Here is a 111706-nt window from a genome sequence, read left to right on the forward strand (position 1 = left end):
CGCGTTGCATCCGCGCTCGGAATCGCTGCGCAAGCTTCTGGAAAGCGTCGTCGAGATGCTCGCCCACCGGGCGCATGAAAAGGGTATCGAGATCGGCGCCACCGTGTCGTCCGACGTGCCCGAAAATATGAGCTTCGACCCGGCGCGGCTGCGCCAGGTTCTGTTCAACGTTATCGGCAATGCGGTGAAGTTCACCCAGGTCGGCGGCGTCTTCATCCGCGTGTCGCTCGACGGCGACGACCTGTCGATCACCGTGACTGACAGCGGTCCCGGCATGACGGCGGAGGAGCAGGCGCGCGTCTTCGGCGAGTTCGAGCAGGGCGGGAGCGTTGCCGACAAGAGCAGCGGGACCGGCCTCGGCCTTGCCATCTCCGCCCGTATCATGCGCGAATTCAATGGCGCGCTGACGGTTGCCAGCGAAAAGGGCCGAGGCAGCGAATTCACCATCCGCTTCCCTGTCGATATCGACAGCGAGCGCCCCGACCGGCGAAACACGCTGCTTTCAGGCAACAGCGTCGTGCTGCTGGCGCCGGCAGGTGCGGCGCGCACCGCCATCGCCGAAACGATCACCACGCTCGGCGGCCTCTGCCATCTTGTCGGCGACGGCGAGACGGCGCGGGCAACGCTGCTCGAGCTGGCAAAGAGCGGGCGGCGGCCGACCGATATCATCATCGACCATCGCATGTCGGCGGAATTTTCCGCCCATCTTGCCGATCGCGCCGAAATCGCCGCCCTTGGCCTGCGCAAGGTCCTGCTCGTCAATCCGGAAGAGCGCAGCGCCCATCCGCTCGACCTCTTCGATGCCTGGCTGATCCGGCCGCTGCGCGAACAGTCGCTGATCGACGTGCTGCGCGGGCGCATGCGCGGCATGGAGAAGCGCGACGCGCTCAACGACAACCAGCCGGGCTTCGGCCTTTCGGTGGCGGAGACGCTGGTTGCCGCCAGCGGGCTCAGCATCCTGCTCGGCGAGGACGATCCGATCAATGCCATGCTGGTGCGCGTCGTCCTGGAAAAGGGCGGGCATAAGGTGCGCCATGTCGAGGATTTCGAGACCCTGCTCGACTACGCGCTCTGCGAGGCCAATGCCCGGCCCGATATCATCATCAGCGACCTCTCGATGCCTGGCGGCAACGGCATCGACATGCTGGGACGCCTGCGCGGCCATGAGCGGCGGCTCGATCTCGCCTCGGTGCCGGTGATCGTGCTGACGGCCGACAAGAGCGACGAATCGCGCCGCCAGGTCTTGCTCAACGGCGCCAACCGCGTCATGGTAAAGCCGGTCGATCCGGTGCGGCTGCTGACCGAAGTTCAAGCGGTTGCCGCCCTTTCCGCCCGCCGGGCAGAGGCGCGGTGAGCGCCTCGGGAACCGGCATGTTTCTTGCGCCTGGAAATTCAAAATGTCACTTTCCTGTCGTAGAGAAGTGTTTTATGGCGTCGATAAGCCGGCAACGGGAGAATCGTCATGTCCGCCATCGACATCCTGAATCGTGACACCACCGCGGAGGCTGCACCGCCCTCGACGGCTGTGCAGAAGGACGGCGATATCCTCGGCCGCATCGGCAATCTGGAGACCCGCCTTGCCCGCACGGCACGCGAGATCGATGCCGCCCAGGCCGTGCGCTACCGCGTCTTCGTCGACGAAATGAAGGCGCAGCTGCCGCTGGATGCGATGCGCCGACAGCGCGACGTCGACGCCTATGACGCTGTCTGCGACCATCTTCTGGTTCTCGACCGCTCGATCGAGGGCGACCCGGAAGACCAGATCGTCGGCACCTACAGGCTGTTGCGTCAAGATGTCGCCATCGCCAATGGCGGTTTTTACTCGGCTTCCGAATTCGAAATCGAGGGCCTCATCGCCAAACACCCGGACAAGCGCTTCATGGAACTCGGCCGCTCCTGCGTGCTGCCGGAATACCGCACCAAGCGCACCGTCGAGCTCCTGTGGCAGGGCAACTGGGCCTATGCGCTGAAACACGGCGTCAGCGCCATGTTCGGCTGCGCCTCGTTCCCCGGCGTCTATCTCGAAAGCCACGCGCTGGCACTGTCCTTCCTCTACCACAATGTGCTGGCGAAGAACGAATGGGCCATCGGGGCGCTGCCGCATCTGGCCCGCAACATGGACCTGATGCCGGTCGAAGCCATCAACCCGAAGCGGGCGCTGATGGCTCTGCCGCCGCTGATCAAGGGCTATCTCCGCCTCGGCGCGATGGTCGGCTCCAGCGCGGTCATCGATCATGCCTTCAACACGACCGACGTGCTGATCGTGCTGCCGATCTCCAGCATCTCGGACCGTTACCTGAATTATTACGGCGCCGATGCCGGCCGCTTCGCGAGCTAATTTAATTTGCGCAGACGATCATCTGCCTGTGAAAAGCCAATTCCAGCCTCTCCGATGGCGTGCCCTTAGAGCCTTTCCTGGTCAGATTGCAGCATTCTGCCGGAGCAGGTTTTCGTCAGGGCAGAGGCGATTGGCGAAGGGCATACCTCTTGGTACGTCCGAGCCGATCGCCTCTGATCCTGGCGGAAAGATGCCCGGCCCTTCGGGTTGACTGAAACGGGCCGGCTGATCGACCGGCCGGCTTGGCCGTAGAGCTTGGCTACGACGCGCGCCGGCCGGTCGACCATCCGACTCCGTTTGAGCCAACAGAATGCTGCAATCTAACCCGGAAAGGCTCTAGTGATCGGATCGCCTTCTGGTGTCCGACGGGTTCTCTCCATACGCCGCCCGATAGGTTGCCGCAAAGCGGCCAAAGTGAAAGAATCCCCACTTCAAGCAGATGTCCCGCAACGGCTGCCGGTTTGAAGGATCGCGCAGATCCTCCCGTACCGCTTGCAAGCGGATCGTCCTGAGGTAGGCAGCCGGTGTGGTTCCCTTGAAGGCACGAAAACCGCTTTCAAGAGCGCGAATGGAAATGCCTGCCGCCTCCGCGACACTCTGCATCGTCAACGGCTGTGCGATGTTTGCATGCATGAATTCAATTGCCCGACGGACATGCCGGGGTGCGATCAGATGGATTTTCCTGTCGAGAGGATGCGAGAGCCGATGAGGAACCGAGCGCACCAGCAGATCGGCAAACGCCTGGGTCAGGTTCAACATGGCGATTGGCGAGGCAAGGAGCGGCCCGTTGTTGCGCATGCCGATGATGATCGTTTGGGCGAGACTGCCGATCAACCGGCCCGCCGCCGTGGAAAGATCAATGACCGGTGCCAAGTCCATTGCCCCGATCAGGGGGGTCTCCAATACGGAGGCAACGGTCTGAGCGATGATTGTCCAGCTCAGACTCAGTGTGTCTGACCGGTGCGGCGCTGCCCGCACGGAAATCCGTTCCGGCTCAAGATTGTTCGCCAACAGCAGCCGCCCAGGTGTCCCTTCGATCACAGACCGACCAAGCGTTACATCGAGAGCACCAGTGCGTGGAACGATGATTGCCAGAGTTTCCGGCGTTCCATGGGCCGTTCTTGCACCCCAGCCGCCGGAATCCTGGTTGCTGACCAGCGACAAGCTTTCATCACCCCAAAACCCGACCTTCCAGTCGAGCGGTTTGTCTCGACCATCGCGCCATGCGTCGAACGAACCAAACCCCTTGGTCAGAGCCCCGACCATATCGTCGAAAGTTGCCCCCTGAAATCGGGGGGTGAAATTGGCGGATGCATTTTCTGGCATGGGGAACCAACCGGCTGATATTAAACAACTGAGCTGCGAAACCGCATCGATTGCCCGCAGTTTTTTCAATGTCCCTGCGGGCAAATTTATGCCGCCCTATAGGCCTATTGTATCAAAAGTATGACTTATCGGAAGAGCAGCCTTCATCGCGACGGCGCACGAAAACTTATGCCCGGCCGACGGGCAGTCGGCCGGGCACGGAATGCCGTCTCATAATGTGAGCCGGAGGAGTTTACGAACCCGCCCCGTAGGCGGCGATCGCCGCCATGTTGACGATGTCGCTGTCCTTGGCGCCCATCGAGGTGATTTGCACCGGCTTGTCGAGGCCGACGAGGATCGGGCCGATCACCGTGGAGCCGCCGAGCTCCTGCAGCATCTTGGTCGAGATCGAGGCCGAGTGGAAGGCCGGCATGACGAGGACGTTGGCCGGGCCGGAGAGGCGGCAAAAGGGATATTGCTCCATCACCTTGCGGTTCAGGGCGACATCGGCCGCCATCTCGCCGTCATATTCGAAATCGACGCGGCGCTTGTCGAGGATCTTCACCGCCTCGCGCACCCGCTCGGAGCGTTCGCCCGAGGGATGGCCGAAGGTGGAATAAGCCAGCAAGGCGACACGCGGCGGATAACCCATGCGCCGCGCGAGACCCGCGGCCTCTTCGGCGATATCGGCAAGCTCTTCGGCCGTCGGCATGTCGTGCACCGCCGTATCGGCAACGAAGACCGTGCGGCCGCGGCAGAGCGCCAGCGACACGCCGATGACGCGGTGGCCCGGCTTCTCGTCGATGCAGCGGCGCACATCTTCGAGCGCCGTCGAATAGTTTCGGGTAATGCCCGTCACCATGCCGTCGGCATCGCCGAGCGCCACCATGGTGGCGGCGAAGTGGTTGCGGTCGTTATGGATCAGCCGCTGGGCGTCGCGGTGGAGATAACCGTGCCGCTGCAGCCGGGCATAGAGATAGTCGATATAGGCCTCGACCCGGGTCGAAAGCCGGGCATTGACGATTTCGAGGCCCGGCCGGTTGAGATCGATGCCGGCGCGTTCAGCCGTCGCCCGGATCAGGTCCTCGCGGCCGAGCAGGATGGCGGTGCCGAGCTGCTGGTTGGCGTAGGACATCGCCGCACGCAGGACCTGTTCTTCCTCGGCCTCGGCAAAGACGATGCGCTTCGGACGGCGGCGGACGCGCTCATAGAGGCTGGCAAGCGTCGAGGCGATCGGATCGCGGCGCGCCGAAAGCTCGCGGGCATAACCGGCCATGTCGGTGATGACCTTGCGGGCGACGCCGCTTTCGATCGCGGCTTGCGCCACCGCGACCGGGATCGCCGAGATCAGGCGCGGATCGAAGGGAACGGGGATGATGTATTGCGAGCCGAAACGCGGCCGGTTGCCCTGATAGGCGGCAACCACGTCATCGGGCACGTCCTCGCGGGCAAGGTTTGCCAGCGCATTGACGGCGGCGATCTTCATCGCATCGTTGATGGTCGAGGCACGGACGTCGAGAGCGCCGCGGAAGATATAGGGAAAGCCGAGGACGTTGTTGACCTGGTTCGGATAGTCCGAACGGCCCGTCGCCATGATGGCGTCGTCGCGGATGCGAGCCACCTCTTCCGGCGTGATCTCGGGATCGGGATTGGCCATGGCGAAGATGATCGGCCGCTCCGCCATCGAGCGGATCATCTTGGCCGAAAACGCGCCCTGCTGCGACAGGCCGAAAACGACGTCCGCGCCTTTCATCGCCTCTTCCAGCGTGCGCGTGTCGGTCTTTGCCGCATGCGCCGATTTCCATTGGTTCATGCCCTCGGTGCGGCCCTGGTAGATGACACCCTTGGTATCGCAGAGGATGACGTTCTCGGGCGCAAAACCCATCGCCTTGATGAGTTCGACGCAGGCGATCGCCGCAGCACCCGCGCCGTTGCAGACGAGCTTCGTCGTCTTCAGGTCGCGGCCGGTCAGCTCCAGCGCGTTAATCAGGCCGGCGGCGGCGATGATCGCCGTTCCATGCTGGTCGTCATGGAACACCGGAATGTCCATCAACTCGCGCAGCCGGCTTTCGATGACGAAACAATCCGGCGCCTTGATATCCTCGAGGTTGATGCCGCCGAAGGAAGGACCGAGGAAGCGCACGCAGTTGATGAACTCGTCGACATTTTCCGTATCGATTTCGAGGTCGATGGAATCGACGTCGGCGAAGCGCTTGAACAGCACCGCCTTGCCCTCCATGACGGGCTTGGACGCCAGCGCGCCGAGATTGCCAAGGCCGAGGATCGCCGTGCCGTTGGAAATGACGGCAACCATATTGCCGCGCGCCGTATAATCATAGGCGGTCTGTGGATCGGCGGCGATTGCCTTCACAGGCACGGCAACACCCGGCGAATAGGCAAGCGAAAGGTCACGCTGCGTCGCCATCGGCTTGGTCGGGTTGATCTCCAGCTTGCCGGGCCGGCCCATTGCGTGAAAATCGAGCGCCTCCTGGTCGGTAACCGAGGTCACCGGCCGGTCCTTCTTATCGATATCGGGCATAAATCCTCCAACGTCCTGTGGGCGACGCTTTGCTCTTCCTCAAATGCTGTTGTCATCTATAGCGGCGCGCGGATAGGGTTGGCACCTGTTTTTTTGGGAAAAACTCCACCTCCGTGAACGCACGAATAGACACAGGGAATGAAGCCTTTTCGGCTGCCGAGCTCGCCACGGCGGAAAGCCGTGCCTCGGCGACGCCGATGATGGAGCAATTTATCGAGATCAAGGCGAACAATCCGGGTTCGCTGCTGTTCTATCGCATGGGCGATTTCTACGAGCTGTTCTTCGAGGATGCGCTGGAAGCTTCACGCGCGCTCGGTATTACGCTGACGAAGCGCGGCCAGCACATGGGCCAGGACATCCCGATGTGCGGCGTTCCGGTGCATGCGGCCGACGATTATCTGCAGAAGCTGATTTCGCTCGGCTTCCGCGTCGCCGTCTGCGAGCAGATCGAGGATCCGGCCGAAGCAAAAAAACGCGGTGCGAAATCCGTCGTCAAGCGTGACGTCGTCCGGCTCGTCACTCCAGGCACGATCACCGAGGAAAAGCTGCTTTCCCCCTCGGAATCCAACTATCTGATGGCGCTGACCCGTATTCGCGGCAGCGGCGAGGCCTTGCTGGCGCTTGCCTGGATCGATATTTCCACCGGCGTCTTCCGGCTTGCCGAGACCGAAGCCTCGCGCCTGCTTGCCGATATCCTGCGCATCGATCCGCGCGAGCTCATCCTGCCGGACACGATCTTCCACGATCCTGAACTCAAGCCGGTCTTCGACGTGCTCGGCCGGACAGCCGTACCGCAGCCTTCCGTGCTCTTCGACAGCGCCAGCGCCGAGGGCCGGATCGCCCGGTATTTCGGCGTCGCGACGCTGGACGGCTTCGGCACCTTCTCGCGCGCCGAGCTGGCGGCGGCCGCGGCCGCCGTCGCCTATGTGGAGAAGACGCAGATTGCCGAGCGGCCGCCGCTTGGAAAGCCGGAACGGGAAAGTGCAGCCTCGACGCTGTTCATCGATCCCGCCACCCGCGCCAATCTGGAGCTTGCCCGCACGCTTTCCGGCGATCGCAACGGTTCGCTGTTGAAGGCAATCGACCGCACCGTCACCGGCGGCGGCGCCAGGCTTCTTGCCGAACGGCTGATGTCGCCGCTGACCGACCCGGCCCGCATCAATGCGCGGCTCGATTCGATCGGTTTCTTGATCGACGAACCCCTGCTTTGCGGCAATCTGCGCGACACGCTGAAACATGTTCCCGACATGCCGCGCGCTCTGTCGCGCCTGGCGCTCGACCGCGGCGGCCCGCGCGATCTCTGGGCGATCCGCCAGGGCCTCGAAGCGGCGGGCGGAATTGCGGCGATGCTCGGCAAGGCGATGCTGCCCGAAGAACTCGGCCAGGCGCTATCCGGGCTGCAGGCCCTTCCCGCGGCAGTGGAAAAGCTGCTTGCCGAAACGCTCGCCGACGAATTGCCGCTGTTGAAACGCGATGGCGGCTTCCTTCGCGACGGCGCCAGCGCCGAGCTCGACGAGGTCCGGGCACTGCGCGACCAGTCCCGTCGCGTCATCGCCGGCCTGCAATTGCAATATGCCGAGGAGACCGGCATCCGGTCGCTGAAGATCAAGCACAACAACGTCCTCGGTTATTTCATCGAAGTCACCGCCGGCAATGCCTCGCCGATGACGGAGACGGCGGAGGCGAAGGCCCGCTTCATCCACCGCCAGACGATGGCGAACGCCATGCGCTTCACCACGACCGAACTTGCCGATCTCGAAAGCCGCATCGCCAATGCCGCCGACCAGGCGCTGACGATCGAACTCGAAGCCTTCGACAGGATGACGGCGGCCGTCGTTGCGGAAGCCGAGGCGATCAAGTCGGGCGCCCGGGCGCTTGCCGTCATCGACGTCGCCGCAGGCTTGGCGCTTCTCGCCGAGGAGCAGGCCTATTGCCGCCCGCAGGTCGACGGCTCGAAGATGTTTGCCATCGAGGGCGGGCGCCATCCGGTCGTCGAGCAGGCGCTGCGGCGGCAAGCGGGCGGCCCCTTCGTCGCCAATCATTGCGATCTGTCGCCGAGGACCGGCGACCGGGACGGGGCGATCTGGCTGCTGACCGGCCCGAACATGGGCGGCAAGTCGACCTTCCTGCGCCAGAACGCGCTGATATCAATCCTGGCGCAGATGGGCTCCTTCGTGCCGGCGACATCGGCCCATATCGGCATCGTCGACCGGCTTTTCTCGCGCGTCGGCGCCTCCGACGATCTGGCGCGTGGGCGCTCGACCTTCATGGTCGAGATGGTCGAAACGGCGGCGATCCTCAACCAGGCGAGCGACCGTTCCCTCGTCATCCTCGACGAGATCGGCCGCGGCACCGCCACGTTCGACGGTCTTTCGATCGCCTGGGCCGCCGTCGAGCACCTGCATGAGGCCAATCGCTGCCGCGGCCTCTTCGCCACGCATTTCCACGAACTGACCGTGCTTTCGGAAAAGCTTGGCCGGCTGTCGAACGCGACGATGCGCGTCAAAGAATGGGACGGCGACGTCATCTTCCTGCACGAGGTCGGGCCGGGTGCGGCGGACCGCTCCTACGGCATCCAGGTCGCGCGCCTTGCCGGGCTTCCGGCCTCGGTCGTGGCGCGCGCCCGCGACGTGCTCACCCGGCTGGAAGATGCCGATCGCAAGAACCCGGCGAGCCAGTTGATCGACGACCTGCCGCTCTTCCAGGTGGCGGTGCGCCGCGAGGAAACGGCCCGCGGGACCTCCAAGGTCGAGGAGGCACTGAAGGCGATGAGCCTTGACGACATGACACCGCGCGAGGCAATGGATGCGCTTTACGACCTCAAGAAGAAGTTGAAATAGGAGTAGCGCGCCATGTTCATGGAAAAACTGGTTCGCGAAACCGAGCGCCTCTCGCTCATCTGCTCCATGCTCGATACGATGCGGCGCGCCGATAAGGACCGCAACGCGCGCGGCTGGACGTCGCCGATCGGCATGCTGAAAATCACCCGCTGCTGCGCTGTGATCTCGGAGCTCGGCACCTCGATTGCCAAGGCCGGCTATCGCGAATGCGACAGGCAGGCGCTCGAGGAGATCATGCGCGAGACACGGCAGGTGCTGCATTTGCTGAATGCGCGGGCCGCCGGCTGACGATTCCGGGAAAGCCTGAGGATTCCGGGAAAGCCCGCGCCCTTGCGTCAAAGCGCCGTCGCCTCTTGCGGCGAACCAACACCATTTCGCCAAATTTAAACGTTCTTGCAGTATGAAGGCCCGTGTCAATCGCCGGGCAAAGGGGCTATAGCGCATGCAGACGAAACAAGCGGCAGGCCGTGAACCGGCAGTCCGGCATGAACAGGAAACCGCCCCGGCGATAGCGATGCGCGACCTCGATTTCTCCAATATCCTCGACGTCGAGCTCTTGCAGAAGCAGTGTGACGCCGTTGCCGAGGCCAACCGCAACCGGCCCGACGTCCTGCGCGCCGATCTTCTGGCGGTACTGAAGAAGGCGAGCACCGAAGGCCGGCAGAAGGCGCGCGAGGCACTGATGGCCGACGGCGGCGGGCTCAATTGCGCCTACCGGATTTCCTGGCTGCAGGACCAGATCACCACCGTCCTCTACAATTTCGCCACCGCCCATATCTTTCCGCAGCAGAAGGACAAGTTCGCGGTCACCGCCGTCGGCGGCTACGGCCGCGACACGCTGGCGCCGGGCTCCGATATCGACCTGCTGTTTCTCTTTCTGCCGAGGCCGGCGGAAGAGACGCACAAAGCGGTCGAATTCATGCTCTACGTGCTCTGGGACATGGGCTTCAAGGTCGGTCACGCCACCCGCACGGTGGAGGAATGCATTGCGCTTTCCAAGTCCGACATGACGATCCGCACCGCCATCCTGGAGATGCGCTACATCTGCGGCCTGCAGCGGCTGGAAACCGAGCTCGAGTCCCGCTTCGACAAGGAGATCGTCACCGGCACCGGGCCGGAATTCATCGCCGCCAAGCTTGCCGAGCGCGACGAGCGCCACCGCAAGGCGGGCGACACGCGTTATCTCGTCGAGCCGAACGTCAAGGAAGGCAAAGGCGGGCTCCGCGACCTGCACACGCTGTTCTGGATCTCGAAATATTATTATCACGTGCGCGACCAGGCGGAACTGATCAAGCTCGGCGTGCTGTCCAAGCACGAGTACCGCCTGCTTGAGAAAGCCGACGACTTTCTCTGGGCGGTGCGCTGCCATATGCATTTCCTGACCGGCAAGGCCGAGGAACGTCTGTCGTTCGATATCCAACGCGAGATCGCCGAAGCCTTCGGCTATCACACCCGCCCGGGCCTTTCGGCCGTCGAGCGCTTCATGAAACACTATTTCCTCGTCGCCAAGGATGTCGGCGATCTCACGCGCATCCTTTGCGCCGCGCTTGAAGACCAGCAGGCGAAGTCGATCCCGGGCCTCACCGGCGTCATCAGCCGCTTCACCCATCGCAACCGCAAGATCGCCGGCAGCGTCGAATTCGTCGAAGACCGCGGCCGCATTGCGCTCGCCGACCCCGAGGTCTTCAAGCGCGATCCGGTCAACATCATCCGGCTCTTCCACGTCGCCGACATCAATGGGCTGGAATTCCATCCGGACGCGCTGAAACGCGTTACCCGCTCACTCGCCCTGATCGACACCAGCCTGCGGGAAAACGACGAGGCCAACCGGCTGTTCATGTCGATCCTGACGTCGAAGCGTGATCCGGCGCTCATCCTGCGCCGGATGAACGAGGCCGGCGTGCTCGGCCGCTTCATCCCCGAATTCGGCAAGATCGTCGCGATGATGCAGTTCAACATGTATCATCACTATACGGTCGACGAACATCTGATCCGCACCGTCGACATTCTCTCCGAGATCGACAAGGGGCGCGCCGAGGATCTGCATCCGCTCGCCAACAAGCTGATGCCCGGCATCGAGGACCGCGAGGCGCTCTATGTCGCCGTTCTCCTCCACGACATCGCCAAGGGCCGCCAGGAGGATCATTCGATTGCCGGCGCCCGCGTCGCCCGCAAGCTCTGCGCCCGCTTCGGCCTGTCGCAGAAGCAGACGGAAATCGTCGTCTGGCTGATCGAAGAACATCTGACCATGTCGATGGTGGCGCAGACCCGCGACCTCACCGACCGCAAGACCATCACCGATTTCGCCGACCGCGTGCAGTCGCTCGACCGGCTGAAGATGCTGTTGATCCTGACGATCTGCGATATCCGCGCCGTCGGTCCCGGTGTGTGGAACGGCTGGAAAGGCCAGCTTCTGCGCACGCTCTATTATGAAACCGAGCTGCTGCTCGCCGGCGGCTTTTCGGAGGTCTCCCGCAAGGAACGCGCCAATGCTGCTGCCGAGGCGCTGCATTCGGCACTCGCCGACTGGAGCCAGAAGGATCGCAATACCTATACCAAGCTGCACTACCAGCCCTATTTGCTCTCCGTGCCGCTGGAAGACCAGATCCGTCACGCCCATTTCATCCGCCAGTCTGATAAAGCGGGTCAGGCGCTCGCCACCACGGTGCGCACCGACAGTTTCCACGCGATCACCGAGATCACCGTACTGTCGCCCGACCATCCGCGACTGCTCGCCGTCATTGCCGGCGCTTGTGCTGCGGCCGGGGCCAACATCGTCGATGCGCAGATCTTCACGACATCGGACGGGCGGGCGCTCGACACGATCCATGTCAGCCGCGAATTTACCGACGATGCCGACGAACTGCGCCGGGCCGCGACGATCGGCCGGATGATCGAAGACGTGCTGTCCGGGCGCAAGCGGCTGCCCGAGGTCATCGCCACACGCGCGCGCAATCGCAAGAAGAGCAAGGCTTTCGTCATCCCGCCGTCGGTCAACATCACCAACAGCCTGTCGAACAAGTTCACGGTCATCGAGGTCGAATGCCTCGACCGGCCGGGACTGCTGTCGGAGATCACCGCCGTGCTGTCCGACCTGTCGCTCGACATCCAGTCGGCCCGCATCACCACCTTCGGCGAGAAAGTGATCGACACCTTCTACGTCACCGATCTGGTCGGCCAGAAAATATCCGGCGACAGCAAGCGCGCCAACATCACCGCCCGGATGAAGGCCGTCATGGCCGAGGAAGAAGACGAGCTGCGCGAGCGCATGCCCTCCGGCATCATCGCACCCGCCGCCACCGCCCGGACCCCGCCCGCCGCCGAAAAGAAGGCCGGTTCCCCCATATGAGCCTGAACGCATGAGCCCCCACGCATGAGCCCCAACGCATGAGCCTCGTCAAGAAATTCGCGACCGTCGGCGGCGCCACCCTCGGCAGCCGCATTTTCGGCTTCGCCCGTGAAACGTTGATGGCTGCGGCCCTCGGCACCGGACCGATGGCCGACGTCTTCTACGCCGCCTTCCGCTTTCCGAATCTCTTCCGCCGGCTGTTTGCCGAGGGCGCCTTCAACGCCGCCTTCGTGCCGCTCTTTGCCAAGGAGATCGAGGCGAACGGCACGGATGGCGCCAAGCGCTTTTCGGAAGAGGTCTTCGGCGTGCTGTTTTCGGTGCTGCTCCTCATCACCATCGTGATGGAGCTTGCCATGCCGCTCTTGGTGCGCTTCGTCATCGCGCCGGGCTTTGCCGACGATCCCGAAAAATTCTCGATCACGATCCGCATGGCGGCGGTGATGTTTCCCTATCTGATGTGCATGTCGCTAACGGCAATGATGAGCGGCATGCTGAATTCGCTGCATCATTTCTTCGCCGCCGCCATCGCGCCCGTCTTCCTCAACGTGGTGATGATCGGGGCGCTGTTTTATGCGCTCTATACCGGCGCCGATCCGCTGGCGACCGCCTGGTATCTCTCCTGGGGCGTTCTTGCCGCCGGCGTGCTGCAGCTTGCCGTCGTCTATGTCGGCGTACTTGCGGCCGGTATGAGCATCGGCTTCCGCTTCCCGAAGATGACGCCCAATGTCAAGCGGCTGCTGATCCTGGCGGTGCCGGCTGCGGTGACCGGCGGCATCACCCAGATCAATCAGCTGATCGGCCAGGCGATTGCGTCGTCCCGCGACGGCGCGATCGCAGCACTGCAATATGCCGACCGTATCTATCAGCTGCCGCTCGGGGTCGTCGGCGTCGCCGTCGGCGTGGTGCTTCTGCCGGAACTGGCCCGGGCGCTGAAGGGCGGCAACCTGCGCGAGGCCGGGAACCTGCAGAACCGCTCGATCGAATTCGTGCTGTTCCTGACGATCCCTGCCGCCTTCGCGCTCTGGATCCTCTCCGACGAGATCATCCGCGTGCTCTACGAGCGCGGCGCCTTCCATCAGGAAAACACCGCGGTCGTCGGCTCGATCCTGGCGATTTACGGCATCGGCCTGCCGGCCTTCGTGCTGATCAAGGCGCTGCAGCCCGGTTTCTATGCCCGCGAGGACACCAAGACGCCGATGCGTTTTTCGGCCATCGCGGTTGCGACCAACTGCGCCACGGCGCTCACCCTCTTTCCCTATATGGGCGCGCCCGGCATCGCGGTCGCCGAAGCCACCGCCGGCTGGATCAGCACCGTGCTGCTGTTCGCCACACTTTTGCGCCGCGGCCACCTGACATGGGAATGGGCGCTGGCAAAGCGCACGGCCCTGCTGATCGTCGCCGCGGCCGTGATGGGCGCGGCCATCGTCTTCCTCAAGCAATATTGGGCGCCATCGCTTGCTTCCGGCGCGCCGCTTCTCACCAAGATCGGCACCCTTGGGCTGCTGATTGCGATCGCCATGCTGATCTATTTCGCCGCCGCCTTCCTGGTTGGCGGGGCAAATCTCGGCATGATCCGACGCAATCTGAACCGCAAGCCGGCGCCGGCAAAGGACGGTTGAGGCCAGTCGTAACTACCGTGACTCTGGCTAGTTGATGGCTGTGGCTTGGGACCAGACCACCATCCATCGTCCGTCATGCCGCTCATAAGTGTCAGTGTGCCAGTAGTCGTTGAGGGCGACTTTGTGGCCGCCGAAGACAACCTCCAGCTGAGCACGATACCGAAGAACAGCGACTCCGTCATAAAGCCGCACGGCAATGTCAGCGGGCTCCCAGATCAAGTAGTTGATCTGCCCGGAGGCGATCGCACCTAGATATTCTTCCTTGGAAAGCGTGGCACCGATCGGCGTTATCAACTGGAAGTCCGGAGCGTGAAGCTGTTGTGCCCGAACAATATCGGCGTTGATCAGGGCACGCAGCCTCGCGTGCTCCGTCTCGCGAAGAAGGTTGGCCTCATTGGCCGGCGAGAATGCGTCGACGGTCGGGATTGTCATGTCCGTTCTCCAATTGAAAGCAAAAGCTATTTGAATCTACGCATCGTGCTAGGCCGGCACCAATCCCAAGTCGATGAGGCTTTGGGCGCTGGCGCGGATGCATTGCTCTTCTGGACGTGAGCGCCACCCGAGGACGCGGTGGGCTTTTGCCGCACTGACACTGAGGTCGCGATTGAGCTCATGAACAATGGTTCGTGCATCGGGGTCGGATTGCGCCATGACCCTGACGATCTCGTCAGAGACTTCGCCGGACGGCAGGCGGGAGGCATGGTCGGGAAAGGAATGGGCACGAATGGCCACAAGGTCCTTGAGCCAGAAAAACCGTCCACCGATGATGAACCGTTGGCCGCCGGCAGCAGGATCGGTCATCGCTCGAATGTGGGCATCGGCGGTATCACGCACATCCACGACGGAGAAGCCAAAGCGCGGGATACCGTTGAATCGTCCCGTCATCAAATGGTGGATCAATCCAACAGACGTCCCGAAATTCGGCCCGAGCAACGGCCCGAGGATGACGCTTGGATTGATCACGGCCAGATCGAGCGTCTTAGATTTGTAATAGGGCGTCGCCCGCGGGCTTTCCGGGTCGGTCCAATTCTCTTCGGTAAAGGGCGCCCGCCCGTCGCCATGGTTGGTGGCAGCTATGGAGGATGTCAGAACAACACGTTTGACCCGTGCCCGATGCGCCTCGCGAAGCACGCGCAACGCACCATCGCGGGCTGTCTGGATCAATGCATTCTCATTTTCGGAATATCCCGGCGGGAAAGGTGATGCGGTGTGAATGACATAGTCGCATCCTTCGACGGCCGCAGCCCAACCGCCATCGCTGTCAAGATCGGCCTGCACCAAACTGAGGTTTTCCAGTTGCCCGTCGGTGTGCGCTCCAAGACGACCGACTATCGCAGCGCTTGTACCGATGCTGCGTAGGCTTCCTCTGACCCGATACCCCTGCTTGAGCAACTGCAGGGCAATGTGGCCTGCGAGAAATCCGCCAATGCCGGTCACCAGTACGGTGGCATCATTAGAATTATCTGACGTGATACTCACGGGTATCTCCTGACTGCGCACCCATGCGCCTTCATCGACTTAGAGATGCAGAATGATCGGAAAATCGCCCAAATTCTGGATGCTGCCCTGCCGGTGTTCGTGCGTTTCGGCTTTCGAAAGACTTCGATGGCCGACATTGCGCGCGCCGCAGGAATTTCGCGAGCATCGCTCTATCTGAGCTTCAACAGTAAGGAAGAGCTTTTCCGAGCCGGTTCCAGGCGAGCGCATACTCGCGCACTGGATGAGGTGGGAGCGGCTCTGGCAGGACAGGGAAACGCGTTTGACCGAATGGAAATGGCCATAGCAGTGTTTCAGCGAGAGTTAATCGCCCCTTTTGGCGGCAGCCCCGATGCAGAAGAGCTGTTTGCCGCCAATATGGCCTTGGCTGCGGATATCACGCTCGACGCGCGGACACGGCTATTGACTATGCTGACACAGACGCTGGATGCTGCTGCGGAAGCTAAGGAAATCGATCTCGAACCACTGCAGGCCTCGCCTATCCAACTGGCCAATATCATGATGGCTGCAATGGATGGGATCAAACACGCGCAATGGAACGGTTCCAGCCTCGATGACGATACAAAACTATTCATGCGCCTCTTGCGGGTGGCGGTGACGTCGCGGAGCGGCCAATAGAGTTGGTCGCGGCAGGTCTCTTCGCCGCCACCGAATCGGCGATCCTTAAATTAGAATGGGAAAAGGCGGACCCGGTGATTCCTCAGCAATCCACCCATCGTCGCTGCGGTCCGACGTCGACATGGATGATGCCGTTGCAATAGCTGCCGATGCCGCCGATGCCCGGCGCGCTTCTTGCGGCAGCTATGATCGTGCGCTCCGACAGGCCGGGCATCCTGATATCGGCCGCCAGACATTTTCCATGTAGGGACCCATGGCGGCGGGGATGCGGCCTGTGGCCCGAGGTGATCACAGGGCGTCGGCCGGTCGTCGCAGCAATATGCGACAGGACCGCTCGCAGGCGCCCTGGAAAGCAGCCGGCACGAACGCTGACGGTCTGGACCGTGTAGGCGAGACGTGCCTGATGTTTTGCAAGATGAACGGCATGCCTTTTCATATCTTGACCGACGGCACCCGTTGCTGATTGAAAGGCGAAAAGGCCTGCTATGGCGAGCAAAATTGCGTTCTGCATGGTCTCTCCGATCGGCGACCGCGGCAGCCCCATCGGCGCCGGCACCAGGCGCAGGATTTTCGGTTCAAAAAAAGCTTTTTTGTGAAATTTTATACTCAATTATGAGTAAGACAGTTGATCAATTCGGCTTAAAATCCGGGGAATTGCCGCTCACAACTGGAATAAACATCTCAAACGCGAGGCAACCCATGACGATCCAGTCTCTTTTCCTCGTCACTCTCGTGGTCGACGATTACGACCGCGCCAAGGCTTTTTATTGCGATGGCCTCGGTTTCGATTGCCTTCAGGACGAGCTGCAGCCGAAGGGCAAGCGCTGGGTGGTGGTGAAGCCGAGGGGTGGGGATGGAGCCGCCTTTCTGCTGGCGCAGGCGGCAGACGAGACGCAGCGCGCGGCCATCGGCAATCAGACCGGCGGACGTGTCGGCTTCTTTCTGAAGACCGACGATTTCGCCCGCGACCATGCCGCGATGCGGGCAGTCGGCGTTCGCTTTCTGGAAGAGCCGCGTCACGAGGTTTACGGCACGGTGGCGGTTTTTGCGGATCCCTACGGCAACACTTTCGATTTGATCCAGCACACGGCTGCCTGAACCCCTTGATTGCGACCGGTTGCCCGTGCATAAGCCGCGGCGTTAGCAACATGGGCGCAAAGCCCTGCTGCATTCTGCAGCAATTTAAACTGTGACAGCGTGGGCCCTCCACCAGCCTATTGAGGACGACATGAGCGAATTCAAGAAACTCGTATTCTCCGGCGTGCAGCCGACCGGCAATCTGCATCTCGGCAATTATCTCGGCGCGATCCGCCGGTTCGTGGCGCTGCAGGAAGGCAATGACTGCATCTACTGCGTCGTCGACATGCATGCGCTCACCGCCCAGCTCGTGCATGAGGACATGCCGAGCCAGACGCGCTCGATCGCCGCCGCCTTCATCGCTGCCGGCATCGATCCGGAAAAGCATATCGTCTTCAATCAGTCGGCCGTGCCGCAGCATGCCGAACTCGCCTGGATCTTCAACTGCGTCGCCCGCATCGGCTGGATGAACCGGATGACGCAGTTCAAGGACAAGGCCGGCAAGGACCGCGAGCAGGCCTCGCTCGGGCTCTACGCCTATCCGAGCCTGATGGCCGCCGACATTCTCGTCTATCGCGCCACCCATGTGCCTGTTGGTGAGGACCAGAAGCAGCATCTGGAGCTTGCCCGCGACATCGCGATGAAGTTCAACCTCGACTATGCCGAGCATATCAGCAGGACCGGTTACGGCGTCGACATCACCGTCGGCAACGAGCCGGTGCATGCCTATTTCCCGATGGTCGAGCCGTTGATCGGCGGGCCGGCGCCGCGCGTCATGTCGCTGCGCGACGGCACCAAGAAAATGTCGAAGTCGGACCCTTCCGATCTCTCGCGCATCAACCTGATGGACGACGAGGACGCGATCTCGAAGAAGATCCGCAAGGCCAAGACCGATCCTGACGGCTTGCCGAGCGAGATCGACGGGCTGCAGGGCCGTCCGGAAGCCGACAATCTGGTGGCGATCTATGCCGCACTCGCCGACAAGTCGAAGGCGGACGTGCTTGCCGAATTCGGCGGCCAGCAATTCTCCGTCTTCAAGCCGGCGCTGGTCGACCTGGCGATCAACGTGCTCGCACCGATCACCGGCGAAATGCGCCGGCTGATGGATGATACCAGCCATATCGACGCGATCCTGCGCAAGGGCGGCGAACGCGCAAGGGCCCGCGCCGAGGTGACGATGCAACAGGTGCGCGACGTCATCGGCTTCCTGTATTGAGATAAATCTCCTCTTCTCTCCACCGTGGGAGAAGGGGACCTTCCCCTGGGGAGAAGGGGATTTCTTCTCGGGCATCAGGGCAAAAACTGGACTTGCAAATTTTCCCCTTCAGGTGTCAGAGTCCGCGCCATGGTATCGAAGCGACTCTCACGGCTCGAAGGTCACCGCCGCAAATTCATGGCAGTGATCGACGGCACACCCGAATGCCAACGCGCCGTTCATTATGCCGGCCGGCGCGCGAAGAATTCCAATGGCGGGCTAGTGCTGCTCTACGTGATCCCCGATGGGGATTTCCAGCAATGGCTCGGCGTCGAAGAGATCATGCGGGCCGAAGCGCGCGAGGAAGCCGAGGCGGTGGTTGCCAAGATCGCCCAAATCGTGCGCGAGACCATCGGCATCGAGCCTGAGGTCGTGATCCGCGAGGGCGGTGCTGCCGAACAGATCAATGCCGTGATCGAGGAAGACCGCGATGTAGCGATCCTGGTTCTGGCCGCCGGTTCGGCGAAGGAAGGTCCAGGGCCGCTGGTCTCCTCGGTCGCCGGCCGCGCGGCGGCGTTTCCGATCCCGGTCACCGTGCTGCCGGATACGCTGACCAACGAGGAAATCGACGCCCTCTGTTAGCGAAACATGCGAGCGGTTTTCGGACGAGATCACGCTCTAACTATTTAGATTAGAACAGGATTCTGATTTTAGTCCGACCGGGCCTAAAAATCATCCTGTTCCAGCATTTCTTGAGTACAAGTCTCTTGATTAGAGCCGTCAATCGGCTTATCTTCTTTTGAAGAATTCTAAAGACGGCCGAGACCATGGGCCGGCCGCATGGAGAATCAGATGTTCATTCAGACCGAAGCCACGCCGAATCCCGCCACGCAGAAGTTCCTGCCGGGCAAGGTGGTGATGGAAAACGGCACGGCCGAGTTCCGCAGCACTGAGGAGGCTCAAGCCTCGCCGCTCGCTGCCCGCCTGTTCGAAATATCAGGCGTCACCGGCGTCTATTTCGGCTATGATTTCATTTCCGTCTCCAAGGATAATGCCGACTGGCAACATCTTAAGCCGGCTATATTAGGCTCGATCATGGAGCACTTCATGTCCGGCAAGCCGGTCATGGGCGATGCCTCCATCCTTTCCGAAGACGCCGATGCCGGCGACGAATTCTTTGACGAAGGCGATGAATCGATCGTGCTGACCATCAAGGAGCTTCTGGAAACCCGCGTGCGCCCAGCCGTTGCCCAGGACGGCGGCGACATCACCTTCCGCGGCTTCAAGGACGGCAAGGTCTTTCTGAACATGAAGGGTTCCTGCGCCGGCTGCCCGTCTTCGACGGCAACGCTGAAGCACGGCGTGCAGAACCTGCTGCGGCATTTCGTTCCGGAAGTGCAGGAAGTGATTGCCGCTTAAAAATCCTAAATTCGTCCGGCCGTTCATCTCGGGTTCGGCCGAACGGATTTATCGATAGGCGACACTGGTTTATTCGGAAATTGATGGCATGATCATTCTGGCGCTCGACACGGCGGGTGTGGACTGCGCTGCCGCCGTCTTTGACAGCGGCAGGAATACGGTGCTGGGGGAGGCATCGGACATGATCGGCAAGGGGCATGCTGAACATCTGATTGGTATCGTCGATCGCGCACTCGATCAGGCGGGACTGGCCCTTTCGGATGTCGACCGCCTTGCCGTCACCATCGGTCCCGGCTCCTTTACCGGGATCCGTGTCGGCGTTGCCGCAGCCCGCGGTTTTGCGCTCTCCCTGAATGTGCCGGCCGTTGGCATCACCACGCTTGAAGTCATGGCATCAGCCCAGCGCGACAAGACGCCTCATCGCGCCGTGCTGGCGGCGATGGATGCCAAGCGGGACGAAATCTACCTCCAGTCCTTCGCAGCCGACGGTTCGCCCCTCGACGCGCCACGGGCAGTCAGCGTTGCGCAAGCGCAGGCTTTTGCCGCCGGCTTCGACGGCGAGATTACCGGTTCGGCGACGCCCCTCCTCAAGGCCGGCGCCGGCGGCGATCATACCAACAGATTCCCGATCTCCATCGTGGCGCGCCTGGGCGCTGCCGCCTCCCCCGATTCCGGAAAGCCGAAGCCCCTTTATCTGCGCGGACCCGATGCCAAGCCGCAGGCCGGGTACGCAATTGCGCGACGAGTATGACGATGCTGGAAGCCTATCTGACGCTGAAACCGGAATTCGAGATCATCGCCATGGAGCGCGAGGATTGCCGCGATGTTGCCATCCTGCACGGCGAGCGCTTCGCCCGCCCCTGGGGCGACGGTGAATTTCACGGCCTGCTGATGCAGGATACCGTCTTCGGCTTCGTCGCGCGCCAGACCAATGCCATCCTGAAAAAGCCGCTTCCGGGGTTCATCCTTGCCCGCCATGTCGCCGGCGAAGCGGAGATCCTGACGATTGCCGTGCAGGCGAAGGTCGCCCGTGCCGGGCTTGGCTGGCGGCTGATGCAGGCGGCGATGCGGGAAGCGCGGTCGCGCGGCGGCGAGAGCATGTTTCTCGAGGTCGATAACGGCAATACGGCAGCGCTTGGCCTCTACCGCAAGCTCGGCTTCGAAAAGGTCGGCGAACGTCAGGGTTATTACAAACAAGAAAACGGCGCCCTCTCCACGGCGCTTGTCATGAAGCGCGTTCTTCGGTAGTTCCCTGGCAGCGAGATAACATGCAGGCTGGCGCAAATGCCGTGCGGCGTTGTCGAAACACGAATATCTCTATAGGCCGGCGATGACTGATGTAGCCAAGACCCTTGAGGAGCTTTGCACCGAACGCGGCATGCGCATGACCGAGCAGCGCCGCGTGATCGCGCGCATCCTGGAAGACTCGGAAGACCATCCCGACGTCGAAGAACTCTACCGCCGCTCGGTGAAGGTCGATGCGAAGATCTCGATCTCGACCGTCTATCGCACCGTGAAACTGTTCGAGGATGCCGGCATCATCGCCCGCCACGACTTCCGCGACGGACGCTCGCGCTATGAAACGGTGCCGGAAGAACATCACGACCATCTTATCGACCTGAAGACCGGCACGGTCATCGAATTCCGCTCGCCGGAGATCGAAGCGCTGCAGGAGCGCATCGCCCGCGAGCACGGCTTCCGGCTGGTCGACCACCGCCTCGAGCTCTACGGCGTTCCGCTGAAGAAAGAAGATCTCTGAAGCAATGGCAGCCCGGGAGACCAGCATTTGATCGCCTGGCTGCGAATCGCCTTCGCCGCGGTCGTTATCCTCGCCGTCAGCATCGTGCTCATGCCGCTGCAGGTACTGGCGCTGCGGTTCGACTGGCGGCTGCGGCGCAGGCTTCCCGGCACCTGGCACCGGATCGTCTGCTATTGCCTCGGCATCCGCGTCCGCGTCACGGGCAAGCTGGAAGATCGCCGGCCGCTGATGCTCTGCTCCAACCATTCCTCCTGGCTGGATATCATGGTGATGTCGGCCGTTGCCGACGTCGTCTTCATCGCCAAGATCGAGGTGCGTGACTGGCCGATCTTCGGCACGCTCGCCAAGCTGCAGAAGAGCGTCTTTGTCGTGCGCGAGGAGCGGCGCAAGACTGGTCATCAGGCAAACGAGATCGCCGGGCGCATGGCCGACGGTGAGATCGTCGTGCTCTTTCCCGAGGGCACGACCTCGGACGGCAACCGGCTGCTGGAGGTCAAGTCCTCGCTGTTTGGCGCCGCCGCGATGGCGGTGCCCACGTCACCGACGGGAACGGTCGTGGTGCAGCCGGTGGCGGTTGCCTATACCAGGGTGCATGGCATCGCCATGGGGCGTTATCACCGGCGGCTCGCCGCCTGGCCGGGGGATCTCGACCTCTTGCCGCATCTCATCGACATCGTACGCTGCGGCGCCATCGACGCCGAAGTTTCCTTCGGCGAGGCGGTGGACTACCGCGCCGAGACCAGCCGCAAGGAGGTGAGCGCGACGATCGCCTTGCGCATCCGCAACCTCCTGAACAGCCGCCTGCGCGGGCGGGAAATCTCTTAGAGCCTTTCCTGGTCAGATTGCAGCATTCTGCCGGAGCAGGTTTTCGTCAGGGCAGAGGCGATTGGCGAAGGGTATACCTCTTGGTACGTCCGAGCCGATCGCCTTTGGCCTGGCGGAAAGATGCCCGGCCCTTCGGGTTGGCTGAAACGGGCCGGCTGATCGACCGGCCGGCTTGGCCGTAGAGCCGGGCTACGACACGCCGGCCGGTCGACCATCCGACTCCGTTTGAGCCAACAGAATGCTTCAATCTGACCAGGAAAGGCTCTAGAAGAAGATTTCGATTTTCTCTGGCGGCAAAAACCACTAAATAGCGCGCCATGACACAGGATAGCGCCCTTCTCCAGGCCCCCGAGGCAATTCCGAGCGACAGCCTCCACGACGGCAGCAACAGCCGCAAGGTCTTCATCAAGACCTATGGCTGTCAGATGAACGTCTACGATTCCATGCGCATGAGCGATGCGCTCGCCCGCGACGGCTACGAGCCGACGGACGATATGGAAGAGGCGGACCTCGTTCTGCTCAACACCTGCCATATCCGCGAGAAGGCGGCCGAGAAGGTCTATTCGGCGCTCGGACGGCTCCGCGATATGAAAAAGAAGAAGGCGGCGGACGGACGGGAGATGATGATCGGCGTTGCCGGCTGCGTCGCCCAGGCCGAAGGCGAGGAGATCCTGCGCCGCGCACCCGCCGTCGACGTCGTCATCGGCCCGCAGACCTACCACCGCCTGCCGGAAGCGCTACGCCTGGCCAAACAAGGCCAGCGCGTCGTCGATACCGAATATGCGATCGAGGACAAGTTCGAGCATCTGCCGATCGCCGAGAGCCGAAGGATCCGCGCCCGCGGCGTCACCGCCTTCCTGACGGTGCAGGAGGGCTGCGACAAATTCTGCACCTTCTGTGTCGTGCCCTATACACGCGGCTCGGAAGTGTCGCGGCCGGTTTCGCAGATCGTCGAGGAGGCCGAAAAGCTCGCCGACAGCGGGGTGCGCGAGATCACCCTGCTCGGGCAGAACGTCAACGCCTGGCACGGCGCCGGGCCGCAAGGTGAGGCATGGAGCCTCGGCGACCTGCTCTACCGGCTGGCCGAGATCCCCGGCCTTGCGCGGCTGCGTTATACCACAAGCCATCCGCGCGACATGGACGACCGGCTGATCAATGCCCATCGCGACCTGAGCGCACTGATGCCCTATCTGCACCTGCCGGTGCAATCGGGCTCGGACCGCATCCTGAAAGCGATGAACCGGCGCCATACGGCCGCCGAATATCTCACGCTGATCGAGCGCATCCGCACGGTGCGGCCCGACATCGCGCTGTCGGGCGATTTCATCACCGGCTTTCCGGGGGAGACAGATGAGGATTTTAAGGATACATTGAGACTTGTGGAGGAGGTCCGTTATGCACAGGCCTTCTCGTTCAAATACTCGACGCGGCCGGGCACGCCCGGCGCGGAGCTGAAGGACCAGGTGCCGGAAGAGATCAAGGCAGAACGGCTGGAACGCCTGCAAATGCTTCTCCTGAAGCAGCAGCAGGAATTTGCCGAATCCTGCATCGGCAAAGAGATCGACCTGTTGCTCGAAAAGCCCGGTCGCATGCCGGAACAACTAATCGGACGTTCTCCCTGGCTTCAATCCGTGAATGTTGATGCAAAAGCATCGCAAATCGGTGACATTATCAAAGTGCGAATCACAGGAACCGGAACAAACAGCCTGTTTGCGGAACGCGCAGAGGCTGCGGTTTAACCCAAGGAGCCCGACCGCTTGAACGGACAAGAATTGGTTTCTTCTTCACCGCGCCACCCCCGCACGCCGAGCGATACCAATCACTTCGTCCTGACGTTCGAGAACAACCGCTTCGCCAGCGAGCTCTTCGGTCAATTCGACCAGAACCTCAAGCTGCTCGAACAACGGCTGAACATCGATGCGCGGGCACGCGGCAATTCGGTCGTCATCACAGGCGATGTTGTGACCACCAACCAGGCGCGGCGCACGCTCGACTATCTCTATGAAAAACTTCAGAAAGGCGGCAGCGTGGAACAATCCGACGTCGAGGGCGCAATCCGCATGGCGGTCGCCGCCGACGATCAGCTCAGCCTGCCGACCATGGAGCGCAAAGCCAAGTTGACGATGGCCCAGGTTTCCACGCGCAAGAAGACGATCATCGCCCGCACGCCGACGCAGGACGCCTATATCAGGGCGCTGGAACGCGCCGAGCTCGTTTTCGGCGTCGGCCCGGCCGGCACCGGCAAGACCTATCTCGCCGTCGCCCATGCCGCTCAGCTCCTGGAGCGCGGCGCTGTCGAAAAGATCATCCTGTCGCGCCCGGCTGTCGAGGCCGGCGAGCGCCTCGGCTTCCTGCCCGGGGACATGAAGGAAAAGGTCGATCCCTATCTTCGCCCGCTCTATGACGCACTCTACGATATGATCCCGGCCGACAAGGTCGATCGGGCGATCACTGCCGGCGTCATCGAAATCGCGCCGCTGGCCTTCATGCGCGGCCGCACGCTCGCCAACGCCGCCATCATCCTCGACGAAGCGCAGAACACGACGTCGATGCAGATGAAGATGTTCCTGACGCGTCTCGGCGAGAATGCGCGCATGATCGTCACCGGCGACCCGAGCCAGATCGACCTGCCGCGCGGCGTCAAATCCGGCCTCGTCGAGGCCTTGCAGCTTCTGAACGGCGTCGAGGGCATCTCGATCGTGCGCTTCACGGATACCGACGTCGTCCGCCACCCGCTGGTCGGGCGCATCGTCAGGGCCTATGATTCCACGTATGCCGTCGCCGAAGACGTCAGCCGGCAGGGCTAATGGCCGAACTCGACATCCAGATCAGCGTCGAGGACATCGGCTGGCCCGGCGAGGAGACGCTGCTGTCGTTTTGCGAACGCGTGCTCGGCGCAGCAGTGGTCTATCTCAGCGACAGCGAGAAGCAGCCCTTCCCGACGTTGCCGCCCGAGGTTTCGCTTGTTTTCACCGACGATGCCTCGATCCAGGACATCAATGCGGAATGGCGCGGCAAGGACAAGGCGACCAACGTGCTCTCCTTTCCGGCCTTTCCGGTTCAGCCCGGCAAGATGCCCGGCCCGATGCTCGGCGACATCATCATCGCCCGGGAGACGCTGGAGCGGGAAGCGGCCGAGCTCGAAAAGAGTTTCGACGACCACCTGACCCATCTTCTGGTGCACGGTTTCTTGCATCTTCTCGGCTACGACCATATGAATAGTGCCGAAGCCGAAATTATGGAGGGGCTGGAGACTCGCATTTTGGCCCAGCTCGGCCTATCTGATCCCTACGAGGGTCAAGACCTTAAAATGGAACCATGAGCGACTTTACGACGAAGCCGGCGGCAGACGCCAAGGACTCCGAGCCATCCTCCTCTTCCGACGAGGCGGGCAGTAGTAGTCGGCCATCCGGCCGATCGCAATCCTTCTGGTCGCGCGCCGCGCGTATCCTTCGCCCGCAGCAGGGCTCGCGACTGCGTGAGGATCTCGCCGACGCGCTGATGACCGATGCGGCCGGCGACGACGCCTTTTCGCCCGACGAACGGGCGATGCTCAACAACATCCTGCGCTTTCGCGAGGTCCGCGTCGCCGACGTGATGGTGCCGCGCGCCGATATCGAAGCGGTCGACCAGAACATCACCATCGGCGAGTTGATGATCCTCTTCGAGGAATCCGGCCGCTCGCGCATGCCTGTCTATGCCGATACGCTCGACGATCCGCGCGGCATGGTGCACATTCGCGACCTGCTCTCCTATGTCGCCAAGCAGGCGCGCAACAAGCGCCGCGGCCCGGCGAAGCCGACCACCGTCGTGCCGGCGATCGAGGTCGCGCCCGAAAACATCCAGAAGACCACGCGTTCGACCAAGCCGAATTTCGATCTCGCCCGCGTCGACCTGCAAAAGACGCTGGCCGAGGCCGGCATCGTCCGCAAGATCCTGTTCGTGCCGCCGTCGATGCTGGCGTCCGACCTGTTGCGCCGCATGCAGGTGAACCGCACGCAGATGGCGCTCGTCATCGACGAATATGGCGGCACCGACGGGCTTGCCTCGCATGAGGACATCGTCGAAATGGTGGTCGGCGACATCGATGACGAACATGACGATGAAGAGGTGATGTTCAAGCGCGTCGCCGAGGACATGTTCATCGCCGACGCCCGCGTCGAGCTCGAAGAGATCGCCCAAGCGATCGGGCCGGATTTCGACATCAGCGAGCAGGTCGACGAGGTCGATACGCTGGGCGGCCTGATCTTCTCAGCACTTGGCCGCATCCCGGTGCGCGGCGAGGTCGTCCAGGCGCTGCCGGGCTTCGAATTCCACATCCTCGACGCCGATCCGCGCCGCATCAAGCGGCTGCGCATCACCCGCAAGCGCCACGCGATCCGCCGCCGCGCCAAGGCGGATGGTGACGCTGCTCCCGGCGACGACCGGCCGGCGGAATCGACCGCCAACTGACAGAAGGGCGCGATCCGGGATGTCGGAAAGCGCTGGGCCTGCCCGAGGACGTGATCAAGGCTTGTCCTCTGGTGTCTGGGCGTGGTTTGAAGCCGGCGGCGAGAGGCCGGTCGAGAAATTGCACGCGGCCGCTTCAGGTCTGGCTTACGGTGAGCCTCAAGCGAAAAGCCCGACTAATTATCGAATATCGAAACCCGTCGGCATCACCGAGATCATCTTGGGGGAGCATCAGGAACGGCCTTGCGATCAGCCACGGACAATGCCGTGGATTTCCCGATATTGTTCCAACTGTTCTTTCGGACCGCCGAACGAGACCTTCTAAGAGCGCTGCGTCGCGATCACCTTGCCGCGGCTGCCCGATGGTGTCGGATCACTTCGTTGATCGTGAAGGTCAGAAATTTCTCGGCAAAGTCAGGGTCTAAACCCGATGTCGACGCGAGTGAGCGCAGTCTTTGGATCTGTGATTGTTCGCGCTCGGGATCAGAGGCGGGGAGTCCTTGCCTAGCCTTGAGCGCCCCAATCGCCTTTGTGCAACGGAAACGTTCTGCCAGCATATGCATCAACGCGGCGTCAATGTTGTCTATCGAGGCACGCAAGGCGAGGAGCTCGTGCGGAAAAGTCGATGTCATCGTGGGTACCCTTTAGTTGTGGTCACGTCTGTTTGTCGCGACACTGTCGCGCAAAATCCAAGACACATTTGGCCAATGGATGCGTTGGCAAAATCTGAACAACCGGCGAGGCTGCTTCAAGCTTTTCCAGAGAGCGTTGAGCGGAACGCCATCCCGATTCGATTCAGAGCGTTCATCAGGGCAATCGCATATGTCAGGTCCGCTAGTTCCTTGTTGTTGAATTCGACAGCAGCAGCCTCATAATCGCTATCAGGAACGCCGGTTTCGGCGACACGTGTTACGGTTTCCGCCCACGCCAGCGCGCTTCGTTCGCGGGCGTTGAATAGGTGACCAGCGTTTCGCCATATGGGCACTTGCCCGAGCTTCTCAACGGTCAGCCCTAACTCCAGGAGACTGCGGGAATGTACGTCGACGTAAAGCGCACTGCGATTCATTTGCGAAACTCGTAGATAAACCAGATCGAACAGTTGCTTGGGAAGGTCGCTCTTCTCAACAGCGGCGCGAACGCCCGCGAAGGCGTTGAAACCGTCAGGGGAAGCACTGGCACAATCAATGCGATCCGCCATGAAGAAATCCATGTTGCGACTGTAGGACGGATCATGTCCAATCTCGCACCAGTCGAGAAGGGCCATGAAGCAACTTGCGCACTGGGCCATGCAATCCTTGATGGACACTACCGGCAAAAGGCGATCGTTTCTTTTTGAAGGAGCTGCCCTTGGAACTGCCGCTGACGGCAAGATTGCGCCCTGCCGCACAAGTTCTGAAAATTCACTATTCACATGAGTTGCAATATCCGCTTTGCGAGGTGCTCCGCCACGCTTTGGCTGCCAATGTTCGTGAAGTTGACGAGCAGGGCCGCCGGCGCTTCCGAAAGCATCGTCCAATCGGCCAAGGCCTCCGCGTAAAGTCCGCTTTCCCGCATACGCGCTGAAAGCAAGCGGTCTGAGTGCTGGTTTTTCAGCTGGAGAATCAAGTGCATCCCACCCGGTTGGGAGGCAATGCTCATGTGCTTTCCAAGGACCGTCTCGAGGCCTATCGCCGTTGCTTTCCTGCGCTGAGCATAAAGTTTTCGCATCCGTTGGATATGACGCGCGAAGTGCCCCTCTTTGATGAACGCGGTGACGATTGCTTGTGTAAGCTCAGGACTCCCTCCCGCTAAAGTTTGGCTGATATGCTCAAACCGCTCGACCAGGTCTTCCGGGACGACAAGATAAGCTAGTCGAAGACCCGGAAAGAGAACCTTGCTGAAGGTGCCGGAATAGAGGACACGCCCATTGCGATCCAAGCTCTTTAGCGCGGGCAGCGGACGACTAACGTAGCGGTACTCGCCGTCATAGTCGTCCTCGATAATCCAAGACTTACTTTTCGCGGCCCAGTCCAGGAGCGCTAATCGCCGCGGCAAAATCAAAGACATGCCCAGTGGACTTTGGTGTGCGGGCGTCACAACGGCTGCAACAGCGCCATGGGCCGCCTTCAAGCCATCGGATATCACCATCCCGTCTTGATCCACTCGCACTGGGACGGTCGTGATTTGCATGTGTCTGAATATCTCTCGCGTTGGCGGATACCCCGGATCCTCAAGCCAGACGTGGTCTCCTGCCTTCAACAAAGTGTCGGCGATCAGTTCTATGGTGTGGCGATAACCTGATGTTATGAATACCTGAGAAGGTGAGCAGCCAATTCCTCGCGAAACCTGCAGGTAAGTTGCGATCTCCGTTCGCAGTGCGGGTAGGCCGTATATTGGAGGATGGACCATATCAGACGGCTGCATAGCGCGGACGCATCCCGCGCCCAGCCGCGCCCAGATCTTCCGAGGAAATGCATCGAGGGCTGGCAAGCCCATCTGAAACGGCAAAATGGAATCCGGACGAAAGCTAACCTCCGCTGCATTGCTTATTTGCTGCAGGGCTGGGACAGGCACAGGCGTGAGCGTACTGAGGCCCGGTGTTACAACGGTACCTGCTTGACCGTGTGATTCGATGTATCCCTCGGCTGCGAGCAAAGAATATGCCGATTCGATCGTACCTCTTGCCAAACCGAGTTCTTTTGTCAGCGCCCGCGCCGAGGGTATCCGGTCCCCGGGCTTCAACAGGCCCGAGGCAATGGCGGCGCGGAACCGATCGTAGATTTGCCGATAGAAAGGCACGCCTGCGTTCGGATCTAGTGGCGGAAAGTCGTTGCTCTTCGCGACGGTCATGGGCCAGTCGTCATTTCAGCTTCGCTGCAAAGATCTGTACCATATCGTCCAGTGAACCGACAGCACGAAGGTCACCGATCTTGTGACGTGAGTGTCGTAAGCGCCGGTACCTGCAATCGCATTGATGGTCCAGATTCGTTTACCGTTCTTGGACCTTGGGTCTGCTTTGACCGGCCTGTACGCTCATTAATGCGGCCGGTGCCGCGCAAGATCAGGAGTGGATCCAATGAGAGTGCTTCATGTCAGCTGCAGTCCTCGCGGGGAAGCATCCGAGAGCTATCGACTCTCGCAACAGATCATCAGCCAGTTGCGGCAGAGCGATCCCGACGCAACGGTAATCGACCGTGTGATTGGCCAAGGCGCCATCCCGCCGATCGACGAGGATTACGCGGTTTCCCAAGGCTCCTCCAAAGACGTGTCTCAACTCGGATCCATGGCCAAGTCTGAGGAGTTGATACTGGAGCTGGAAACTGCGGACGTCGTGGTCATTTCTACGCCAATGCATAATTTGACGCTCCCCGCGACCTTGAAGTTGTGGATCGATCATATCGTTCGAACGCGGAGGACCTTCAATATCAGCAAGTTTGGAAAGGTCGGGACGCTACAGGATCGCCCCGTCTTCGTCGCCATCTCCTCGGGCGGTCGATTCTCCGGTGAGCACCCGCAACAACCCGACTTTCTCACGCCATACCTGACAGCAATCCTAGGCATGATCGGCCTACATAACGTAGCGATATTCTCGGTCCAAGGAACAGGCTCGCACGTCAATGAGCTTGCTTCGATAAGACGCAACACGGATCAATTGGTCCGTGAACACTTTGCCTCTTTCCATCCCGATCTGATCGCGGTGCCAACTTACTGATCGAGAATGGTGGGTGGGGTTAAAGTCGCAGGGTCAACTTTCAGTGCTGTCGGCTTCGATCGTTATCGCGCCAAGCTTGCTAAATCTGACAACAACGCGTTCGTCAGCGACCTTCAGCAATCTACTTATCTTCAAGGTTGCGGCAGATTGCACTGCTCGGCAACCTGCGCAAAATGCGAACGTCCGTTTGCATGATCCCGATAAGATGTTCTTTGCCGATCCGGCCGGAGGCCAACGCCCAACTTGAACCGCGGCGGTGGCGGCCCATGAGAGGCAATGTCTTCATTTAGAACGACTATCTGAGCCTTCCGCAGCCAGCAGGTGGGTTACGGGACATGCCCTAGCCTGCCGAGGCTGCGTGCGAAAGAGTGCGTGATGGCCCTAGTGTGACGCAACGCACTCATGGACTAATAATGAAGTCTAATCATGGTCCTTCTATCGACATCTCGATTTCAATAAAACAGAAGCAGATCGTCGCTGCATATGCGGCACGCTCTTTTCGCCAATATGTCAAAGCATCGACGAACCTATCGCGAAATAGACCTCGAATTCGCGGGGATATATTTTTGCGTGTTGCGTTCCTCGTCTCCAAAATGGAAGGAAATTGCCATGAACAGCCGTATCGACTATCGAAAGACTTCAGCTGCGGTTTCCAGAAATTTCAACGGGTTTCAGGAGCCCTTGCAAAAGATCAGCAAGTGGGCTGCGGTTCCTCGCATCCCAGCACACTGCGTAAGGTCAAAATTTGCATGTGCTGCACCTGCAGTTGCGATGTTCCTTGTTGGAAGCGGTGCCTTCGCCGATACCAGTGACGTCAAGGGGCCAAGGCCAGTGATCGTCGCGAAGTCGGGCGAACATTGCAAGGATGATCCAAACTGCTTTAACCGAGTTCACTATGCGGTTAAGCCAGTTGCGCGTGTGAAGCCTGGCCAGAAATTCATTCTCGAGACCCGTGATGGGCTGGATTCCGACCTTGATTTTTCGTCGACCGCGGAGGACGTCGCGGCCGTCGACCTGAACCGCTGCCACCCCCTGACGGGCCCCGTCTATATTGAAGGGGCCAAGAAGGGCGATTCTATTGCCGTGACAGTGGTGGACATCGAGCCTGACGAATTCGGGACGACCACGGTCGTTCCGGGATTCGGTTTCCTGAGAGATCTGTTCACCGATCCATACATTGTTCACTGGGATCTGAACCGCCTGGAAGCACGCTCCAAAGACATGCCCGGCATCTCGGTGCCAAACAACTCCTTCATGGGTACCATTGGTGTGCTTCCAGACAAGGAAGAACTTCAAAAATGGCTTAAGCGCGAGCAGGAGCTTGCCGATGCAGGCGGTGCAGTGCTGACGCCGCAGCCAGTTGAAGCGCTACCAGCAGATCTCTGTGGCGTCGATGGCACAGCAAAGTCCGAATGCCTACGCACCGTTCCGCCGCGTGAGAACGGAGGGAACGTTGACGCCAGGGAAACAATTGTCGGTACGACGATATTGTTGCCATGCTTCATCGACGGTTGTGGTCTGTTTGCCGGTGACGTCCACTTTGCCATGGGCGGCGGCGAGGTGGCCGGAACCGCCATCGAGACGGGTGGTAGGGTGACACTCGAGGCCCAGGTCAGACCAGGTGGTGCCAAGCTTCAGACTACAATGCATTTCGAAGGCGGTTCACAGCTCAAGCAGCTTGCGCCATCGAGTTTCTACGCGATCTCAGGTCTCCCGGTTAAGAGTGAAGGCGAACTGCCTGTTTTTGAGACCTACCTTGGTGGTGAGAAGATTGCTCCGCTCGCAAACCTCTCGGAGGATCTCACGCTAGCAGCGCGAAACGCCACGCTCAACATGATCGATTTTCTGGTCAAGACCAAGGGACTCACCCGCGAGCAGGCTTACGTTCTGACCAGTGTCGCTGTCGACCTCAACATAGCGCAGGTCGTCGACTACCCCAATGTGGGGGTTACGGCGATCTTGAATCGCGACGTGTTCAAGGAGCAATGATCATGCAACGCCGCACCCTATTGACCTTAGGCACAGGCTTAGCCGTTTCAGTGCTTACGGGGTTCCGCCCGGCGGCTACGACCACCGAGACACACCACAGGCCCGCCGGACTTTGGTTCGCCGATATGGAACCCGACGGCTTGACGCGGACCTACCGCCGGTACCGCCTTCTGCTCGTCGGTCAGAGAGACGATGCAGTCGCGAGTGACCTGTCGGAATCGGCAGTAGAGGTGCTGGAACGTTTTCTGCCTGCTTCGCGCGCAAGACTGATCCGCGCCGCTGACACACGGCGCGTCGGGGTCCTCATCGGCACACGCCAGCAGGATATCGCCATCATGACGAGGGAGAGCGCCGAGGCGCTCTTCGCCGCCGGACCGCCCTTCGCCGATATTCGCAATCTGCCATTAAGGCTCATCGTGTCGTTCGACAGCCACGTGCTGGTGAGCCGAACGGATTTTCCGGACAGTCATGCCTATGCCGTCGCGCAAACACTGACCGAGCACAAAAACCTACTGCCGAGACCTGCCGTCGCACCCGATGGGCTGATCCCCGTGCACCGAGGAGCTCACGCTTATTTTACGGGCGAAACCATCTGACAATCGTGACGACGTGAGCATCACACCTCGTGTGACCAGCAATCAGAATTGAGGTTGACAATGACAATCGTAAAGGCCGCCGCGGTCCAGATCAGTCCCTCGCTTTACAGCCGTGAAGAAACGGTCGACAAAGTCGTCACCAAGATCGCCGACCTTGGTGACAAGGGGGTCCAGTTCGCGACCTTTCCCGAAACGGTCGTCCCATATTACCCGTATTTCTCCTTCGTCCAGTCCGCCTATGACTTGCGGACAGGAAAAGAGCATCTGCGATTGCTGGATCAATCGGTCACCATCCCATCTGACACCACACGCACCATCGCTGAAGCCTGTAAGCGAGCGAGGGTGGTCGTTTCCATAGGGGTCAATGAACGCGACGGGGGCACGATCTACAATACCCAGTTGCTGTTTGATGCCGATGGTACTTTGTTGCAGCGACGCCGCAAGATTTCACCGACCTTCCATGAAAGGATGATCTGGGGATATGGAGACGGGTCTGGCCTTCGGGCTGTCGACAGCGCGGTGGGACGTATCGGCCAACTCGCATGCTGGGAGCATTACAATCCGCTTGCGCGCTTCGCGCTCATGGCTGATGGCGAGCAAATTCACTCGGCAATGTATCCCGGCTCGTTTGGGGGGGATCTGTTTTCCGAACAGATGGCTGTCAACATCCGGCAGCACGCGCTGGAATCCGGTTGTTTCGTGGTCAATGCAACAGCCTGGCTCGACCCGCAGCAACAGGCCCAGGTCATGGAAGACACCGGCTGTAGTATCGGTCCGATTTCCAGCGGCTGCTTTACCGCGATTGTCGCACCGGACGGCAGCTTGATCGGGGAACCATTGCGCTCAGGCGAAGGCGTCGTGATTGCTGATCTCGACTTCACCCTGATCGACAAACGCAAACAGCTGATGGATTCACGCGGACACTATAGCCGGCCCGAACTGCTCAGTCTGTTGATCGATCGTACGCCGACAATTCACGTGCATGAGCGCATCACGCCGTCCGTGCCGACGAATACTGCCGAGGTCACTGAAGGAGGTCCTGCGTTGGTCTGATTACCGCATCAGCTTCGCCCTCCGGAACTTGATCGTTGAACTCTCACCGTCGGCTTTTGAAAGGATACAACGATGACCGACAGCAACGGAATAAGCGTGGTTCGCACCCCGGTCTGGATCGAGCATATTCGCATCGTATCCAAAAGATCATTCGACCAGGTCAAGACGAAGATCGAAAAGCTGCCTCACTTTGACAATGGGATCCGGAAAATACTTCGGGATGGCGACTTCGTCAGGGTCAAGAAGGAGTTGGAAAGATTACAGGGCAGCGCCGGGCTGATCATATTTTCCGTGGCAACGCACGGGGACTGGCTGGCGATTCGTGGCGGAAGCCGCCACGCGCTTCAATACGTTATCGGCAATGTGCTGATTTCTAGCGAAATGACGAAGCACCAGCTGCCAGCAGGATTGTACGCGCCATTGAGGATCATGCTCTATGAAAATGAAGAAGGGACTGCGACCTTGGAATACGATCGACCGTCGGATCTATTTGGGCAGTTCAACGATGATAGAGTGACAAGCGTCGCGGAGCATCTCGATCAACAAATCTATGATTGCCTGGTTGCGGCAGCGGCCTGATATCCTCGAGCAATTCCCGGGAGGCAGACAAGCGCTCTTACATCCGCTGCCTTTAGGTGAAGTGCGAACCTAGCAGGCAGTCATGCATGCCCGGGAGCTGGGCGCTAATGGCGCTCATTGCGCCGATACGAGTTTGAGACCAATCACTCCCGATAAGATCGCCATGATGCAAACGAACCTCATGGGTGTTGGCGGGTCACCAAGAAACATCATCCCGAAAATTGCCGTTCCCGCCGCGCCGATGCCCGTCCAGACGGCGTAGCCGGTTCCGACTGGGAGTGTACGCAGGGAAAGTGAAAGGAGAAATACGCTCGACAATCCAGCCGCGATTGTAATCAGCGTCGGTATTAGCCGCGTGAAACCTTCGGACATCTTCATACACAAGGCAAATGCGATTTCGAGGATGCCGGCGATACTCAATAATGCCCATGCCATCGGTTAATCCATTCTTTGTTTGCCGGGCTTACCGCCCGCCATGGTGGTCGGTGCCTGGTTTGCGAGTTAGGAATTCCTCTTGTGTCTGGGAGCGATGGTTGCGGAGAAAACGCCTTGTTTAGAGGCACATCGGCATTCCAATACGTGGACGACGATCCGGTTGGGCTGGTTGAAAAGTGACCCTCGGGTCGACGTTCCGAAGTGGCTTCGAATGGGTCACGCCCAATCCCCACATCGCAAGGATTGGAACATGCCTATGCCGTTTAAGAGCAAGCTTGTTTGGATATGCTTCCGGAATGAGGCACGTCGATCGTCAGCTTGCGATCCAACTCTGGGCCTTGAAAGAGCTCAACGGGTCTTTCGAAACCCTTCAATTGGCGATGCCCGATGGGAAGGCGCTCACAACCAATGTGTGCTTCCACAAATGAACGCGACATCAGCAACTGGCGACTTTCCTCGCTGCAAACATGTTGTATCCGGTTCACCAGATTGACGTCTGGTCCGATCAACGTGAAATCAAGACGGCCGCCGGAGCCGATGTTTCCATAGTTGACGATGCCATAGTGCAGCGCGATGCCAACATCCATCTTGATACCGGTGGCTTCTGCCGTTCGGGTCGAGATTTCTATCGCGGCGTTATAAGCGGAGGCTGCCGCCCATTCGGCACTATACGCCGGGAAGAAAGCCAAAACGGCATCTCCCATGAACTTGGCGACTTCACCACCGTTGCCTGTAATCGAAGGTACGACCTTATCGTAGTAACAATTGACGAATTGCATGACCTCCTGGGGTGGCAGGCGGTTGGAAAGTTTGGTGAAACCCCGCAGGTCGCAAAGCAGCAACGCCGCGTCGATGGACTCAACCTCGCCTTGCCGTATGTGGCCAGCCCGAACACGTTGCGCCGTGTAGGGGCCGATGTACGTATCAAGCATGGTGTTCCCCACTTTTCGAAGCGTCAGCAGTTCACAGACGTTACGAAGCGCGGGCGAAACGCGCTGAATGATTTGGCGCTCAATGTCGGTAAAGCCGGTCGGTTTTCGCGTCGCAAAAGAGGCGGTGCTAACCGGGCCGTCAGAATTGCAGAGAGGTGAGACGATCAATTGCTCGAGGTTGCGATCCGCGAAGGTCCTCAGACACTGCCAGCTTGCTCCGACGCCGCTACGGCCAACCACGACTGTTCTTCTCGTCCGCATTGCGTGAGATATTGCGCTATCCATGAACGCCAGGCTAATGGTCCCGTGTTGGCGATCCTCGATATCGACGGGTTCTTCCTCCGTCCAGGCAATGCTCCTACCGAAATATTCTGGATGCAGCGTTATAAGGTAGAGTGCCAATCGATCGACTGGCACTCCAATTGATCGAAGTCGGCTGCCCAGTCCTGAAATGACCCCTGCCTCATCCAGTGCATGGCATTCGTCTCCGGCCAGCCAATCGATAATCGGCGAAGCCGAGGCGACCTCGGCGCCATGCACCAGCTTGTCCGTGCCCCGAGCAGCAACGGCATTATTCTCCACGGGTAGAAGCATGTTACGGTCCTTGTTGTGAAACTGACAGCCTACCGTGCTGCAACTGGCCACAAGCAGAAAGAGCCAAGAACCTTGTCTTCGGTTAGGGCATAAAGGGGCTCTTGCCGGGACTCTCGCCGACGATGCCTCGGCAACGCCTTGGCTCTGGCTCGACAGGTCGGTACCTGAGGAAGAAATCCTGCGGCCCCCTCCCGCGGGACGGGCGGCAGAGCGCTCCCTTGCAGCCAATGCTTCTAAAGCGCTTGCGCCAAACGCTTTCGCCAACAGCCTGCGCTCAGGCGCGCAATGGCAACCCAACTGACGGGACAAAGAGCCGCTTTTTTGAAAGACTGCGGATGGGTTGATTCGCGGTTTGATGGGAGTGCGCATGGAGCGGCTTGCAGACAGGGTTATCCTCGTCTGGGGTTTCAAACGGTCGCTGCTGGCCATCGCCGCCGGGGCGTTCGCGGTGCTGGCGCTGCCGCCCATCGGCTTTTTCGCGGCGATGTTCGTTTCCTTCACGCTGCTCGTCTGGCTGATCGACGGGGCGGCGGCTTCGCCTGAAAGCGGCCTGATCGGCAGGCTGTGGCCGACGTTTGCCACCGGCTGGCTGTTCGGTTTCGGCTATTTCGTCGCCGGCCTTTGGTGGGTTGGCCATGCGCTGCTGGTCGATCAGGAAGAATTCGCCTGGGCGCTGCCGCTGGCAATCCTCGGGCTGCCGGCCTGTCTTGCGATCTTCTACGGGCTGGCGGCCGCCCTTGCCCGCATCTTCTGGTCTGATGGCATGGGGCGGATCGCCGCGCTTGCGGCAGGCTTCGGGCTGATGGAATGGCTTCGAAGCGTGATCCTCACCGGCTTTCCCTGGAACGCCATCGGCTACGGCATGATGCCGGTTCCGCTGATGATGCAGTCGGCGCATCTGATCGGGGCGATGGGCGTGACGGCCCTTGCCGTCTTCGTCTTTTCCGCGCCTGCCCTTGCCGGGACGCGGCAAGGGGCGCGGCCGGGCATCGCGCTCGCCGTCCTGCTCTTTGCCGCCCATCTGGGTTATGGCGCTTACGCTCTCCATCTCGCGCCGCGGCCGGACATATTGCCTGAGGACAAGCGGCCGGTGGTGCGGCTGGTGCAGCCGGCGATCGACCAGACAGAGAAAATGGATAACGACGTCGACCGCGCCACGATCTTCGAGACGCATCTGAAGCTGTCGGCCGAAGCGCCGAAGAATGGCGGGCGCAAACCCGACATCATCGTCTGGCCGGAAACCTCGATCCCCTTCATCCTGACCGACAACCAGGATGCGCTGACGCGGATTGCCGATACGCTCGACGACAATCAGATCCTGATTGCCGGCGCCGTACGCGCCGAGGAGATGGGACCGGGTACGCCGCCGCGCTACTATAATTCCATCTACGTGATCGACGGCCGCGGACAGATCATCGCCGCCTCCGACAAGGTGCATCTGGTGCCCTTCGGCGAGTATCTGCCCTTCGAGGACGTGCTCACCGAATTCGGCATCCAGAACGTCGTCGAGATTCCGGGCGGCTTTTCGGCCGCGGCAAGCCGGCACCTGCTGGCGCTGCCCGGCGGGCTCAATCTCTATCCGCTGATCTGCTACGAGATCATTTTTCCCGGCGAAATGACCGGTGACATTAAAGACGCCAACGCAATCCTCAATATCACCAATGATGCCTGGTTCGGCTTGACGCCCGGCCCCTACCAGCATTTCCAGCAGGCGCGCGTGCGGGCTGTCGAAACCGGCCTGCCGTTGATTCGCGACGCCAATAACGGCATTTCAGCGCTGGTGAATGCCCATGGGGAAATTATTGCGGGCCTCGATCTTGGAGAAACCGGCTTCGTCGATGCAACGCTCGATAGCATCGGTGCGGGACTTGGAACGACAATCCCCCGGCAAACATACTTCTGGTTGACCGAGGCACTGCTGATTTTGATTGCGCTAATTTCTCGCAGAGGTTTTATTTCCGGGTTGAATTGACCAAAAACCCCTAAAATTGCATAGTGATGACAATCGGCGTTCTTAACGTATGTTCGAAGGTGGGTTCCTCACCGCTTGCAACGTGGCGTTTGGGATGGATCAGGGGCATGCCGGTTAGAAACAGTTGAAATTCTTAGCTAGGGCACGACCATGATTGAAAACAAGAAGAAGCCGAATCCGATCGACATCCATGTTGGCAGCCGTATTCGTCTCCGCCGTACGATGCTGGGCATGAGCCAGGAAAAGCTTGGCGAAAGCCTTGGCATCACCTTCCAGCAGATCCAGAAATACGAAAAGGGCACCAACCGCGTCGGCGCAAGCCGTCTGCAGAACATCTCGAACATCCTCAATGTTCCGGTGTCGTTTTTCTTCGAGGACGCGCCCGGCGAACATTCCAATGCCGGCGGCGGCATGGAAACCTCCAGCTCGAACTACGTCGTCGATTTCCTGTCTTCCTCGGAGGGCCTGCAGCTCAACCGCGCCTTCGTCAAGATTTCCGATCCCAAGGTTCGCCGCAAGGTCGTGGAGCTGGTGAAAGCCTTGGCCGCTGAAGCCGACGCCGACTGAACCAAGACCGGCGCAGAATTCGAAAGGCGGTCGAAAGGCCGCCTTTTTTGCGTTTTTGGGGCAAAATTTGTCACTTTGCCGCAGATATAAAGATATATTTATGTCCTTCTGCGCTTGTCATCAGGCCTCGAACTGAGTACCTACTAGCTGGCTTTTGTTCTTTGAGGGGAATCCCGAAATGCGCGCGAATTATCTCTTTACCAGCGAATCTGTTGCCGAAGGTCATCCGGACAAGGTCTGTGACCGTATCTCCGACGAGATCGTCGATCTGGTCTACCGCGAAGCGGCCAAGACCGGCGTCAACCCATGGGGCGTGCGCATTGCCTGCGAGACGCTGGCGACGACCAACCGCGTCGTCATCGCCGGTGAGGTCCGCCTGCCGCCGAGCCTGATGAAGAAGGACAAGGATGGCAAGGACGTCATCAATCCTTCGAAGTTCAAGGCCGCCGCCCGCCGCGCCATCAAGGATATCGGCTACGAGCAGGACGGCTTCCACTGGAAGAAGGCGAAGATCGACGTGCTCCTGCACTCGCAGTCGGCCGACATCGCGCAGGGCGTCGATAGCGCCGCCGACCAGCAGGGCGACGAGGGCGCCGGCGACCAGGGCATCATGTTCGGTTACGCCTGCCGCGAAACGCCGGACCTGATGCCAGCCCCGATCTATTATTCCCACAAGATCCTGCAGCTGCTCGCAGTTGCCCGCAAGAAGGGCGACGGCGAAGTCGCCAAGCTCGGCCCCGACGCCAAGAGCCAGGTGACCGTGCGTTACGTCGACGGCAAGCCGTCGGAAGCAACCTCGATCGTGCTTTCGACCCAGCATCTCGACGAGAGCTGGGATTCGAAGAAGGTTCGCGCCGTTGTTGAGCCCTATATCCGCGAAGCGCTCGGCGGACTGAAGATCGCCGACGATTGCAAGTGGTATATCAACCCGACCGGCAAGTTCGTCATCGGCGGACCGGACGGCGATGCGGGCCTCACCGGCCGCAAGATCATCGTCGACACCTACGGCGGTGCCGCTCCGCATGGCGGCGGCGCATTCTCCGGCAAGGACACGACGAAGGTCGACCGTTCGGCCGCCTATGCCGCCCGCTACCTTGCCAAGAACGTCGTCGCCGCCGGCCTTGCCGACCGTTGCACGATCCAGATCTCCTACGCGATCGGCGTTGCTCAGCCGCTATCGATCTATGTCGACCTGCACGGCACCGGCAAGGTCACCGAGGATCAGATCGAAGCGGCTATCCGCAAGAACATGGACCTTTCGCCGACCGGTATCCGCCGCCATCTCGACCTCAACAAGCCGATCTATGCCAAGACCTCCGCCTATGGCCATTTCGGCCGCAAGGCCGGCCGCGACGGCTCGTTCTCCTGGGAGCGCACCGACCTCGTGAAGGCGCTCAAGGAAAGCGTGAAGGCCTGAGATAAAGCATGACGGATATGGAACGCCGCGGCCGGGCGACCGAAGCCTTCTTCGGTCGTCGCAAGGGCAAGGCCCTGCGCGAACAGCAGGCCGAGACGCTGAACAGTCTCCTGCCGGCATTCCTGATCGATCTCTCGGCGGCTCCCCCGGAGCCGCTGACTTCCCTTTTCCCGGCCCTCTTCCCGGTCTCGGTCGAAAGATTGCGGCTGGAAATCGGTTTCGGCGGCGGCGAGCACCTGATCCACCGCGCGCTGAACACGCCTTCGACCGGCTTCATCGGTGTCGAACCCTTCGTCAATTCCATGCAGAAGCTGCTGTCGCGCATCGGCGAGACCGGTGCCTCCAATATCCGCGTTTATAATGACGACGCGACGCAGCTGCTCGATTGGCTGCCGGACGGCTCACTCGATCAGGTCGATCTGCTCTATCCTGATCCCTGGCCGAAGCGGAAGCACTGGAAGCGACGTTTCGTCTCGAAAACCAATCTCGACCGCTTTCATCGCGTGCTGAAGCCCGGCGGCCTGTTCTGCTTCGCCTCCGACATCGATACCTATGTGAACTGGACGCTAATCAAATGCCGCGACCATGGCGGTTTCGACTGGATGGCCGACAATGCAGCCGATTGGCTGACCCCTTATGAGGGCTGGCCGAGCACACGTTACGAGGCCAAGGCGCGGCGCGAGGGGCGGTCCTCGGCCTATCTGACCTTCAGGAAGATCTGAGGCAGCCGGCAAGTCGGCGAACGCGCCATGATGTTCCTCGGCGCGCGGGACGCTGCCTGACGGATTTCCGTGCCGAAGGATGGGCCAAATCGCGTCGCGATCCTTCAGATTCGCTTGCCACGCTTTAGCTCCTTGGTTTCTCGCATGTCCGTTGCCGCAAAACCGCTGCACACTTTTGCGCGACATGCTCTACCCAATTTTAGCGGTGGTTAGCGCCGATGGGACTACGGTCAGATAGCTGGTTGGAACGCGATCGCTGGCCACCCCTGGGCCTTCCATCTCTGCTGGGTCATAGAACAGACCGTTTTCCGCGTCGTAAAGCATGAAGTGATCCCGCTGAACGTGGACGATGGCGACCCCCTGGATATCGCTCCATCGACTGGTTTTGATCGGGGCTTCGATAGGCACTCCGATCTCCGCCAACACGCCGCAAAGATCGTTCCAGGTTGTATAATGCGCCGATTTATCGCCCCAATCGATCATGGCTGCCACCTCGTCGTAGCTCATGCCGGTGAGCATCTGCAGGACTAACACCCCGCATCCATCGTCTCTCGGGCGCTGTGTATGAAATAGAAATCGGTGCGATTGGTTCAATGCAAGCTCCTTTCGTCGCCGACCATGAACAAGCCAACGCGGAATACAGGCACTCGTCTGTAGCATGAAAAGGCACCAGTTTCGAACAGATGGCCGCTAGTGGCGGCGTAAACGAGCCATCACCCCACGGGCAGCTTCTGATGAAGAGGCGCATTCAGATTTCTGGTCGATTCGATCCGAAGTGATCCGGCTTTAAAGCCGACGACGACAACAAACCGAACTGAAGGCGCTGCGTCCTGCCTTGCGGCGCGTAGAGTTCCGCCGTTGGACCGGTTGCCATTAACGCTCACGCGACTATTTTCTGTGCTGGCCACCCTCCTCTCAATGGAAGAGACAATGACCGGGAGCAAGTCATGTGCCGAAATATAAAACCCCTGTTCAATTTCGATCCGCCCGCGACGGATGAGGAGATCCACGATGCCGCGCTGCAGTTCGTGCGCAAAGTGAGCGGAGCGACCAAACCGTCGAAGCGCAATGAGCTCGCATTCGAGCACGCGGTCAGTTCGATCGCAGCATGCGCCCGCGAGCTGCTCGATTCGCTGGAAACGTCTCAACCTCCTCGTGATCGCGAGGAGGTAGCGGCAAAGGCGCGCGCGAGAACGGCGGTCCGCTTCGCGTAAGAGATCCTGTCACGCACAGGAGACCTCAATCAAGCGTCAACTGGCCTATCTGAAAGAAGGCGACGCGCACATGTCGCGACATCTGTCCCGACCGCAGCGAAATTCGAATAGAACGACCGCGCACCGCAAGCAGTGAAACGCGACAGACGGTCTTTGACGGTCAGTGCAGGCTGACCGTCTTCAATTCGTCCTCGGCCGCCTTGAAGAAGGTGCTCGAACGGTTGTCCGTCAAAAGGATCGGCGTACCGTCGGCGCCGAAGAGTGCCCAGAGATCGACGGTCGGATCGATATCCGGCGCCTCGGGAAAGCACTTGGCGACCTCATCGGTGCGCATTTTTCTGATATAGGCGACCTCGCCGTTGCCGATGTGGGCAAGCTCGGATTTGGTCAAGTGAGACGTGGCTTCTTTCATCAACATTCCTGTTCCTCCGGGAGAAGGGACCAACGGTTCGACAAACCGTTGTGCTACTGTGAGACCGAAATGTTAATTTTCTTGACCATGCGCGCGGGTTCCGGACGAATTAGATCGACGGAGAGCAGACCGTTCTTCAGGGCCGCACCCAGCACCTGCATGCCGTCGGCAAGAACGAAAGTACGCTGGAACTGACGGGCGGCGATACCGCGATAAAGATAATCCCGCTCGCCCTGTTCGACCTGGCGGCCGCGGATCAGAAGCTGGTTCTCCTCAATGGAGACATCGAGCTCCTCCTCGCTGAAACCGGCCACGGCAAGGGTGATGCGCAGGCGTTCCGGCGCGCCGCTGTCGGCGCCGATGCGTTCGATATTATAAGGCGGATATCCGTCGCTCGCCTTGGAAATGCGCTCCAGCGTCTTTTCCATGGCATCGAAGCCCAGAAGCAGCGGGCTGGCGAAAGGGGTAATACGGCTCATCTCTTTTCAAGTCCTTGATGCAAGCGACCATCCCGGACCTTAACGGCAGCATCCGGATGCCGCTAATATGGGGAGAGGAGCCCGGCGCTGCAAGGCATGGGGCGCGACGTGTCGGCGCCACCTTCTCAATTTTAAGCTGACGTCAGGCTCTTTCCTTGACAAAGCGCCTGCTGCCTCGCATCAAAACATGCCCGCGCGGATTGTGCTGATTTGTGACGGGACGTGAAGAAATCGGTGCATGCCCGATATCACGCAGTGCGAGGATGGAACGATCGGAATGGCAAGCGCAAGAAAGATCATCATCGACACGGATCCCGGCCAGGACGACGCGGCCGCCATCATGCTGGCCTTCGGCAGTCCCGATGAGCTGGAGGTGCTGGGGATCACGACGGTCGCCGGCAACGTGCCGCTTTCGCTCACCAGCCGCAATGCGCGCATCGTCTGCGAGCTTTGCGGCCGGACGGAGACGAAGGTTTTCGCCGGCGCCGACGCACCGATCGCCCGCAAGCTGGTGACGGCCGAACATGTGCACGGCAAGACCGGCCTCGACGGTCCGGAGCTGAACGAGCCGACGATGGCGCTGCAGCCTGGCCATGCCGTCGACTTCATCATCGATACGTTGCGCCATGAGCCTGAAGGCACGGTGACGCTGTGCACGCTCGGGCCGCTCACCAATATCGGCATGGCCTTCCAGAAGGCGCCCGACATCGTCCCCCGCATCCGCGAACTGGTGATGATGGGCGGCGGCTTCTTCGAGGGCGGCAACATCACGCCGGCGGCCGAATTCAACATCTATGTCGACCCCGAAGCCGCCGATATCGTCTTCCGCTCAGGCGTTCCGATCGTGATGATGCCGCTTGATGTGACGCATCAATTGCTGACCCGCAAGGACCGGGTGAAACGCATGGCCGAGATCGGCACGGCGCCGGCAAAGGCCATGGTCGAGATGCTGGAATTCTTCGAACGCTTCGACATCGAGAAATACGGTTCCGACGGCGGGCCGCTGCACGACCCGACCGTCGTCGCCTACCTGCTGAAGCCGGAGCTTTTCCAGGGCCGGGACTGCAATGTCGAGATCGAGGTCCAGTCCGAACTCACCGTCGGCATGACGGTCGTCGACTGGTGGCATGTGACCGAGCGCAAGCGCAACGCCAAGGTTATGCGCCATGTCGATGCGGATGGCTTTTTCGATCTGCTGATCGAACGCTTCGCCCGCATCTGACTCTTTCGTTCCCCTTCTCCGCCAGAGCGCCGCGCGTCCCATGGGACGCGCTAGGGAAGTGTTCTCAGGCGTCTTTCTCGTCGAAGACGGAGTTGGTTTCGGCTTCCGCCGGCTTCGGGCCGCCCTTGGCGACACCGACCATGGCCGGGCGCAGCACGCGCTCGCCGATGGAGAAGCCTGCCTGCACGACCTGGACGACCGTGTTGTTCGGCACGTCCGGGTTCGGCACCTCGAACATCGCCTGATGGAAATTCGGATCGAACTTCTGGCCAACCGGCTCCAGCTTGCGAACGCCGTGGCGCTCGAGAGCCGACAGCATGGCGCGCTCGGTCATCTCGACACCCTCGATCAGCGTGCTCAGGCCGGCATCGGCCGCAGCCCTGGTCTCCGGAGGGATGGCATCGAGCGCGCGGCGCAGATTGTCCGAGACGGCGAGCATGTCGCGTGCAAAGCCCGCGACGGAATAGGACTTGGCATCCTTCACCTCGCGCTCGGTGCGCCGGCGCAGATTGTCCATCTCGGCAGCAAGGCGCAGATAGCGGTCGCGCAGTTCGCCGTTTTCGGCTTTCAGAAGCTCAAGCGCGTCCGGCTGGGCGGCCTCTTCCTGCGCAGTTTCGTTCTCGACGTAGGCGGTAGCGTCGGCTGCGGCATCCGCCGCAGTTGCGTCAGGTCCGTTTTTCGTCGTGTCATCGGTCATGACGGTCTCCGGTTGGTGTCTTCAGATGCGCCCGATATCGAGGTTTGACCGAAAAAAATCAAGTCTGCGTGACAAAGAAGCGAAAATTCCGCGTGCTTGGCAGTTGCGGCGTCAAAGCTGGTTGCGCGAAAGGCGGGAGACGAGCTGGGCTGTATAGTCCACCATCGGCACGATGCGGGAATAATTGAGCCGCGTCGGGCCGATGACGCCGACAGCGCCGACGATGCGATCGTCATCGTCACGATAGGGCGCGACGATGAGCGACGAGCCGGACAGCGAGAAGAGCTTGTTTTCCGATCCGATGAAGATGCGGACGCCCGAACCGCTTTCGGCGAGATTGAGGATCTCGATCAGGCTGTCCTTCTTCTCGAGATCGTCGAACAGCAGGCGCAGCCGGTCGAGGTCCTCGGCGCCGGCGAGGCCTTCGAGCAGGTTGGCGCGGCCGCGGATGATCAGCTGCGTCGGTTTTCCCTCGTCCGGGCTGCCGGCCCAGACGGCAATGCCGCGCTCGACCAGATCGCGCGACAGGGCATCGAGCTCGTGACGGACGTCGTCCTTCAGCCGGCTTAATTGTTTGCGAAGCTCCGGCAGGGTCTGGCCGGACATATGGGCATTGAGGAAATTCGCCGCCTCGGTCAGCTGTGAGGAGGTGACGCCCGCCGGCAGCTCGATGATGCGGTTTTCCACCTGATCGTGATCGCCGACGAGCACGGCCAGCGCCTTTGTCGGTTCGAGCCGGATGAACTCGACATGTTTCAGCACCGGATCGCTTTTCGAGGTGATGACCAGGCCGGCGCCGCGCGAAATGCCCGACAACATGCGGCTTGCCTCGTTCATCATCGATTCGACGGGATTGCCGCCGCTTTCGGCCCGCACCTGGCGGTCGATGCTGGCGCGTTCCTCGGCCGAGAGGTCGCCGACCTGCATGAAGGCATCGACGAAGAAGCGCAGGCCGATCTGGGTCGGCAACCGGCCGGCGCTGACATGCGGCGAATAGATCAGGCCGAGCTCTTCGAGATCGCTCATGACGTTGCGCACCGAGGCCGGCGACAGCGACATCGGCAGGATACGGGACAGGTTACGTGAACCGAGCGGCTCGCCGCTTTCCAGATAACCTTCGACGATGCGACGAAAAATTTCCCTGGAGCGCTCGTCCAGCGCAGCTACAGCATCCGAAACCGACGTCGACCTGATGCCCATGAAGCTTTCGAACCCGTGCTGATGATACTTCCCGAAAAGTAAGTCAAACTAACACCCGTGGCAAAAGGGAATTTGCAAATGAGCGCCGCCAATCGTAGAAGCGGTCAAATAAACTCCAGGAGATAAGAATGCGGCCTTCAGGCAGAAAAATCGACCAGATGCGCAAGGTCTCGTTCGAGCGCAATTTTTCCAAGCATGCGGAAGGCTCCTGCCTGGTGAAGTTCGGCGACACGCATGTGCTCTGCACGGCGAGTCTCGAAGAAAAGACGCCGCCATGGCTGCGCAATACCGGCAAGGGCTGGGTCACGGCCGAATACGGCATGCTGCCGCGGGCAACCGGCGAACGCATGAAGCGCGAGGCTGCCGCCGGCAAGCAGGGCGGCCGCACCCAGGAAATCCAGCGGCTGATCGGCCGGTCGCTGCGCGCCGTCGTCGACCTGCAGGCGCTCGGCGAACGGCAGATCACGCTGGATTGCGACGTCATCCAGGCCGATGGCGGCACGCGGACCGCCTCGATCACCGGCGGCTGGATCGCGCTTTACGACTGCCTGAAATGGATGGAAAGCCGCAACATGATCAAGGTCGACCGGGTCCTGAAGGATCATGTCGCCGCCATCTCCTGCGGCATCTTCGCCAGCCAGCCGGTGATCGATCTCGATTACATCGAAGACTCCTCGGCCGAGACCGATGCGAACTTCGTCATGACGGGCACCGGCGGGATCGTCGAGATCCAGGGCACGGCCGAAGGCACGCCGTTCAGCGAGGGCGAATTCACCTCGCTGATGCAGCTTGCCAGAAACGGCATCGGCGAACTCGTGGCACTGCAGAAGCAAGCCGTCGAAGGATGAACCCCATGCTGGAAGGCATGTTGGAAACGGCGCTCTATGCGCGGGATCTCGACCAGGCCGAGACGTTCTACGAAGACGTTCTCGGACTTGAAAAGATCGCCCGCGCCGCCAACCGGCATGTCTTCTTCCGCTGTGGGCCTGGCGTTCTCCTGATCTTCAATCCCGAGGAAACGGTAAAACCGCCAGCGCCTAAAGCACTGCAGGTACCGCCGCACGGCACGACCGGCCAGGGCCACGCCTGTTTCCGGGTGTCCGGCCGCAATATCGATGCCATGGCCGAGCGGCTGACGGCGGCGGGTGTGGCGATCGAATCCGAAGTGCGCTGGCCGAAGGGCGGCCGCTCGATCTATTTCCGCGATCCGGCCGGTAACAGTCTGGAATGCGCGGAGGCTAAAATCTGGGGCATCGAACAGGACATCTGAATGCGCAAGCTTGAAACGAAGACCATCGTCGTTGCCAGCCACAATGCCGGCAAGATCCGCGAGATCCAGGAATTGATCGGGCCGCTCGGCTTCACCGCCAAATCGGCCGCCGAGCTGAATTTCGTCGAGCCGGATGAGACCGGCACGAGCTTCGAGGAGAATGCGACGATCAAGGCAGTCGCCTCGGCCAATGCCTCAGGCATGCCGGCGCTGTCGGACGATTCCGGGCTGGTGGTCGATGCACTCGGCGGCGATCCCGGTGTCTACACCGCCAATTGGGCGGAGAAGGCCGACGGCACGCGCGATTTCGACATGGCGATGGCCAAGGTGGAAAAGGCGCTGCAGGATGCGGGCGCGACAAAGCCGGAACAGCGCACGGCGCGTTTCATCAGCGTGCTCTGCCTTGCCTGGCCGGACGGGCATACAGAGCTGTTTCGCGGCGAGGTGGAAGGCAGCGTCGTCTGGCCGCCGCGCGGCACCCAGGGCTTCGGTTACGATCCGGTCTTCCAGCCCGAGGGCTACGACATCACCTTCGGCGAAATGAGCGGCGAGGAAAAACACGGCTGGAACGTCGGCAAGCCGCAAGCGCTGTCGCACCGTGCCCGCGCCTTCAAACTCTTTGTTGAAACCTGCCTGGAGGCATAAGGTCTGTTCGTGGACAATTTCGACACGCCAAGCACCTCGCGCGACGCGGCTCTGCTGCCCGATACCGGCGAGCCGGGCTTCGGCGTCTATGTGCACTGGCCCTTCTGCGCGGCGAAGTGTCCCTATTGCGACTTCAACAGCCATGTGCGCCACCAGCCGGTGGACCAGGAGCGCTTTACATCAGCCTTCCTGACGGAGATGGCGACGGTCCGGGCGATGAGCGGGCCGAAGACGGTGACGAGCATCTTCCTCGGCGGGGGCACACCGTCGCTGATGAAGCCGGAATCGGTTTCCGCCATTCTCAACGGCATTGCGCGGCACTGGCATGTGCCAGATGGCATCGAGATCACCATGGAGGCCAACCCTTCGAGCGTCGAGGCCGAACGGTTCCGCGGCTACCGGGCGGCCGGCGTCAATCGCGTCTCGCTCGGCGTGCAGGCGCTGAACGACCGGGATCTGAAATTCCTCGGCCGGCTGCATGATGTCGCCGACGCGCTGAAGGCGATAAGGCTGGCGCGCGACATCTTCCCGCGCATGTCCTTCGACTTGATCTATGCCCGGCCCGACCAGACCGTCGAGGAATGGGAAAAGGAATTGAAGGAGGCGATCTCCTATGCGGTCGACCATCTTTCGCTTTATCAGCTGACCATCGAGGAAGGCACGCCCTTCTACGGCCTGCACAAGGCCGGCAAGCTGATCGTGCCGGACGGCGAGCAATCGGCAGTGCTCTACGAGGCGACGCAGGAGATCACCGCGCGCGAGGGCATGCCGGCCTATGAGGTTTCCAATCATGCCCGGCCGGGAGCTGAAAGCCGGCATAACCTGACCTACTGGCGCTACGGCGATTATGCCGGCATCGGTCCCGGCGCCCATGGCCGGCTGACGCGTGGCCCGGAGAAGCTCGCGACGGCGACCCAGCGCAAGCCGGAAGCCTGGCTCGACATGGTCGAGCGTGACGGCCACGGCATTCTCGACGAGGAGCGGCTCGGCTTCGAGGAACAGTCCGACGAGCTGCTGCTGATGGGGCTGCGGCTCAGGGAAGGCGTCGATCTTGCCCGCTGGCAGCAACTTTCGGGCCGCGATCTCGACCCGAAACGCGAGGAATTCCTGCTCGAACACAAATTCATCGAGCGGATCGGCAATTCACGGCTGCGCTGCACGCCATCCGGCATGCTGATCCTCGATTCCGTCGTCGCCGATCTCGCTTGCTGACACCCATACGACGGATTGGTTTTCGGTGCGGCGGCATTGATATTGCCGCCGCACCGGAGGCTGTTTCTTAGCCGTGGCTGGTCGCACCCGCCTTGAAGAGGCTGCCGGTCGGCGTCTTCAAAAACATCTCCAGCGGAATATGCTCCTGGTGCAGGAAGCCGGTCGTCGGCAGCAGGCCGTCGCGGACCATCTCGATGACGGCGACGACGGAGGCTGACGTCGTCCAGGCGATCGCCGTGCGGCGCGCGCCGGCAATCTCGATCGGGTAATAGGCGCGCACGAATTCCTTGCGGCGCAGGCTGCCATTCTCGGTGCCTTCGGCGGCGACATGGACATAGACAACATCGTCTTCAACCGGCGGCTTGGCATTGGTCAGGATCTCGCCGGCGAGCTTGCGCTTGTCGCGCATCAACAGCTCGTGGAAGAAGAAATTCATCAGCTCCATATGGCCGGGATAACGCATGGTCTTGTAATCGAGATTGTCGATCTTGCCGAGCATGGTGTCACACATGGTGCCAAGGCCGCCGGACGTCGTGAAGGCTTCGAGCTTGACGCCGCCGACATAGACGGTCTCGTGCCATTCCATCGGCGAGACAAGCTTGCGCACACCGCCCTCGATGACCTCGCAGTCGTTCAGATATTCGTTGACGACGCCCTCGGGCGACCAGTTGAAGGCGTAGCCGAGCAGTCCGGTCGGATGCTGCGGCAGGGCGCCGACGCGCATGCGGATCGACCGGCAGCGATCGAAGCCGTCGGCCAGGCTTGCACCGACGATGCCGACGAAACCCGGCGCCAGGCCGCATTGCGGCGCCATCAGGCCGCGGGCTGTCTTCGACAGCTCGATGATGAAATTGGTGGTCGGAACGTCTTCGGTCAGATCGAAATAATGAATGCCGGCAAGATGGGCGGCGCGCGCCAGCTCGATATTCAAATGATAGGGCAGGCAGGACAGCACCGCCTCGACATTCGAGAGCAGTTCGCCGATCACTTGAGGATCGGAGATATCGCCGATGCGGCACTTGAAGGGGACGTCGCTCAGCGGCAATTGCGCATCGACGCCGATGACCTCGAAGCCGCCTTCATGCAACAGCGTCGCCGCCAGCCGTCCGACCTTGCCCAGGCCGAGAACGGCGATCTTTTCGAAACTCATTCATTCCTCCCACGCGCCGTTTTGGCGCTTCAGTCTTTGACATGCACGTGATGCGCGGGAGGTATAGAATAAAAAACTTATAAAGCAAAACGGCCGGAATCGCTTCCGGCCGTGGATTTTTCGGAAAAACCTATCGACTATTCGTTGATCAGGCGCTTCAGAAGCTCGACTTCGTGCGAAAGCTTGGTGTCTCCCGAAATCAGTTCCTCGATCTTGCGCACGGCGTGCAGCACGGTCGTGTGATCACGCCCGCCGAAACGGCGGCCGATCTCCGGGAAGGAGCGCGGCGTCAGCGTCTTCGACAGATACATGGCGATCTGGCGCGGCTTGACGATGACGCGGGTGCGGCGGTTCGACACCAGTTCCTGGCGCGAGACATTGTAGTGTCTTGCAACGATGCGCTGGATATCCTCGATGCGCACACGGCGGGGTTCGCCGGAGCCGACGAGATGGGCGAGCAGTTCGTCGACGCGTTCGATCGACAGGTTCGGCTCGAAGGAGCGGCGGAAGACCAGCTGGTTGAAAGCGCCTTCAAGTTCGCGGCCGCTGGCCGTGACGTTGCGAGCGACATGCTGGAGCAACTCGGCCGGAATTTCGAGCGACGGATCTTCGAGCCGGGCGACAGCAAGGCGACGCTTGAGGATTTCGAGACGCATCTCGTAATCCGGCGCGTCGAATTCGATCGCGACGCCGCCCTGGAGGCGCGAGCGAACGCGGGGGTCGAGCGACTCCAGCTCCCAGGGCGCACGGTCGGCGGCTACGACGACCTGCTTGGCGCTGTCGAGAAGCATGTTGAGGAGATGGCAGAATTCATGCTGGATCATCTTGCCCTGCAGGAACTGCATGTCGTCGATGATCAAGAGATCGATGTTGCGCAGCGAATCCTTCAGCGTCAGCGCATCATTGTCGCGGATCGCGGTGGCGAAACGCCACATGAAATATTCGGCCGTCAGATAGACGACGCGCAGAGCCCTGGGGTTCTGCACTGCCGCATTGGCGACAGCCTGCAGCAGGTGGGTCTTGCCGAGGCCGACGGTCGAATGGATGAAGAGCGGGTTGAAGCGCACGGCGCCCTGACCGGCTTCCGCGATCGTCTTTGCAGCCGCAAGTGCTACCCGGTTCGAGCTGCCTTCGACGAAGGTGTCGAAGGTAAAGCGGCTATCGAGCGGCGAACCGAAGAGCGGCGAGCCGAAGCTTGCGGGCCTTGCGGCGGCAACGGCCGAAACCGCCTGCTGGACGGCCTGACCGGCCGGCTGAGCGCTTGCCGGGCGGCGCATCTGCGTAGGGGCGGCTGGTTCCGGCGCGACCGCCTCATCGAGCGCCTTCGTGCCGTGGCGCGTCGCCGTACGCACCAGGACTTCGATTTTCAGAATTTCCGGATCTTCGGCCTGGAACAGACCGGTGATGAGATCGAGATAACGATTGTTGATCCACGACTTCAGGAAGGTCGTGGGGACCGAAAGGCGAACGACGCTCTTCGATACCGAATGCAGCTTCAGCCGGGCGAACCAGCTGGCGTAGACATCCTGACCGACCTGAGCCTTCAAGCGCGCGGTGACGCGCTCAAACAATACGTTCTGCTTCATATCCGCCTTTACTTCCGCCGCTTCCAGGCGAATGGAGCCGAACGCCTGCGGTGCCGCATCCCCATTGTCGAGCCCGCTCGTCGTCATCGTATTCATCTGCATAATGCCGCCTTTCAATTCCACCGGCCGGCATCCGCTAAAACGGCCGCCCGATCATTCCCCGCTTTGGCGGGCTGACGGATCCTCATGAGCCGCTCGCCTGCCGGTTCACTCAAACACTGCCCCTCACGGGACCGGCACAGAACTCCGTTGCAGGTGCCGCGCTCATGCGGCAACCTTCACCGGCTTTCCGTGCCAGGCTGGCGGTCGATCCTCGTTTTCGGCCGACCAGCCCGAACGCAATATTACTTTACCTTCTCCAGTGGCCTCGCCTTAAACGTGTGGCCACAGAAGGCACAAAACATCCCCGCTCCGTAACAGCCACGTTACGGCTCAAATCCGTCGAGTGCTTGAAAAGACGGAAGCGCAGGGCTCCGTAACAAAAGGTACAAACTCATCGCCCTGCCGACGTGGCAGTTAAAACCGAGCCTCTGCAGGTGATGTCCGCGCCCTCTGTTGGAAGCCATTTAGGCAGGATCAAACGGCAATATCAACGATGAATTTTACGCAAAATTAACAAGCGGCCATTGACTCGGCCTGCCCTTTTCGGGCGTCACACCAGCGTCAAAAAAGAATCGCAGTTGAATCAAAGAGATTCCCCCGTTCGGGCTATTTTGACACGCATTGAAAGAAAAAAAATAAAATCCTCTTGACTCCCCTGTGGTCCCGGAAGCGTGGGGCAGAGTCGCGCGGCGTGAAAGCATCCTTGCGCAAGCCATTGTTTTCAAACAATTTTTCCTGTCATGGCGCTGACACGAAACAGTCGCGGGATTAACCATGCAGGGGCTGATCGGCGGAATCGAAAAAGCCCGGTAAAATTACCGGGCTAATCATAAAGAAGAAGTCGTTAATGGAAGATTACGCGGTCGTGGTGACCGAAAGAGCCTTCACACGAGCGGCCAGACGCGAGACCTTGCGCGATGCCGTGTTGGCATGCAGCACGCCCTTGCTGGCGGCGCGGGCAAGCTCGGGCTGAGCAGCCAGGAAAGCTTCCTTCGCCTTGGCGGCGTCACCGGATGCGATGGCCTCTTCGACCTGGCGAACGAAAGTACGAACGCGCGAGCGACGAGCCTTATTGACGTCGGTACGGCGGGCGATCTTGCGGGTCGCTTTTTTCGCCGAAGTTGTATTGGCCATGGATGCCTCTCTCAAGAATTCGAACAAACTCCGCCATTACCGCGGGCCCTGCGGCCACAAAATCCAGCAATGCGGGAGCAATCGCGGAAAACCAAACCGGCTTTCCGAACCGTGGGCGGGCATATAACTCTAAAGCCGGCCCACGTCAACGCGGATTTTCAAGCTTTACCACCGGCAGGCGCCGAAAAGCATTCAACGGTGCGTAAAAGCCGGTTTGCGCTTCTCGACGAAGGCCGCCATGCCTTCTTTCTGGTCTTCCGTGGCAAAGAGACTGTGAAACAGGCGGCGTTCGAAACGCAAGCCCTCCTCCAGCGTCGTCTCGAATCCGCGGTTGACCGCCTCCTTGGCCATCAAGACCGAGGGACGAGAAAGCGAAGCGATCTTTTCGGCCGCGGCAAAAGCCTCGTCGAGCAAACGTTCGGGCGCGACCACACGCGAAACGAGTCCCGATCGCTCCGCCTCGGCCGCATCCATCATGCGGCCGGTCAGGATGAGATCCATCGCCTTCGCCTTGCCGACAGCGCGCGTCAGCCGCTGCGAGCCGCCCATCCCGGGAATGACGCCCAGGGTGATTTCCGGTTGGCCGAACTTCGCCGTCTCCGAGGCGATGATGAAATCGCACATCATGGCGAGCTCGCAGCCGCCGCCGAGGGCAAAGCCGCTGACCGCAGCGATCACCGGCTTGCGCGCCTTGGCGACCTCATCCCAGCCGCTGATGAAATCACTCTTATAGATATCGGCGAACTCAAGCGGCTGCATCTCCTTGATATCGGCGCCGGCGGCAAAGGCGCGCTCGGAACCGGTCAGCACGATCGCCCCGACCGTCTCGTCGGCGTGGAAGGCGGCGTAGGCCTCTTTGAGTTCCTTCAGGACGGTGGAATTCAGCGCGTTCAGCGCCTGCGGGCGGTTCAGCGTGACGAGGCCAACATTGCCTCGGGTTTCGACGATCAGGGTCTCAAAGGCCATGCTGTTCTCCCGGTTTCTCACTCTTACTTCTGGCAGGCTTACTTCTGACAGGTGGCGCAATAGAAGGTGGAGCGACCCGCCTGGACGATGCGGGCGACCGTACCGCCGCAGCCGGGCGTGCGGCAAGCCTGACTTTCGCGATCATAGGCGGAGAAGGAATGCTGGAAATAGCCGAGCGATCCGTCGGTCTGGATATGGTCGCGCAGCGACGATCCGCCGGCGGCGATCGCATCGGCGATGACGTCGCGGATCGAGGCAACGAGCAGGTCGAGCTGCGCCTTCGGCCGGCCCCCTGGCGTCACCAGCGTGCCGGCGGCGCGGATCGGCGAAAGATGCGCGCGCCAAAGCGCCTCGCAGACATATATGTTGCCCAGACCGGCAATGTTCTTCTGGTCAAGCAGCGCGCTCTTCAGCGGCTGCGCCTTGTCGCGGAAGCGTTCAGCCAGATAGGCGGCGCCAAGCTCGTTTCCTGTCGGCTCCGGGCCGAGATCGCGGAAGAAGGGATGAGCGGCGAGATCGGCACGTCCCACCATATCCATGAAGCCGAAACGGCGAGGATCGTTATAGACGACACGACGCGGGCCGCGGGCCGCTTGCAGATGGAAGACGACGTGATCGTGCTTCTCGTCCTTCGAGCGGGCATGGTGGAATTCGCCCGGCATGCCGGAGACTGCACCCTCCTCGATGCGAAACGAACCGGACATGCCGAGATGCGAAATCAGCGTGTTGCCGTCGTCGAGATCGACCAGCAGATATTTGGCGCGGCGACCAAGGCCAACGATGGTGCGGCCGGAAACCCTGTCTGCGAAAGCGTCGGGAAAGGGGAAGCGCAGATCGCCGCGGCGCAGCTCCAGCCTGGTGACGCGGGTGCCCTCCATCGCCGGCGTCAAGCCGCGTTTCACCGTTTCGACTTCTGGCAATTCCGGCATCTTAACCCATCTATCTCTAACGTGTTTCAACCGACGACGATGTGCGCTATAGCGCCAGTGTGCCGCGGAAAACGCGGCCCATAGATAACGTCGCGCGCGGTCTTTCGCTATGGCCGTCACGCCCGAATCTTCAGGAACGGAGCAGTCTGATGTCAGAAAGCCGCACTTCCGCCGACGGCGGCATGGAGACCGCCTACGGCTTCCGCGAGGTGCCTGACGGCGAGAAGCAGAGCCTGGTCAACCAGGTGTTCCACAAGGTCGCCAAGCGCTACGACATCATGAACGACGTCATGTCGATGGGCATGCACCGCGCCTGGAAGGATGCGATGATCTCGGCGCTGAACCCGCGCAAGGAGCCGGGCTACAAGGTGCTCGACGTGGCCGGCGGCACCGGCGATATCGCCTTCCGCATCGTCGAGGCTTCGGGCAGACAGGCGCATGCCACCGTGCTCGACATCAACGGCTCGATGCTCGGCGTCGGCGCCGAGCGGGCGGAAAAGAAGAAGCTTTCCGGCAATCTCACCTTCGTCGAGGCGAATGCCGAGGAACTGCCTTTCGAGACAGGCAGCTTCGACGCCTATACGATCGCCTTCGGCATCCGCAACGTGCCGAGGATCGATGCGGCGCTGTCTGAGGCCTATCGCGTCTTGAAGCGCGGCGGGCGGCTGCTGGTGCTGGAATTTTCCGAAGTCGATATGCCGCTTCTCGACAAGATCTACGACGCCTGGTCGTTCAATGCCATTCCACAATTCGGCAAGGCGATAACCGGCGATGCCGAACCCTATCAATATCTGGTGGAATCGATCCGCAAGTTCCCGAACCAGGAGAATTTCGCGGCAATGATCCGCCAGGCCGGCTTTTCGCGCGTCACCTTTACCAATTATACCGGCGGCATCGCCGCACTCCATTCCGGCTGGAAGCTCTGACGCATGACGCCGAAAAATGTAGAGCGGTTTTCGAATAGCGTCGCGCGAGAATCAAACAGAACATGAGTACTTTCGGCGCATATTTCCGCCTTTGGCGTGTCGGCTGGGTGCTCGTGCGTGAGGGCGTCGTATCAGCTCTTCCGTCCGAAGGGCTGCCGCCTCCGGTCGCACTCGCCAAATCCTTCGTCACGATTTTCGAGCGAAGCAAGGCGCGGCATCAGAAGCGCAGCGACCGATTGGCGCAGGCTGTCGAGCGGCTCGGTCCCTCCTATGTGAAGATCGGGCAGTTCCTGGCGACGCGGCCGGATGTGGTCGGCGTCGAATTCGCCAACGACCTGTCGCAGCTTCAGGACCGGATGGCCTTCTTTCCCTCGGCGGCGGCCAAGGCCAATATCGAAGGCTCACTCGGACGGCCGATTCGCGAACTCTATGCGAGCTTCGGCGATCCGATCGCCGCCGCCTCGATCGCGCAGGTGCATCCGGCCGAAGTTGAGAGCGCCGGAGGCCGGAAGAAAGTCGCCGTCAAGATCGTGCGGCCCGGCGTGCGCCAGCGTTTTGCCCATGACATCGAGGCGATGTATCTCGTTGCCCATATGCAGGAGCGTTTCCTGGCGTCCAGTCGGCGGCTGCGGCCGGTCGAGGTGACGAAGACGCTGGAGCAGACGACGAAGGTGGAGATGGATCTTCGCCTGGAGGCGGCCGCCCTTTCCGAGATCGCCGAGAATACCGAACGGGATCCCGGCTTCCGCGTGCCGAAGGTCGACTGGGAGCGCACCGGGCGCGACGTCATCACCATGGAGTGGATCGACGGCACGAGGATGTCTGACGTCGATGGCCTGCGCGCGGCAGGCCATGATCTCAACCTGCTTGCCGATACGCTGATCCAGTCGTTCCTGCGCCACACGCTGCGCGACGGCTTCTTCCATGCCGACATGCATCCCGGCAATCTCTTCGTCGATGCTGATGGCATGATCGTCGCCGTCGACATGGGCATCGTCGGGCGGCTGGGCAAGAAGGAGCGGCGGTTCCTCGCCGAAATCCTCTATGGCTTCATCACCCGCGACTATATCCGCGTCGCCGAGGTGCATTTCGAGGCGGGCTATGTGCCCGGCCACCACAATGTCGAAAGCTTCGCCCAGGCGATCCGGGCAATCGGTGAGCCGATCCATGGCCAGCCGGCCGAGACGATCTCGATGGGCAAGCTGCTGACGCTGCTGTTCGAGGTGACCGAGCTCTTCGACATGGAGACGCGGCCGGAACTGGTGATGCTGCAGAAGACCATGGTCGTGGTCGAGGGCGTATCGCGCATGCTCAATCCGCGCTTCAACATGTGGAAGGCCTCAGAGCCTGTCGTCGGCGACTGGATCCGCACCAATCTCGGACCGAAGCGGATCGCCACCGATCTCAAGGACGGGCTGAAGGCGGCGGTCAAGCTCGCCGAAGCCGTGCCGGAAATCGCGGCGAAGACCGAAAAATTCCACCATCAGCTGCTGCATATGAGCGAGCACGGCTTACGTTTCGATGCTGAGACGGCGGAGGCGATCGGCAAGGCCGAAGCGCGGCACAATCGCTCGGCCAAGATTGCGCTGTGGATCATCGCATTGACGCTTGTCTATATTGCCTGGATGCTGAGCTGATCCGCCTGCCAAAAACATGCTGTGTTCGGCATTTGGGATATCCCATGTGACGGAGGGCTCGCTTAGTCTCGTCTTCAAAGCATGATGCCGAAAAGTGTGAGCGACATCATGCTCTGACTCTTTAATTTAGAACGGGATTCAGATTTTGGGCCGATCGGCCTAAAATCATCCCATTCTAGGGAGATATGGCACATGAAGCACGAACGCCCTGGCATCGAACTTTCCGGACGACCGCTCGGTTTTGCCGAGATGGTGACGATCGGGGCGGGGAAGGCTGCGGTTTCGGCTTCGGCGACAGGCATGGCCCGCATCGCGATCGCCCGCGAGGTCGTCGAGGATGCCATTGCCTCCGGCATGCCCGTCTACGGCTCGACGACAGGCGTCGGCGCCATGAAGGATGTGGAGTGGTCGGCCGACGAACTCGACACCTTCAATCTCGGCCTGGTGCGCGCCCATCATTTCGGCACCGGCACCCCCTTTTCCTGCAATATCGTGCGCAATGCCATGGCGATCCGTATCAACACGGCGCTGACCGGCCAGGTCGGCTGCACGCCGGAGCTGATCCAAGCCTATATCAGGATGCTCGAGGCCGATCTCATCCCGGTCGTGCGCCGTACCGGCTCGATCGGCTGTGCGGATATCGGCCTGATGGGACAGATCGGCGCTGTGCTGACCGGCGTCGGCGAAGCGATCTATCGCGGCAACCGGATGCAGGCGGCCGAGGCTTTCCAGGCGGCCGGGCTGGAACCGATGCGGATGGCGCCGCGCGACAGCCTCGCCTCGCTCAGCGTCAATGCGGTGAGCTTTGCCTCGGCGGCGGAAACGACGCGCAACGCCGCGGCCTCGATCCGCGTCCTGCTGGCAACGGCGATGATGGCGGCCGGCGCGCTTGGCGCCTCCCGCGATCCCTGGAAGGCGGTCCGGCATGTCGGAACGGCGCGCGAGGCGCTGATCGGCGCCTGGCTCTGCAACGCCTCCGACGAATGGGACTGGCCCGTCGCAACGCATGTGCAGGATCCGCTCAGCCTGCGCATGATCGCCCAGGTGTTCGGCGCGGTGATCGAAAACCTCTTATCGACCGGCCACAAGATCCTTGCCGCCACCGGGCGCTCGGACGACAATCCCGTCGTGGTCGAAGGCCGGGTGATGACGTCGGGCGGCTCGCTTCCGCTCGATGTGACGATCCTGCTCGAATCGGCCGCACTCTGCATGGCGCATGCGGCGCGTAACGCCTTCAACCGCTGCGTCATTCTCGGCAATGGCCAGCGGCGCGACCTGCCGGTCAATCTGGTGCCGCCGGGGCGGATTGCCACCGGTTTCGGGCCGATCATCAAGCTTGCCGGCGAGATCTTCTCGCGCGTGCTGTCGATGTCCAATCCTGTGTCGGCCCAGTCGCTGGTCGTCGCAGCCGGGCTGGAGGACGAGGCGGCCTTCCTGCCGCTCGTCATCGAACGCTTCGACCGGCAGATGCGGGCGCTGAAGCGTCTCGCAGCCCTCGAGGCGCTGCTGTCTGCCCAGGCGATCGATATTCTCGGCGATGAACCGAAGGGTGTCGCCGCCATGCTCTACGAGGTCGTGCGCAAACATGCGGATTTCTATACGGTCGACCGGCCGCTTTCGGCTGAAGTGGAAGCGATCGAGGAGGAGCTTGGTTCGGACGAATTCGTGACCAAGCTGACCGAGCAGGTTCCGATCGCCTCCTTCGACGATTTCTTCGCCCTCGGCTCGCTGCAGCGCATCGAGGAACGGCTAGCACATCACGAGCCGGCAGCGGTCTGATTTCCAGTTACGGAGGAAGCAGCATGGACTTCGATCTCGTTCTGCAGGGCACAGTGGTGCTGCCGGACCGCATTGTCGAAGAGGGCTATGTCGCCGTGCGCGACGGCAAAATCGCCGAGGTCGGCCTCGGCGTGCCGCCTGCGGGCCGCGAACGGCATCTGCTCGGAAAAGCGCTGATCCTGCCCGGCGCGATCGACGCGCAGGTGCATTCGCTTTCCCAGAAAGACCAGGAGGACTTCCTCTGGTCGACACGCTCGGCGGTGGCCGGCGGCGTGACAACGATTGTCGACATGCCCTATGACGAGGGCAATCTCGTCTGCTCGGCGGCGGCGGTGAAGCGGAAGATCGATCATGCCGGTCCGCAGGCGCGCGTCGACTTTGCGCTCTACGGCACCGTCGATCCGGAAGAAGGCCCGGCGCGCATCCGTGAGATGGTCGAGGCAGGCGTCGCGGCCTTCAAATTCTCGACCTTCGGCACCGATCCCAAGCGCTTTCCGCGCATTCCGCCGGCCCTGCTCGACGCCTGCTTTGCGGCAATCGCGCCGACGGGGCTGACGGCGGGCGTGCACAATGAAGACGACGAGGCGGTGCGCACGTACATGGAACAGGTGAAGGCGAGCGGCATCACCGACTGGCGGGCGCACGGCCTGTCGCGGCCGCCGATCACCGAGCTGCTGGCGATGCACACGATCTTCGAGACGGGTGCTGTGACCCACTGCCCGGCGCATGTGGTGCACTGCTCGCTCGGGCGCGGCTACGATATCGCGCGTGCCTATCGCCGCGACGGTTTTGCGGCGACGGTCGAATGCTGCATCCACTACCTGACGCTCGACGAGGAAAACGATGTGAAGCGGCTCGGCGGCAAGGCGAAGATCAATCCGCCGGTGCGGCCGCGCGCCGAGGTGGAGAGGCTATGGCGGAAGGTGGCGGAGGGTGATGTCTGGCTGGTTTCGACCGATCACGTCAGCTGGTCGGAAAACCGCAAGACCAATCCCGACATGCTCGCCAACGCCTCCGGTGTTCCCGGCCTCGAGGTGATGGTGCCGCTTTTCGTGAAAGGTGCCACCGAACGCGGCATTCCGCTGACATGGGCAGCCAGGCTGATGGCGGAGAACCCGGCGAAGCATTTCCGGCTCGACCATATCAAAGGTGCGCTGACAGCGGGCAAGGATGCCGATATCGTCGTGCTCGAGCCGCGCGAAAGCGTCTATGATGCGTCGGCGAGCGGCAACAACATCGTCGGCTGGAGCCCCTATAACGGCATCCGCCTGCCCTGGACCGTTTCCACCACCTATCTGCGCGGCGAAAAGATCGCCGAAGGCGCCAAGGTGCTGGCCGAGCCCGGTACCGGGCGCTTCGTACGGCCGCTGCCGCGCCAGCTCATTGCGGGAGCTGAAGCATGAGCCGCAATCTACCCGTCAATGCCGGCCGGATCGCTGAAGATATCGAGGCGCTGGCCGGGATTACCGAGCCGGGGCACCCTTGGACGCGGCGGGCCTTCTCGCCGCTCTTCCTCGATGGCCGGGCCTATATCGAAGCGCGGATGAAGGCGGCGGGGCTGGAAACGCGAATCGATGCCGCCGGCAATCTGGTCGGACGGCGGACAGGCCGGAAACCGTGGCTCGGCACGATCATGGTCGGCTCGCATTCCGACACGGTGCCGGATGGCGGCCGCTTTGACGGCATTGCCGGGGTCATCTCGGCGCTGGAGGTGGCGCGCGCGCTTGTTGACCAGAATATCGAGCTCGATCACGATCTGGAAATCGTCGATTTCCTCGCCGAAGAGGTCAGCATCTTCGGCGTGTCCTGCATCGGCAGCCGCGGCATGACCGGCCAGTTGCCGGAGGCCTGGCTTTCGCGCGTCAGCGACGGGCGCGACCTGACCGAGGGCATCGCGCAGGTCGGCGGCAGACCCGATGTGCTGATGCAGCAGAACAGGCCCGATATAGCAGGCTTTCTGGAGCTTCATATCGAACAAGGCCCGGTGCTCGAAGCCGAAAAAGAGGATGTCGGCATCGTCACCGCGATCTCAGGCATCACCCGGATCGAGATCACCGTCGAAGGGCGGGCCGACCATGCCGGCACGACGCCGATGGACCGGCGGGCGGATGCGTTGGTGGCGGCATCACAGCTGGTGCTCGACATCCGCAACGCCGCCGCAGAACTTGCCAAAACGCCGGGGCATTTCGCAGCGACGGTCGGCGAATTCCGGATCGAGCCGAATGCCGCCAATGTCGTGCCGTCGAAGGTGGTGCTGTTGATCGATGGCCGTGCCGAAATCCGCGCCGACATGGAGGCATTCTGCCGCTGGCTCGACGGTCATGTCGAGAAGCTGGCGGCGGCCTATGGCGTGACGATCAAGACCCCGAACCGGGTTTCCGACAATCAGCCGACGCCTGGTGATGCCGGGCTGCTGTCGACCTTGGAGGCTGCCTGCGAGCGGGTCGGCGCAAAACATCGGCGCATGGCCTCCGGCGCAGGACACGACACGGCCTGGATCGCCAAGGTGGCGCCGGCGGCAATGATCTTCGTGCCTTGCCGCGAAGGCCGCAGCCATTCGGCCGATGAATGGGCTGAGAATGACGATATCGCGCTCGGCACCGCCGTGCTGTTCGAGGCGGTGCGCGAGATGGACAAAAGCTTGAATCAGGAGAAGGCGAATGGGACGCATACTCGTTGAGAAGGACGTGGAAGCTGCCGTCAAGGGCGGCTCCGTCTATGCCGCCGGCGGCGGCGGCTGGGCTGATCACGGGCGGATGCTTGGGCTTGCCGCCGTCAATGTCGGCAAGCCGGAGCTGGTCTCGATCGACGAGCTGAAGGACGAGGACTGGATTGCGACTGCGGCCGCGATCGGCGCGCCGGCCTCCACCACGCCCTGGGAAATGCAAGGCATCGACTATGTGAAGGCGGTGCAATTGCTGCAGGAGGCGCTCGGCGAAAAACTTTCCGGGCTGATCATCGGCCAGAACGGCAAATCCTCGACGCTGAACGGCTGGCTGCCGTCGGCAATCCTCGGCACCAAGGTGGTCGACGCGGTCGGCGATATCCGCGCACATCCGACGGGCGATATGGGCTCGATCGGCATGGCCGGCTCGCCCGAGCCGATGATCCAGACCGCCGTCGGCGGCAATCGCGCCGAAAACCGTTATATCGAACTGGTGGTGAAGGGGGCGACGGCAAAGATCTCGCCGGTACTGCGCGCCGCCGCCGACCAATCCGGCGGTTTCATCGCCAGTTGCCGCAATCCGCTCCGCGCCTCCTATGTCCGCAGCCATGCAGCACTCGGCGGCATCTCGATGGCGCTTGCGCTCGGCGAGGCAATCATCGCGGCGGAGAAGCGCAGCGGATCTGATGTCATCGACGCGATCTGCAAGACGACCGGCGGGCATATCCTTGCCGAGGGCGTCATTGCCCGCAAGGACGTCGTCTATACCAAGGAAGCCTTCGACATCGGCACGATCACCGTCGGCGCAGGCGACAAGTCGGTGACGCTGCATGTGATGAACGAATATATGGCGGTGGACGATGCGGATGGCGGGCGGCTAGCGACCTTCCCCGCGGTGATCACCACGCTTTCACCAGAGGGCGAGCCGCTGAGTGTCGGCCAGCTCAAGGAGGGCATGCATGTGTTCATCCTGCATGTGCCGATGGATATCATTCCGCTGTCGGCAAGCGTGCTCGATCCGACCGTCTATCCCGTCGTCGAAAAGGCGATGGGGATCGAGATCGCACGCTATGCACTGGCGACGAAGGCCTGAGCCATGGCGCGCGATCCCGGTCTCGAAGAACTGATGCGTGAGGAACTCGGCGATCGGTCCGGCCTTGCCGAAAAATCGATGTTCGGCGGCTGGGCCTTCATGCTGAACGGCAATCTTCTCTGCTGCGCGCGGAATGACGGCATGCTGATCCGTCTCGGCAAGGGCAATGACGGCTGGGCGCTTGGATTACCAGGCGTGATCCAGATGCTGTCGGGCGAGCGTGTCATGCATGGCTGGGTGCGAGGCGGTGCCGAGGTTTACGGCGACGATGCCCTGAGACGGCGTTTGCTTGATGCGGCGCTCGCCTATGTGGGATCGCTGCCGAGCAAATAGCAAACGATGCCATTCCCTTCTCCCCAGCGGGGAGAAGGGAAAGCAGAGAGCAAAACGAGGAACCCACGATGCCGAAGGCCAATCCACGTCATCCGAAATTTCCGATTCCCGGCGGGCCGGAACTGCGCGCCAAGGGCTGGCGGCAGGAGGCGCTGCTGCGGCTGCTCGAAAACGTGCTCTCCGTCGGCGAGGATCCCGACAATCTGATCGTCTATGCCGCTCTCGGCAAGGCAGCCCGCAACTGGGCGGCGCACAGAGGCATCGTCAAGGCGCTGACCGAGATGGAAGAGGACCATACGCTGCTCATCCAGTCCGGCAAGCCGATCGGGCTCGTTCGAACGCATGCCAAGGCACCGCTGGTCATCATGGCGAACTGCAATATCGTCGGGCAATGGGCAAAGGCCGAAGTGTTCTACGAGTTGCAGCGCAAGGGACTGATCTGCTGGGGCGGGCTGACCGCCGGCGCCTGGCAATATATCGGCAGCCAGGGCGTCATCCAGGGTACCTACGAAATCTTCATGCGCATCGCCGAGCGGCGCTTCGGCGGCGATCTCCTCGGCCGGTTCGTGCTGACGGCCGGCCTCGGCGGCATGGGTGGGGCGCAGCCACTCGCCGGCCGCATGGCAGGCGCTGCGATCCTCTGCATCGACATCGATCCGGAGCGGGCCCGCAAGCGCCAGCAGATAGGTTATCTCCAGGAAATCGCGCCCGATCTCGATACTGCCCTTCAGATGATCGATGCGGCGGTGAAGGACAAGCGGGCGCTTTCCGTCGGCCTCGTCGGCAATGCGGCGGAGGTCTATCCCGAGATCGCCCGCCGCGGCATCGTGCCCGATATCGTCACCGACCAGACCTCGGCGCATGACCTCGTCTACGGTTACGTGCCGAAGGGCATGAGCCTCGATCAGGTCAAGGGCCTGCGCGACGATGGGCAGGGCCAGCTTATGGCGGCAAGCCGCGCCTCAATCGTCGAGCATGTGACGGCGATGCTGGAGTTCCAGAAAAAGGGCTCGGAAGTCTTCGACAACGGCAATCTGATCCGCACGCAGGCCAAAGAGGGCGGCGTCGCCAATGCCTTCGACATTCCGATCTTCACCGAGGCCTATCTCAGGCCGTTGTTTGCCCGGGCGATCGGCCCATTCCGCTGGATGGCTCTGTCAGGCGAGGAGAGCGATATCGCCCGCATCGACGACCTGCTGCTCGAAATGTTCCCCGACAACAAAATCATCACCAACTGGATCCGGCTGGCGCGCGAGCATGTGCCCTTCGAGGGGCTTCCGGCACGGATCGCCTGGCTCGGCCATGGCGAACGCACGGCACTCGCTCGGCGCGTCAATGCGCTTGTGGCAGACGGCACGCTTAAAGGGCCGGTTGCCTTCTCCCGTGACCATCTCGACGCCGGCGCCATGGCGCATCCGAATATCATGACCGAGGGGATGAAGGACGGCTCCGATGCGATTGCCGACTGGCCGCTGATTGACGCGATGATGCTCTGCTCGTCAATGGCCGATCTGGTCGTCGTCCATTCCGGCGGCGGCGGCTATGCCGGCTACATGACGAGCTGCGGCGTCACCGTGGTCGCCGACGGCACGGACGACGCTGACGAACGGCTCGACCATGCGCTGACCAACGATACGGCGCTTGGCGTCATGCGCTACGCCGATGCCGGTTACGAGGAGGCGCTGGACGAGGTGGCGAAGAAGGACGTGCCCTATATCCGGCTTGGTTGATGTGCGGGAGGCGGACGTCAGGCAATTAGATTGGAGACTTCGAGAAGGTTGCCGTCGGGATCCCTGAAATAGACCGAGCGCAGACGTCCGGTCGCACCGGTGCGTTCGACCGGGCCCTCTTCGATCACAACGCCCGCGGCCTGTAGATCAGCAATGACATCGGCAAGCGGTGTCTCGGCGATGAAGCAGAGGTCGCCGGAGCCGGGTGTGGGACGTTTCGCCTTGGGATCGAATTCGCGGCCGGCCTGGTGCAGGTTGATCTTCTGGCGGCCGAACTTCAGCGCCTTGCGGCCTTCCGCAAAGGTTTCGACCGACATGCCGAGGTTGCGGGAATAGAAATCGCAGGTGATGGCGATATCGGTGACGTTCAGCACGAGATGATCGAGACGGTCTATGCGGATCATGCTTTTCTCCTCGCGAATTGCTGGGCAAAACAGGCGGAGACAAAGGCCAGCGCCAGCATGGCAAGCGTGAAGATAACGACGGCGACCCAGCCTTCCACCGCGAAGAACCAGCCGCCCGCCGAACCCATGAGGCTGGAGCCGACATAATAGGCGAGCATATAGAGCGACGAGGCGTGGCCCTTGGTGCCATGCGCCAGCTTGCCGACAAGGCCGCTGGCGATCGAATGGCTCATGAAGAAGCCGGTCGTGAGCACAGTTATGCCGAGGATGATGACCGGGAGCGAGGCAAAGAGCGTCAACGCGCTGCCGGCGGCGGTGAGTGCCAGACCGAAGAGAAGCACGGAAAAATGCCCGATCCTGTCTCCGAGCAGACCGCCGATCGAAGAGGCGCCGATGCCGAAGAGATAGACAGTGAAGATCAGCCCGAGTTCGGTCTGGTTGAGGCCGTAGGGCGGCGCCAAAAGGCGGAAACCGGCATAATTGTAGATCGTCACGAAGGAGCCCATCGCCAGGAAGGCGATGGCGAAGATGAAGGGCAGCGCCGGATTGGTGAGATGGCCGAGCCAGGCTTTTGCATGAAAACGCGGATCGAAGCCCGGCCTGCGGACGAAATTGCGTGATGGCGGCAAGAGGGCGATGAAGCCGATCGCGGCGGCAAGGCCAATGGCGCCGATGAGAAAAAGCGCCGGACGCCAGGTGAGATATTCGGCGAAGATGCCGGTCAGCACGCGGCCGGACATGCCGCCGAAGGCCGTGCCGCCGACATAAAGGCCCATGGTGGCGCCAAGGCCGCGCGGATCGATTTCCTCGGCGAGATAGGCCATGGCGACAGCAGGCACGCCGCCGAGAACGAGGCCTTGGAGAGCGCGGATGACGAGCAGCAGATGCCAGTTCGGGGCAAAGGCGGAGGCAATGGTCAGCGATGCCGCGCCGACCAGCGATATCGACATCAGACTGCGGCGGCCAAGGCCTTCCGAGACGGCGGCGGCGCAGACGATCGCGACTGCGAGGAAACCGGTGGAGAGCGAGAGCGACAGCGAGCTTTCGGCCGGGCTGACGGAGAATTGCTGCGAGAAGATCGGCAGCAGCGGCTGCACGCAATAGAGCAGCGAGAAGGTGGAGAAGCCGGAAAGGAAGAGCGCCAGGCTGGCGCGGCGATATGCGCCGGTGCCTCGGGTCAGGTAGTGTTTTTGTCCGGGGATCGCGGTTATCTCGGCGGTCTTCATTGCATGCGCTGACGTCGGCATATCTCATCCTTCCAGCCTCCGATCTAGTCAACGCCACTCCATTTGTCCAGTATATGAAACTGGCGATTCCGATAGGTTTTGGAGATGGCGATGGAGTTGCGACACCTGAGATATTTCCTGGCAGTGGCGGAGGAAGGCAATTTCACCCGTGCCGCCGGCAAGCTCGGCATCGGGCAGCCGCCGCTCAGCCAGCAGATCCGCGATCTGGAAAGAGAGGTGGGCGCGGCGCTGTTTCACCGCGTGCCGCATGGGGCCGAATTGACGTCAGCGGGCGCGGCCTTCCTCGGCGAGGCAAAGGCGTCGCTGGCGGCCGCGGAAAAAGCAAAACTTGCGGCGCAAAGCGCCAATCGCGGCGAGACCGGCCGGCTATCGCTCGGTTTCACCGCTTCCTCCGCCTTCAATCCCGTGGTCAGCACGACGATCCGCCGGTTTCGTGCGCGCTGGCCGGAGGTGCAACTGTCGCTGACGGAAATGAATACGCTGGCGCTGATGCAGAAGCTGGAACGCGGAGAGCTCGACGCCACCTTCATGCGCCCCAGCCTCGACGATCCCACGGGCATCCGGCTGCGGCGGCTGCCGGATGAGCCGATGGTGATTGCCCTGCCCGCCAACCATCCCCTGGCCCGGCGCAGCAAGCTACCGCTTGCGGCGCTGGCGGAAGAACCCTTCATCCTCTTTCCGCGGCTCGTGGGCTTGAGCCTCTACGACGATGTCGTGCTCGCCTGCCGCAGGGCGGGGTTCGAGCTGGCCGTGGCACAGGAGGCGCCGCAGATTTCCTCCGTTGTCAATCTGGTGGCAGCCGATCTCGGCGTCTCGATCGTGCCCGCCTCGATTTCGCAGATCAAGCTCGAAGGCGTGGCCTACCGGCCGATCGAGGGGCCGCCAGCCGTGGCGCGCCTGGCGCTGGCAATCCTGAAAACACATCGCTCGCCGGTTACCGAGAACCTGATCAGCCTGCTGAGTACATGAGTTAACCCGCCGGATCCCAATAGGGCGGATCGCCGAAGCTCTTCTTCAGATGATCGGCGATGGCGCGAAGCTTGGCGGAGGGATTTCGGCCTTCGGGATGGGCCATGTAGATGAATTCGGCCTCCGGCTTGTGGCCGACATCGATTTCGGCAAGCCGGCCCTCACGGATGGCCGGGCCGGCGATGAAGGCCGGCAGCAGCGCGATGCCGAGCCCGGCAATCGCGGCGTCGCGGAGCATGTCGCCATTGTTGATGCCGAGCGCCAGTTTCGCGCGGACGACGATCGCCCCGTCGGGCGTCTGGAAGCGCCAGTCGGCAACGCCGCGATTGGTGTAGAAGATGCCGCGATAGCTGTCGAGATCAGCCAGCGACGACGGAATTCCCTGGCGGGCGAGATAATCCGGCGAGGCGCAGAGAAGGCGGCGGCTGCGTGTGAGTTTCCAGGCGACCAGCCGGCTATCGGCGATCGGGCCGTTGCGGATGATGGCATCATAACCGTCCGAGGCGGCGTCGACGCGACGGTCATCGATATCGAGAGTCAGTTCAATCTCGGGATGTTCGGCGAGAAAGGGATAAAGCGCCGGGCCGAGATGCATGCGGCCGAAGGTGACGGGGGCGGCGATGCGGATCGGGCCTGACAGCGTTCCGCGCCGCTCGGCCATATCTGCCGCGGCTTCCTCGATCTCGCGCACGATGCGCGCGGCGCGCCCGAGGAAGACCGCGCCATCCTCCGTCAAGGTGAGCTTGCGCGTCGTTCGGTGCAGCAGCACGCCGCCGAGCGACTTCTCCAGTTCCGCCAGCCTTTCGCTGACGACAGATTTGGACAGCCGCAGACGCCGGGCCGCCTCGCTGACCGAGCCCGCCTCAACCACGGCGACGAAAGCCGCAATACCTTCGATCCTGATCATCGTTCGGCTTTTCCGAATTCGAGTTCCTCGATCTGGAGACTAATCCGAACGAAGGGAAAATGCCATCTTGCACTCATCGAAAGGGACGGCAGGGGCCGCCTCGCCTTAAATCTAGGAGATGGAACCATGAACCGCTTGAACAACAAGGTCGCAATCGTCACCGGCGCAAGCTCCGGAATCGGCCGCGCCACGGCAAAGCTCTTCGCCGCCGAAGGCGCCAAGGTCGTCGTCGGCGCCCGCCGCCAGGGCGAACTCGACAGCCTCATCGCCGAGATCAAGGCAGAGGGCGGCGACGCCATCGCCATTGCCGGCGACGTGCGCTCGGAAGACTATCACAAGGCGCTGGTCGCGGCCGCCGTGACGAATTACGGCAAGCTCGACATCGCCTTCAACAATGCCGGCACGCTCGGCGAAGCCGGTCCGAGCACCGCCGTTTCGGAAGCAGGCTTCAGCGAGGCGCTGGCGATCAATCTGACGGCCTCCTTCCTCGCCGCCAAGCACCAGATCGGGGCAATGGTGGAAAATGGCGGCGGTTCGGTGATCTTCACCTCGACCTTCGTCGGCTACAGCTTCGCCTTTCCAGGCGTTGCCGCCTATGCCGCCAGCAAATCCGGGCTGATCGGCCTGACGCAGGCGCTTGCCGCCGAGTTCGGCCAGCAGGGCGTGCGCGTCAATGCCATCCTGCCGGGTGCTGTTGATACCGACATGTATCGGGACATGAACGATACGCCTGAGAAGCAGGCCTTCGTCACCAATCTGCATGCGCTGAAGCGTGTCGCGACACCCGAAGAACTCGCCCGCTCGGTCCTCTACCTCGCCTCCGACGATGCGAGCTTCGTCACCGGCACGGCCTCGCTGGTCGACGGCGGCGCTTCGATCACCCGCACCTGAAATGGCTGGGCGCGATTAGGTTCGGGACTCTTCAACGCGCTGGCTTATCGCGCCGCTTTTTTCAGAGCATTCTCGCATCGAACAACAACGGGTCGCGGCCCAGCATTCGATCAAAGGAACGTCATCATGTCACGCCTGCAGAACAAGACAGCCCTCATCACCGGCGGCACCAGCGGCATCGGTCTCGAAACCGCCCGCCAGTTCATCGCCGAGGGCGCCCGCGTCGTCGTTACCGGCAGCAGCGCGGCAAGCGTCGAGGCGGCCCGCGCCGAACTTGGCGGCAAAGCCACCGCCATCCAGGCCGATGCCGGCAATGCGGTCGGCCAGAAGGCCGTCGCCGATAGCGTGAGAGAGGCTTTCGGCACGCTCGACATCCTCTTCGTCAACGCCGGGGTCGCCGAATTCGGGCCGCTGGAACAGTGGAGCGAAGCCGCCTTCGACAAGTCTGTTGATATCAACGTCAAAGGACCGTTCTTCCTGATTCAGTCGCTGCTGCCGATTTTTTCGAAGCAGGCCGCGATCGTGCTCAACACCTCGATCAACGCCCATATCGGCATGCCGAACTCCAGCGTCTATTCGCTGACGAAGGGCGCGCTGCTGACGCTTGCCAAGACCCTGTCGGGCGAACTCATCGGTCGCGGCATCCGCGTCAACGCCGTCAGCCCGGGCCCGATCGCCACGCCGCTCTACAGCAAGCTCGGGGCGTCGGAAGCGGATTCCAAGGCGATGACCGCGCAGATCCAGTCCCAGATCCCCGTCGGCCGCTTCGGGAACCCCAGCGAAGTCGCGAAGACGATCGTCTTTCTCGCCTCCGATGAGGCCGCCTATATCGTCGGCAGCGAACTCATCATCGACGGCGGGATGAGTAACCTCTGAACCCACGAAAATGACGGCTGACGTCATGAACGGGGCGGCGCCCGCCGGCTGCGGCCGATGGGTGCCGTCCCCGCGATTGCATGTTCTCCGCCAAAGGCTTAGGGTCGAGGACGGTCAGAAAAGGCGACGGGTAGAAAGCCATGGCTCTCAGCGGCAAACGCATCCTCCTCATCATCTCCGGCGGCATCGCAGCCTATAAGAGCCTGGATCTGATCCGCCGGCTGCGCGAGCGCGGCGCCAGCGTGCGCCCTGTGATGACCAAAGGCGCCCAGGAATTCGTCACGCCGCTTGCCGTCGGTGCACTGGCGGCGGACCATGTCTATCTCGATCTGTTTTCGCGCCAGGACGAACAGGATATCGGCCATATCCGCCTGGCGCGCGACTGCGACCTCGTGCTGATCGCTCCTGCCACCGCAGATCTGATGGCGAAGATGGCGAACGGGCTTGCCGACGATCTCGCCTCGACCGTGCTTCTGGCGACGAACAGGCCGGTGCTTGCCGCACCGGCGATGAACCCCGCCATGTGGGCGCATCCGGCGACCCGGCGGAATGCCGCGATGCTCCGAGCCGACGGCATCCGCTTCATCGGGCCGATGGCCGGCGAGATGGCGGAAAGCCGGGAGGCCGGGCTTGGCCGGATGGCGGAACCGCTGGAGATCGTCACTGCTGCCGAAACCATGCTCGACGATGGAGAAAAGCCGCTGAGGGGACGCAAGGCGATCGTGACGTCAGGACCGACGCATGAGCCGATCGATCCGGTGCGCTATATCGCCAACCGCTCCTCCGGCCGGCAGGGGCATGCGATTGCCGCAGCCCTGGCGAAGCTCGGGGCGGAGGTGACGCTGGTATCGGGGCCGGTGACGATCGCCGACCCTGTCGGCGTCAATGTCGTCCATGTCGAGCGGGCGGAGGAAATGCGTGATGCCGTGCTTGCGGCGCTGCCGGCCGACATCGCCGTGATGGTCGCAGCCGTGGCGGACTGGCGCGTCGCCTCGGCGGCCGACCAGAAGCTGAAGAAACATCCCGGCGAATCCATTCCGACGCTGGCGCTGACCGAGAATCCGGACATCCTGAAAACCGTCGGCCATCATACGATGCGGCCGAAGCTGGTGATCGGCTTTGCCGCCGAGACGCAGGACGTCGAAAGCAATGCGAAGGCGAAACTCGAAAGGAAAGGCGCCGACATGATCGTCGCCAATGACGTTTCTCCCGCGACCGGCATCATGGGGGGCAGCCGCAACAGCGTCAAACTCATTCGCCGCGACGGCGTCGAGCAATGGCCTGACCTGGCGAAGGAAGAGGTGGCGGAACGGCTGGCGGCGCTGATCGCCAAGCAGTTCAGCTAAAGCCGAGGGATCAGGCTGGAACGACGACGCGCTGCGGTTTGACGGCCGCCCGTTTGCCCGGTCGAAAATCCGCGACGTCGATTCCTCCCACGCCGACCGTGACGGCGCTGCCGTTCGGGATCTCCGCCCAGGCATCGCCATCGTCGTTCAGCGGCTCCGACACAAGACAATAGCCCTTGCCGACCGGCGAGGCATAAAGCGTCGGCGCCTTGCGATCGGTCGCATAGCGGATGGCATAAAGCGCCTTGCCGTCGGAGAAGGCAGCGGTAAAGCGCAGCAGCACCGAGCCGATGGTGTTTTCCGCGAGGTCCTCGATGAAGCCGATCATTTCCGCCATCGCAGCGACCGGCGCCTCGCGCAGACCGAACTGCAGCGCCAGCAGGAACATCAGCTCGGAATCGGTCGTGCCGCCGCGGGCATTGAACAACTCGTCGTCGAGCATCGCCTCCATCGGCCGGCGCAGGCGCTCGAAGCCGGAGATCTGGCCGTTATGCATGAAGGACCAGATGCCATGGGTGAAGGGGTGGCAGTTGTCGCGGCGCGTGCCGCCGCCTGTGGCAGCGCGGACATGGGCGAGGAAGAGGGGCGAACGGATCTGCCGCGCCAGGCTCTTCAGATTGCAATCCGACCAGGCGGGTAGGATATCGCGGTAGCGGCCGGGCTCTGGCCGATCACCATACCAGGCAATGCCGAAGCCATCGCCATTCGTCGCGGTCTTGGCGCGGGTGGCGCAATGCGACTGCTCGATCAGGGAATGGGCGGGCGAGGATACCAACTCCTCGAGATAGAGGGGGTCTCCGCGATAGGCTGCCCAGCGACACATGGCTCTTTGCTCCGGAACCCGCCGCATCGGCGGGAAATGCTGAAACGCAACTGAATTGTCGAATGTCGTCGCTAATAACAGCTTAACGCCCGGCCGGTTTGCAAGTGAAACATGACGATTTCTTGACGCCTGACCTCTTCAAATTCGGCGAAACGCTGTGTTCTTTTGTGAACACTGCGTTGTCTGCCCCGCAGACTTCGCGCCCGGCAGCCGGGCGGCTATAGTCGCCGCCAAGTTGAACCTCTAGGAGGACGCCATGTCGATCCGCCCCGTCAAGCATGAAAGTACTGCCACACCGACCATGGAAGGCGCCGGCGTCAAGCTGCACCGCGTCTTCGGCTTCGGCGATCCCGCGATGACCGATCCCTTCCTGATGATGGATGATTTCCGCAACGACAATCCGTCGGAATATATCCGCGGTTTTCCCTGGCATCCGCATCGCGGCATCGAGACGATCACCTATGTGCTCGCCGGCACCGTCGAGCACGGCGACAGCTTGGGCAATAGCGGCCTACTCGGCGCCGGCGACATCCAGTGGATGACAGCCGGCAGCGGCATCATGCACCAGGAAATGCCGAAGGGCGATTTTGCCGGCCGTATGCACGGCTTCCAGCTCTGGGCGAACTTGCCCTCCTCGCTGAAGATGACGGCGCCGCGCTACCAGGACGTCAAATCCACCGACATTCCTGTCGTCGTCGATGACGATGGCACCGCGGTGCGGGTGGTCTGCGGCGATTTCTGGGGCAAGGCCGGTCCCGTCGATGGCGTCGCCGCCGAGCCGATCTATCTCGACGTTTCGGTGCCGCCCGGCCGGAAGAAGCGGCTGCCGGTCGATACCTACCGCAATGCCTTCGCCTATATCTTCGCCGGCTCCGGCACCTTCCGCGATGCATCGAAACCCTTCGGCGTGCGCGTCGAGAAGGAAGTCGACGGCGAGGAATTGAATATCCGCGACATGTCCGGCAACCGCACGCTCGTGGTCTTCGACAGCGGCGACGAAGTGACGGTGCAGGCAGGCGACCAGGGCATCCGTTTCCTGCTTGTCTCCGGCAAGCCGATCGAGGAGCCGGTTGCCTGGCACGGCCCGATCGTGATGAATTCGCGCGAGGAAATCATGCAGGCGATGCGCGAACTGCAGAACGGCACCTTCATCAAAGCTGCGCACTGAACGCATTTCTCTCTTGCATCTGCGAAGAATCGGCCTACTTTTAAGCCATCAGCAACAGAACGAAAGGAAGGTGATCCAATGTCTAATGAGATTTCGGACCTCGTAACGGGCATGGAAGAGGTGAAGAAGGCGAGGCAGCCCTCGCTCTAATCCCCGCCTTCCTGGGGCTGCATAGACAGTCCAGGCCAGTTTGAGGCCAAACTCATGGAAAGGGTCGCTGAGGCGGCCCTTTTTTATTGTTTCGATGTCTTCATTGTCTTGAAGCCAGGCGTTGACGGAAGATCGAAATCCCATTACTCATAAAGTCATCAGATGACTTTATGAGTAATGGGATGCGAGCGCTCAGCAAGACCAATCTCGCCGATGAGGCGATCGAGGCGATCCGCGGCGACATTCTCGGCAAACGCTGGGCGGTCGGCGAGAAATTGCCGAATGAAGCCTCGCTGTCGGCCATGCTGTCCGTCAGCCGTGGCACGGTGCGCGAGGCGGTGCGCGTTCTGGTCTCCCAGGGTTATCTCGAAACAAGGCAGGGTTCGGGAACCTATGTCCGCGCCACCAGCGATGCCGGCCGGCCGCTGACGATGGCGCGGCGCGCCAGCCTGCGCGACCAGTTCGAGGCGCGCCTGGCGCTCGACGTCGAGGCCGCCCGGCTGACGGCGATCCGCAAGACGCCGGAGACGGTTGCCGGGCTTCGCCGGCTGCTTGCCGAACGCGGCAATTACGACGGCGGCAACCAGGCCGCCTTCATCGAACGCGACCTTGCCTTCCACAAGGCCGTCATCGCCGCTTCGGGCAACCGGGCGATGATCGAGATCTACGATTTCTTTTCGGCCTCGATCGCTGATACCATCGCGGCGACGCTCGGCAAGGATATTCCCGAGCCGGATATGCAGGCGCATGCCGATATCGTCGACGCCATCGAAACCGGCGATCCTGACAAGGCGGATGCGGCGGTGCGCCGTTTCATGGCGCCGGTTCTTGCCGCACTCGAGCGGATGATCCTGTCATGAACACGCCTGCCAACCATGCCATAAGCACGCTTGAGGCGGCCGACGAACTGCTGATCGATGCCGAGGCCGGCAGCCTTCCGCCGCCGCAGGCAACGCCGGTGCGGGGAGCGGCGGATCGTTTTCTGCTGGGCGCAAGCCTGGTGCTGATCGCCTTCAATCTGCGCCCGGTCTTCTCCAGCGCCTCGGCGCTGCTGCCGGAAATCAGCTCCGAACTCGGCCTCAGCGCGCTTGGCGCCAGCCTGCTGACGACGCTTCCGGTTGTCTGCCTCGGCGCCTTCTCGCCGCTTGCGCCTCGTCTTGCCCAGCGCTTCGGGACTGAACGCACGCTGCTCGGCGTTCTCCTGCTTCTGGCACTCGGCACCGCCTTGCGCGGCCTTTCCTCCGTGCCGCTGCTCTTCATCGGCACGGCCCTTGCGGGCGCCTGTATCGCTGTCGGCAATGTGCTGCTGCCGGGGCTGGTGAAGCGGGATTTCGCCGGGCGCGCCGCGCTGATGACCGGCTTCTACACGATGGCGCTTTGCGCCGGAGCGGCAAGTGCCGCCGGACTGACACTGCCGATCGAGCATGGGCTCGGCGGCTCCCTCGAAGGCGCGCTCGCCATCTGGGCGCTGCCGGCGCTCGCCGTCAGCCTGCTCTGGCTGCCTGAGGTTCTTCGCAACGGCAGACAGGCAAGGCGAAACGGCTTTCGCGTCGAAGGTCTCTGGCGCGACCGGCTCGCCTGGCAGGTGACGCTGTTCATGGGGCTGCAATCGGCACTTGCCTATTGTGTCTTCGGCTGGCTGGTTCCGATCTTGCGTGAACGCGGGCTCGACGGCGTCACCGCCGGGGCGATCGTTTCCCTGTCGGTGATGGTGCAGGCGGCATCCTGCCTGATCGTGCCGCATATCGCCGTGCGCGGCCGGGACCAGCGGCTGATCAATGCGAGCCTCTGCGGCGTCGCCGTCATTGCCCTGCTCGGCCTGCTCTTCGCGCCGCTTTCGACGGTCTGGCTGTGGGCGGTGCTGCAGGGCATCGGCCAGGGCGGGCTGATCGCGGCAGCCATGACGACGATCGTGCTGCGCTCGCGCGATCCCGATGTCGCCGCCCATCTTTCCGGCATGGCGCAATGCGTCGGTTATCTGCTCGCCGCCATCGGCCCGCTCATCGTCGGCCTCATCCGTGGCTGGACCGGCAGTTTTTCCTGGTGCGCCGCCCTCTTCGTCGCACTCGGACTGGGCGCAGCAATCAATGGCTGGAAGGCCGGGCGGGCGGTGGAGATCAATGTCCATGCGGTCGAAAAAGACGGCTGAGCCGTTCGCTCACCTATCCATCACCATCTCTTGATGCCGGTCGTCGGCAGCGGATGCTACGCTATCTCAGCCTCTCATTCCCGATCGCCGGAGGAGACATCTTGCGCATACGAACCCTGTTTCTGCTCGCCGCGCTTGTAGCATCGCTGGCCCCTGCCCTTTCCCATGCGCAGGAAAGCGATCCACCGAGGGCGAATGTCCAAAGCGGCGCGCGCGGCGGCGTATTGAAGCTGCTGCCGGCCGATTCCGTCACAGAGCACGCGCTGACGATCGGCGACCGGAAGCTCGCCTATACTGCCACCGCCGGCACGCTGGATCTCTTCGGCCAGGACGGGGCGCAGACCGGCGCGATCTTCTACACCGCCTATGTCGCGCGGGATGGCGGGGCGAACCGGCCTCTGACCTTTGCCTTCAACGGCGGGCCGGGTGCGGCGTCCGCCTTCCTGCATCTCGGGCTGGTCGGGCCGAAGGTGCTCGATTTCGGGCCGGACGGACGCGACGGCGCCAATGCGAAACTCGTCGACAACCCGCAAAGCTGGCTCGATTTCACCGACCTCGTGCTGATCGATCCGATCGGCACCGGCTGGAGCCGGACGGCGAGGGCCGACGACGCCTCCAATTATTATAACGTCAGTGCCGATGCTGAGAGCATCGCCAAGGCGATCGCGCTCTATGTCACACACAACAACCGTTCCAACTCGCCGAAATATCTTCTCGGCGAGAGTTATGGTGGCTTCCGCGCCGCCAAGGTCGCCTCGGCGCTTCAGGAGAGCCAGGGCATCATCGTCGCCGGAGCGGTGATGCTTTCCCCCTTGCTCGAGGGTCAGCTGATGTTCAATGCCGACCAGTTCCCGCTCGGTGCCGCGCTGGAGCTGCCGTCGCTGGCCGCCGCTGAACTCGACCGGCATAACGCCTTTGACGAAGAAAAGCAGAAGGCGGCCGAGACCTTCGCGCTCGGGGACTATCTGACGACGCTCGCCGGGCCGCCGCCGACGGGCGCCGACGCCGCCGCCTTCTATGGCAGGATCGCTCGCCTGACGGGCATTCCCGAGGATATCGTCACCCGCAACCGCGGCTTCCTCGGCAGTTCCTTCGTCAAACATTCAGATGAGGGCAGCGGCGAGGTGATGAGCTCTTACGACGCCTCCTTTGCAGCACCCGATCCCTATCCGGAATCGGATTACGATCGCGGCGACGACGCCATCCTCGACGGGTTCACCCGCGCTTATGGCGGGGCTTACGCCGACTATGCCCGCAACGAACTCGGTTTCAGGACCGAGATGACCTATTCGCTGCTCGACCGCGATATCAGCCGGCGCTGGGAATGGGGCGGCGGGCGCGGCGGCGGATCGCGCTTCCAGGCCAGCGCCACCGACGACATCAGGCAGCTGCTCGCCGCAAACCCGGCCTTCCATCTGCTGATCGCACATGGCTACAGCGATCTGGTGACGCCTTATGGCGTCAGCCGCTACGTGGTCGACCATCTGCCGCCCTCGCTCGCCAGTGGCCGTGTCGGACTGAAGCTTTATCGCGGCGGCCATATGTTCTATACAAGAGCTGAACAGCGGGCCGCCTTCACGGCGGATGCAAAGGCCTTCTACGCCACACACCTTGCCGCTCAGCCGGCCGACTAACGCGTGGCGATGTCTTGTCGCTAAACCGCTGTACAGTTTTGCGCGACATGCTTTGGGGACTTGCCGATGCATATTACCGGAGGATGCCACTGCGGCGCGATCCGCTATCAGGCGGAGATCGACCCGGAGCGGGTCTCGATCTGCCATTGCACCGATTGCCAGCGGTTGACGGGCTCGGCCTATCGCATCACCGCGCCGGCGCGGCCGGGAAGTTTCACGCTCACTTCAGGCGAGCCGAGAGGCTACGCAAAATATGGCGATAGCGGTGGTCTCAGCCGGCAATTCTTCTGCCCGAATTGCGGATCGCCACTCTACCGCACGGACGGCGACGGCGGCGGGTTCGGCATCCGCCTCGGCAGCATCGATCAGCGGCAGGAACTGGTGCCGAAGAAACAGATATGGTGCCGCTCGGCCCTGCCCGGGGTGGAGAATATCGAAACGCTTCCGCGCTTCGAGGGCGAGGATTAGGTTGGCCTCGGCTTAATACCCCGCCTTTATTCCGGCATAGGCATGTCCGGCCAGCTATCTGTCACGCCGGCCTGTACCGGGCGCTCCAGATAGGTGGATAGGGCGATATAGCTGCGGGTGCCGGTGACACCGGGAACGGCGTGGATCTGGGCGAGAAAAGCTTCCAAGGCCTGCGGGCTGGCGGTGCGGACCTTGAAGAGAACGCTGGCGTCGCCGGCGACCGAATGCATCTCCTCGACCTCGGGAAACTGCAGGACCTGCATCAGCCGCTCGCTCTTGCCCCAGCCGGCTGCCTCCACATGCACGAAGGCAAGCAGCGGCTTGCCGAGGGCTGCGCCATCCAGCGCGGCATGCACGCCTTTGATGGCGCCGGATTGTCTCAGGCGGCGCACCCGCTCATGCACGGCCGGCGCCGACAGGCCGACCGCTTCGCCAAGCCTGGCATAGCTCTGGCTGCTGTCGGCGGCGAGCGCGGCTAATATTCTTCGGTCGAATGCATCGATGACTGCCTGCTGCCTGCGTCCCTGCCGAAGATCGTCTGTATTTTTCGCCATTCCGCAAGCTCCCCTTTCTGCCGAAGAATAATCGCCGATACTGGCGTTCTTCAACAGAATATTCGGAAGAGGAGGAAACTCATGGAGACGATCGCGCGCAATCCGGCAAACGGGATCTATGCGGCCAGCCCTGATTACATCCATGCGCTGGAGGTCAGGCATCCATCCCGGCTGCTCTTCGTCAGCGGTACGATGGGTCTCGATCAACAGGGAATGGCGGCGGCCGATCTGGAAGGCCAGTTGGACCTCATCTGGTCCAATCTGCGCGCCATCCTCACCTCCGCTGATATGACGGTGGACAATATCGTGCGACTGACGAGCTATCTCAGCGACGGCGCCTTTGTGGAGGCGAACCAGAATGCCCGTCTTCGGGCGCTTGGCGGCCGCGCCGTGCCGACCACGGCGATCATCGTCGAAACGCTGCGCGACGACTGGCTCGTCGAGATCGAGATCATCGCCGCCGGCTGACCGGCACATTGGCCATCGCACCCGAGGGGTGCGATGGCCGCGGCGATCAAGCCGCCTGTTTCAACAGGCCGAGCGCCTCGGCCAGATCGACCTCGCCGCGGAAACCGCCGCTGCTTTTCGCGTCCTGCCGATGCTCGATCGCATGGGCAAAACGCACGGCGGCCTCCTGCTGCATGCGCTCATAGAGGCGATGCAGGCCGGGGAACTGCCGGCGGTCGACGACCTTGTGAAAATCGTTCCAGCGGGCGATGCCGACGAAATAGGCGTCCGCCAGGCTTGGGCCATTGCCGAGAAGCCATTCGCGGCCGTCAAGCAGACGCTCCAGCGTATGATGCGCCTTTTCGACCGCGGCGATGCCATAGGCCGTGAGGACCTGCTTCTGCTGCGGCTCCAGCGGATGCTCGATCGCATACCAGAGCGGGCCGAAGGCCTGGAAGAAGGTGGTGTTGAGAAAGGCCAGCATCTGGTTCAGGCGATCGAAATCCGCCGAGCCCTGCGCAAAGCCCAGACCACTGCCGATCGCGCGGGCGTCGATATGGTGCAAGATCGCCATGCTTTCGCTGATCGCCCTGCCATCTTCGAGCAGCAGCGACGGCGTTTCGCCGACCCTGTTGATCCGCTTGTATTCTTGGCTGGAGACTATTTCCGGCATCTCGACGCGGCAGAGCCGATAAGGCAGGCCGGACCATTCCAACGCGACGATCGAGCCGAAGGAGCAGCCCTCCGGCACGCCGTAAAACAATATGGGTGACATCAATCGTTCCTTTCAGAATTGAACCCGTTTGGACGCGATGAATGTGAAGATATGGACGATCCCGCGGTAGAGGCTATAAATGCATCGCAATGTCCACATATCTGGAAGCTGGCGATGGCGCTCTTCAACCTCAACGACCTTCATCTTTTCGTGCAGGCCGTCGACAGCGGCAGCTTTACCGCCGCGGCGAGACATCTCGGCATTCCGAAATCGACGGTGAGCAAGCGGGTTGCAGAGCTGGAGGCACGGCTTGGCGTCCGGCTGATCCAGCGCACGTCGCGAAGCTTTGCGCTGACCGAGCTCGGTCGGGAATTCTTTCAGCATGCCCAGGCCTCGATCATCGAGGCGGAGATGGCCGAGGGCATCGTGCGGCGGCATCTGGCCGAACCCGCCGGCAGCGTTCGCCTGACCGCCTCGGTGCCGACGGCGCAGTTTACCTTGACGGAGCATCTGCCGGCGCTGGCTGTGCGCTATCCGAAGCTCCGGCTCTCCGTGCACGTGACGGACCGTTTCGTCGATATCGTCCAGGAAGGGTTCGACATCGCGTTGCGCAGCCACCGTGGGCCACTGCCGGATTCGGCGCTGGTGCAGCGGAAGCTCGCCAGCCATCCCTTCTACATTCTCGCCTCGCCGGATTATGTCAGCGCCCATGGCGAACCGCACCTGCCGGAGGAGCTGGCACAGCATGCGACGATCATGACCAGCCTGACGGAGGACCAATGGCGGCTTTACTCGGGCGGCGACGAGGCTCTCGTCGCGCTGCATTCCGTCATGGCGGCGGATGAGCCTTATGTCTTGATGGAAATGGCCATGTCGGGGCTCGGCATTACCTGCCTGCCGACATCCGTCTGCCGCAAGGCGCTGGCCGACGGGCGGCTGGTGCGGGTGCTGCCGGAATGGACGGCCGGCAGCATCGAGACGACGATCCTGATGCCGCACCGGCGCGGCCAACTGCCGGCAGTGCGCGCCGTCGTCGATTTCCTGGCCGAACGGCTTGGCGGTTAGCTATCACGCCGCCTTGGCGGCGTGATATTCCTTGATCGCGACCATCTTGATCGCCGGATGGCGCTCGGACTCGTAACGCAGCGAGAACCCGTCCTGGGCGAGGAAGACCGGATCGCCGTCGAGATCGCGGGCGATATCGCCGCGTTTGACGGTGAGGAATTTCTCGAGATCGGCCGGCTGCTCGGCCGAGATCCAGCGGCAGACGGAAAAACGCGACATTTCGAAGGAGACCGGCAGGCCGTATTCGGCCATCAGCCGCTCCTTCAAGACGTCGAGCTGCAGGGCGCCGACGACGCCGACGATCGCCGGCGAGCCGTCTTCCGGCGAAAACAGCTGGACGACGCCTTCTTCGGCCATCTGCTGCAGGGCTTCCTTCAACTTCTTCGCCTTCATCGCGTCTTCCAGGCGCACGCGGCGCAGGATCTCCGGCGAGAAGTTCGGCACACCCTGGAAGACCAGCGATTCACCCTCGGTCAGCGTATCGCCGATCCGGAGCGTGCCGTGGTTGGGAATACCGACGACGTCGCCGGCATAGGCGGTGTCGGCGAGCTGGCGCTGCGAGGCGAAGAAGAATTGCGGCGCCGTCAGGCCGAGCTGTTTGCCGGTGCGGGCAAGCCTTGCCTTCATGCCACGCTCGAGCTTGCCGGAGCAAATGCGGGCAAAGGCGATGCGGTCGCGGTGGTTGGGGTCCATATTGGCCTGGATCTTGAAGACGAAGGCCGTCATCTTGTCGTCGGTCGCATGCACGGTCCTGGTATCGGCGACCTGGTCACGCGGCGGCGGCGCGAAATCGCCGAGCGCGTTGATGAGGTCGCGAACGCCGTAATTGCGCAGCGCCGAGCCGAAGAAAACCGGCGTCATATGGCCTTCCAGGAAGGCCTGGCGGTCGAAGGGACGGCAGGCCTCAATCGCCAGCTCGGTCTCCTCGACGAAGACCTGGCGCTCGTTTTCCGGCAGCCTGCCGGCCACGCTTTGCGGGCCGTTGACCGGCGTTCCCTCGATTTCGGTATCCGAACCGCGCACCGTGTTGGCGGCGATATTGTAGGAGCCGCAAAAGGTCTTCGAGCGGCCGATCGGCCAGGTGATCGGCGCGGTATCCAGCGCCAGCTTCTCTTCCACCTCATCGAGGATCTCGAAGGGATCGCGGCTTTCGCGGTCCATCTTGTTGATGAAGGTGATGATCGGGATATCACGCATGCGGCAGACTTCGAAGAGCTTCAGCGTGCGCGGCTCGATGCCCTTGGCGGCATCGATGACCATGACGGCGGCATCGACGGCCGTCAGCGTGCGATAGGTGTCGTCGGCGAAATCCTCGTGACCCGGCGTGTCGAGGATGTTGAAGACATTGTCGTTATATTCGAAGGTCATCACCGAGGTGACGACGGAGATGCCGCGTTCGCGCTCGATCTTCATCCAGTCGGAGCGCGTCTGCATGCGATCCTTCTTCGCCTTGACTTCGCCGGCAAGCTGAATGGCGCCGCCGAACAGCAGCAGCTTTTCGGTGAGCGTCGTCTTACCCGCGTCCGGGTGGGCGATAATAGCGAATGTGCGGCGGCGGGAGACCGCCTCGGCGAGACTTTCGGCCATACTTGTGAATCCTGTGGAATTGCCGCGTATCTAGCGACTAAAGCCCGGCTTTGCAATTGACCTGAGGCCCTCGGGCGCAAAGTAATGGGCCATGACCATTCATCACGATACGCGCCCGACGCTGAACCTGATCCGCTTAGCCAATGGCGAAGGCCTCGACCTGCCCGCCTATGAAAGCAAGGGAGCGGCCGGCATGGACCTGCGCGCTGCCGTCGACGAGGCAGCACCGCTGACGCTTCTGCCCGGCAAACGGGCGCAGGTGCCGACCGGCTTCATCTTCGAGATCCCCGAAGGTTTCGAGGGACAGGTGCGGCCACGCTCCGGCCTGGCCTTCAAAAATGGCATCACCTGCCTGAATACGCCGGGCACCGTCGACAGCGACTATCGCGGCGAGGTGAAGGTGCTGCTCGTCAATCTCGGCGAGGAAGCCTTCGTCATTTCGCGCGGCATGCGCATCGCCCAGATGGTGATCGCGCCGGTGACCCAAGCGCGGGTGGCGGAGATTACCGAAGCAAGCGAAACGATGCGCGGCGCAGGCGGCTTCGGCTCCACCGGCGTCTGATGGCAGAGCGCCCCGACAGCGCGGGCCTGACCTTCCGGCAGGAATATTTCGGCGACCCCGCCGGCTGGGCGGCACTGGTCTGCCTGCTTAGGGATATTTTCGGCATCGATATCGGGCCGCTGCAACAGCTTGGCGGACCCGACCCCACCAGCATGCCGTTCGGCTGGTTTGATGCTGAAGGCGAACTTGCGGCCAATATCTCAGCTTTCTCACTGCCCTTCGTTCTCAATGGCAGGATCGTCCATGCCGCCGGGCTGCAATCCGGCGCCGTGCGGCCACCATGGCGCGGCCGCGGACTCTATCGCGACGTCACGGTGAAAGCGCTCGACTGGTGCGATCGGCAGGGTTTTGAGGCGGTCATCCTCTATACCGACAAGCCGTCGCTCTACGAAGCCTACGGCTTCCGCGCGATACCGCTGCACCGATATGAGGGAGCGGCGCCCGACCCTTCACCAGCCGCACCTGCCCGGCCGCTTTTACCGACGAATGCGGGCGATCTCGCGCTGCTGCAAGCGCTGCTGAAAGGACGCAACCCGGTTTCGACCTCGCTGGCGGTCACAGTCAATGCGGCAATGTTTCTGATCAACACGCAGCTCGATCCCGATGTCCGGATCAGCTTCCTGGAAGACAAACAGGCGGTGATCGCCTGGAAGATCGATGAGGCGGGCCGCTTCAGCCTTCTCGATGTGGTGGCGGCTGATATGCCGTTGCTTGCCGTGATCCTTAGCGGGCTTAAGATCGCCCCCGCCTCCGTCGAGGTGCATTTCCGTCCCGACAAGCTCGGCTGGGAGGGTGTTCCACAATCGTTGGAAAGCGGCACGAGGCTGATGCTGCGCGGGCTCGGCGATGCCACCCCGGATTTTCCAGCGATGTTGTCGCCGATGGCGGAATTCTAGAGCAGTTCGGTTGATGAACGGCGGGAGCGGTGTTTGTTGGAGGCGCTTATGTCATTTAGGAAAGCGCCATGGCGCTTGATTGCGGGACTAGCTACAGCGCTGATCGCGACACCGACGCTTGCGATCGATTCAACAAAGCTTCAGTCGATTCGCTCATCATTGTCTTTGGAAGAGATCGTAGCGTTTGCCGTTTCGAAATCAACAGCGCCGATTCTCGACATCAACAATCCAATCGATGTGAACATAGTCATCAATGCGAAGGGCATGGAGAGGAGCGATATTCAAGCTTTGCAGCTCGAGTTTTTCCGCGTGTTTTTTGGGCTAATGGCTTACGCAGACGTTCGTCTCAATTTCAACGCCAGCCAGTCGATAGATTATTCAGTTGGAGCGCCATATGCGCCTTTTGGTGATCAGAACCAGCTGTCAAACGCCCAGACCGTCGAAGTGTTCGTTGATCGTGATTCACTCAAGCTGGCAAAATTGGGCCAGATAGCAGTGCACGATATAGACACGCTTCGAAGCAAGCCGGACACATTAGAATGTTACCATGAGCGCCGAAAAGGATATCCGGTTATCAACGTCGTCGTCGACCGCGATATCAATCCGGTAGGCTGCCTTTACTCAGTCCTGCTGCAGTCGATCGGAATTGAGGGACCTTTCGGCGGGGTTGCAGCAACATATCGCGCCGGGGACGTTCCCGGCTTCAGACGCAATGCCGAAATGGCGGCAGCATATGCCATTCAAGAGTGCCGATCTGTCGTCGATAAAAAAGATCAGCTTGAGAAATGCCTGAGAGGAGTTCTCAAGGAAGGGAACTAAGGACCGCGGATTGCCCGATACCGCCTCGAATTTCCGCGCGAGGCGCCGTCGATGGCAAATTTCTAGGGCTCCTGCTCAGCCAATACCTACCTTTTCCGTGAAAGCGGCGGCAGGCGGCGCTTGACGGGCGAGGCTTTGATCATCGCGGTGTTGGTCTCCGCCCTTTCGGCAACCCGGTCGAGGATGCCGTCGAGGTCGGCCATCGAGCGGATGACCAGGCGGGCAATGAAGCAATCATCACCCGTCACCTTGTCGCATTCGATGATTTCCGGAATTTCCTGGATGATCCGCTCGACGATGTGCAACTGCCCCGGCAGCGGACGCACGCGCACGATCGCCTGCAGGGGATAACCGACGGCGGCGGGATCGAGATCGATGGTGAAGGCCTTGATGACGCCGCGCTCCTCCAGCCGGCGCAGGCGCTCGGCGGCACTCGGCGACGAGAGGCCGATCTGCTGGGCCAGCTCTTTCAGGGAGATCCGCGCATTGCCGGCCAGCGCTTCCAGAATGGCCTGATCGATTTCGTCGAGCGATTGCACATCATTAGCCACGGCGATCTATTTTCCTATTATGATTAGGCTATTTCGGTCATTTTCCTTTTTATCATTATATAAAATCGCCCCTTGACGCAATATCCTTATGTCATCGAAGACGGAGGCAATCATGGGTAGCGACATCAGACGAGGCACGGCGGAAATGACGGCAGCGATGCTGATCTCGGGGACGATCGGCTGGTTCGTCGTCATGTCGGGCCAGCCGGTCAGCGGCGTGGTCTTCTGGCGCTGCCTGTTCGGCGCGCTGACTTTGCTCGTCATCTGCGGCGCTCTCGGGCTGCTGCGGCCCGGCATCATCACGCTGCGCGCCTTCGGCATCGCCATTTTCGGCGGCATCGCCATCGTCTTGAACTGGCTGCTGCTGTTTGCCTCCTATTCGCATGCGACGATCTCGATCGCGACGACGGTTTACAACACCCAGCCTTTCATGCTGCTGGTGCTCGGCGCGCTCTTTCTCGGCGAGAAGATCACCGCGACCAAGCTGTTCTGGCTGGCGCTCGCCTTCGCCGGCATGGTGGCGATCGTCCAGGCAAAACCCGGTGCGGGCGGTGCTGCGTTCGACGGCTACGGCCTCGGCATTCTGATGGCGCTCGGTGCGGCGTTCTTCTACGCGCTCGCAGCCCTTGCCGCGAAATGGCTGAAAGGCACGCCGCCGCATCTGATCGCGCTCATCCAGGTCGCAACCGGCATGCTGATGCTGGCGCCGATGACCGACTTTTCCCATCCGCCCGGCGATATTGGGTCCTGGGCGATCCTGGTTACCGTCGGCGTCGTCCATACCGGGCTGATGTATGTTCTGCTCTACGGCGCAATCCAGAGGCTGCCGACGCATCTCACGGGCGCCCTGTCCTTCATCTATCCGATCGCCGCGATCCTCGTCGACCGGCTGGCCTTCGGCCACGCGCTGCAGCCGATGCAGATCGCAGGCGCGGCGATCATCCTGCTTGCCGCCGCCGGCATGAATCTCGGCTGGACGCCGCGGTGGCTGCGGCCGAGGGCGCTGGAGAGCTGAGAACCGGGCGGGCGTGGGAAGCACGCCCGGGACATGCCGATATTACTTCTGTCCGCGCGTCGTTTCGAACAGGAACCAGGTGCGGCGCTCGGCCTCGTCGATCCAGTTCTCGATCAGGCTGGCGGTTGCGACATCATTATGCTCGTCGCAAAGGCCATGCACCTCGCGCAGCAGCGAAACGAGCTGGGCGTTGTCCTCGCGCAGTTCCGACAACATGTCCTCGGGCGTGACGAAATCCGCGTCATTGTCCGAAAGGCGTTGCTGGCGGGCGATCTGGCCGATGGAGCGCAGCGTCGTGCCGCCGATCTTGCGGGCACGCTCGGCAATGTCGTCGGTCATCGCGAAGATCTGTTCCGCCTGTTCGTCGAGCAGCAGATGATAGTCGCGAAAATGCGGGCCGGACATGTGCCAATGGAAATTCTTGGTCTTCACATAAAGCGTAAAGACATCGGCGAGCAGCGCGGTCAGCGCCGCCGAAATATCGGTAGTGGCGTTGGTCGACAGGCTGGACGGCGTCTTGAGTGGCGAAAGCCTGCGGGTTTCGGCTGGCGTATGGGACATCTAATCTCTCCTTGGTGATGAAAATCTCTAGCGCCACCGGCCGGGAAAACGCGGCGGGCCGCGCTGATCGCGCATTTGCAGAGAGAGAAATAGCAAGGCCGGGTCGCTTTCCAAGTGGATCATGGTCCAGCAGACCTATTCCTTATGGTTATGGACCGATCAGCGCCAAAGCATTGATGAGGAAGCGGCGCTTTCCTATAGATGGGCGGTGGAAGCCCTGAGGGTTAAGAAGATGAGCCTTGCCGCCTTGCTGACCTATGCCGGAGCGCTGTTCATCGCCGCGGCCATTCCGGGACCCGGGATTACCGCGATCGTTGCGCGTGCACTCGGCTCGAATTTCCGCGAGACCTTCTTCATGGGCCTCGGCCTGGTGCTCGGCGACATGGCCTATCTGACAGCGGTCATTCTCGGCCTTGCCTTCGTGGCGCAAACCTTCACCGAGGTGTTCATAACAATCAAGATCGCCGGCGTCCTCTATCTCGGCTACATCGCCTGGAAACTCTGGACGGCGGGGCTGCTACCGCAGGATATCGCGGCGCGGAAATCCACCAATATCGGCATGTCCTTCCTCTCCGGCCTGCTGGTGACGCTCGGCAATCCGAAGACGATGCTCTTCTATGTCGCCCTGGTGCCGACGCTGATCGATATCGGCAATATCGGCCTGCGAGACTATGCGCTCCTGCTCACCACCACCTTCGTGGTGCTGATCGTCGTGCTCGTGCCCTATATGCTGCTTGCCTCGCGGGCCCGCACGATGCTGAAGCAGCCGCGGGCCTTGCAGGCGCTGAACCGGGTTGCATCAGGCATCCTCGCCGGCACCGCAGCCTTCATCGCCACGCGGGCGGCCTGAAATAAACATTCGGCAAGAAACGGTTTTCAAAGGTTTTTTTCTCTCCTGATCGGTCCTCCAGGTCGAACGCGGTCTGGCCTAGACGGGCCTTTGACCCTATTCTCCCCTCGATTTCAGGAGCAGGATTTCAAAGGGAGAGCACCCATGTCGCACAAGCCCGGCCGCGGCCGCATCTATTCCTCGATCACCGAGACCATCGGCGACACGCCGCTCGTGCGCTTCGACAAGCTGGCGCGGGAAAAGGGCGTCGTGGCGAACCTGATCGGCAAGCTCGAATTCTTCAACCCGATCGCCTCCGTCAAGGATCGCATCGGTGTCGCGATGATCGAAGGCCTCGAAGCCCAGGGCAAGATCACCCCCGGCAAGACGGTGCTGATCGAGCCGACCTCCGGCAACACCGGCATCGCGCTCGCCTTTGCCGCCGCCGCCAAGGGTTATCGGCTGATCCTCACCATGCCGGAGACGATGTCGGTCGAGCGCCGCAAGATGCTGGCGCTGCTCGGTGCCGAGCTGGTGCTGACCGAGGGCCCGAAGGGCATGAAGGGCGCCATCGCCAAGGCCGAGGAACTAGCGTCCTCGCTTCCCGACGCCGTCATTCCGCAGCAGTTCGAAAACCCTGATAATCCGGAGATCCACCGCAAGACGACGGCCGAGGAAATCTGGAACGATACCGACGGCACGGTCGACATGGTCGTCTCCGGCATCGGCACCGGCGGCACGATCACCGGTGTCGGACAGGTGCTGAAGAGCCGCAAGCCCGAGATCAAGATCATCGCCGTCGAGCCGGCCGATTCGCCGATCCTCTCCGGCGGCAATCCCGGCCCGCACAAGATCCAGGGCATCGGCGCCGGCTTCGCGCCGAAGATCCTCGATACCGGCATCTATGATGAGGTCGTCACCGTGACCAATGACGAGGCCTTCGAACAGGCGCGGCTCGTCGCCCGGCTCGAAGGCGTGCCGGTCGGCATCTCCTCGGGTGCGGCACTGACCGCCGCAATCAAGGTCGGCGTCCGTCCCGAGAACGCCGGCAAGAACATCATCATCATCATCCCTTCCTTCGCGGAGCGTTATCTCTCTACGGCGCTGTTTGAGGGGCTGGGGAGCTGAGGTTTGGCCGGCTCTTATCTTCGCAGAATATCGGGGCGCTTCGGCGCCCCATTCTTTACATCGGAATCGTCAGCAGTGCGCCACGATCACGGTTGGATTGAAAGTTTCCGCCTTCCGGTCAACCCGATCTTGCCGAACGGGCATGGCAAGGAGGGATCATCCTCCCAAAGCGGAGTTGAGACCGGCTGTAACCATGCGCGTCAGCCTAGCAGTGCGGTGATCATCCGTTGTGACCCGGACGGATCCTCGAGCACGGGGGTTAGATCGCTCACCTGGTCCAGGGCGCCGACGACCGGAAGTTCTTTGATCAAGGGGTCCCGTATCCCCTTGAGGGTTGCCTCGACCAGGTCGTCGGCATTGATCGTCGTGAAGGGGCGTTCGAAATACGGACCAATGACCGGCTCGACCTTGCCGCCGATGCCGTCCGCCAGTTGGCGACGTGCCAGCGCAAGATAGGCCGAAGCGAGTGTCTCTCCGCGCTCCTGCCATCCCTCAGCCAGCAAGACCCGCTGCAACAGCGGTGACAGGGTTTCGGCAAGCGGCAGTTTCCCGAACGCACTGCCAAACCACTTCGCGTACGGCGCATAGCGGCGCTCGAGGAGGAAACCCATCCGCATGCTGTCACGCACGAGCCGGCTCGCAACCACGCGGGACCCCAGATCGTCGCCAACCTGTCCCGCTCGGCCGACAGAGGCCTGCTCCTCGGCAATACGCCGCCACTGACAGGCGATTTTGTAAAGCCACACGTCGTCAGGGAAATAGGCCAGTGCCGTTCGGGCGCGTGTCAGCCGTTTGTCGTCATCGTGGAAAACGGCACCTCCCGTGAAGGCGAGCAGCCGCTGTTCGGCGAAGCCCAGCCACTGCAAGGGAGCAAGGTTATCGACGGACCGAACGGCCAGAAGCCGTTCCAGCGTAGCCTCAAAGGTGTGGAATTCGAGTCCATGCTCAATGGCGCCTGCCGCCTCCGGGCCATTTGCAGGAGGATGAGGGCGGCTCCGCCACCCGATAGGTTCACCAAGGTAGCTGGTGGGCGCCACCTGCGTGAACTCAACCACCAACCGTCGGGCATAGTCGTTGAATTTATCTGTGCTCAAGAAGATGTGGACCCGAGGGCCCCAGTTGTGATCCCTGGAAACCTCGTCGTCTAAACCAAGCAGCTCCGATCCAAATCCAATTAGCGCCGCTGAATGTGGGAGTTCCGGCGCGAAACTGGTCATCCAGGGTCTGACAATGTCCGCGTAGAAGCGACGCGATAACTCAATCCCCTGCATGACCTCTCCTCCCTCAAGGCCGCACATGATCCTTTGCGGAAACGGCAAAGTCCAGCATCAAGACCGGCGCGCTCAAGGATTATTCGTCAGTTCGTTTTCGCAGAATATCGGGGTGCTTCGGCGCCTCTTACCTTACGCCGCAGCCGTCAGCCTTTCCCCAGCGATGCGATAGGAGATCGCTTCGGCGAGATGGATGCGGCCGACCGTTGGCTTGCCGTCGAGATCGGCCAGCGTGCGGGCGACCTTGAGCACGCGGTGGTAACCGCGGGCGGAGAATTTCATCTTTTCGGCGGCATCGCGCAGCAGCTGCAGGCCGCTGGCGTCGGGCTCGGCCAGTTTCTCGATCATCGCGGTGGAGCAGCGGGCATTGGTGCCGATGCCCTTTGCACCTGTGCTTTCGAAGCGCTCCTGCTGGATCTCGCGGGCGCGGGCGACGCGGCGGGCGACGTCGGCACTGGTTTCAGCCGCCATCGGCCGGATCAGATCGGCGGCGGAGACGGCCGGCACGTCGATACGGATATCGATGCGGTCCATCAGCGGGCCGGAGATGCGGGCCTGGTAATCGCTCATGCAGCGCGGGCCACGGGCACAGGTATGGCCAGGCTCTCCGGCCATGCCGCAGCGGCAGGGGTTCATCGCCGCGATCAGTTGGAATTTCGCCGGATAGGAGACGCGGTGATTGGCGCGCGCAATAACGCATTCACCGCCTTCGAGCGGCTGGCGCAGCGCATCGAGCGCCTGCGGCGTGAATTCGGGAAACTCGTCGAGAAAGAGCACGCCGTGATGGGCAAGCGAGGCTTCGCCCGGACGGGCGCGTATTCCGCCGCCGACGAGGGCCGCCATGGTGGCGGAATGATGCGGGGTGCGGAAGGGCCGACGATCGGAAAGCTTGCCGCCGGAGAGCTGGCCAGCGATGGAATGAACCATCGACACTTCCAGCAGTTCGGCGGCGGAAAGCGGCGGCAGGATCGATGGCAGCCTGGCCGCCAGCATCGACTTGCCGGAGCCCGGAGGGCCGACCATCAAGAGGTTATGACCGCCGGCGGCTGCCACCTCGAGCGCCCGCTTGGCGCTTTCCTGGCCCTTGATTTCGGCAAGATCCGGCAGGTTTGCGGCATTGGCGCGGATCGACGCCTCCGGCCGAGACAGGACCTGCGTGCCGCGGAAATGATTGGCAAGGGCGATCAGGCTGCGCGGGGCGAGAATATCGACCTCGGCGCCTGCCCAGGCGGCTTCGGCGCCGCTTTCGGCCGGGCAGATCAGCCCCTTGCCGAGCGCATTGGCGCCGATCGCAGCCGGTAGCGCGCCTGATATAGCGGCGATCGTTCCGTCGAGGTTGAGCTCGCCGACGACGACAAAATCCGACAGCGCATCGGCGGGAATGGCGCCGAGGGCGGCCATCAGGGCAAGGGCGATCGGCAGGTCGAAATGCGAGCCTTCCTTCGGCAGGTCGGCAGGCGCCAGATTGACCGTCACGCGCTTGGCCGGCAGCGCCAGGCCGGAGGCGTGGAGGGCCGCCTGTACGCGCTCGCGGCTTTCGGCCACCGCCTTGTCAGGCAGGCCGACGATCTGCATGCCGACCTTGCCGGGAGCGACCATGACCTGAACCTCGACCGGCACACCTTCGATGCCCTGAAATGCAACCGTACTGACACGCGCGACCATATGCCCATCCCTTGTCCCGCAAACTCTACCATACCGCCCTGCTGCCTTTGAAGGCCAACGGTTGCAATTTGGCATGGACGCAGGAATAAAACAAGAACAATCAAAGAACGGAGTCAGGCATCCGCTGTGACCTTGGTTGTGCTCGGTCGCGGGACCAGAACGGTCATGGCCGGCTGGCTCAGCCGCGCTTGCGCTCGATCGCATCCCAAAGCAGGGCTGCTATATCGGCGCCGCCGAACTTCTTCACCTCGCGGATGCCGGTGGGAGAGGTGACGTTGATCTCGGTCATGTAATCGCCGATCACGTCGATGCCGACGAGCAGGAAGCCGCGCTCCCGCAGCGCCGGGCCGATGCGGGCGCAGATTTCCTGTTCACGCGCCGTCAGCTCGGTCGCCTCGGCGCGGCCGCCGACATGCATGTTGGAGCGGCTGTCGTGTTCGGCCGGCACGCGGTTGATGGCGCCGGCGAATTCACCGTCGACCAGGATGATGCGTTTGTCACCCTTGCGCACGTCGGGCAGATATTGCTGGGCGATGAAGGGCTCGCGGAAAAGCTGGCCGAACATTTCCAGCAGCGAAGAGAGATTGCGGTCGTCGCGGGTCGAATGGAAGACGCCGGCGCCGCCATTGCCGTAAAGCGGCTTCAGGATGATATCGCCCATCTCGTCGCGGAAACGGCGGATCTCGGCGGCATCCTTGGTGATCAGCGTCTTCGGCATCAGGTCGGAGAATTCGGTGACGAAGATCTTCTCCGGCGAATTGCGCACCCAGGCGGGATCGTTGACGACGAGCGTCTTCGGATGGATGCGCTCGAGCAGATGCGTCGAGGTGATATAGGCCATGTCGAAGGGCGGGTCCTGGCGCAGCAGCACGACATCCATGGTCGCGAGATCGACGCGCTCCGGCGCGCCAAGCTCGTAGTGATCGCCCTTGACGTCGCGCAGCACCATCGGCTCGACGCTGGCATAGAGCTTGCCGTCACGGAAGCTCAGGCGGTCGGGGGTATAATGGAAGAGCTTGTAGCCGCGCGCCTGGGCTTCCAGGCTCATGGCGAAGGTGGAATCACCTGCGATATTAATGCCTGCGACATGGTCCATCTGGACCGCTACATTGGTGATCTTGGCCATTTCCATCCCTCGCTGAATGCCGGACAGATGTAGGTCGGCCAGATATCAAACGCAACGGGCAATCAAGGCCTTCCGGCCCCGGAGCATTTTTGTTTTTGCGCAATTCCGGACGCAAAACCGCTGCACACATTTGCTGGAATTGCTTTTCACCGCGTTTCGAGTTTCCGCATCAGCCGGCCGCGATAGCTATCGAGAATGACGGCGAGCACGATGACGGCGCCGATGACGATCGGCTTGATATTGTCGTCGGCGCCCAAGAGCTGCAATCCCGTCGACAGCACCTGAAGAATGCAGGCGCCGACCAGCGTGCCGACAATCGAGCCTTTGCCGCCCGAAAGGCTGGTGCCGCCGATAATGACGGCGGCGATGGCATTCAACTCATAGCCGATGCCCGCGACCGGGCTGCCGACATTGAGACGGAGCAGATAGACCATGGCCGCAATGCCGGCGGTCAGCCCTGAGATCGTGAAGACCGCAATCTTGTACCGTTTCGGCTCATGCCCCGACAGCCGGACAGCCTCTTCATTGGTGCCGATCGCGAAGACGAAGCGCCCGAAGACAGTGTAGCGCAGCACGAACCAGCCGATGAGGACGACGACGATCGCAATCAGAAAGATCGACGGAAATATGCCCCAGAAGATCAGGTTGCCGAAATCGACGAAAGGCTGAGGCAGGCCGGTGATGGTGGAATTGTCGCTGACCACGCGCGCCAGGCCGCTGGCGACGTTCAGCATGCCAAGGGTGACGATGAATGAGGGAAGCTTCCACTTCTCGCAAATCCAGCCGTTGACGGCGCCAAGGATGGCACCCGTGCCCATCGACGCAAGACATGCGAGGACAATCGCCTGCCATGGCGAAAACGCCGGATTGATCATGATCGTCGCACCGATCACGGTGCAAAGGGCAAGCAGCGACCCGACCGAGAGATCGATGCCGCCAACGAGGATGACGAAGGTCATGCCGGCAGCAAGCACGGTGTTGATGGCAATCTGCACGAAGATCTTCAGGAAGTTCTCCGGCGTTGCGAAATAGGGCGCCGTCGCCGAGAAAAACGCCAGGATCAGAATGAGGGCAATGGCGACGCCCGCCTCCTTCAGCGAGATCCGGACAAGCTTGTCCCAGACGCTCACCTCTTTCGCCTCGGTCTGTTTTTCAATGTTGGCGGACACGGCTGTACTCCTTGTAGGCGAGCGAAAGGATCCTGCTCTCGTCAAATTGTTCCCGAACTATTTCGCCCGATATCTTGCCGTCGGAGAAGACGATGATGCGATGGCAAATGCCGATGAGTTCCGGCAGATCCGACGATACGACCAGAACGCCTTTTCCTTCGGCCGCAAACTTCCACAGAAGCTCGTAAATCTCGGCCTTTGCACCGACGTCGATTCCACGGGTCGGCTCATCGAAAATCAGAACTTTAGGGCCGCGGAACAGCCATTTTGCAATGACGACCTTTTGCTGGTTGCCGCCGGAAAAGGTTCTGACCGCCTGATGGATCGACGGGGTCTTGATGCGCAGTTCGCGCACGAGGCGCTGCGAATGATCGTCCTGCGCCCTTCGCATGATCAAACCGTTGCGGGAGATCTTGGCGAGATCGGTTATGGTGGCATTTTCAGCGCAGCTCATATCGAGCATCAAGCCCTGCGTCTTGCGGTCTTCGGTTGCCAGGCAGAGGCCGGCAGCAACGGCATCCTTCGGCGAATGGATCTCAACCGGATCGCCATTCACCCGAATTTCGCCGGCCGCTTTGGCATCGGCGCCGAATATGGCGCGAACCGCCTCCGTCCGGCCACTGCCGACAAGACCGGCAATGCCGACGATTTCCCCCTTTGCCACGGAAAATGACAGTTCCGGGCTATTGCGCGTCACCTTCAGGCCGGACACGCCGAGCGCCTCGCCGGACACGGTGCTGTCGCTGCGAAAAATGCCATGATCCGAAAGCTTGCGCCCGACCATGAGTTCGACGATGTCAGGAATAGCAAGTCCGGACAGCGGACGCGTGATCACATGCTGGCCGTCGCGCAGCACCGTCACATCGTCGCCGACGTCAAAGATCTCCTCCAGCCTGTGCGAGATGTAGAGCGTGGTCACGCCACGCCGCTTCAGCCGCTTGAGAATCTCGAAGAGGCGATCGACCTCCTTGGAGGTCAGGGTTGCCGTCGGTTCGTCGAGAACGAGAAGCTTGCTTTCATAACATAGCGCCTTGGCGATCTCGACCAGTTGAAGCTGCGCGACGCTGAGGCGGCTCGCCAGTGTCGTCGGGGCGACGTCGAGGCCGACCTCTTCCAGGAGTTCCGCTGCTCTGCTGTTCATTTCCTTGTAGTTCACCAGGCCGTAGCGGCGCGGCAGATGCTCGAACAACAGGTTTTCCGCCACCGTCAGGTTGGAAAGCGGATGCAGCTCCTGGTGAATGACCCGGATGCCCGCCTTGAACGCCTCCAACGGCGAGGCCGGATGGTATTGCTTGCCGTCGAATAGAATGTGACCGTCATCCGGCCTGAAGACACCGCCGAGCAGGTTGATCAGGGTCGATTTTCCAGCACCGTTCTCGCCGAGAAGAACGTGCCCCTTGCCGCGGCCGATCCGCATAGAGACATCCTTGAGCGCTACGACGCCCGGGAAGCGCTTGCCGATCCCTTCCAGCCTCAAAATGTCGTCATTTGCTGCGTCTGACATGGCGACCTCATGCACGCTTTGTTCGAACTCCACGCAGCACGCATCCCAGGAACTCGGAAACGAGCCTCACCTGAAGCGATCAACGCGTCAATCGGTTGGTAGCGGTGAGCGCCGGCCGCAGCCGACGCTTCCTGTACAGTGCTGCGCGTCTTGTCAGACGCGCGATGCGGGCGATCCCGACTATTTGAGATCCGCTGCGGTGACCAGCTTGATGTCGGTCTTGACCCAGCCGGTGAATGTCTCGCCGGCAAGTTCACGCATGCCATACTGGATGCCGAGGACCGCCATCTGCGCGCCATACTGTTCGACAGTGGCAAGCATCTTGCCATCCTTGATCAGCGGCTGAACCGGCGGAATGTTATCGAAGCCGACAACCTTGATCTTGCCACTCTGGCCGGCCGCATCGAGCGCCTTGACAACGCCGAGAGCCATCGAGTCGTTGGCTGCCATAACGCCCTGAATATCCTTATATTTCGTCAGGAAATTCGTCATGACGGTATTGGCTTCTTCCGTCTCCCAATGGGCCGTCTTGCTGTCGAGAAGCTCAAGCTTGCCAGACTTGACGGAGTCCATGAAGCCTTCCTTGCGCTCCTTGGCATTGTCGGCCTCGGGGTTACCCTCGAGGATGACGACCTTGGCGCCGGGTCCCAGATCCTTGGCAAGCGCGTCGCCCGCAAGCGTCGCCCCGCCCCTATTGTCAGGCCCGAAGAAAGCGAGATCGATACCGGCTTTCTTCTTCGCATCGGCATCGAGCGGCACGTCGATGTTGATGACCTTGACGCCGGCCTTGACTGCCTTTGCCAGCGGGGTTGCCATGGCCTTTGAATCGGCCGGCGCAACAACGATGATATCGTATTTCTGCGTGACGAAGTTTTCGACGGCATCGACCTGGGAAGCGAAATCACGCTCATCCTTCATGCCGACCGCCTTGAAGTCGAACTTGTCCTTGTTCTCGGCCGCATATTTGTCGGCGCCGGCCTTCATCTGCTTGAAGAACTCATTGGACAAGGATTTCATGATCAGGCCGACCTTCGGCTTCCCGGCCGCAAAGGCGGGCGACACGCCACAGGACAGCGCAAGCACTAAGGTGCCGGCAAGTCCAAGCTTCAATGCCGCACGGCGCGGCGCATTGATCAAGACGGATTCACGCTTCATAAAATTGGACATTTTTTCCTCCCGAACGGCCCTGGGCTCAGCTCCACCTGAGTTGCCGGCGGCAATGAACCGTTTCCAACGGCATCTGGGTAGCACGCCCTTAGAAATTGTCAAGCTGCCGAAATGGAGCCAAACGTCAGCTTTGACTCCCAGGTTTGGCCTGTATCGGTGCGCATGTAATGAACCGTTTCCATTGAGCATTGGCCCACGCTCGTGCTATGGAGACTGGCGGTCAAAATTGAGATGCAGCCCTTTGACGAGGGCCGCAAAGACCATTAGCTGGAAGCTTCGATCAGGCGCTCTTCGGTGTCTTCCGAAGGCGCAGAGAAAGGGCCACTGTTTCCGTTATGTCAAAGGTCGGGATTCGAGAGGTTGCCAAGCTTGCGGAAGTTTCCACCGGGACCGTTTCGCGGGTTTTGAATGATCATCCCTCCGTGACGAAGGAATTGCGGGCGCGCGTCACAGCGATCATCAAAGACCTCGGCTATACGCCCGACCCGTCGGCGCGAAGCATGCGCGGCAAGGTCAGCCGGCTCATCGGCATCGTCATTCCGGATCTGACCAATCCGTTCTTCGCGGAGCTTGTCCAATCGGCGGAACAGGCGGCGGCAAATCACGGCTATAATATCATCGTCATGACGTCGTTTGATCATGCGGCCAAGGAGGCTGACCGCATCAAACAGCTGACAAGCCGAAAGGTCGACGGCATCATGCTGGTTCCCAGCAATGATTTCCATACACTCAAGCTGCCGAAGGGATTGCCGATCGTCGTCGTCGACCGTCTCATGCCAGGATATTCCGGTATTGCCGCCGATCACCGCAATGGCGTTCGCCTTGGCGTCGAGCATCTTTTGCAGCTCGGTCATCGCCGCATCGGCTTCATCTCGGGGCCCGGCCACTCCGTCCCCGCCAACGATCGCCTCAGGGGCTATCTCGATGCGATCGAGCAAGCGGACGACAGCAAGCGAATGGCGGGCCCACCGCTGATCGCCGAGGCGGCTTTCGACTATGAAAGCGGCCGTGCCGCGGGAAATTATCTTCTGGCCCGTGCGCGCAACGAGCGGCCGACGGCGATCTTTGCAAGTTCGGACCAGCAGGCCATCGGCTGCATGCGGGCAGCGCATGATCTGGGAATTCCGATACCTGCAGCCCTTTCGATCCTCGGCTTCGACGGCATCCCGCTCGCAAGCATGACAACGCCACGCCTGACGACAGTGAAACAGCCGATTCAAGACATAGCCGCAGCGGCGGTGGCCGTTCTGTTGAACAAACAAACCGCGCCTGACCTCGACAATCCGATCCTATTCGGCTGCGAGATCTTGAAGGGCGAAACAACCGCCCCGCCTCAGCCCGATTAGCGCATAGGCCCGAACATCGAGATCGATCGTCAGGCGGCGATGCCCTGGTTGCCGCTGTTGCGCAGCATGTTGCGGAGGCGGTAGGCGATCGCCAAGGGCTTCGGGAAGGGCTTGCGCAGGAAGGCGACCTTGCGGACGTAATTGTCGACCCGCCAGCTTGCCCAGGTTCCGCCGGCGAAAAAGGCGACGTCGCCGGCACGCAGGGTTCGTTCCGTGCCGTCCTCGGCGGTGATATGAACCTCGCCTTCGAGGATCATCACTGTCTCGTCCCAGCCGAAACGCCAGCGGAATTCGCCCGCCGTGCAATCCCAGATCGCCGTCAGCGATGCCTCGTCATGGCCGCGCGAATGTTCGGCCGTGCGGGCCTGCGGATTGCCGCTGATAACCCAGTCCGGATTGATCGGCGTGGATTTAAGCGGCAGCAGACCGCTCGCATGCGCGACGAAGGATTTTCCGGCCGGCTTCGCCACGGCAGCATACGGCACCGAGCGCGCGGCCATGGCGACCGCACTTGCAAGCATTAGCTTCCAGGCCATGAAACAACCCCCAATTGTTATCCCTACCGAGTCGATAGCAGAGAGTCGTAAGAACCCGGTTCACGCGGGAACTAAAAGTTTAACGATCCGGAAATCCGATGGGTCGAAAGGGGCTCAGAAGGCATCAATAAAGTGCCGCGGCAGCCGGCCCGGCATGATCGCGACGATATCATAGCGCTGGGAAAGGCGGGCCTGATCCGCCTGGCGGGCAAGCCAGAGATCGCTTGCCGCCCGTATCCGCTTCTGCGCGGCGACAGAGACGGCGTCGACCGCCGCGGCCTCGCCATGGCGGGCCTTGACCTCAACGAAGACGGCGAGATCGCCCTTACGGGCGATGATGTCGATCTCGCCGAGCCTAGTGCGGTGGCGCAGCGCCAGGATGCGATAGCCCTTCAGCATCAGGAAGACGGCCGCGACATATTCCGACATGCGGCCCCGGCGCAGTGCCCTCCTCCTGATCGCGGTGAGATCGTTATCGCCCATCGGCGTTCTTGATCTCCAGCAGGCGCTGGTAGAGCACCTTGCGCGGCAGGCCGGTGAGGCGGGCGGCCTCGGTCGCGGCGCCTGCCGTCGGCATCGACTTCGACAGGTCGGCCAGCATGGCTTCGACATCGGCCTCAGCGGTCTCGACCGGCTCCGGCGGACCGATCACGAGGACGATCTCGCCCTTGACGTTTTCCACCTGTTGATAATGCGCCGCAAGGTCGGCAAGCGTGCCGCGGCGGAACTCTTCATAGGTCTTGGTCAGTTCGCGGCAGACGGAGGCGGGCCGAGCGCCGCCCAGCACATCGGCGGCGGCCAGAAGCGTTGCGCCGATGCGATGCGGCGATTCAAAGAAGATCAGCGTCGCGGGTGCTGCGGCAAGTTCACCCAGCCGGTCGCGGCGGGCCTTGTCCTTGGCCGGCAGGAAACCGGCGAAAAGAAAGGCATCGTTCGGCAGGCCGGAGCCGACAAGGGCTGCGAGCGGGGCGGAGGCGCCGGGAATGGGAATGACGCGGTAACCTGCCGCTATCGCCTGCTGCGCCAGCCGATAGCCGGGATCGGAGACCAGCGGCGTGCCGGCATCGGAAACCAGCGCCACCGAGCGCCCGGCTTCGAGCGCCTGCAGCAGCCTTGGACCGGCCTCGTCGGCATTGTGCTCGTGATAGGCAAAGGGGCGGTTCTGGATGCCGTAGCGGTCGAGCAGCACGCGGGTGACGCGCGTATCTTCGCAGGCAAGCACATCGGCGCCGGCCAGCGTTTCGAGCGCCCGCAGCGTGATATCGCCGAGATTGCCGATGGGAGTGGCGACGAGATAGAGCGCCGGCTCCAGCGGCCGCGCCGGCACCGTTGCATTGTGCAGGCGGAAGCTTCGCCGGCTGGCGGCGTCCGCTGTGGTTTCCTCATTCATGCCATTTGCTTTCGTCCCGCCGGCTCGTCGCCGGCATCGAACCCTTATGGGCGAGCCGCACCGCTTCGGCAAGGGTTCGGATTTCTGTGAGCATTGCTCTGGAAAACCGCAAATGCAGGGGTGCCGACGTCCATGCCTCTTGCAAAGCAATGCTGAAGTCTGCCATTTTGCCCGTCCACTCCCCCGGCCTCAAGCCGGGACAGCATTCTTCGGGTGCTCGACGCGCCCGGACAGTCACGGTCGAAAGCGGTAGCATCCCATGCGTATTACTATTGAGCGGTCAAACCTGTTGAAATCGCTGAACCACGTCCACCGCGTGGTCGAACGTCGCAACACGATCCCGATCCTGTCCAACGTATTGCTCAAAGCCGACGGCCAGAAGCTCGATATGAAGGCGACCGACCTCGACCTCGAAATCACCGAGGCGACACCTGCTAGCGTCGAGCAGCCCGGCGCCACCACCGTTCCCGCGCATCTTCTCTACGACATCGTGCGCAAGCTTTCCGACGGATCGGAAGTGCTGCTTGCCACCAGCCCCGATGGCGGCGCGATGACCGTGCAGTCCGGCCGCTCGAAATTCTCGCTGCAATGCCTGCCGGAATCGGACTTCCCTGATCTCACGGCCGGCACCTTCACGCATTCCTTCAAGCTGAAGGCGGCCGATCTGAAGATGCTGATCGACCGCACCCAATTCGCGATTTCGACGGAAGAGACGCGTTATTATCTGAACGGCATCTTCTTCCACACGATCGAGAGCAACGGCCAGCTGAAGCTCAGGGCGGTTGCGACCGACGGCCACCGGCTGGCGCGCGCCGATGTCGATGCGCCTTCCGGCTCCGAGGGGATGCCCGGCATCATCATTCCGCGCAAGACGGTCGGCGAGCTGCAGAAGCTGGTCGACAATCCCGAGGTAATGGTGACCGTCGAGGTCTCCGACGCCAAGATCCGGCTGACGATCGGCTCGATCGTCATGACCTCGAAACTGATCGACGGCACCTTCCCGGATTATCAGCGCGTCATCCCCACCGGCAACGACAAGGAAATGCGGGTCGACTGCACGAGTTTCGCACAGGCCGTCGACCGCGTCTCGACGATCTCCTCCGAGCGCGGCCGCGCCGTCAAGCTGGCGCTTTCCGAGGGGCAGTTGATGCTGACCGTCAACAATCCCGATTCCGGCAGCGCGACGGAAGAAGTTGCCGTCGGCTACGACACGGATGCGATGGAAATCGGCTTTAATGCCAAATACTTGCTCGACATCACCGCCCAGCTTTCCGGCGAGGAAGCGATCTTCCTGCTTGCCGATGCCGGCTCGCCGACGCTGATCCGCGACACGGCGGGCGACGATGCGCTCTACGTGCTGATGCCGATGCGCGTCTGACCGGAACGAAGGCCGCCCATTGCCGTTTTTCCTCCTGTCAAAACGGAGGATCCCATGACCAAAAAGACGGGAACGGTGCGCATCGGCATATCCGGCTGGACCTATGCGCCCTGGCGCGGTCAATTCTACCCGAAGGACCTGCCGCAGAAGCAGGAGCTTTCCTACGCCGCCCGGCACTTCCGGTCGATCGAGATCAACGGCACCTTCTACGGATTGCAGCGGCCCGAAAGCTTCGGCCGCTGGCGCGAGGAAACGCCGGAGGATTTCGTCTTCGCAGTCAAGGGACCGCGCTTCATCACCCATATGCTGCGGCTGCAGGATATCCAGACGGCGCTCGCCAATTTCCTCGCCTCCGGCCTTTTGCGGCTTGGTCCCAAGCTCGGACCGATCCTCTGGCAATTCCCGCCGAACATGGTCTTCGACCCATCCCTTTTCGAGAGCTTTTTGTCGCTGCTGCCGCACGACCGCGACGCAGCGACAGCGCTTGCGAAGCGTCACGACTGGCATATCAAGGGACCGGCCTGGCTTAAATGCGACGGGCACCAGCCGATCCGGCATGCGCTGGAGATTCGCCACGAGAGCTTCCGCTCACCCGCTTTCATCGACATGCTCAGGCGGCACAGGGTCGCTCTCGTCTGCGCCGATACGGTGAAATGGCCACTGCTGATGGATGTCACCGCCGATTTCATCTACTGCCGCCTGCATGGTTCCGAAAAGCTCTATGTCAGCGGCTACGAGGGCGAAGCGCTCGACATATGGGCGCAACGCATCCGCGCCTGGGCCACGGGTGGAGAAGCTGAGAATGCGACGCGAGTGCTGGCGCCCGTAGCGGCGCGCAGCAAAGGCCGTGACGTCTATCTCTATTTCGACAATACCGATGTGAAGCTGCGCGCGCCTATCGATGCCGATCAATTGAGCGAAAGGCTCGCCGATCTCCTGCCCGGTTCAGCGCCGAAAGCCGCATGAACTGTTGATGCCGATGTCCTTGTTGCGAAAATCCTTGTCCCTTAAGCGACAAGCGGCATATTAAGGCATTCGATCAACATGCGGATGGGTGGAGAATGAGCTTACGGGTCAAGGTGAAGGAACGGTTGGGCAAGAAGTTCGACGACGAGATCCGCTTCTTCCGGGGCATGATGCAGGGGCCGAAGACGGTGGGCTCGATCGTGCCGACCTCCTCGATCACGGCGAAGCGCATGGCAAGCGTCGTCGATATCCATTCCGGGCTGCCGGTGCTTGAACTCGGACCGGGCACGGGTGCTATCACCAAGGCCATTCTCGGCCGCGGCGTCCGTCCGGAAAATCTCGTCGCAATCGAATATTCGACGGATTTTCATAAACATCTGCAGCGGACCTATCCCGGCGTGCACTTCATCAACGGCGATGCCTTCGATCTTCAGAGTACTCTTGGCAATTTCAGCGGTCTCACCTTCGATTCCGTCGTCTCGGGTATTCCGCTGCTGAATTTCCCGATGGCGAAGCGCATCTCGCTGCTCGAAAGCCTGCTCGATCGACTGCCGGCCGGCCGGCCGATGGTGCAGATTTCCTATGGCGCGATCTCGCCGATCGCCGCCAATCCCGACCGCTACCATATCCAGCATTTCGACTTCGTCATGCGCAATATTCCGCCGGCGCAGCTCTGGATCTATAAGCGCGGCTGAGATGTTCGGGATCTACATCACTCATCCGCAGGTCAGGATCGACCCAAACGTGCCGGTGCCGAAATGGGGGCTTTCCGATGTCGGCGCGGCGCGGGCGCGCAAAGCGGCAGAGAGCGGCTGGGCGAGGCAATTGCAACGCATCGTCTCCAGCGACGAGACGAAGGCGATCGAGACGGCCGAAATCCTGGCGGAAGCGTCCGGCGTGACGATCGAGATCGTCCACGCGACGCACGAGAACGACCGCACGGCCACCGGCTTCCTGCCGCCGCCGCAATTCGAAGAGGCGGCCGACTGGTTCTTCGCCCATCCGGAACAAAGCTTCAAGGGCTGGGAGCGCGCAGTCGACGCGCAGGCCCGCATCGTCGAGGCCGTTAATGCCGTTCTTGCCACGCATGATGCGACGGCGCCGATCGCCTTTGTCGGCCATGGCGGCGTCGGCACGCTGCTAAAATGCCATCTGGCGGGCAGCCCGATCGCGCGCGACCGCGACCAGCCCGGCGGCGGCGGCAATCTCTATGCTTTCGGTCTTGCGGATCGGCGCCTAACATGCGACTGGACGCCTATCGAAGACTGGCAGGGGTGACTTCAGATGGACGCACGCGAGCGGTTGATCGTCGGCCTGGATGTTCCAACGATCGGCGAGGCGGAAAGACTGGTTTCCACGCTCGGCGACGACATTCTCTTCTACAAGATCGGCTATCAGCTGGTCTTTGCCGGCGGCCTGGAATTCGCCCGTGATCTTGCCGCAAGCGGCAAGAAGATCTTTCTCGACATGAAGCTGCTCGACATCGACAACACTGTCGCCTCCGGCGTCGAGAACATCGCCAAGATGGGCATGTCGATGCTGACGCTGCATGCCTATCCGAAAGCCATGAAGGCAGCGGTCGAGGCCGCAGCCGGCTCCGGCCTCTGCCTGCTCGGCGTGACCGTGCTGACCTCGATGGATGCCGACGACCTTGCCGAGGCGGGCTACAGCCAGGATCCGCACAGCCTGGTGCTGCGCCGCGCCGAACAGGCGCGCGCAGCCGGCATGGGCGGTATCGTCTGCTCGGCGGAAGAAGCGGCTGCAGTGCGCGAAATCGTCGGACCCGACATGGCCATCGTCACCCCCGGCATTCGCCCTGATGGTAGCGACAAGGGCGACCAGAAGCGGGTGATGACGCCTTTCGACGCGCTGAAGGCGGGAGCGACGCATCTCGTTGTCGGCCGGCCTGTCGTCAAGGCTCCGGATCCCCGCGATGCCGCCCGCGCGATCCTCAGCGAGATGGTGAGCGCGCTCTGGCCGGCAAATCGCTGACCGCAATCAACGACAAAAGGGATAAGACCATGGCCAAAGGATACTGGATCGCCCGCGTCGACGTTCGCGATGCCGAGCGCTACAAGGATTACGTGGCGGCCGCCAAGCCGGCCTTCGAAAAATATGGCGCGAATTTCCTGGCGCGCGGCGGCGCCTTTACCGAACTCGAGGGCAAGGCGCGCGTCCGCAACGTAGTGATTGAATTCCCGTCGATGCAGCATGCGGTCGACTGCTACAATTCGCCGGAATATCAGATCGCCGCGAAAATCCGCCAGGAGGCCGCGGATGCGGAAATGGTCGTCGTCGAAGGCGTCTGATCGACGTTACATCTTAAAAAACTGACGGCGTGATGGGCCTTCCCGTCGCGCAGGGATTCGGCTAAGACGAGAGCCAATTCAGCATCCCGCAAAGCCTTTCGAGGAGCCTGCCATGACCCTTGCCAACCTGCCGCCGCTCGTTACCGTGTTCGGAGGCTCCGGTTTCGTGGGCAGGCACGTGGTTCGGGCGCTGGCCAAGCGCGGTTATAGCATCCGCGTCGCCGTGCGCCGTCCCGATCTCGCCGGCTTCCTGCAGCCGCTCGGCAATGTCGGCCAGATCTCCTTCGTGCAGGCGAACCTGCGCTACCGCAGCTCGATCGACCGCGCCGTCGACGGGGCAAGCCATGTCGTCAACTGCGTCGGCATTCTGCACGAGGCCGGCCGCAACACATTCGACGCCGTGCAGGAATTCGGCGGCCGTGCGGTTGCCGAAGCGGCGCGCGGCGCGGGTGCGACGCTGACGCATATTTCGGCGATCGGCGCCGACGCGAAATCCGATTCCGACTATGGCCGCACCAAGGGCCGCGCCGAAACGGCCATCCTGTCGGTCAAGACCGATGCGGTGATCTTCCGTCCGTCGATCGTCTTCGGACCGGAGGACAGCTTCTTCAACAAGTTTGCCGAGATGGCACGCATGTCGCCGATCCTGCCGCTTATTGGCGGCGGCAAGACGAAATTCCAGCCTGTCTATGTCGAGGATATCGCCGAGGCCGTCGCCCGCGCCGTCGACGGCAAGGTCGCCGGCGGCAAGGTCTATGAGCTTGGCGGGCCTGAGGTGCTCAGCTTCCGTGAATGTCTCGAGACGATGCTGAAGGTAACGTGCCGTAAGAACCCGCTGGTATCCCTGCCCTTCGGCATCGCTTCGATGATCGGCAGCATCGCTTCGCTGGTCCCCTTCATAACGCCGCCGATCACGCCGGATCAGGTGCGCATGCTGAAGCGCGACAATGTCGTCTCCAAGGAAGCCGAGGCGGAAGGCCGCACGCTGAAGGGCCTCGGCATTGCGCCCACCATGGTGGCATCGGTGCTTGGCTCCTATCTCGTGCACTATCGTCCGCACGGCCAGTATACCGGCACCGGCAAGGCCGCCTGACCATCTTCTCCAACCGATCAGATTTGGCCGTCTGCGGATCCCGCGGGCGGCCTTTTGGCGTTGCCGTGTCCTGCAAAGCCCGGCGCAAGCCTGGGGTGTTTTGCTGTCCACCACATTGAGTTGCGTTGCATAAAAGACGCATCGGAATTTTTGTGGAATTAACGCGAAATTTAGCAGGAACGTTTATTGCTATTTGCCATTCCACTGACTACCAAACCCGCGCGTCTTCCAACGGACTCAACGCCTGCGGTCGCGCGCGGCAATCACTGTGAAAGGCAATTCTCGATGGGCAAGTCAATCGCGCTCCTGTTTGCGTGTGCGGCGCTGGTTATCCTTGCAGGCTCTTTCGTTGCGCCCGGTTCGGTCGCGGCGGTAAAGGGCGATTGCTCGCCGGCCTACGGCGTCGATCCTTGCTCTACGGCTTCGATCATCCATTGACGAAAAGCCGGTCCTGCGCCGGCATCTTGCCCAGACAAGCGGTCGATCGGAACGCCTGAAACAGCGCGTTCACAATGAACGCTCAGCCCTGCCTGCTTCAAGCGGCGGCGGGCGCTTATCCTCTCAATATCGCCTATCTGAAAGATTGGCGGCTTCTGCCGGCAACAGAGTGTCTGTTCGCGGAGTCCGACGGGGCATTTGCATTCGCGCCGGGAGTTGCGCGAATGCAATGCGGAACGGATGTCTCAGGCAATCAAGCCGGTCGCGGCCATGCCGAGCAGCAAAACACCGAGAATGATGCGGTAGATGGCAAACAGGGTAAACCGGTTGCTTCTGATATAGGCAAGCAGCCATTTGACGGCGATGAAGGCAACGACCGTGGAGACGACGAAGGCGATGCCGAGCGCCGTCCAGTCTTCGCCTGCCGCTCCGCCATCCCTGAACGTCTTCAGCAATTCATAGGCGCTTGCCGCGTACATTGTGGGTATGCCGACGAGAAAGGCAAACTCGGTCGCCGCGGCGCGGTTGCCCGTGCCTGCCAGCATGGCGACGAAGATGGTGGCGCCGGAGCGCGAGGTTCCCGGGAAGACGCCGGCAACGATCTGGGCGATGCCGACCAGGATGGCGACAAGCCAGGTAATCTCTTTGTGCGGCGGCCTGCGGGCGGCGGCCCATTCGGCAAAGATCATCCAGATACCGCCGATGATGAGCGCCCAGGCGATCGGCGTTGCGGTCTCCGGCAGTTCAAAGCCGAGCTTCTTGACGATAAGTCCGAGAATGGCGGTGATGAGAAACGCGACGATCAGCTTGGCGGCATAGTCGCGATTGACGGGATCACGCCAGCCAAGCACCAGATCCAGCAGACGACGCCAGTAGATGATGGTGACGGCGAGGATGGCGCCTGCCTGAATGACGATGTTGAACATGTCCGACCGATGTCCGAGCCATTGCTCGGCAATGATCAGGTGGCCGGTGCTCGAGATCGGCAGAAATTCGGTGATCCCCTCTATGACACCGAGAATTGCAGCATTTATATAATCCATACATTGTCTCCGGTTTAAAGTTCGGTCGGGCCTGAGCGCTTGGGCCGATCAGGCTGCCGCTTCCATTCGTTCGTTAGACCGTGTTTCGCCATTATCAGATGGCCTGAAAAATCCGATTCGCTTGTATTGGCGGGGCCAAACTCCTATAGCTTCAACCAATGAGTCATGACTAGGGCGCTATAATCGAGCTGCCACACAGTCCTGTAACAGCAATCACAAAGCCCGAGTATCGATGCCCACGCTTTATCATCATCCCATGTCATCCGCATCTCGCTTCGTCCGGCTGATCCTGGCGGAATACGGCTATCAGGCGGATCTGATCGAGGAGCAGACATGGGAGAAGCGCCGGGATTTCCTGGCGCTCAATCCGGCCGGCACGCTGCCGGTCTATGTCGACGACAGCATGCGCGCGCTCTGCGGCGCGAGCGTCATTTCCGAATATCTGGACGAGACGCACGGCGTCTTGAAGCGCGACCGGCGGCTGCTCGCCGAAGACCCTTTCCAGCGGGCGGAAATCCGCCGGCTGACCGAATGGTTCATGCAGAAGATGGAAAACGACGTGACCAAGCCGCTCGCCCGCGAGCGTGTCTACAAGTTGCAGATGACCGCCGATCAGGGCGGCGGCGCGCCGGATTCGAAGGTTTTACGCACGGCCCGCGCGAATATCCGTCAGCATATGCGTTATCTCACCTGGCTTGCCGGCTCGCGTCAGTGGCTGGCGGGCGAGCGGATGAGCTATGCCGACCTTGCCGCCGCGGCCTCGATCTCGATCCTCGATTATCTCGGCGAGATCGAGTGGGCGGATTCGCCCGTCGTCAAGGACTGGTACCAGCGGCTGAAGTCACGTCCCTCCTTCCGGCCGATGCTGACCGAGCGCGTGCGCGGCCTGACACCGGTTTCACACTATGCCGATCTGGATTTCTGACGAGGGCTCTTCATGCCCGAACCTGACAATGTCGACAAAGAGCGCCGCCGCCGCGACAATTTGACCGAGTTCGTTCGGGCGGAATCTGCCGCCAAGGGCTTCGATCTTTGCCGCATCACGCGACCGGACGCGATCCCTGAAGCGAAAGAGCGTCTCGGCCAGTTCATCGATGCCGGGCGTCACGGGACGATGGACTGGATGGCGGAGACGCGCGACCGGCGCGGCGATCCGCGCGCACTCTGGAGCGAGGTGCGCTCCGTCGTCGTCTTCGGCCTCAATTACGCTCCGGAAGAAGATCCCCGCGGCATTCTCGACAAGCCGGACAAGGCAGCGATATCAGTCTATGCCCGCAACCGCGATTATCACGACGTCATCAAGGGCCGGCTGAAGGAGATCGCCACGCGCTTTGCGGCGCGGGCAGGCGCCGATGTAAAGGTCTTCGTCGATACGGCGCCGGTGATGGAAAAGCCCTTAGCGGCGGCGGCCGGGCTCGGCTGGCAGGGGAAACATACCAATCTCGTCAGCCGCATGCACGGCTCCTGGTTGTTCCTCGGCACGATGTTCACCACCGCCGATCTTGTGATCGACGCGCCGGAGAGCGATCATTGCGGCACCTGCCGCGCCTGCCTCGACATCTGTCCGACGGCTGCCTTCCCGGCGCCTTACCAGATCGACGCGCGGCGCTGCATCTCTTATCTCACCATCGAGCACAAGGGACCGATCGACGCCGATTTGCGCATATTGATCGGCAATCGCATCTATGGCTGCGACGACTGTCTTGCCGCCTGTCCCTGGAACAAGTTCGCAAGCTCCGCCTCCGAGATGAAGCTACAGGCGCGGGAAGATCTGAAGGAGCCGTCGATCGCCTTTCTGCTGACGCTTGACGATGCCGCCTTCCGTGCCTTTTTCAGCGGCTCGCCGGTGAAGCGGATCGGCCGCGACCGTTTCGTCCGCAACGTGCTGATCGCCGCCGGCAATTCCGGCGACAAGGCGCTCATCGGGCCATGTCGCCGGCTTTCAGACGATCCCTCACCCGTGGTGCGCGGCATGGCGGTCTGGGCACTTTCGCGGCTGATGGAGGCCGGCGAATTTGCGGCCTTTGCCGCACAAAGGGCGGATGAGAGAGATGACGACGTCCTGAACGAATGGCGATTGGCGGGAGTGGGTTGATGCATGTGATGATTTTTGGCTGCGGCTATTCCGGCACGGCAATCGCCAAGGCCTTTGCCGGCGACGACGTGCGGGTTTCCGGCACCACGCGCTCACCTGACAAGATGGAGGCGCTCCGCCGGAACGGCATCGAAGCTTTCCTTTTCGACGGCGAGAGCATGGAAGCGGGGCTGCGGCGGGCTTTGACTGGTGTAACGCATCTGGTCCAGTCGATCGCCCCTGGAAGAGCCGACCCGCTGCTGCGGCTGCTTGATAAAGACGGCGCACGCCTGCTGCCGATGCTCGAATGGATCGGTTATCTCTCCACGGTCGGCGTCTATGGCGATCACCAGGGCGCCTGGGTGAGTGAGGAAACGCCGTGCCTGCCCGTTTCCGGACGGTCGACCGAGCGGCTCGAGGCGGAAGAGGGCTGGCTGGCGATGGGCCGGGAGCGCGGCGTGCCGGCGGCGGTGCTGCGCCTTTCCGGCATCTATGGGCCGGGCCGCAACGCCTTCTGCAATCTGGACAAGGGCACGGCGCGACGGCTGATCAAGAAGGACCAGGTGTTCAACCGCATCCGCGTCGAAGATATTGGTGCTTCGACACGCTTCCTGTCGGAGCGCGGCCTCGGCGGCATCTATAATGTCACCGACGACCGGCCCGGCCCCCCGCAGGATGTGATCGTTGAGGCAGCCCGCCTGATGGGCGTCGAACCGCCGCCGGAGCAGGCGTTCGAGACCGCCGAATTGACGCCGATGGCGCGCACCTTTTACGGCGAGAACAAACGGGTTTCGAATGCGAAACTGAAGGCCGCCGGCTTCGCATTCTCCTTCCCGAACTATCCCATGTCGCTTGCGCAATTGTGGCGGGATGGACGCTGGTGGGGGGAGTAGAACTCAGTCCTGTTTGCGACGGATACGTTCACCCAAAATGAGTAGGAAATTCCTACTTTCCCGGTTTGGCCGGACAATTTTCGCCGCATCTTATGGTTAACGGCCTTTGAATTTGCCCAAATGTGGCAGTAAATATGGCGAAATGGGAAAAATATTTTCGCGATTTTCGTGAACGCCATGGCGTTAACTATCCCTTCGGAAAATTCGTTCGGATTTTAACTGATTTTATTAGGTTTTTTCCACGTTTTGGCGCGGCGCGCATTCCTGGAATCCCGACACCACACTCACGAATGTTACCGACTGTAATATTCCGTGAACAGTAGCGGCACTTTTTCGCCACTTTTTCGCAGATTTAAGCCCCGCCGCCTGCAAGGGCGTGAGTTCAATAGTTGAGGGATACTCTGTTTTGAAGAACATACGTCGTTCTATTGTCGCCGCTGTAACTATTGCAGCCTGTTCTTCCATGCTTCCGGCGGAAGGTTTTGCTGGCAATGGTTGTGGCGGTGCTTCATGGTACGCACTTCGCTCCAAAACTGCTTCCGGGGAACGTATGAACCCTGCCATCTTGACTGCCGCACATCGTTCGCTTGCTTTCGGCACCAAGGTGAAGGTCACCAACCGCAACAATGGCCGCACCGTCGTCGTTCGTATCAACGATCGTGGTCCGTTCATCCGTGGTCGTGTGATCGACCTGTCGCGCGCCGCCGCGCAGAATATCGGCATGGTGAGCTCCGGCACTGCGAAGGTCTGCTACCAGGTCGTCAGCTGAGGCCGCCACTGACTGCGCCGGAAGCGGCGCTTGCTCTTGCCGTCAATCGCG

Annotated in this window: 111 protein-coding genes (1 of these 111 cut by a window edge); 72 read left to right on the forward strand and 39 right to left on the reverse strand. The window is 61.7% G+C overall.

Annotation, left to right across the window (positions count from 1 at the left end; genetic code table 11):
• Both ACM5SV_RS16165 and ACM5SV_RS16170 read left to right on the forward strand, forming a co-directional pair.
• Positions 1–1354 carry the 3' portion of an ATP-binding protein gene (locus ACM5SV_RS16165; protein ID WP_222015221.1) on the forward strand. Its footprint begins 929 nt before the window's first position, so the window shows 1354 of its 2283 coding nt (coding positions 930–2283); the start codon falls outside the window, past its left edge; the stop codon is at positions 1352–1354.
• A 108-nt stretch (positions 1355–1462) separates the two neighbouring features.
• Positions 1463–2338 (forward strand): GNAT family N-acetyltransferase, encoded by an 876-nt coding sequence (locus ACM5SV_RS16170; protein ID WP_012755793.1) that lies wholly within the window; start codon positions 1463–1465, stop codon positions 2336–2338.
• Between the two features lie 336 nt (positions 2339–2674).
• On the opposite strand, the gene ACM5SV_RS16175 is transcribed toward ACM5SV_RS16170, so the two are convergent.
• Both ACM5SV_RS16175 and ACM5SV_RS16180 read right to left on the reverse strand, forming a co-directional pair.
• Positions 2675–3664, reverse strand: coding sequence for a helix-turn-helix transcriptional regulator (locus ACM5SV_RS16175; protein ID WP_222015269.1), 990 nt, complete (start codon positions 3662–3664; stop codon positions 2675–2677).
• A gap of 232 nt (positions 3665–3896) precedes the next feature.
• Positions 3897–6182 (reverse strand): NADP-dependent malic enzyme, encoded by a 2286-nt coding sequence (locus ACM5SV_RS16180; RefSeq protein ID WP_012755791.1) that lies wholly within the window; start codon positions 6180–6182, stop codon positions 3897–3899.
• A 113-nt stretch (positions 6183–6295) separates the two neighbouring features.
• On the opposite strand from ACM5SV_RS16180, the gene mutS reads away from it, so the two are divergent.
• The 4 genes from mutS (at position 6296) to murJ (ending at position 13990) form a co-directional block, all read left to right on the forward strand.
• Complete coding sequence (gene mutS, locus ACM5SV_RS16185) at positions 6296–9022, forward strand: DNA mismatch repair protein MutS (protein WP_222015219.1); 2727 nt, start codon at positions 6296–6298, stop codon at positions 9020–9022.
• A gap of 12 nt (positions 9023–9034) precedes the next feature.
• Entirely contained in the window at positions 9035–9310 is a 276-nt protein-coding gene (locus ACM5SV_RS16190) for a hypothetical protein (RefSeq protein WP_003544896.1), read from the forward strand.
• Between the two features lie 154 nt (positions 9311–9464).
• On the forward strand, positions 9465–12371 hold the full coding sequence (locus ACM5SV_RS16195) for a [protein-PII] uridylyltransferase (protein ID WP_012755789.1): 2907 nt from the start codon (positions 9465–9467) through the stop codon (positions 12369–12371).
• A gap of 38 nt (positions 12372–12409) precedes the next feature.
• Positions 12410–13990 (forward strand): murein biosynthesis integral membrane protein MurJ, encoded by a 1581-nt coding sequence (gene murJ, locus ACM5SV_RS16200; protein ID WP_003544894.1) that lies wholly within the window; start codon positions 12410–12412, stop codon positions 13988–13990.
• A gap of 27 nt (positions 13991–14017) precedes the next feature.
• Here the strand turns inward: murJ and ACM5SV_RS16205 are convergent, their stop codons facing one another.
• Both ACM5SV_RS16205 and ACM5SV_RS16210 read right to left on the reverse strand, forming a co-directional pair.
• Entirely contained in the window at positions 14018–14422 is a 405-nt protein-coding gene (locus ACM5SV_RS16205) for a nuclear transport factor 2 family protein (protein WP_012755788.1), read from the reverse strand.
• Positions 14423–14470: 48 nt separating this feature from the next.
• Positions 14471–15469, reverse strand: a complete 999-nt coding sequence (locus ACM5SV_RS16210) for an NAD-dependent epimerase/dehydratase family protein (protein WP_221962156.1) — start codon at positions 15467–15469, stop codon at positions 14471–14473.
• A 45-nt stretch (positions 15470–15514) separates the two neighbouring features.
• On the opposite strand from ACM5SV_RS16210, the gene ACM5SV_RS16215 reads away from it, so the two are divergent.
• Complete coding sequence (locus ACM5SV_RS16215) at positions 15515–16105, forward strand: TetR/AcrR family transcriptional regulator (protein WP_222015218.1); 591 nt, start codon at positions 15515–15517, stop codon at positions 16103–16105.
• An 82-nt stretch (positions 16106–16187) separates the two neighbouring features.
• Here ACM5SV_RS16215 and ACM5SV_RS16220 read toward each other — a convergent pair whose 3' ends face one another.
• Positions 16188–16616 (reverse strand): YcbK family protein, encoded by a 429-nt coding sequence (locus tag ACM5SV_RS16220; RefSeq protein ID WP_017995869.1) that lies wholly within the window; start codon positions 16614–16616, stop codon positions 16188–16190.
• A 188-nt stretch (positions 16617–16804) separates the two neighbouring features.
• On the opposite strand from ACM5SV_RS16220, the gene ACM5SV_RS16225 reads away from it, so the two are divergent.
• From ACM5SV_RS16225 to ACM5SV_RS16280, 12 genes are all read left to right on the forward strand, one after another.
• The gene (locus ACM5SV_RS16225; protein WP_012755784.1) at positions 16805–17203 is read left to right on the forward strand and encodes a VOC family protein; all 399 of its coding nucleotides are present in this window, start codon (positions 16805–16807) and stop codon (positions 17201–17203) included.
• Between the two features lie 130 nt (positions 17204–17333).
• The gene (gene trpS, locus ACM5SV_RS16230; RefSeq protein WP_017995867.1) at positions 17334–18398 is read left to right on the forward strand and encodes a tryptophan--tRNA ligase; all 1065 of its coding nucleotides are present in this window, start codon (positions 17334–17336) and stop codon (positions 18396–18398) included.
• A 129-nt stretch (positions 18399–18527) separates the two neighbouring features.
• Positions 18528–19019: a universal stress protein gene (locus ACM5SV_RS16235; protein WP_003544884.1), complete on the forward strand. Its 492-nt coding sequence runs from the start codon at positions 18528–18530 to the stop codon at positions 19017–19019.
• A gap of 210 nt (positions 19020–19229) precedes the next feature.
• Positions 19230–19796, forward strand: coding sequence for a NifU family protein (locus tag ACM5SV_RS16240; protein WP_222015213.1), 567 nt, complete (start codon positions 19230–19232; stop codon positions 19794–19796).
• Positions 19797–19884: 88 nt separating this feature from the next.
• Positions 19885–20547 (forward strand): tRNA (adenosine(37)-N6)-threonylcarbamoyltransferase complex dimerization subunit type 1 TsaB, encoded by a 663-nt coding sequence (gene tsaB / locus ACM5SV_RS16245; RefSeq protein WP_222015211.1) that lies wholly within the window; start codon positions 19885–19887, stop codon positions 20545–20547.
• Entirely contained in the window at positions 20544–21044 is a 501-nt protein-coding gene (locus ACM5SV_RS16250; protein WP_017995865.1) for a GNAT family N-acetyltransferase, read from the forward strand. The genes tsaB and ACM5SV_RS16250 overlap by 4 nt, the downstream gene beginning before the upstream one ends.
• An 82-nt stretch (positions 21045–21126) precedes the next feature.
• Positions 21127–21555 carry a Fur family transcriptional regulator gene (locus ACM5SV_RS16255; RefSeq protein WP_003544875.1) on the forward strand — a complete coding sequence of 143 codons (429 nt, stop codon included), beginning with the start codon at positions 21127–21129 and terminating at the stop codon, positions 21553–21555.
• 27 nt (positions 21556–21582) lie between these two features.
• Complete coding sequence (locus ACM5SV_RS16260) at positions 21583–22380, forward strand: lysophospholipid acyltransferase family protein (protein WP_017995863.1); 798 nt, start codon at positions 21583–21585, stop codon at positions 22378–22380.
• A 317-nt stretch (positions 22381–22697) separates the two neighbouring features.
• The gene (gene miaB / locus ACM5SV_RS16265; protein WP_012755779.1) at positions 22698–24119 is read left to right on the forward strand and encodes a tRNA (N6-isopentenyl adenosine(37)-C2)-methylthiotransferase MiaB; all 1422 of its coding nucleotides are present in this window, start codon (positions 22698–22700) and stop codon (positions 24117–24119) included.
• An 18-nt stretch (positions 24120–24137) separates the two neighbouring features.
• A complete protein-coding gene (locus tag ACM5SV_RS16270) occupies positions 24138–25187 on the forward strand; it encodes a PhoH family protein (RefSeq protein WP_003556049.1) in 1050 nt (349 codons plus the stop codon).
• Positions 25187–25702 carry an rRNA maturation RNase YbeY gene (ybeY, locus tag ACM5SV_RS16275; protein WP_012755778.1) on the forward strand — a complete coding sequence of 172 codons (516 nt, stop codon included), beginning with the start codon at positions 25187–25189 and terminating at the stop codon, positions 25700–25702. The genes ACM5SV_RS16270 and ybeY overlap by 1 nt, the downstream gene beginning before the upstream one ends.
• Entirely contained in the window at positions 25699–26832 is a 1134-nt protein-coding gene (locus ACM5SV_RS16280) for a hemolysin family protein (protein ID WP_222015209.1), read from the forward strand. The genes ybeY and ACM5SV_RS16280 overlap by 4 nt, the downstream gene beginning before the upstream one ends.
• Positions 26833–27170: 338 nt before the next feature.
• On the opposite strand, the gene ACM5SV_RS16285 is transcribed toward ACM5SV_RS16280, so the two are convergent.
• The 3 genes from ACM5SV_RS16285 to ACM5SV_RS16295 all read right to left on the reverse strand — a co-directional run bounded on the left by ACM5SV_RS16285 (position 27171) and on the right by ACM5SV_RS16295 (position 29658).
• Positions 27171–27461: a chorismate mutase gene (locus ACM5SV_RS16285; RefSeq protein WP_017995859.1), complete on the reverse strand. Its 291-nt coding sequence runs from the start codon at positions 27459–27461 to the stop codon at positions 27171–27173.
• A gap of 116 nt (positions 27462–27577) precedes the next feature.
• Complete coding sequence (locus tag ACM5SV_RS16290; RefSeq protein WP_026157551.1) at positions 27578–28027, reverse strand: carboxymuconolactone decarboxylase family protein; 450 nt, start codon at positions 28025–28027, stop codon at positions 27578–27580.
• A 209-nt stretch (positions 28028–28236) separates the two neighbouring features.
• Positions 28237–29658: a PLP-dependent aminotransferase family protein gene (locus tag ACM5SV_RS16295; RefSeq protein WP_012755774.1), complete on the reverse strand. Its 1422-nt coding sequence runs from the start codon at positions 29656–29658 to the stop codon at positions 28237–28239.
• A 226-nt stretch (positions 29659–29884) separates the two neighbouring features.
• Between ACM5SV_RS16295 and ACM5SV_RS16300 the strand changes: the two genes are divergently transcribed.
• From ACM5SV_RS16300 to ACM5SV_RS16320, 5 genes are all read left to right on the forward strand, one after another.
• On the forward strand, positions 29885–30520 hold the full coding sequence (locus ACM5SV_RS16300) for an FMN-dependent NADH-azoreductase (RefSeq protein WP_113546657.1): 636 nt from the start codon (positions 29885–29887) through the stop codon (positions 30518–30520).
• A gap of 609 nt (positions 30521–31129) precedes the next feature.
• Positions 31130–32509, forward strand: a complete 1380-nt coding sequence (locus ACM5SV_RS16305) for an acetamidase/formamidase family protein (protein WP_012755772.1) — start codon at positions 31130–31132, stop codon at positions 32507–32509.
• A 2-nt stretch (positions 32510–32511) separates the two neighbouring features.
• Complete coding sequence (locus tag ACM5SV_RS16310; protein WP_012755771.1) at positions 32512–33105, forward strand: hypothetical protein; 594 nt, start codon at positions 32512–32514, stop codon at positions 33103–33105.
• 60 nt (positions 33106–33165) lie between these two features.
• Positions 33166–34158 (forward strand): nitrilase-related carbon-nitrogen hydrolase, encoded by a 993-nt coding sequence (locus tag ACM5SV_RS16315; protein WP_221962162.1) that lies wholly within the window; start codon positions 33166–33168, stop codon positions 34156–34158.
• Between the two features lie 72 nt (positions 34159–34230).
• Positions 34231–34737, forward strand: a complete 507-nt coding sequence (locus tag ACM5SV_RS16320) for a DUF302 domain-containing protein (protein WP_012755769.1) — start codon at positions 34231–34233, stop codon at positions 34735–34737.
• Positions 34738–34851: 114 nt separating this feature from the next.
• On the opposite strand, the gene ACM5SV_RS16325 is transcribed toward ACM5SV_RS16320, so the two are convergent.
• Together ACM5SV_RS16325 and ACM5SV_RS16330 are read right to left on the reverse strand one after the other, a co-directional pair.
• Positions 34852–35172 carry a DMT family transporter gene (locus ACM5SV_RS16325; protein WP_017995854.1) on the reverse strand — a complete coding sequence of 107 codons (321 nt, stop codon included), beginning with the start codon at positions 35170–35172 and terminating at the stop codon, positions 34852–34854.
• A 263-nt stretch (positions 35173–35435) separates the two neighbouring features.
• Positions 35436–36698, reverse strand: a complete 1263-nt coding sequence (locus tag ACM5SV_RS16330) for an adenylate/guanylate cyclase domain-containing protein (protein ID WP_222015207.1) — start codon at positions 36696–36698, stop codon at positions 35436–35438.
• A gap of 367 nt (positions 36699–37065) precedes the next feature.
• On the opposite strand from ACM5SV_RS16330, the gene lnt reads away from it, so the two are divergent.
• The 4 genes from lnt to trmB all read left to right on the forward strand — a co-directional run bounded on the left by lnt (position 37066) and on the right by trmB (position 41376).
• On the forward strand, positions 37066–38670 hold the full coding sequence (gene lnt, locus ACM5SV_RS16335) for an apolipoprotein N-acyltransferase (protein ID WP_222015205.1): 1605 nt from the start codon (positions 37066–37068) through the stop codon (positions 38668–38670).
• A 150-nt stretch (positions 38671–38820) separates the two neighbouring features.
• The gene (locus ACM5SV_RS16340; RefSeq protein ID WP_003556045.1) at positions 38821–39237 is read left to right on the forward strand and encodes a helix-turn-helix domain-containing protein; all 417 of its coding nucleotides are present in this window, start codon (positions 38821–38823) and stop codon (positions 39235–39237) included.
• Positions 39238–39415: 178 nt separating this feature from the next.
• The gene (metK, locus tag ACM5SV_RS16345; RefSeq protein WP_017995851.1) at positions 39416–40654 is read left to right on the forward strand and encodes a methionine adenosyltransferase; all 1239 of its coding nucleotides are present in this window, start codon (positions 39416–39418) and stop codon (positions 40652–40654) included.
• Positions 40655–40662: 8 nt separating this feature from the next.
• Positions 40663–41376: a tRNA (guanine(46)-N(7))-methyltransferase TrmB gene (gene trmB / locus ACM5SV_RS16350; protein ID WP_017995850.1), complete on the forward strand. Its 714-nt coding sequence runs from the start codon at positions 40663–40665 to the stop codon at positions 41374–41376.
• Between the two features lie 189 nt (positions 41377–41565).
• Here trmB and ACM5SV_RS16355 read toward each other — a convergent pair whose 3' ends face one another.
• Complete coding sequence (locus ACM5SV_RS16355) at positions 41566–41883, reverse strand: hypothetical protein (RefSeq protein WP_419425334.1); 318 nt, start codon at positions 41881–41883, stop codon at positions 41566–41568.
• Positions 41884–42323: 440 nt separating this feature from the next.
• Between ACM5SV_RS16355 and ACM5SV_RS16360 the strand changes: the two genes are divergently transcribed.
• Complete coding sequence (locus ACM5SV_RS16360; protein ID WP_017995848.1) at positions 42324–42590, forward strand: DUF2277 domain-containing protein; 267 nt, start codon at positions 42324–42326, stop codon at positions 42588–42590.
• A 160-nt stretch (positions 42591–42750) separates the two neighbouring features.
• Here ACM5SV_RS16360 and ACM5SV_RS16365 read toward each other — a convergent pair whose 3' ends face one another.
• Together ACM5SV_RS16365 and ACM5SV_RS16370 are read right to left on the reverse strand one after the other, a co-directional pair.
• A complete protein-coding gene (locus ACM5SV_RS16365) occupies positions 42751–43008 on the reverse strand; it encodes a DUF1150 family protein (protein ID WP_003556039.1) in 258 nt (85 codons plus the stop codon).
• 47 nt (positions 43009–43055) lie between these two features.
• Entirely contained in the window at positions 43056–43481 is a 426-nt protein-coding gene (locus tag ACM5SV_RS16370; RefSeq protein WP_012755762.1) for an Hsp20 family protein, read from the reverse strand.
• A gap of 277 nt (positions 43482–43758) precedes the next feature.
• Between ACM5SV_RS16370 and ACM5SV_RS16375 the strand changes: the two genes are divergently transcribed.
• Positions 43759–44703 (forward strand): nucleoside hydrolase, encoded by a 945-nt coding sequence (locus ACM5SV_RS16375; protein WP_222015267.1) that lies wholly within the window; start codon positions 43759–43761, stop codon positions 44701–44703.
• A gap of 64 nt (positions 44704–44767) precedes the next feature.
• On the opposite strand, the gene grpE is transcribed toward ACM5SV_RS16375, so the two are convergent.
• Complete coding sequence (grpE, locus tag ACM5SV_RS16380) at positions 44768–45400, reverse strand: nucleotide exchange factor GrpE (RefSeq protein ID WP_012755760.1); 633 nt, start codon at positions 45398–45400, stop codon at positions 44768–44770.
• Positions 45401–45511: 111 nt separating this feature from the next.
• Complete coding sequence (gene hrcA, locus ACM5SV_RS16385) at positions 45512–46600, reverse strand: heat-inducible transcriptional repressor HrcA (RefSeq protein WP_012755759.1); 1089 nt, start codon at positions 46598–46600, stop codon at positions 45512–45514.
• A gap of 128 nt (positions 46601–46728) precedes the next feature.
• Between hrcA and rph the strand changes: the two genes are divergently transcribed.
• The 4 genes from rph to hemW are packed head-to-tail and all read left to right on the forward strand — an operon-like array spanning position 46729 to position 49727.
• On the forward strand, positions 46729–47448 hold the full coding sequence (gene rph / locus ACM5SV_RS16390) for a ribonuclease PH (RefSeq protein WP_017958689.1): 720 nt from the start codon (positions 46729–46731) through the stop codon (positions 47446–47448).
• Positions 47445–47870, forward strand: coding sequence for a VOC family protein (locus tag ACM5SV_RS16395; protein ID WP_222015202.1), 426 nt, complete (start codon positions 47445–47447; stop codon positions 47868–47870). Before rph ends, ACM5SV_RS16395 begins: the two co-directional genes overlap by 4 nt.
• Positions 47871–48515 carry an RdgB/HAM1 family non-canonical purine NTP pyrophosphatase gene (gene rdgB, locus ACM5SV_RS16400; protein ID WP_011650179.1) on the forward strand — a complete coding sequence of 215 codons (645 nt, stop codon included), beginning with the start codon at positions 47871–47873 and terminating at the stop codon, positions 48513–48515.
• 9 nt (positions 48516–48524) lie between these two features.
• Positions 48525–49727 carry a radical SAM family heme chaperone HemW gene (gene hemW, locus ACM5SV_RS16405; RefSeq protein WP_222015190.1) on the forward strand — a complete coding sequence of 401 codons (1203 nt, stop codon included), beginning with the start codon at positions 48525–48527 and terminating at the stop codon, positions 49725–49727.
• 67 nt (positions 49728–49794) lie between these two features.
• On the opposite strand, the gene ACM5SV_RS16410 is transcribed toward hemW, so the two are convergent.
• The 5 genes from ACM5SV_RS16410 to mutM form a co-directional block, all read right to left on the reverse strand.
• Positions 49795–50877 (reverse strand): saccharopine dehydrogenase family protein, encoded by a 1083-nt coding sequence (locus ACM5SV_RS16410; protein ID WP_017995845.1) that lies wholly within the window; start codon positions 50875–50877, stop codon positions 49795–49797.
• A gap of 137 nt (positions 50878–51014) precedes the next feature.
• Complete coding sequence (gene dnaA, locus ACM5SV_RS16415; protein WP_012755754.1) at positions 51015–52565, reverse strand: chromosomal replication initiator protein DnaA; 1551 nt, start codon at positions 52563–52565, stop codon at positions 51015–51017.
• Positions 52566–53420: 855 nt separating this feature from the next.
• A complete protein-coding gene (gene rpsT, locus ACM5SV_RS16420) occupies positions 53421–53699 on the reverse strand; it encodes a 30S ribosomal protein S20 (protein ID WP_003556028.1) in 279 nt (92 codons plus the stop codon).
• Positions 53700–53891: 192 nt separating this feature from the next.
• A complete protein-coding gene (locus ACM5SV_RS16425) occupies positions 53892–54665 on the reverse strand; it encodes an enoyl-CoA hydratase (protein ID WP_012759881.1) in 774 nt (257 codons plus the stop codon).
• 38 nt (positions 54666–54703) lie between these two features.
• Complete coding sequence (gene mutM / locus ACM5SV_RS16430; RefSeq protein WP_222015188.1) at positions 54704–55594, reverse strand: bifunctional DNA-formamidopyrimidine glycosylase/DNA-(apurinic or apyrimidinic site) lyase; 891 nt, start codon at positions 55592–55594, stop codon at positions 54704–54706.
• A 149-nt stretch (positions 55595–55743) separates the two neighbouring features.
• Here mutM and ubiE point away from each other — a divergent pair, with 149 nt between their 5' ends.
• The 8 genes from ubiE to ACM5SV_RS16470 all read left to right on the forward strand — a co-directional run bounded on the left by ubiE (position 55744) and on the right by ACM5SV_RS16470 (position 65757).
• Positions 55744–56520, forward strand: coding sequence for a bifunctional demethylmenaquinone methyltransferase/2-methoxy-6-polyprenyl-1,4-benzoquinol methylase UbiE (gene ubiE / locus ACM5SV_RS16435; RefSeq protein ID WP_012759879.1), 777 nt, complete (start codon positions 55744–55746; stop codon positions 56518–56520).
• Positions 56521–56582: 62 nt separating this feature from the next.
• Positions 56583–58157, forward strand: a complete 1575-nt coding sequence (gene ubiB, locus ACM5SV_RS16440; RefSeq protein WP_222015187.1) for a 2-polyprenylphenol 6-hydroxylase — start codon at positions 56583–56585, stop codon at positions 58155–58157.
• A 192-nt stretch (positions 58158–58349) separates the two neighbouring features.
• The gene (locus tag ACM5SV_RS16445; protein WP_222015185.1) at positions 58350–59936 is read left to right on the forward strand and encodes an aromatic amino acid lyase; all 1587 of its coding nucleotides are present in this window, start codon (positions 58350–58352) and stop codon (positions 59934–59936) included.
• Positions 59937–59959: 23 nt separating this feature from the next.
• Positions 59960–61339, forward strand: a complete 1380-nt coding sequence (locus tag ACM5SV_RS16450) for a dihydroorotase (RefSeq protein WP_222015182.1) — start codon at positions 59960–59962, stop codon at positions 61337–61339.
• Positions 61336–62616, forward strand: a complete 1281-nt coding sequence (locus ACM5SV_RS16455; protein WP_222015180.1) for a Zn-dependent hydrolase — start codon at positions 61336–61338, stop codon at positions 62614–62616. Before ACM5SV_RS16450 ends, ACM5SV_RS16455 begins: the two co-directional genes overlap by 4 nt.
• Positions 62597–63694, forward strand: a complete 1098-nt coding sequence (locus ACM5SV_RS16460) for a DUF917 domain-containing protein (protein WP_222015177.1) — start codon at positions 62597–62599, stop codon at positions 63692–63694. Before ACM5SV_RS16455 ends, ACM5SV_RS16460 begins: the two co-directional genes overlap by 20 nt.
• A gap of 3 nt (positions 63695–63697) precedes the next feature.
• Positions 63698–64027, forward strand: a complete 330-nt coding sequence (locus ACM5SV_RS16465) for a TfoX/Sxy family protein (protein WP_222015175.1) — start codon at positions 63698–63700, stop codon at positions 64025–64027.
• Between the two features lie 68 nt (positions 64028–64095).
• Positions 64096–65757, forward strand: coding sequence for a urocanate hydratase (locus ACM5SV_RS16470; RefSeq protein WP_222015166.1), 1662 nt, complete (start codon positions 64096–64098; stop codon positions 65755–65757).
• 17 nt (positions 65758–65774) lie between these two features.
• Here ACM5SV_RS16470 and ACM5SV_RS16475 read toward each other — a convergent pair whose 3' ends face one another.
• Positions 65775–66161, reverse strand: a complete 387-nt coding sequence (locus ACM5SV_RS16475; protein WP_222015164.1) for a VOC family protein — start codon at positions 66159–66161, stop codon at positions 65775–65777.
• On the reverse strand, positions 66158–67408 hold the full coding sequence (locus ACM5SV_RS16480; RefSeq protein ID WP_222015158.1) for an MFS transporter: 1251 nt from the start codon (positions 67406–67408) through the stop codon (positions 66158–66160). Before ACM5SV_RS16480 ends, ACM5SV_RS16475 begins: the two co-directional genes overlap by 4 nt.
• A gap of 90 nt (positions 67409–67498) precedes the next feature.
• Here ACM5SV_RS16480 and ACM5SV_RS16485 point away from each other — a divergent pair, with 90 nt between their 5' ends.
• Entirely contained in the window at positions 67499–68377 is an 879-nt protein-coding gene (locus ACM5SV_RS16485; protein ID WP_221974812.1) for a LysR family transcriptional regulator, read from the forward strand.
• A 1-nt stretch (position 68378) separates the two neighbouring features.
• Here the strand turns inward: ACM5SV_RS16485 and ACM5SV_RS16490 are convergent, their stop codons facing one another.
• Positions 68379–69284: a LysR family transcriptional regulator gene (locus tag ACM5SV_RS16490; RefSeq protein ID WP_128408244.1), complete on the reverse strand. Its 906-nt coding sequence runs from the start codon at positions 69282–69284 to the stop codon at positions 68379–68381.
• Between the two features lie 126 nt (positions 69285–69410).
• On the opposite strand from ACM5SV_RS16490, the gene ACM5SV_RS16495 reads away from it, so the two are divergent.
• The 3 genes from ACM5SV_RS16495 to coaBC all read left to right on the forward strand — a co-directional run bounded on the left by ACM5SV_RS16495 (position 69411) and on the right by coaBC (position 72397).
• On the forward strand, positions 69411–70175 hold the full coding sequence (locus tag ACM5SV_RS16495; RefSeq protein ID WP_222015157.1) for an SDR family oxidoreductase: 765 nt from the start codon (positions 69411–69413) through the stop codon (positions 70173–70175).
• A gap of 126 nt (positions 70176–70301) precedes the next feature.
• On the forward strand, positions 70302–71051 hold the full coding sequence (locus ACM5SV_RS16500) for an SDR family oxidoreductase (protein WP_222015156.1): 750 nt from the start codon (positions 70302–70304) through the stop codon (positions 71049–71051).
• 140 nt (positions 71052–71191) lie between these two features.
• The gene (coaBC, locus tag ACM5SV_RS16505; RefSeq protein WP_033181273.1) at positions 71192–72397 is read left to right on the forward strand and encodes a bifunctional phosphopantothenoylcysteine decarboxylase/phosphopantothenate--cysteine ligase CoaBC; all 1206 of its coding nucleotides are present in this window, start codon (positions 71192–71194) and stop codon (positions 72395–72397) included.
• A 10-nt stretch (positions 72398–72407) separates the two neighbouring features.
• On the opposite strand, the gene ACM5SV_RS16510 is transcribed toward coaBC, so the two are convergent.
• Entirely contained in the window at positions 72408–73220 is an 813-nt protein-coding gene (locus ACM5SV_RS16510) for a class II glutamine amidotransferase (protein ID WP_033181272.1), read from the reverse strand.
• A 256-nt stretch (positions 73221–73476) separates the two neighbouring features.
• Between ACM5SV_RS16510 and ACM5SV_RS16515 the strand changes: the two genes are divergently transcribed.
• The 5 genes from ACM5SV_RS16515 to ACM5SV_RS16535 all read left to right on the forward strand — a co-directional run bounded on the left by ACM5SV_RS16515 (position 73477) and on the right by ACM5SV_RS16535 (position 78789).
• A complete protein-coding gene (locus ACM5SV_RS16515) occupies positions 73477–74388 on the forward strand; it encodes a pirin family protein (RefSeq protein WP_222015154.1) in 912 nt (303 codons plus the stop codon).
• Between the two features lie 332 nt (positions 74389–74720).
• Positions 74721–75398, forward strand: coding sequence for a FadR/GntR family transcriptional regulator (locus tag ACM5SV_RS16520; RefSeq protein WP_017995831.1), 678 nt, complete (start codon positions 74721–74723; stop codon positions 75396–75398).
• Positions 75395–76687: a CynX/NimT family MFS transporter gene (locus ACM5SV_RS16525; protein ID WP_222015152.1), complete on the forward strand. Its 1293-nt coding sequence runs from the start codon at positions 75395–75397 to the stop codon at positions 76685–76687. The genes ACM5SV_RS16520 and ACM5SV_RS16525 overlap by 4 nt, the downstream gene beginning before the upstream one ends.
• 101 nt (positions 76688–76788) lie before the next feature.
• A complete protein-coding gene (locus tag ACM5SV_RS16530) occupies positions 76789–78321 on the forward strand; it encodes a S10 family peptidase (protein WP_222015151.1) in 1533 nt (510 codons plus the stop codon).
• Between the two features lie 66 nt (positions 78322–78387).
• Positions 78388–78789 (forward strand): GFA family protein, encoded by a 402-nt coding sequence (locus tag ACM5SV_RS16535; protein ID WP_029873950.1) that lies wholly within the window; start codon positions 78388–78390, stop codon positions 78787–78789.
• 26 nt (positions 78790–78815) lie between these two features.
• Here ACM5SV_RS16535 and ACM5SV_RS16540 read toward each other — a convergent pair whose 3' ends face one another.
• Positions 78816–79397 carry an Lrp/AsnC family transcriptional regulator gene (locus tag ACM5SV_RS16540; protein WP_221990350.1) on the reverse strand — a complete coding sequence of 194 codons (582 nt, stop codon included), beginning with the start codon at positions 79395–79397 and terminating at the stop codon, positions 78816–78818.
• Positions 79398–79424: 27 nt separating this feature from the next.
• Between ACM5SV_RS16540 and ACM5SV_RS16545 the strand changes: the two genes are divergently transcribed.
• Positions 79425–79811, forward strand: coding sequence for a RidA family protein (locus ACM5SV_RS16545; RefSeq protein WP_221990351.1), 387 nt, complete (start codon positions 79425–79427; stop codon positions 79809–79811).
• A gap of 46 nt (positions 79812–79857) precedes the next feature.
• Here the strand turns inward: ACM5SV_RS16545 and ACM5SV_RS16550 are convergent, their stop codons facing one another.
• Positions 79858–80565, reverse strand: coding sequence for a glutathione S-transferase family protein (locus ACM5SV_RS16550; RefSeq protein WP_222015149.1), 708 nt, complete (start codon positions 80563–80565; stop codon positions 79858–79860).
• Positions 80566–80679: 114 nt separating this feature from the next.
• Here ACM5SV_RS16550 and ACM5SV_RS16555 point away from each other — a divergent pair, with 114 nt between their 5' ends.
• Complete coding sequence (locus tag ACM5SV_RS16555; RefSeq protein WP_222015147.1) at positions 80680–81570, forward strand: LysR substrate-binding domain-containing protein; 891 nt, start codon at positions 80680–80682, stop codon at positions 81568–81570.
• 3 nt (positions 81571–81573) lie between these two features.
• Here ACM5SV_RS16555 and ACM5SV_RS16560 read toward each other — a convergent pair whose 3' ends face one another.
• Positions 81574–83157, reverse strand: coding sequence for a peptide chain release factor 3 (locus tag ACM5SV_RS16560; RefSeq protein ID WP_011650148.1), 1584 nt, complete (start codon positions 83155–83157; stop codon positions 81574–81576).
• A gap of 91 nt (positions 83158–83248) precedes the next feature.
• Between ACM5SV_RS16560 and dut the strand changes: the two genes are divergently transcribed.
• From dut to ACM5SV_RS16575, 3 genes are read left to right on the forward strand one after another with little or no spacing between them, the layout of a single operon-like run.
• A complete protein-coding gene (gene dut, locus ACM5SV_RS16565) occupies positions 83249–83719 on the forward strand; it encodes a dUTP diphosphatase (RefSeq protein ID WP_222015144.1) in 471 nt (156 codons plus the stop codon).
• Positions 83719–84615: a GNAT family N-acetyltransferase gene (locus tag ACM5SV_RS16570; RefSeq protein WP_179038734.1), complete on the forward strand. Its 897-nt coding sequence runs from the start codon at positions 83719–83721 to the stop codon at positions 84613–84615. Before dut ends, ACM5SV_RS16570 begins: the two co-directional genes overlap by 1 nt.
• Positions 84616–84663: 48 nt before the next feature.
• Entirely contained in the window at positions 84664–85434 is a 771-nt protein-coding gene (locus tag ACM5SV_RS16575; RefSeq protein WP_179038735.1) for a hypothetical protein, read from the forward strand.
• An 86-nt stretch (positions 85435–85520) separates the two neighbouring features.
• Here ACM5SV_RS16575 and ACM5SV_RS16580 read toward each other — a convergent pair whose 3' ends face one another.
• Entirely contained in the window at positions 85521–85985 is a 465-nt protein-coding gene (locus ACM5SV_RS16580; protein ID WP_222015143.1) for an Lrp/AsnC family transcriptional regulator, read from the reverse strand.
• Positions 85986–86097: 112 nt separating this feature from the next.
• Between ACM5SV_RS16580 and ACM5SV_RS16585 the strand changes: the two genes are divergently transcribed.
• Positions 86098–87000 carry a DMT family transporter gene (locus ACM5SV_RS16585; RefSeq protein ID WP_179038736.1) on the forward strand — a complete coding sequence of 301 codons (903 nt, stop codon included), beginning with the start codon at positions 86098–86100 and terminating at the stop codon, positions 86998–87000.
• A gap of 42 nt (positions 87001–87042) precedes the next feature.
• On the opposite strand, the gene ACM5SV_RS16590 is transcribed toward ACM5SV_RS16585, so the two are convergent.
• On the reverse strand, positions 87043–87561 hold the full coding sequence (locus tag ACM5SV_RS16590) for a Dps family protein (RefSeq protein WP_222015142.1): 519 nt from the start codon (positions 87559–87561) through the stop codon (positions 87043–87045).
• A 232-nt stretch (positions 87562–87793) separates the two neighbouring features.
• On the opposite strand from ACM5SV_RS16590, the gene ACM5SV_RS16595 reads away from it, so the two are divergent.
• On the forward strand, positions 87794–88411 hold the full coding sequence (locus tag ACM5SV_RS16595; protein ID WP_222015265.1) for a LysE family translocator: 618 nt from the start codon (positions 87794–87796) through the stop codon (positions 88409–88411).
• Positions 88412–88555: 144 nt separating this feature from the next.
• Positions 88556–89518 (forward strand): cysteine synthase A, encoded by a 963-nt coding sequence (gene cysK, locus ACM5SV_RS16600; RefSeq protein WP_222015141.1) that lies wholly within the window; start codon positions 88556–88558, stop codon positions 89516–89518.
• A gap of 200 nt (positions 89519–89718) precedes the next feature.
• Here cysK and ACM5SV_RS16605 read toward each other — a convergent pair whose 3' ends face one another.
• From ACM5SV_RS16605 to ACM5SV_RS16630, 6 genes are all read right to left on the reverse strand, one after another.
• Positions 89719–90789, reverse strand: a complete 1071-nt coding sequence (locus ACM5SV_RS16605) for a DUF4037 domain-containing protein (RefSeq protein ID WP_222015140.1) — start codon at positions 90787–90789, stop codon at positions 89719–89721.
• A gap of 132 nt (positions 90790–90921) precedes the next feature.
• The gene (locus tag ACM5SV_RS16610; protein ID WP_168267830.1) at positions 90922–92454 is read right to left on the reverse strand and encodes a YifB family Mg chelatase-like AAA ATPase; all 1533 of its coding nucleotides are present in this window, start codon (positions 92452–92454) and stop codon (positions 90922–90924) included.
• A 178-nt stretch (positions 92455–92632) separates the two neighbouring features.
• The gene (gshB, locus tag ACM5SV_RS16615; protein ID WP_012759843.1) at positions 92633–93580 is read right to left on the reverse strand and encodes a glutathione synthase; all 948 of its coding nucleotides are present in this window, start codon (positions 93578–93580) and stop codon (positions 92633–92635) included.
• A 146-nt stretch (positions 93581–93726) separates the two neighbouring features.
• The gene (locus tag ACM5SV_RS16620) at positions 93727–94749 is read right to left on the reverse strand and encodes an ABC transporter permease (protein ID WP_003555988.1); all 1023 of its coding nucleotides are present in this window, start codon (positions 94747–94749) and stop codon (positions 93727–93729) included.
• Positions 94733–96253, reverse strand: a complete 1521-nt coding sequence (locus ACM5SV_RS16625) for a sugar ABC transporter ATP-binding protein (protein ID WP_020487055.1) — start codon at positions 96251–96253, stop codon at positions 94733–94735. The genes ACM5SV_RS16620 and ACM5SV_RS16625 overlap by 17 nt, the downstream gene beginning before the upstream one ends.
• Before the next feature lie 180 nt (positions 96254–96433).
• Positions 96434–97420 (reverse strand): sugar ABC transporter substrate-binding protein, encoded by a 987-nt coding sequence (locus ACM5SV_RS16630; RefSeq protein WP_018070004.1) that lies wholly within the window; start codon positions 97418–97420, stop codon positions 96434–96436.
• A 335-nt stretch (positions 97421–97755) separates the two neighbouring features.
• Here ACM5SV_RS16630 and ACM5SV_RS16635 point away from each other — a divergent pair, with 335 nt between their 5' ends.
• A complete protein-coding gene (locus ACM5SV_RS16635; protein ID WP_113546516.1) occupies positions 97756–98766 on the forward strand; it encodes a LacI family DNA-binding transcriptional regulator in 1011 nt (336 codons plus the stop codon).
• Between the two features lie 29 nt (positions 98767–98795).
• Here ACM5SV_RS16635 and ACM5SV_RS16640 read toward each other — a convergent pair whose 3' ends face one another.
• From ACM5SV_RS16640 to rsmI, 3 genes are all read right to left on the reverse strand, one after another.
• The gene (locus ACM5SV_RS16640) at positions 98796–99302 is read right to left on the reverse strand and encodes a cupin domain-containing protein (protein WP_017995784.1); all 507 of its coding nucleotides are present in this window, start codon (positions 99300–99302) and stop codon (positions 98796–98798) included.
• Between the two features lie 114 nt (positions 99303–99416).
• A complete protein-coding gene (locus ACM5SV_RS16645; RefSeq protein WP_012759838.1) occupies positions 99417–99785 on the reverse strand; it encodes a YraN family protein in 369 nt (122 codons plus the stop codon).
• Positions 99775–100692, reverse strand: coding sequence for a 16S rRNA (cytidine(1402)-2'-O)-methyltransferase (rsmI, locus tag ACM5SV_RS16650; RefSeq protein ID WP_113546517.1), 918 nt, complete (start codon positions 100690–100692; stop codon positions 99775–99777). The genes ACM5SV_RS16645 and rsmI overlap by 11 nt, the downstream gene beginning before the upstream one ends.
• A gap of 259 nt (positions 100693–100951) precedes the next feature.
• Between rsmI and dnaN the strand changes: the two genes are divergently transcribed.
• From dnaN to ACM5SV_RS16690, 8 genes are all read left to right on the forward strand, one after another.
• Positions 100952–102070: a DNA polymerase III subunit beta gene (gene dnaN / locus ACM5SV_RS16655; protein WP_003544738.1), complete on the forward strand. Its 1119-nt coding sequence runs from the start codon at positions 100952–100954 to the stop codon at positions 102068–102070.
• Between the two features lie 54 nt (positions 102071–102124).
• On the forward strand, positions 102125–103036 hold the full coding sequence (locus ACM5SV_RS16660) for a DUF72 domain-containing protein (protein ID WP_222015138.1): 912 nt from the start codon (positions 102125–102127) through the stop codon (positions 103034–103036).
• A gap of 95 nt (positions 103037–103131) precedes the next feature.
• A complete protein-coding gene (pmtA, locus tag ACM5SV_RS16665; protein WP_012759835.1) occupies positions 103132–103731 on the forward strand; it encodes a phospholipid N-methyltransferase PmtA in 600 nt (199 codons plus the stop codon).
• 1 nt (position 103732) lies between these two features.
• On the forward strand, positions 103733–104314 hold the full coding sequence (locus ACM5SV_RS16670; protein ID WP_017995782.1) for a histidine phosphatase family protein: 582 nt from the start codon (positions 103733–103735) through the stop codon (positions 104312–104314).
• 6 nt (positions 104315–104320) lie between these two features.
• Positions 104321–105028 carry an orotidine-5'-phosphate decarboxylase gene (pyrF, locus tag ACM5SV_RS16675; RefSeq protein ID WP_012759833.1) on the forward strand — a complete coding sequence of 236 codons (708 nt, stop codon included), beginning with the start codon at positions 104321–104323 and terminating at the stop codon, positions 105026–105028.
• A gap of 29 nt (positions 105029–105057) precedes the next feature.
• Positions 105058–105345, forward strand: a complete 288-nt coding sequence (locus tag ACM5SV_RS16680; RefSeq protein ID WP_012759832.1) for a DUF1330 domain-containing protein — start codon at positions 105058–105060, stop codon at positions 105343–105345.
• A 112-nt stretch (positions 105346–105457) separates the two neighbouring features.
• A complete protein-coding gene (locus ACM5SV_RS16685; RefSeq protein WP_419425335.1) occupies positions 105458–106438 on the forward strand; it encodes a complex I NDUFA9 subunit family protein in 981 nt (326 codons plus the stop codon).
• A gap of 285 nt (positions 106439–106723) precedes the next feature.
• On the forward strand, positions 106724–106876 hold the full coding sequence (locus tag ACM5SV_RS16690) for a hypothetical protein (protein WP_003544729.1): 153 nt from the start codon (positions 106724–106726) through the stop codon (positions 106874–106876).
• Positions 106877–107121: 245 nt separating this feature from the next.
• Here the strand turns inward: ACM5SV_RS16690 and ACM5SV_RS16695 are convergent, their stop codons facing one another.
• Entirely contained in the window at positions 107122–107919 is a 798-nt protein-coding gene (locus ACM5SV_RS16695) for an undecaprenyl-diphosphate phosphatase (RefSeq protein WP_012759830.1), read from the reverse strand.
• Between the two features lie 232 nt (positions 107920–108151).
• On the opposite strand from ACM5SV_RS16695, the gene ACM5SV_RS16700 reads away from it, so the two are divergent.
• From ACM5SV_RS16700 to ACM5SV_RS16715, 4 genes are all read left to right on the forward strand, one after another.
• Positions 108152–108844: a glutathione S-transferase family protein gene (locus tag ACM5SV_RS16700; protein WP_003544722.1), complete on the forward strand. Its 693-nt coding sequence runs from the start codon at positions 108152–108154 to the stop codon at positions 108842–108844.
• Between the two features lie 12 nt (positions 108845–108856).
• A complete protein-coding gene (gene queG / locus ACM5SV_RS16705; protein ID WP_012759829.1) occupies positions 108857–110014 on the forward strand; it encodes a tRNA epoxyqueuosine(34) reductase QueG in 1158 nt (385 codons plus the stop codon).
• Positions 110014–110886 (forward strand): SDR family oxidoreductase, encoded by an 873-nt coding sequence (locus tag ACM5SV_RS16710; RefSeq protein WP_222015136.1) that lies wholly within the window; start codon positions 110014–110016, stop codon positions 110884–110886. The genes queG and ACM5SV_RS16710 overlap by 1 nt, the downstream gene beginning before the upstream one ends.
• A 406-nt stretch (positions 110887–111292) precedes the next feature.
• On the forward strand, positions 111293–111655 hold the full coding sequence (locus ACM5SV_RS16715; RefSeq protein ID WP_012759827.1) for a septal ring lytic transglycosylase RlpA family protein: 363 nt from the start codon (positions 111293–111295) through the stop codon (positions 111653–111655).
• The last annotated feature ends 51 nt before the right edge of the window (positions 111656–111706 follow it).

Origin of the sequence: Rhizobium sp. CRRU65 (assembly GCF_048551595.1) — a bacterium.
Taxonomy (GTDB): domain Bacteria; phylum Pseudomonadota; class Alphaproteobacteria; order Rhizobiales; family Rhizobiaceae; genus Rhizobium; species Rhizobium leguminosarum_J.

Excerpts from the sequence above, each read along its gene's own strand:
- ACM5SV_RS16170 (WP_012755793.1), top strand. The coding sequence starts at position 1,463 with ATGTCCGCCATCGACATCCTGAATCGTGACACCACCGCGGAGGCTGCA.
- ACM5SV_RS16175 (WP_222015269.1), bottom strand. The coding sequence starts at position 3,664 with ATGCCAGAAAATGCATCCGCCAATTTCACCCCCCGATTTCAGGGGGCA.
- ACM5SV_RS16180 (WP_012755791.1), bottom strand. The coding sequence starts at position 6,182 with ATGCCCGATATCGATAAGAAGGACCGGCCGGTGACCTCGGTTACCGAC.
- ACM5SV_RS16190 (WP_003544896.1), top strand. The coding sequence starts at position 9,035 with ATGTTCATGGAAAAACTGGTTCGCGAAACCGAGCGCCTCTCGCTCATC.
- ACM5SV_RS16195 (WP_012755789.1), top strand. The coding sequence starts at position 9,465 with ATGCAGACGAAACAAGCGGCAGGCCGTGAACCGGCAGTCCGGCATGAA.
- murJ (WP_003544894.1), top strand. The coding sequence starts at position 12,410 with ATGAGCCTCGTCAAGAAATTCGCGACCGTCGGCGGCGCCACCCTCGGC.
- ACM5SV_RS16205 (WP_012755788.1), bottom strand. The coding sequence starts at position 14,422 with ATGACAATCCCGACCGTCGACGCATTCTCGCCGGCCAATGAGGCCAAC.
- ACM5SV_RS16215 (WP_222015218.1), top strand. The coding sequence starts at position 15,515 with ATGCAGAATGATCGGAAAATCGCCCAAATTCTGGATGCTGCCCTGCCG.
- ACM5SV_RS16220 (WP_017995869.1), bottom strand. The coding sequence starts at position 16,616 with ATGCAGAACGCAATTTTGCTCGCCATAGCAGGCCTTTTCGCCTTTCAA.
- ACM5SV_RS16225 (WP_012755784.1), top strand. The coding sequence starts at position 16,805 with ATGACGATCCAGTCTCTTTTCCTCGTCACTCTCGTGGTCGACGATTAC.
- trpS (WP_017995867.1), top strand. The coding sequence starts at position 17,334 with ATGAGCGAATTCAAGAAACTCGTATTCTCCGGCGTGCAGCCGACCGGC.
- ACM5SV_RS16235 (WP_003544884.1), top strand. The coding sequence starts at position 18,528 with ATGGTATCGAAGCGACTCTCACGGCTCGAAGGTCACCGCCGCAAATTC.
- ACM5SV_RS16240 (WP_222015213.1), top strand. The coding sequence starts at position 19,230 with ATGTTCATTCAGACCGAAGCCACGCCGAATCCCGCCACGCAGAAGTTC.
- tsaB (WP_222015211.1), top strand. The coding sequence starts at position 19,885 with ATGATCATTCTGGCGCTCGACACGGCGGGTGTGGACTGCGCTGCCGCC.
- ACM5SV_RS16250 (WP_017995865.1), top strand. The coding sequence starts at position 20,544 with ATGACGATGCTGGAAGCCTATCTGACGCTGAAACCGGAATTCGAGATC.
- ACM5SV_RS16255 (WP_003544875.1), top strand. The coding sequence starts at position 21,127 with ATGACTGATGTAGCCAAGACCCTTGAGGAGCTTTGCACCGAACGCGGC.
- miaB (WP_012755779.1), top strand. The coding sequence starts at position 22,698 with ATGACACAGGATAGCGCCCTTCTCCAGGCCCCCGAGGCAATTCCGAGC.
- ybeY (WP_012755778.1), top strand. The coding sequence starts at position 25,187 with ATGGCCGAACTCGACATCCAGATCAGCGTCGAGGACATCGGCTGGCCC.
- ACM5SV_RS16280 (WP_222015209.1), top strand. The coding sequence starts at position 25,699 with ATGAGCGACTTTACGACGAAGCCGGCGGCAGACGCCAAGGACTCCGAG.
- ACM5SV_RS16285 (WP_017995859.1), bottom strand. The coding sequence starts at position 27,461 with ATGACATCGACTTTTCCGCACGAGCTCCTCGCCTTGCGTGCCTCGATA.
- ACM5SV_RS16290 (WP_026157551.1), bottom strand. The coding sequence starts at position 28,027 with ATGGCGGATCGCATTGATTGTGCCAGTGCTTCCCCTGACGGTTTCAAC.
- ACM5SV_RS16295 (WP_012755774.1), bottom strand. The coding sequence starts at position 29,658 with ATGACCGTCGCGAAGAGCAACGACTTTCCGCCACTAGATCCGAACGCA.
- ACM5SV_RS16300 (WP_113546657.1), top strand. The coding sequence starts at position 29,885 with ATGAGAGTGCTTCATGTCAGCTGCAGTCCTCGCGGGGAAGCATCCGAG.
- ACM5SV_RS16305 (WP_012755772.1), top strand. The coding sequence starts at position 31,130 with ATGAACAGCCGTATCGACTATCGAAAGACTTCAGCTGCGGTTTCCAGA.
- ACM5SV_RS16310 (WP_012755771.1), top strand. The coding sequence starts at position 32,512 with ATGCAACGCCGCACCCTATTGACCTTAGGCACAGGCTTAGCCGTTTCA.
- ACM5SV_RS16315 (WP_221962162.1), top strand. The coding sequence starts at position 33,166 with ATGACAATCGTAAAGGCCGCCGCGGTCCAGATCAGTCCCTCGCTTTAC.
- ACM5SV_RS16320 (WP_012755769.1), top strand. The coding sequence starts at position 34,231 with ATGACCGACAGCAACGGAATAAGCGTGGTTCGCACCCCGGTCTGGATC.
- ACM5SV_RS16325 (WP_017995854.1), bottom strand. The coding sequence starts at position 35,172 with ATGGCATGGGCATTATTGAGTATCGCCGGCATCCTCGAAATCGCATTT.
- ACM5SV_RS16330 (WP_222015207.1), bottom strand. The coding sequence starts at position 36,698 with ATGCTTCTACCCGTGGAGAATAATGCCGTTGCTGCTCGGGGCACGGAC.
- lnt (WP_222015205.1), top strand. The coding sequence starts at position 37,066 with ATGGAGCGGCTTGCAGACAGGGTTATCCTCGTCTGGGGTTTCAAACGG.
- ACM5SV_RS16340 (WP_003556045.1), top strand. The coding sequence starts at position 38,821 with ATGATTGAAAACAAGAAGAAGCCGAATCCGATCGACATCCATGTTGGC.
- metK (WP_017995851.1), top strand. The coding sequence starts at position 39,416 with ATGCGCGCGAATTATCTCTTTACCAGCGAATCTGTTGCCGAAGGTCAT.
- trmB (WP_017995850.1), top strand. The coding sequence starts at position 40,663 with ATGACGGATATGGAACGCCGCGGCCGGGCGACCGAAGCCTTCTTCGGT.
- ACM5SV_RS16355 (WP_419425334.1), bottom strand. The coding sequence starts at position 41,883 with ATGAGCTACGACGAGGTGGCAGCCATGATCGATTGGGGCGATAAATCG.
- ACM5SV_RS16360 (WP_017995848.1), top strand. The coding sequence starts at position 42,324 with ATGTGCCGAAATATAAAACCCCTGTTCAATTTCGATCCGCCCGCGACG.
- ACM5SV_RS16365 (WP_003556039.1), bottom strand. The coding sequence starts at position 43,008 with ATGTTGATGAAAGAAGCCACGTCTCACTTGACCAAATCCGAGCTTGCC.
- ACM5SV_RS16370 (WP_012755762.1), bottom strand. The coding sequence starts at position 43,481 with ATGAGCCGTATTACCCCTTTCGCCAGCCCGCTGCTTCTGGGCTTCGAT.
- ACM5SV_RS16375 (WP_222015267.1), top strand. The coding sequence starts at position 43,759 with ATGGCAAGCGCAAGAAAGATCATCATCGACACGGATCCCGGCCAGGAC.
- grpE (WP_012755760.1), bottom strand. The coding sequence starts at position 45,400 with ATGACCGATGACACGACGAAAAACGGACCTGACGCAACTGCGGCGGAT.
- hrcA (WP_012755759.1), bottom strand. The coding sequence starts at position 46,600 with ATGGGCATCAGGTCGACGTCGGTTTCGGATGCTGTAGCTGCGCTGGAC.
- rph (WP_017958689.1), top strand. The coding sequence starts at position 46,729 with ATGCGGCCTTCAGGCAGAAAAATCGACCAGATGCGCAAGGTCTCGTTC.
- ACM5SV_RS16395 (WP_222015202.1), top strand. The coding sequence starts at position 47,445 with ATGAACCCCATGCTGGAAGGCATGTTGGAAACGGCGCTCTATGCGCGG.
- rdgB (WP_011650179.1), top strand. The coding sequence starts at position 47,871 with ATGCGCAAGCTTGAAACGAAGACCATCGTCGTTGCCAGCCACAATGCC.
- ACM5SV_RS16410 (WP_017995845.1), bottom strand. The coding sequence starts at position 50,877 with ATGAGTTTCGAAAAGATCGCCGTTCTCGGCCTGGGCAAGGTCGGACGG.
- dnaA (WP_012755754.1), bottom strand. The coding sequence starts at position 52,565 with ATGCAGATGAATACGATGACGACGAGCGGGCTCGACAATGGGGATGCG.
- rpsT (WP_003556028.1), bottom strand. The coding sequence starts at position 53,699 with ATGGCCAATACAACTTCGGCGAAAAAAGCGACCCGCAAGATCGCCCGC.
- ACM5SV_RS16425 (WP_012759881.1), bottom strand. The coding sequence starts at position 54,665 with ATGGCCTTTGAGACCCTGATCGTCGAAACCCGAGGCAATGTTGGCCTC.
- mutM (WP_222015188.1), bottom strand. The coding sequence starts at position 55,594 with ATGCCGGAATTGCCAGAAGTCGAAACGGTGAAACGCGGCTTGACGCCG.
- ubiE (WP_012759879.1), top strand. The coding sequence starts at position 55,744 with ATGTCAGAAAGCCGCACTTCCGCCGACGGCGGCATGGAGACCGCCTAC.
- ubiB (WP_222015187.1), top strand. The coding sequence starts at position 56,583 with ATGAGTACTTTCGGCGCATATTTCCGCCTTTGGCGTGTCGGCTGGGTG.
- ACM5SV_RS16445 (WP_222015185.1), top strand. The coding sequence starts at position 58,350 with ATGAAGCACGAACGCCCTGGCATCGAACTTTCCGGACGACCGCTCGGT.
- ACM5SV_RS16450 (WP_222015182.1), top strand. The coding sequence starts at position 59,960 with ATGGACTTCGATCTCGTTCTGCAGGGCACAGTGGTGCTGCCGGACCGC.
- ACM5SV_RS16455 (WP_222015180.1), top strand. The coding sequence starts at position 61,336 with ATGAGCCGCAATCTACCCGTCAATGCCGGCCGGATCGCTGAAGATATC.
- ACM5SV_RS16460 (WP_222015177.1), top strand. The coding sequence starts at position 62,597 with ATGGGACGCATACTCGTTGAGAAGGACGTGGAAGCTGCCGTCAAGGGC.
- ACM5SV_RS16465 (WP_222015175.1), top strand. The coding sequence starts at position 63,698 with ATGGCGCGCGATCCCGGTCTCGAAGAACTGATGCGTGAGGAACTCGGC.
- ACM5SV_RS16470 (WP_222015166.1), top strand. The coding sequence starts at position 64,096 with ATGCCGAAGGCCAATCCACGTCATCCGAAATTTCCGATTCCCGGCGGG.
- ACM5SV_RS16475 (WP_222015164.1), bottom strand. The coding sequence starts at position 66,161 with ATGATCCGCATAGACCGTCTCGATCATCTCGTGCTGAACGTCACCGAT.
- ACM5SV_RS16480 (WP_222015158.1), bottom strand. The coding sequence starts at position 67,408 with ATGCCGACGTCAGCGCATGCAATGAAGACCGCCGAGATAACCGCGATC.
- ACM5SV_RS16485 (WP_221974812.1), top strand. The coding sequence starts at position 67,499 with ATGGAGTTGCGACACCTGAGATATTTCCTGGCAGTGGCGGAGGAAGGC.
- ACM5SV_RS16490 (WP_128408244.1), bottom strand. The coding sequence starts at position 69,284 with ATGATCAGGATCGAAGGTATTGCGGCTTTCGTCGCCGTGGTTGAGGCG.
- ACM5SV_RS16495 (WP_222015157.1), top strand. The coding sequence starts at position 69,411 with ATGAACCGCTTGAACAACAAGGTCGCAATCGTCACCGGCGCAAGCTCC.
- ACM5SV_RS16500 (WP_222015156.1), top strand. The coding sequence starts at position 70,302 with ATGTCACGCCTGCAGAACAAGACAGCCCTCATCACCGGCGGCACCAGC.
- coaBC (WP_033181273.1), top strand. The coding sequence starts at position 71,192 with ATGGCTCTCAGCGGCAAACGCATCCTCCTCATCATCTCCGGCGGCATC.
- ACM5SV_RS16510 (WP_033181272.1), bottom strand. The coding sequence starts at position 73,220 with ATGTGTCGCTGGGCAGCCTATCGCGGAGACCCCCTCTATCTCGAGGAG.
- ACM5SV_RS16515 (WP_222015154.1), top strand. The coding sequence starts at position 73,477 with ATGTCGATCCGCCCCGTCAAGCATGAAAGTACTGCCACACCGACCATG.
- ACM5SV_RS16520 (WP_017995831.1), top strand. The coding sequence starts at position 74,721 with ATGCGAGCGCTCAGCAAGACCAATCTCGCCGATGAGGCGATCGAGGCG.
- ACM5SV_RS16525 (WP_222015152.1), top strand. The coding sequence starts at position 75,395 with ATGAACACGCCTGCCAACCATGCCATAAGCACGCTTGAGGCGGCCGAC.
- ACM5SV_RS16535 (WP_029873950.1), top strand. The coding sequence starts at position 78,388 with ATGCATATTACCGGAGGATGCCACTGCGGCGCGATCCGCTATCAGGCG.
- ACM5SV_RS16545 (WP_221990351.1), top strand. The coding sequence starts at position 79,425 with ATGGAGACGATCGCGCGCAATCCGGCAAACGGGATCTATGCGGCCAGC.
- ACM5SV_RS16550 (WP_222015149.1), bottom strand. The coding sequence starts at position 80,565 with ATGTCACCCATATTGTTTTACGGCGTGCCGGAGGGCTGCTCCTTCGGC.
- ACM5SV_RS16555 (WP_222015147.1), top strand. The coding sequence starts at position 80,680 with ATGGCGCTCTTCAACCTCAACGACCTTCATCTTTTCGTGCAGGCCGTC.
- ACM5SV_RS16560 (WP_011650148.1), bottom strand. The coding sequence starts at position 83,157 with ATGGCCGAAAGTCTCGCCGAGGCGGTCTCCCGCCGCCGCACATTCGCT.
- dut (WP_222015144.1), top strand. The coding sequence starts at position 83,249 with ATGACCATTCATCACGATACGCGCCCGACGCTGAACCTGATCCGCTTA.
- ACM5SV_RS16570 (WP_179038734.1), top strand. The coding sequence starts at position 83,719 with ATGGCAGAGCGCCCCGACAGCGCGGGCCTGACCTTCCGGCAGGAATAT.
- ACM5SV_RS16575 (WP_179038735.1), top strand. The coding sequence starts at position 84,664 with ATGTCATTTAGGAAAGCGCCATGGCGCTTGATTGCGGGACTAGCTACA.
- ACM5SV_RS16585 (WP_179038736.1), top strand. The coding sequence starts at position 86,098 with ATGGGTAGCGACATCAGACGAGGCACGGCGGAAATGACGGCAGCGATG.
- ACM5SV_RS16590 (WP_222015142.1), bottom strand. The coding sequence starts at position 87,561 with ATGTCCCATACGCCAGCCGAAACCCGCAGGCTTTCGCCACTCAAGACG.
- ACM5SV_RS16595 (WP_222015265.1), top strand. The coding sequence starts at position 87,794 with ATGAGCCTTGCCGCCTTGCTGACCTATGCCGGAGCGCTGTTCATCGCC.
- cysK (WP_222015141.1), top strand. The coding sequence starts at position 88,556 with ATGTCGCACAAGCCCGGCCGCGGCCGCATCTATTCCTCGATCACCGAG.
- ACM5SV_RS16605 (WP_222015140.1), bottom strand. The coding sequence starts at position 90,789 with ATGCAGGGGATTGAGTTATCGCGTCGCTTCTACGCGGACATTGTCAGA.
- ACM5SV_RS16610 (WP_168267830.1), bottom strand. The coding sequence starts at position 92,454 with ATGGTCGCGCGTGTCAGTACGGTTGCATTTCAGGGCATCGAAGGTGTG.
- gshB (WP_012759843.1), bottom strand. The coding sequence starts at position 93,580 with ATGGCCAAGATCACCAATGTAGCGGTCCAGATGGACCATGTCGCAGGC.
- ACM5SV_RS16625 (WP_020487055.1), bottom strand. The coding sequence starts at position 96,253 with ATGTCAGACGCAGCAAATGACGACATTTTGAGGCTGGAAGGGATCGGC.
- ACM5SV_RS16630 (WP_018070004.1), bottom strand. The coding sequence starts at position 97,420 with ATGTCCAATTTTATGAAGCGTGAATCCGTCTTGATCAATGCGCCGCGC.
- ACM5SV_RS16635 (WP_113546516.1), top strand. The coding sequence starts at position 97,756 with ATGTCAAAGGTCGGGATTCGAGAGGTTGCCAAGCTTGCGGAAGTTTCC.
- ACM5SV_RS16640 (WP_017995784.1), bottom strand. The coding sequence starts at position 99,302 with ATGGCCTGGAAGCTAATGCTTGCAAGTGCGGTCGCCATGGCCGCGCGC.
- ACM5SV_RS16645 (WP_012759838.1), bottom strand. The coding sequence starts at position 99,785 with ATGGGCGATAACGATCTCACCGCGATCAGGAGGAGGGCACTGCGCCGG.
- rsmI (WP_113546517.1), bottom strand. The coding sequence starts at position 100,692 with ATGAATGAGGAAACCACAGCGGACGCCGCCAGCCGGCGAAGCTTCCGC.
- dnaN (WP_003544738.1), top strand. The coding sequence starts at position 100,952 with ATGCGTATTACTATTGAGCGGTCAAACCTGTTGAAATCGCTGAACCAC.
- ACM5SV_RS16660 (WP_222015138.1), top strand. The coding sequence starts at position 102,125 with ATGACCAAAAAGACGGGAACGGTGCGCATCGGCATATCCGGCTGGACC.
- pmtA (WP_012759835.1), top strand. The coding sequence starts at position 103,132 with ATGAGCTTACGGGTCAAGGTGAAGGAACGGTTGGGCAAGAAGTTCGAC.
- ACM5SV_RS16670 (WP_017995782.1), top strand. The coding sequence starts at position 103,733 with ATGTTCGGGATCTACATCACTCATCCGCAGGTCAGGATCGACCCAAAC.
- pyrF (WP_012759833.1), top strand. The coding sequence starts at position 104,321 with ATGGACGCACGCGAGCGGTTGATCGTCGGCCTGGATGTTCCAACGATC.
- ACM5SV_RS16680 (WP_012759832.1), top strand. The coding sequence starts at position 105,058 with ATGGCCAAAGGATACTGGATCGCCCGCGTCGACGTTCGCGATGCCGAG.
- ACM5SV_RS16685 (WP_419425335.1), top strand. The coding sequence starts at position 105,458 with ATGACCCTTGCCAACCTGCCGCCGCTCGTTACCGTGTTCGGAGGCTCC.
- ACM5SV_RS16690 (WP_003544729.1), top strand. The coding sequence starts at position 106,724 with ATGGGCAAGTCAATCGCGCTCCTGTTTGCGTGTGCGGCGCTGGTTATC.
- ACM5SV_RS16695 (WP_012759830.1), bottom strand. The coding sequence starts at position 107,919 with ATGGATTATATAAATGCTGCAATTCTCGGTGTCATAGAGGGGATCACC.
- ACM5SV_RS16700 (WP_003544722.1), top strand. The coding sequence starts at position 108,152 with ATGCCCACGCTTTATCATCATCCCATGTCATCCGCATCTCGCTTCGTC.
- queG (WP_012759829.1), top strand. The coding sequence starts at position 108,857 with ATGCCCGAACCTGACAATGTCGACAAAGAGCGCCGCCGCCGCGACAAT.
- ACM5SV_RS16710 (WP_222015136.1), top strand. The coding sequence starts at position 110,014 with ATGCATGTGATGATTTTTGGCTGCGGCTATTCCGGCACGGCAATCGCC.